We start from the raw sequence: 115,343 nt of genomic DNA on the forward strand, positions 1-115,343 counted from the left end.
GCAGTATGGGTAAGATGGAGAATTTCAATCTCCCGACAGACAGGAATGCCGCAGGGACCTTTGCATGGGGGTTCAAACATACCAGGCTCAACCTGGGCTCGACCACGGGCTGCGCTCTATCTCCGAATACTCAACCAGAAGCTTGCGCTTTTGTGCGCTTTAGATCCCTTCACCATATCGTTTAAGTTGATATTGGTCTTTGCCGTTTATCGAAACCATTGGATTTGCCAATAGGAGTTACAATGCCGTTTGCTAAGTTATTTATCTCTTCCGCTCTGGCCATTTGCATTGCAGCCGCTTCGGCCCCAGCTGCTGAAGAGAAAAAGCCGAGCAGGACTTTTGGCTCGACAGGAATTATCGCCGAAGCCGTAAGCGCTTCAGCGTCGAAAAAGGCCAGCAACCTCGTTGTAACCGTCGTGCTCACCAATACCTCCACAGTCGCTAAACAGCTCTACATTGCTGATGACCCGACCGTCGTAGATAACCGTGGCCACAGCTTTTCGGCGAATCGAAATATGAACGGTGTGATTGGCGGACTGTACATCTGCGAGGACAACGCTCGCTGCCTCGACAGTCAGAAAACGCAGACGGAAAATAATGCTACAATCGTTGATCCCAATACCTCGGTCACATTGACGATTGCCTTCAACTATCCTGCGGGTGCAGATACCGAAGTTGGAGACGAGGTCTCCGTCGGTCTCCTGATCCACGTGCGAAGCGATTCGGCGGAAGGCGATCCAGGCGCGAAGTGGAAAACAGTTTCCCTTGGCGTGCCGAACATCAGCCTGCGCGGTGCCTGACGACATTGGTATCCATATAGGGTCGCACCTGCATTATCTGAGAAGCAATTTCGTCATAAAGCCGGGCAAGAGCGTGCTCGCGGTCGCCCGGCTCCTCGAATGTCAGATCTAGATCCGGTAGTGACAGCGGTATCGAGGGGCGTCCAAGCCAACTCCAAGTCAGTTGTATGCCGGCCTTGGCTTCGACCATCATCCCATCATCACCACTAGGAATGACGCTGACTTTCAAAAGTCTCGCCCTGACAATTAGCGTAGGGCTGGCTTCACCAACAGAGTACCCAGTTTCCCGGAATACCCGCGAAAGCCTTTGAGCCATTGCCTTGTCGTATTGATCGTCGCCGGCAACAAATGCGAGAGGAACAGATTTGGCTGACGATGACGACAAACCAAAGTGGGATATAAGGCTAATATCCAGAGCGGTTCTCAAGTTGTCTACGACCGCAAGCGTAGATTTTGATCGTGAGATCGGTCCGTCGTCAACCTTGCGAAGAAGTCCACGGATAACGTCTGGATCGATGGGCTGGACCGGATCGAAGTCTTTTTGAGCTTTGAGCAGTAGCCCATCAATAGGCAACGAAACCGGACTTAAGGGATCTGTGGTGGTGGCTTCTGGATGTGCTTCTCCGCTGTGAAAATAAGCGAGCAAATCGGCCGGAAGGGCGGCAATAGGCACGATCAGGGTTTTAAGCGTAGCCAGTGCGAGCGGCGTCGTCACTATCAGGATTACAACTGCTTTGACGAATATCACATGAGTGTGCGAACCAGGAAACCTAGCAGCGACTTCCTTAGCTTTCACCCATCCACCACCCGCCATTTCGAGAAGCCCGTCTGCCGATCTCAGAACCGCTTTGAACGCTGCGAAAATGGATGAGATCATCATTTGGAAATAAAGGCCGTCGGTGCTCGATGCCCGTGACCATATTCGGCGATCATCAACAAATGGTTCAACGAAGCCAGACAGGAAAGATGACAAGGTCACTGCGCCAGGCACTGCCGGTGCATTTTCGGAATCTGAGCGGCTCGCGAAGTTACAAAATCGCTCTATCGACGACAGGTTGGAAGATGCCAGCCGACAGCGATATTCCGGCGAGCGGTGGCAAAACAAGCTGGCGAGCAGCTTCATCAATCATCTGCGAGTAGGCCACTCTTCGAAAGGAGACGAACACCCTCTTTGTTTGCGCCGATCTCGAGACAAATTTGATCTCAAAGACCCATCGACGTCCGACCGGACTTTGCGCCCGCAAGACGTCGTCGACGCTGCGCGCGGCGCGTCAACCGGTTGCTCGCTAGCCAGCATTTAGAGCTGAGTAACGGCTCAACCCATAGACAGGATCGAACGCGTCATCGCTTTGAGCGCACTCGGCAGGTCCCTGGTGATCGAGGGACTTCCGTCACGGAGCAGTGATCAAGACAGATCGGCTAGCATCGAGTGATCGGTCCGGGGCTCCATATCTAACCCTCGAACCGACAAGCCGGAAGAACCCGTAGCAAACCGCAAGGGGTTCCGACGTGGCTACTTGATGTAGAACGTCATGCTTCCGTCGGCGGCTTGTTCCGCGTTCACAACAGTCCGGACGTCGACGCCGCGTTTGTTCAACCGCCTGACGAGCTGCCTGTTGGAGTTGATCGACGCCTGAATGTGCCTGATCGCGGAAGGCGTCCGCTGCTCCACCGAAACCGGACCATCTGCCCGATCCGACTGGTGTCGCCAATTGTGAACGTAGGAAATGTCAAAATTGCCGCCGAAGCTGCGCAATGTCCTTTCGAGCGCCGGACTCGTATTCATGTAGAGGCTATCCGCACTGGCTAGGTCTGCACCGGCTAGGAGCAAAATGGCAGCAACGGCGGCGGAACCAAGGATCTTTCTCATAGGGCAAGCCTTTCTGTTGATGGAAACTGTTGTCTTCGGCTATCGCGCAGATCTGCTCGAAGGATCATGATCTGCGATCAACGGCCGGTAGTACCTCTGTCGTCGTGTCGGCCGAGCGATCGGCACGGCTTCTCCTGGGACTTGCGCTCACCTGTTCGATCCCGGCATTTTCAAGCGCGAGCTTGCCGATATGGCGCTGCAGTTCTTCGATGCGCTGCCATTGCCGTTCGATAAGGCGATCCATTTTTTCGTGCAGATTGCGGATTTCGAGTTCCGCTTTCAGATTGACCTTGTAGTCATTCGTCGCGCGCAGGCGGTCTTTCGCCTCCTGCCTCCTTTGGCTCATCATGATAACCGGAGCCTGGAAGGCGGCCAGGCTCGACAGGATCAAGTTGAGAAGGACATAAGGGTACGCGTCGAACGCTTCCGTCTTGCCAAGCGTCGCATTCAGAACCATCCAGCCGACGAGAAAGCTCGCGAAGCCGATAATGAAAGTCCAGCTGCCACCGGAGCGTGCCACCACGTCCGCGACGCGCCCGCCAACTCCCTCATTGTCTTCATATTCGGAATCGGTATTCTCGGCCAAAGTGTCCTGGGAGACGATGCTGTCGGCGACTTCCGTCTCGTCCGACGTCAGCTCGCCTTTGTCGTCTTTCAGAAGATCGATGACATATTGGCGTCGAAGGTCCTCGATCGCATTTCGATCGATGCAGTCATCAGGCTTCAGTGTCGGGTATTGAGCGCGGAGATAGTCTGCCAGTGCCGGACGTAGATCTGCTATGCGGCAAGCATCCGCTGCTTCCAGAGGTACACCGGTAATCGCATCAATCGGGATGGTCATTGCGTCTGACTTGCTCGAGCTGAGCTTCCGTTGCCGCTTATGGGTTTCCGCGGCATTCCCGCTTGGAGCGCCTAGCTTTGTGGGATACCCGCTCACGTTCGAACGCCTCCTGATTGGATACTACGGGGAATGAATGCCGCCGTGCCAGGCTCGAGACAATTCCGACGGGAATTGTTCAGCGCGCACTTTTCGGCAAACTCATCAAGCGACTGGTCCGGCTCTCTTGCAGCCGGACCAGTCGATTTTTTTAGCGGATCCAGAAGGTCATGCTGCCGTCGGCGGCCTGCTCGACGTTGACCACGTTGTCGACGGCGATGCCCTTGGAGGCAAGCTTTTCGGAAAGCGGCTTGTTGGACTTGATGGCAGCCTGGATGTGCTGGACACCTTCGTCAGTGCGCGGTGCCGCGGTATCCTGCGCGTCCGGCTGATCCTTCTGGTTCTGATAGTCGTTGATATACTTGACGTTGAAGCCCTGGTCGAAGGTCGCCAGTGTCTTTTCGATCTGCGGACCATCATTCATCGTGAGGCTGTCGGCGTAGCTGGCGCTCGCGAAAGCAAGCGTGGAGAAAGCGGCAGCGATTGCGAAGCTTGAAATGCGGTTCATGGTTTTATCCTTTCGATCAAGGGCGCTGCGGGTTTCCGCCAGCGCTGCAAACAACGATATTTGTTCAGTCGACCGCTTTGTGTGCGGCTCGTAAAACCTATGATCCGGACGAGAGCGCCGAAATCATACTCAGGTGTTCTCGCGCCTATCCTTTGGTTTGGGGAGTTCATTTTCAGCGGTCTATTCAGCCGGCGACGACGCGGCATTGGATCGGCCTCGTCGCTGTTGGGGAAGGAGCCAGATCGGCCGGACCAGGGAATGCCCACTGACGAGTAAACCAATGGGTAGTCTTCCGACCCAACAGTATAGCATTGGGTCTTAGGGGAAGATGTCATGCTCTCATTGTTCAAAACAAATCGAGAGAGTGGACATGAGACCGAGGAAAGATTTTCGCAACATTGTAGTCGCAGCAGTTCTCACACTAGGTGCTGTTCCCTTGATCTCTTCGTGCACGACAGTGGCAGACAAGGGCGAGAGCCGGGAGGATCGATTGGCGGCGGCGGGCTTCGTCGCACGCCCGGCCAATACACCCGAACGCGAAGCCATGTTGAAGCGGCTTCTGCCGAACAAACTCCTTATCCTAGCCCGTGGAAAGACCGTGAACTACGTGTATGCGGACCCGAAGAACTGCGACTGCCTCTATGTCGGATCATCGCAGGCCTATGGCCGCTATCAAAAGACGCGGATCCAGGAAAAGATCGCGAACCGCCAGCTGCAGGCGGCTCAGACTTACGCCGATACGAACTGGGATTGGTCGAGATGGGGGTCCGACATAGCAAACTTCGACGGCCCTTTCGGACCGGACATTGATTGGTACTGATAACCTAGCGCTGGAAAGGGGCAAATCCTTTCCAGCGCTCCATTGCGAGCATTCCAGGCTGGCGGTGAACTCAGTTCACGGACCGAACCGTGCCCCCGTCGACGCGGAGTGTCGCACCACTGATATAGCCGGCGTGAACGCTCGCCAGATAGGTAACCGCACTGGCGATTTCCTCGGGGCGTCCCAATCGGCCAATGTCGTTCGGGACCATATCGTTCACACAACCACGTTCAATCTCATCCCAGCTTTCACCCCAACCGTGGCTGGGGGCGATCTTCTCAAGCAGGTCCTTCACAGCGGGAACAAGGATGGCGCCCGGCGAAACGATGTTCGACGTTACACCGGTATCCTTCAACCGGCGCGCCAGCGAAACCGCAAGATTATGACGAGCGGCAAGCGATGCCTCGTAGTCCGGCTGCATGGGAATGGGTTGGCTCGCCAGGCCGCCGCCGATCTGTATGACCCTGCCCCATCCGCGTTTGACCATCGCCGGAACAAGCCGTTGGATCATGCGAACACCGGACAGCACGTTGATCTGATAGGTCTCGGCCCAGACATCAGGTGTCGATGTGTGCCAATCCAGATGGTGGTAGTGACCGGCATTGTTGACGAGAATGTCGATGTCGCCGCCGGCCAAGGCCTGATTGGCCACCGCATCGGCGCCTGCGTCGTTTGCGAGATCACCGATCGCGACGTCTGCCCGGCCTCCGGCATCTCTGATCTTCTTCGCCACCGCGTTCGCGCGGGCCGCATCCCGGCCATGAACGACGACCGCCGCTCCTTCAGCGGCAAGCATCTTTGCCGTTGCCTCGCCCAGTCCGGCGGACGAGCCGGTGACAAGCGCTCTTTTCCCTGTGAGGTGCATATCCATTCAATTTCTCCACGGTAACAGTCTTGGATACCGAAGAAGTAAGCGATATGGATTATCCTGTTTAGACAGCTAAATCGGGATGAGTTATGCCGAAATTCCGCACAATTCAGTCGAGTGGTTTTACGGAGCTGAGAGCTGCGATCACGGTAGCAGAGTGCCTTAGCTTTCGCGCCGCAGCAGACGCGCTTGGGATGTCGGCGACCGCACTCAGCAGCAACGTTCGCATGCTTGAAAATCGCCTCGGCATCCGGCTGTTCAACCGGACAACGCGCAGCGTCTCGCTGACATCCGCCGGCGAGGAATTCATCCGCCGGGTGGCCCCGTCTCTCAGCGAGATCGAGCGCGCCATGGATGCTGCCGGAAGCCACGGAACCACTCCGAGCGGTACTCTTCGTATCAATAGCTCGGTTACGGCGGCCCACGAGATCTTGTCGCCGCTGTTGCGCGACTACCTCAGCAAATACCCTGATGTGCAGGTGGAAGTGACGACCGAAACGCGTCTCGTGGACGTGGTCCTCGAAGGTTGCGATGTGGGTATAAGGCTCGCCGAGTCCATTCCGGCCGACATGGTTGCCGTGCCGCTCCCATTTAATCTCGATTTCTGCGTTGTGGGATCTCCCGAATATCTGGACAGCAATCCCGCCCCGCAAAAGCCCGCGGATCTGATCAACCACTCCTGCATAAAGGCGGCCATACCGAACGGGAGCACATATCGCTGGGAGTTCGAGGAGCAGGGACGAGCCCACGCGGTGGAAGTCCACGGCTCCCTGACCCTTGACGACCAGAATCTTATGCTGAAGGCAGCCCTTGACGGGATGGGCCTCGCCTACATTTCGAGAGCCGTTGCCCGGGAAGCCGTCGACATGGGACGGCTCCGCAGCGTCCTCGACGACTGGACGCCCAGACACTCACGTCTCTGTCTCTACTATCCCAGGAACCGAAATCCATCGGCCGCTCTTAGGGCGTTGATCAGCCAAATCCGGGCCGAACCCGATCGTTCCTGAGTGCGAGATCGAGAAGGTCGTGTCCACGCGGCCCCTTACAAATGAAACGCGTTATCAGCGTTTTGATGTCGCCGCGACATAAGCTGAAAGCATCCTGCCTCGGCCGGGCTCTTGATGATGGCCGCGGACCAGGAGAACGCTTTTGAGAATACTTATTGTTGGAGCAGGCATTGCGGGTCTCGCGGCGGCCCGCGCTTTGGAAATTCACGGCCATCGGGTCAACATCGTCGAGCGCCAAACGGAGTCTCCCGTCGCCGGCCAAAGCATTTTCCTCCTTGGAAACGCGATGCGTGCGCTCGGCGATTTGGGGCTGCAGGAGCAGGTCCGCGCACAGGCTTTTCCAATCGGCGCGCAAACGATCATGTCATCCAGAGGCAAGGTCCTGAACCATGTCGTTACGAACGATCTTTGGCACTCCTGCGGGCCGTGTGTTGCAGTCCATCGTCGCATGCTTGTCGAGGTGCTCCAACAGTCGCTCACCAACACTCAGATCGATTTTGGAACCTCGGTAATACACACGATTTCGAGGCCGGAGTGCCGTGAGGTCTACTTCTCCGACGGTCACGTGCAGGAATATGATCTCGTGATCGGAGCGGACGGGCTTCGCTCATCGATACGTGCTTCTGCTTTTCCGGAGAGTGTGCCCAAGCCAACCGGCCTGTTCGCATGGCGCCTTTTGACGCAAAACAGTTACGGGATAGAGGGGTGGACCGCGATGCTCGGCGCCGGCAGAACGCTTCTCGCCATACCGCTGAACGATTCAGAGCTTTATCTTTATGCGGATTGTTTCGCCAAGGACTTTGGCGACGGTTCGATTTCCGCTCTCAAGGCAGCATTCCGGGATTTCGCCTCGCCCCTCGGGCCGATCGTCGCAAATCTCTCGGATGGTATCGAAGCACATCGATCAGCGATCGAGGAAGTTCCCTTCAGCACGTTTATCGCCGGCCGGCTCGTCCTGATCGGAGACGCCGCCCATGCTTCATCCCCAGTATGGCGCAGGGCGCCGGGATGGCGATCGAGGACGCAGTTGTCCTGGCTGAATGCATCTCTCGACCTCAGCCACTGACAAGCGCCTTGGCGCAATTTCACGAGTTGCGCAAGCATCGCGTCGCGTGGGTTCAGAAGCAGAGCCGCAAGCGCGACAGACTGAGAACAGCCCCTGATCTTGTCCGAAACATGCTTCTCGGTGCGCTCGGCAACCGCTTGTATCACGTTGCCTACGACTCCCTGATCGAACCGTTCCCTCGCTAGCAGCCTCGCCGAGGCTGTCAACACGAATGCATCTTTGCGACGTGGCGCTGACGCCCAGCGCTTCCCGCACTCACGTATGGATCGCGTCGGGTTCGAACGAAAAACCGAACCGGACGGGAAGTATCCTCCGCAACTTGGATCGGTCCCTCGAGGACAATTGCATCTGAAACCTGCATCTCTGGATTCGAAATTCAGCTCTGTTGCGCGCACGCCATCTTTCGACGGCCAACATGAACTGGAGGGCGCGCAATGCATCTGAGAGCGAATGAGCTTTATTCCGAGCTCCATGAGTCAATCGGGCAGTTCGCAGACACCTGGGAGAAAATTGTCTTCGACTATGGCGCTGGCGCGGTTTGGAATCAGAACGGTCTGGCGCGGCGGTGGGCGGATAGCGACTTTCGCCTGTTCAACTCGATCACGCTCGTTGAACCGGTCTTCAAGCAAGACGCACTTTCACAACGGCTTCTCGCCGGCCGCGAGTACATGGAACGGCGAACGCGACCAGGCTACTTCTGGCTCTTTGAGGAGCTTCTGACGGCGGAGCTACGCCATCAGCTCCCTGCCCTTGCCCGTGAGGCTGGCTTGGAGATCGCGGAGACAGCCTACGGCATGGCCTGCAACTGGATACCGCAAGAGCCGCCATCGCACCCATCCCTTACGTTTGTGCGCGTGGCAAGCGAGCAGCACCTCCTGGCTTATGCCGACATCAATTCAGCCGCCTATGGCCTGCCGAGCGAAAGCGGACGAGACGGCATCTCTCGTTCCACGCTGTTGCGCGATGAAGCGTTCGCGTATCTGGCGCTGAGAGATGGGGTGCCAGTCTCTACGGCGGCAGCAATCGAGACAAACGATCGGCTGGTTATCGCACTGGTCGCGACCAAGCCAGGCTTGCAGCGACGTGGATTCGCCGAGGCAACGGTCAGGAAGGCTCTATACGAAGGGCATCGCGCGACCGGTCTCACGCGGTCGGTCCTTCACGCTTCCGAGGGAGCACGGCCGCTGTACGAGCGGCTTGGCTACCATTGCACCTCGACGATACGGCTTCTCTCCCGCAAGGTATAACCGCGCCTGGCCACGGACGTTCCCGTGCGCGAACCGGCAGCCGTTCTCTAAAGAGATGCGAGGAGATGTCGCTTGCGGCCTCGTACTCGCAACCGGTACGCCTGCCGCCGATCCGTTACATTGACCGAGAGCCGCCGTGAAATCGGCCGCAGTGCGGATATGGTATCTGACGCAATCGCCGCCAGATCAAATACAGACGCGCAAGATTTCAACACAACGCGACAGCAGTGGCGCGCGCCCGTCGTCATTCGCCTGAATCCGCCCAGCTTTTTCCGATGGCGGCGAGGGTCGCGACGCCTGCGGATGCTCCGGTTATCGCCGGAAACATCGGCACATTGTACCGAAGAATGTATGGGCGTTGTTTTGCAACACGCATATTCAATATCGTCTTCGGAGGGACATAACGGGGATACAACGCGGAGGTCTTCTAGCTCTGTTAGTTGAACAAACCGGAGACTGCTCATGCCAGATACAATCAACCATCAGCGTCGAGGCTTGCTCGGTGCTGCCGCACTGACTGTTGCCGCGGTCGAATTCGGACTTATCGGGTCGGCCAAAGCTCAGACACAGGGCACAGCCGACACCGCAGCGGCTGTCAAACCAGGCTCCCACACATCGTTTGAAGCATTGAAGCAAGTGAAAACAAAAGTGCTGGACATCGGCTACGCCGAAGCCGGCCCGGCGGACGGCCCTGTTGCGCTTCTGCTGCATGGCTGGCCGTATGACATTTACAGCTATGTCGATGTCGCTCCCATTCTCGCGGCGGCCGGCTACCGGGTTATCATCCCCTATCTGCGCGGCTACGGAACAACTCGCTTTCTCTCGAAGAACGCCTTCCGCAATGCGCAGCAGGCCGCCCTTGCTGTCGATATGATCGAGTTCATGGACGCGCTGAAGATCAAGGAAGCCGTCGTCGGCGGGTTCGATTGGGGCGCCCGGACTGTCAACATCATGGCGGCCCTCTGGCCTGAGCGATGCAAGGGCATGGTGTCGGTCAGCGGCTATTTGATTGGCAGCCAGGAAGCGAACAAGAAGCCGCTCCCGCCTCAAGCCGAACTCGCCTGGTGGTATCAGTACTATTTTGCAACGGAGCGCGGCCGCGAGGGATACGACAAATACCGGCACGACTTCGCGAAGCTCATCTGGAAGCTGGCTTCGCCGGACTGGCACTTCGACGACGCGACGTTCGATCGCTCCGCAAAAGCACTCGAGAACGAGGACAATGTTGCGATCACCATCGACAACTACCGTTGGCGGTTGGGTCTTGCGGAAAGCCAGCGGGAGTACGACGCCCTCGAAAGAAAGCTCGCCACATCCCCAACCATCGGCATTCCGACAATTACGATGGAAGGTGATGCCAACGGTGCGCCGCATCCCGCGCCGGCAAGCTACGCCGACAAATTCACGGGCAAGTACGAGCATCGCGATGTGACCGGCGGGATTGGTCACAACCTGCCGCAGGAAGCCCCGCAAGCCTTTGCACAGGCCATGCTGGACGTCGCGCGCCTCTAATCGCAGAAATCGGCTGCCGAACTCTCGTTTCGGCAGCCGGATAGCTGTGCGCCACCACGACTCAATAGGCGGCCAGTTGTGCCGCACGGGTCACATGTCTTCCTCAAGAGATTCGAAGTCCCCTCCGCCTGCGTTGCGTTAGGCCGCCCTAGCCTGCCGCCAGAAGCGGCGGGCGCCGATTGTGCTGCAATAAGGCAATTCCTCTACGTTTCGATACACTTAGCGCCACTGTCGGAAATATACGAGATACGTCCCTGCGTCAGAATCGGAACTGTAAAGACGTGTCGCATCCCGCGACCCCGATAAAGGACGTGCCCCATGACGACGATCGACAAAGTGCTCTATACCGCCAAAACACACGTGACCGGAGGTCGCGACGGTTTTGCCAGGAGCAGTGACGAGCAGCTTATTATCAGGCTTTCGCCTCCCGGCAGCAATCATGCCGGCACCAATCCCGAGCAGCTTTTTGCAGCTGGCTGGTCGGCCTGCTTCATTGGCGCAATGAGCCACGCTGCGGTGAAACGCGGTATCAAGATGCCCGCCGATACCGCCGTGGACGCGGAAGTTGATCTGGGAATGACAAACGGCGGCTATCTGCTGCAGGCAAGATTGCGCGTCACCCTGCCTGGCCTGGATGGTGAAACCGCTCGCAGCCTTGTCTCCGAGGCGCATCAGAATTGCCCATACTCCAAAGCAACCCGCGGCAATATCAACGTCGAGATTTCCGTCGCTTGATGCAGCGCGGACCCGCCCCGTTGACACAGGGAGGGGGAGGCCCCTCCCGAGGAGTTGAGATGAAAGCAGCAGTTATCGCCATTCTTGTCGCCAGCGTGCTCGCAGCGCCCTGCATATACGAGATCAGTTCGAAAGAACCATCCCCACTCGTGGGCCTCATTGACGCCTCGCGCCTCGGCCAGGAGCCACTACCGACGACCGGTCCATGAGCTCCAATGCGGAGTGCCATGGTCGGTTCCTGTTTCAGGCGAAAGCCATCAGGTAGTTAAGCCATACGCCGACACGGATTGGCCTTCGCGCAGACGGTGGCCGATCCGCAAAGTCATGGCAAAGGCGAGTGTCGGCAGTCGGATGGACGTCGCACAATAGCTCGACGACTGGCTACGCCAGCAGAGACGATGCAGAGCTCAAGAAGCAATGAGCAACAGCGACCGCCGCTGGAAATAGGGCGGTACGATCGCAGCTATTCCATTACATGCGCCATTCGCGGACCGCTCAAACACCCCTTTGTGTGGCGGGTACGCGCGACTGATTGACGTGGGCCGAGAAGACATAGCCTTCGCTCCGCACGGTCTTGATGTAGACGGGATCACGGGCGTCGTCATTCAGTCTCTGGCGGAGCCGGCTGACGAGCAGGTCGATAGAGCGGTCGAATACATCCGCATCCTTGCCCTGGCTGAGATATAGAAGTTGATCGCGACTGAGCACGCGATGCGCGTGATCCAGAAACACCTTGAGAAGCCGATACTCTCCTCCGCTGAGCGCAACCGACATTCCTCCCTTGTCGAAGAGACGGCGGGCAGCGGTATCAAGCATCCACTTTCCGAAGGCCACCACATCCGGCAGCCAGGCCTCGTTCAAGTTCGGCGGCATCATTCTCGCGCGCCGCAGGATTGCATTGATGCGTGCCAATAGCTCACGAGCGGAAAACGGCTTCGTCAGGTAGTCATCCGCACCCATCTCAAGACCCAGGATTCTATCCGCATCATCCGATCTCGAGGTCAGCATGATGATCGGCATCGCTCGTTCCTTCATCGAGCGCAACTCCCGGCAGAGCTCGAGACCATCATCTCCCGGCATCATGATATCAAGAACGATCAAATCGAATGCATTTGCTTCCAGGTGGCCGCGCATCTGACGGCCGTCTGCCGCTGCCGTTACACGGAATCCGTTCTTTCTAAGGTAATCAGATATGAGTTCGCGGATGTCACGGTCATCATCCACGACAAGTATGTGATCGATGTGTTCCATATTCGCCTCTAATTTATTCTTCTGAAATCGCGGAATTGCTACCGCTGTCTAAAATCCCTGGGCACAGTGCTCATCCATGTTTTGGATCATTGTTGCTCTGTTCGATCGCGTCCTCGAAGGGCATCTCCCGGCGAAACTTTTTGATTCCGGAAGCAACGTCTTCCATCAATGCAGGAAACTTCCCGCGGCCGAATAGCAGCACGAGAATTGCGAGGACGATTAGCCAGTGCCACGCGCTGAACGATCCCATATATGCCTCCATAGGCTCAACGATCGACGATATTCAGATTACAATCTCTTGGTTTTGGATGGACTGTTCTGTCGGGACCGTTGGTGCCCCACACATCAGCTTCCATCGGTGAGAAAACAGCACCGATGTATCGCAGCTATGTCCGCAAGCTTATCTAATTGAAGGCTATTGTAGCTGCCGTCGGGTTCGACACATTGAGATACAATGTCGCGTATGACGACCATCTCGGACGCGGCACTGAGGTACAAGTTTCCCGCACCACCCCGTCGTCTGAGAACTGCCAGGACAATTCATCGCCAGCGCGACTGCCGACAGCAGGTTCTTGCGCCCGGCCACATGCTCTGCGGCCACCCCTGCGCTCTTTCAGGCTTCTGCCTGTTATCGGAACGCCGCCGGGATGGGCGGCGTTTCAGGTTGTTCGCGATGTCGAGCAGTTTTACTGCGCGTATCGAGTGAAGACGTAGTCATGGTCTTTCACTCTCGACTCGTGACACGCCAAACAGGTTTCGTGTTGAGCCAGATCGACAGGTTTGCCATCGATGAAACGTCCAAATCCCCACCCGTGGCTATCAGGGTACTTCTTGGAATCCTTCACCATCACCTGGACAGTCGTCGGGGCGCCCGGCACCGTCGCCGGCGGGAATTCCGTCGATTGCTTCCGCTTGTAGGCAAGCTTGACGAGGATGGAGCCATCCGGGAACGGCAGCGTCCCGCTCTTGTAGGCGTCGATGGCGATATCGTTTGCCAAAACCGCCCGCAATTCGTCCAACGGCGGCGCTTCCTGGGCCGGAGCGACAAACTTCCAGTCGCGATAGCCTTCAGGGATCGTGACGCCGTAAATCGGCGAAGCATTCGCGGGAGGTGCTTCGGTGGCCTCGGAGTAGGATACCGCGACAGCAAAACCGGCAGCCGCAACGGCAACCGCACTAACAATAGCAAGCTTCATTCCACACTCCTACGGTGATCACGCTTCCTGAAGAACATCACCGGTGAATGTATCTGTCGGATTTCAGCCGCATACCGTTTTGTATCGGTGTGTACTTCGCGTGCGATTGGCTTAAGCGAAGCTACTGGTCGTCAGGACTTGTCCCTGTTGCGGGGATCCAACTGGAAGACCAGCCACATCCCGCCCGCGATCAGGAAGACACTGAACACGTTCCAAACGAAAAAAACCGGCAGACCGAAAACCGTTCGATCGCTGTTGCAGGCAATACTCCCTGCGAAAACGATCGCCACCATGATGAAAACGATCACTCCTCTCACAGTCGCCTCCGATGCACGTGTTTCGCGGGAGCCATTTTGAAAGCTACCTGTAGTTTGTGGACGAGACGGGACGCTGCGCCGTCGCGACACTGACAAGCAATGCCACCAGGACATTCAGCGTCAACGCTATGAATCCGGTATTGACCTGCTTGATCATGAGAGGAGCATCGGGAAAGAAACTCGAAATGGTCAGGCCGGTTGTTACGACCACGCCGACAGTGCCGACTCCCACGATAATGCCGGCCGCAGCCCCCTCTTTTGTGAAAGGGTTTCTGGGCAGCAGACTGGCAAAGAGGGCGGGAAACAGCTGGGTCACGATGCTGTAGCCCATGATCAGGATGGCGACGATACTTTCTCCTCCGACAAGGGTGAAGTAGACAGCAACGCTGCTAATCAAGACGACAGACAGACGCGCGGACGTCGTTGCACCCTTGTCGGACATGGCGGGTGCCAGGCGTTTGACGATATTGGTCGATATCAACGCCGAGCCGACGATCAGGATCGTCGAACCTGGAACAAGTGCGGTGAGAACTCCCGCAGCTCCGATGACGCCGACGAACCATGGATCGAAGGTCTTGATGGACAGTTTCAGGAGAGCGAGATCTATCTCGCCGCCTTGCAGTCCAGGCACCTGTAAGACAGCAGCAAATCCTACCAGCATCGCGAAGAGCATAACCAGGGCGTAAAGCGGCATAAAGACCGCGTTTCGCCGAAATGCGGCCTCTGTTTTGGAGGTGTAGACCGACGAGAACGTGTGCGGCCACATGTATAGACCGAGGGCAGACAGCGCTATCGTGCTGCAGTACCAGGCAATCGTTTCTCCAGTGTCCGGCAGCGAGAGAAATCCCGGCTTCGCGATCTCGATCTGCGCGAACATTTCGCCGATGCCACCGTAATAATGATAGGGAAGATAGATCCCGAGAAATGCGCAGATGACCCAGGTCGTGCCGTCTTTAACCGTCGCCGCCCAGGCCGATCCCCGCATGCCGGACGCGATCACGTATAACGCCATAACGGCCGCCCCGACGATGATTGCGACCGCATGGGGTATTTTACCGTCCGACACGGTCTCCGCTATGATGCCCAATCCTTTCAGCTGCAGGATCAGGTAGGGAATCAAGGCCACCAGACCGACGATCGTTACCAGTAGTCCAAGACCGGAACTCTGGTACTTCTGCTCAAAAAAATCCGGTTGAGTGACCAGCTTTCGCTCACTGGCAAAGCGCCATATGGGAGGGAGCAACCAGTACGAAGAAATGAACGCCAAGCAGGTGTAGGTTAAGATGTAGAACGCGGCTCCGCCCTTTCCGTAGGCGAACCCGCTCGCTCCCAGGAATGTAAACGTCGTGTAGATTTCGCCAGCCATGAGAACGAAAACAAGCAGGGCTCCAAAGCGTCTTCCACCGAGCGCCCATTGCTCAAGACTGACAGGTCGCTGGGCTCGCCCCAGATAGCCCACAAGCACGATGCCAGCAGTAATTCCGAAAACGAAAAGGAGCGCGATGTTCATGTCCGCCGCCACTCCAAGGTTAGGCCCCGCCCGTTCTCACGGCAGCTAGAAAGCCAGCAATTAGTTGCCTTCAACCTGATCGCTTCCGCATCCTCGATTGCTCGGACTATCGACAGCATCCCGCCGGGCCGACCATCGCAAGGCAGCAACAAGCTGCCGTCGGTCACTCTCTTTTTTCTCATGGTCTGCTTTGATGTTTAGGCGCTCCAACCAACGGCGACAATATCGTCTCGTCCACTGGCTGACCAGCGCCGTTGAGATCGCTCACGCGCCTATCGTCTTACGATCGTAATAATCACCGCCAGGCTGTTACGATTAAAATCAGAATGATCACTTCTGCAACAAAGCCCTCACGTTCCGACCGCAGATCTTGGCAGGGAAAACGGGTGCACCCGCAAATATCTTCGGCGGCATAAAGCCCCCGTTCATTTTGATCGGAAAAGAGATGGCTCGAATTATCATCGTCGGGAACGGCAGAATTGACGGAAGGTTTGCCTCCACAATTGACGCGGCAGATCTGGTCGTGCGTTTGGACGACTGCCGGTCGCAAGGCATTGCGGGAACAAGAACCGACATCGTGGCGGTTCGCAATTTTGGGCAGCCGGCGGGATCGATGCTTGCATCGCGGAAATGGCAATCCCAAGCCGCAGTTCAGCAGGCAACCGAGATCTGGGGCCTCAGCGATCCGAAGAAGTTCAACGCAATACGGCCGCTGGTGGCGGTGTTGCATCCGGAATTGCGCGACTTCTGCGACGACCACTCAGGCGAGTTCGATCGACTGTGTGCCGCGACTTCAAAGGTCTTTCGTGTGGTGGATGAACGGCTGCATGATTGGGTCGACGATGCTCTTCGCTTCTATGGCCCTGGGCCTTACCTGGTACCGAGCAGCGAGATTATTTTGGTGGCCGCCGTCCTTGACCGGTTTCCGCGGGCGAATGTAACCATTATAGGCCTTGAGCACTCCGGTCCTGCGTACCATCCATTCGCTGCCGAAAGACGACTTGTCGACGAATATGTTGCGGTCGGAAAGCTTAGGCGATTGGAGTTCGCCCCACATCGCTGGCCAAAGTCCGTGCAGGTCGCCGAGAGCCATTGGTAACGGCCTTACTCTATCGGCTGCGAGCCGCTTTACCCTCTCGGAAAATTGCATTTGTAACAAAGCATTGCCGATTGAAACGCATTTGAAATTTGGCGGCGTGATACGAAAAATTCGAACTACAACTCACGCGATCAAGCGACAGTATCGCTGAATATGTGGTACGCAATGCCGGATCAACGACTGCCGCCCCAGGGGGAAACGTGAAACACATTCTCGTCGTCGACGATGACAGCAAGCTTCGCGGTCTTCTCATCGATTACCTGTCCCAGCACGCTTTCAGGGTCACGGGGGTCAAGGACAGTCATCAGCTCGGGCAGGTGTTGCAAGCCGAGCCCGTTGACCTCATCATCGTCGATCTGAACCTCGGCCACGAAGATGGCCTAGAGATTGTCCGCACACTATCAGGCAGGTCTGATGCTCCCATCATCATCATCAGCGGCGATCGGCTCGAAGAGACCGACAAAGTCGTCGGGCTTGAACTCGGCGCCTCCGACTATGTGACAAAGCCATTTGGACTGCGCGAATTCCTTGCGCGTGTCCGCGCCGCGCTCAGAGTTCGTCCCGTCGTTGCCGATCGCAAAGAGCGGAAGATCTACGCCTTTGACAAGTGGACATTGAACGTCAAGAAGCGGCAGCTAATGTCCGCGGAGGAGAGCGAAGTTAAGTTGACGGCGGGCGAATTCAATCTCCTGATCGCCTTCCTCGATGCCCCGCGTCAGGTTTTGTCGCGAGAGCAGCTGCTTTCCGCAAGCCGTGTCCATGACGAGGAAATCTTCGATCGGAGCATCGACGTCCTGATCCTCCGGCTGCGGCGGAAATTGGAGAGCGATCCATCGACACCAAAACTCATACGCACGGAACGCGGAGCTGGGTACATTTTCGACAGCGACGTGGCAATCGAGGCTAGAAGGCGCCCGCGGTAGGCGCAGGGCACCTCGTCGGCTTCCATTTTTCGGCGCCAGCGTGCGAATTCCCGATCAACTATACCAACGTATCGGTTGTGCGGCATCAGGCCGGGGTTCCAATGTAAGTGCGTATATGTTTTAGGCGTTTCGAAGAATCCGCGTGAAAGCCCGTACAGAGAGCCGTATAGCTCCCTTGCCCACGACCGGACCCACTTGGTTAGACGATGGAAATAACCCCACGACCGCCAAGGCGGCGAGCAACGGTTGAATTATGGCGGATAGCCGTTCTCGTCGTGGGAGCTCTTTGCTTTGCCTTGCTCGCCCTCGGGCGCGTTCCGTCCCGAGATACCCATGAGGCTATCCTCACGTCGCTGCGCGCGATCGACGTGAACCATGCCTCCCTCCAGCGTGACGTTTTGCAAGCCAGGGCCGGCCTGCTCAGGAGCTACGACCCCTTGGTAAGATCCATCTCGGGTCTGCGTGCCACTGTGAACCGACTGAGATCGGTATTCCCCGAGAGCGGCGTGGAAAACATTGCTGCCCTCAACATGGAATTGAATGCCCTGTCGGGCTCGATCGATCGCGACGAGCAGTTGGTCGAGCGTTTCAGGAAAGACAACACGCTCCTGCAGACCTCGCTCACTGCAGCCAACCAACTGCTCACCGAACTTCACGAAAGCAACGATCCCGCCATCAAGGATGCGGTCGGCAGGTCCGTCGATCTCGGCAATCTGATGATGCGGTTCGCCACAGAGCCGAACGAGAGATTGGCGCGTGCAATCCAAGACAAATTGAGCGCAATGCTTCGGTCAGATAAAGCCGTTGATCCGAGCATCGTTTCGTATGTCGCCCAGGCACGTACAATCCTGACCGCACTTCCGGCCGTGGACGATACGATCCAGGCCATACAGGCGTCGAAGACATCCTATGAGGCGCAGATACTCCAGAAGCAATATCTGGATGCCTATGGCTTGATCAGCGTCCGATCCTCGTGGAGCCGGACATTGCTCGGCTCCATCTCGGTCTTCCTGTGCATCTACATCGGTATCCTCGTTTACCGGCTGCGGGCTCAAACCCAACGGCTGACGCAGCAATTGGATCTCGAAACGCTGACGGCGGACATCAAGCGGCGTTTCGCCGAGGATTCCGACGACGTCTCGGCATGCCTTATTGATTCCCTGGCGATCGTCGCGGAGTTCTTCGATGCACGCAGATACAGCTTCTTTGTCGTCGACAGCAGAACGAAGATGATCCTGTCAAGCTTTGGAGAAACGAACCAATCCGCTTTGGCTCCTCTCCTTCAGCAGCATTCCGAACAGATTTCGACGGCAACGATGAAGGAGCAACTCCATTGGGACCGCTTCTACTATCACAACCTGCAGCAATCGGAGATTCTGGCATTTCCCGAGGGCGCGATGAGTGCCGGCTCGGTTGTTGCCGCAAGTATAGATGCCGACTCTGTTGCGCTGATGTTCCTTGAGCACAAGGACCTCCGCAGCAAGCCAGGTAGAGACGAAGTCCGTCTTCTCGGCCATGCAATCATCACGCTGGCACAATGCGTGAAGGGCCAGCGTGAACGAAGTGAGCGGCGGCAGCTGGAGGCCAGGCTCGAGCATTCTCAGCGCCTTGAAGCATTGGGCACCTTGGCTGGCGGCATTGCTCACGAATTCAACAACACCTTGGGTGCCATCATGGGCTATGGCGAGATGGCACTGCACCTCAACAATCGCGCCTCCCGTACACGGCAATACCTGCAGGAAATTGTTTCGAGTGGACATCGCGCGAAACATATCATCGATCAGATTCTGACCTTCAGCCGCAAACGAGAGCGAGTTAGTCGGCCCTTCGACCTGAAGGAAGCGATCGATGACATTGTGCCGTTGGTGCAGATGTCTAGTCCGGCGGGAATATCCGTAACCGCGACGATCGCCGACGAGATGCCAGCCATTGTCGGCAATCCGCTGGAGCTGCAGCAGGCCATCATGAACCTGTGCATGAATGCGGCACAGGCGTCCGGAGAAGAAGGGCACATTCGGCTCACGGCCGAGCGGATAGAGATAGCCGGCGATACACCTCTTTCCCACGATGTGCTTCCTCGCGGACGATACATAATGATCAATGTCACCGACAACGGGAGCGGCATTGCGCCCGGCCTTCTACGCCATGTTTTCGAACCTTTCTTCACGACCAAATCGAAATCCGGGGGGACCGGCTTGGGTCTCGCGGCGGTTCACGGGTATGTCACCGGCATGAATGGGAGAATCCATGTCGAGAGCACGCCGGCGATGGGAACGACCTTCAAACTCTATTTTCCCTTTACAGCGGAAGCCCCCGTTCCACTCGCCCAGTTCTTCGACGAGCGAACAGTCCCGCTTGGCGACGGGCAAGTGGTTGCCCTGGCGCAAAAAGACCAAAACCTGCGGCTGATGTTCGAGGAGAAAATTGCCGCACTTGGATACGAGCCCGTCGGATTTTCAAACCTCGCCGCGCTGCGGAAATGGATCGCGGACGGCGATCGACATCCTGACCTGATCGTCTTCGATCTGGATATCTGGCAGTCTCCTCCGGACCTGGAAGCAGTGGCCCAGGAGTACCCATTTGGCTCAACACTTTTCCTTACCGACCCAGCTCGGGACGGGCTGGACCCGAGGCGCTTTCCAAGCGTTCCAACCCTGCGAAAACCTGTTAGCGCGAACAGTCTCGCAACCACGCTTTCCAGGCTGATCGAGCCCAAGATGGTGGCGATAGATTCAAGATCGGAAGGCTAAGGCACTCTCGAACGACCTTCGCGCTCGCAGCACGACAATACCCCAGCCCCGACAAAGACGCCCACGCTCAACCCCGCGCAAACAAGTGCGCAGGCAACCGCCCTGCGGTTATGGCGAACGTACTTAGCGACAAAGATCCACGCGCCGCAGACTTCGCCCCCAGTGGCAATGCCCTGTGTAATCCTCAGCAAGACCAAGAGAACCGGGGGCCACCGGGCCGATCACCTTATCAGACGGCGACAGATCAACACCGAGCGTCGAAGCGGCCATGAGAAGAACTGAAAAGGCGAATACCCTTTTCCCGCCGAACAAGTCGCCAAGATGCGCGAGCAACAATCCCGCCTAGCTGACGAAAAACGTATCCCGTGGCAAAGATCCCGAAGGTCTGCGTGGTTCCTGTTCGTGTTGAGGCGAGACCTCTGGGCTGGCAGAGGTGTGAGCATCATGCTCGGTCAATTTGGCGAAGTCATAAGAATCCTATCGAAGTTTCAGAGGCCCTATTATTGAACCGCCACCAAAGTCGGATTCTAATTACGTCTGAAAGAGAGCAACCGGGGACGGTGAAGCGTCTCTCCGCACGTGCATTGAGGTGGTCCGCCCGCTTCCCTCAAGCTGACGCCAGAGCCGCTTCCAACCGCGGAGTGTCCGACGCTTGCAGGACGGTAGTCGATAGTATCAGCTCGGCAATCAAACCGCCGCCGGCCCGCTGCCGAAGGTTGAAACTCGCGTCCAGGCTGGCAGCAAGCTGCTGAGCAATCGCCAGACCGAGGCCTGTCCCCTGGACCTGACCCGTCGCCGACTGTGCCCCCCTCACAAAGGGCTTTTTGACTCTCTCGAGCAGTTCCTCCGCTATACCGGGACCACGGTCCAACACCGAGATCACGATTCTGCCGTTGTCTTTGTGCGCAACGCGCACTTCGGCAGCGCCGGAAAATTTGAGCGCATTGTCGACGAAATTCGTGAGCGCGCGCCGCAACGCCTGAGGCCGGGTCATGATCACGCCGCCCACATTGCCGATAACGCTCACGGCCCGCTCGGTTTCCTGATAGTCCATGACAAGGCAATCGATGAATGCATGCAGATCAACGGACCTGATTTCCTCCTGCCTCACATGCGCATTTCGCGCATAGGCCATTCCCTCTCTGATCAGGCGTTCAGTCTCGTCGAGATCTCGCAAGAACTTCTCCCTATCCGGAAACGTGTTTGCCAGCTCTGCTCGAAGTCGCATCCGGGTGATCGGTGTTTGCATGTCATGAGAGAAGGCGGAGAGCATTTGGATCCGCTCGTCCATGTGGCCCCTCATGCGGCGGCGCATCGTATTGAATGCCCTTGCCATGGCAGCCACTTCGGGTGGTCCATTCTCTTCAAGTTCGTGGCCGAGACGTTCGGGCCCCAATGCACTGACGGCCGAGGTGATTTGCGACAGTGGCCTGATTGTCGTGCGGATCACATAAGCGAACATCAGACCAATCAGCAGCAGAAGAACGATATGGCTTCCGACCATCGCCGCCAGCGGATCGACAGTCGCTGCGGAAAGCTCCAACCGCGCAAAGGATGGCACAGGGGCCGCGATTGCATCGAACTCAGGACGATCCGCCTCGACCCGTTGAAACGATCCGGCCGGCAAGCTTTCTGGCATCCGCCGAGTCTGAAACCCGGAATCGAGGGCCATCTGATTTGTGAGTGCCGCGTACTCTACCGGCGTCGCCCTATCCAATTGTGGATCGCGACGTTCATGCAAGTTCTCCTGCATTTGATACACGCCGAGTGCAAGGGCTCCGTGCGCCAGCAGCACCCCTGCAATCGTGACGGATATCAGCCGGTTGCGCATAGTGCTGAGTCTGTACCTGAGACCCGCTTCGGGATCACAGCGCGTTCGAGAATCTGAAAATCGGCTGGCCATCGGAATCTCTGCGGTTGCTTTACTGACGTGTCGGGCTGTTACCCCGAGGGCATACTCTGCAGCCCTTGATCGATGTCAGTAGTGCGTTCCCAAAGCCAAGTTTTCGTTTCAGATTCGGTCGGATGTATTTCGTCTGTAATGAAGGGTTTATTCGGACGCCGCACCTGGAGGACCGCCGGCGTTTGTATCCTGATATGTCGTCACCGCCGAAACTTACACGACATTGCAAAAACTGCGGTCTTCCGAAATTCACCAGATACATGCGGAGCCAACGATCCGGGGCAAACAAAGTCTCGGAGATTGGCGATGAAGCAACGTTGGTTAGTGACTGGAAGCTCCAAGGGTCTTGGCCGCGCGATCGTCCACGCCGCCCTGGACAACGGACATCATGTCGTTGCGACTGCTCGCGACACCGACGGGCTCGCCGATCTGTCGCTGCGATATGGCGACCGGGTGATGATCCTGCGTTTGGACGTGACGAACGCCGACGAAGTTTCCGCAACTGTCGAGAGAGCTGTCGATCAATTCGGCGGGCTCGATGTCGTCGTCAACAATGCAGGATACGGCACGATCAATTCCATCGAAGATGCGACACTGGCCGACATACGAAACGAAATCGAGACGAACCTGTTCGGGACCATCATGGTCACCAAGGCGGTGATCCCGGTCTTCCGAGAGCAGCGCAGCGGACACTTCATAAATTTTTCCTCGGTGGGTGGCCGCCTCGGAGCACCGGGACGTGGCGCCTATTCCGCGGCAAAATGGGGCGTGGAAGGTTTCTCGGAGGTCCTTGCCGGCGAGATGGCTCTGTTTGGCGTCAAGGTGACGATCATCGAGCCGGGCGGCTTCAGAACGGACTTCGCCGGCGCCTCGACCACGCTGAATTTCGGCCGTCCCGAATACGATCAGGTTGTCGGCGCTGCGGCCAGAACACAGCGCGCCTATGACGGACGCCAACCCGGCGATCCAAAGAAGGCCGCTCAAGCGATCTTGCAAGTCGCTCAGTCCAACGCACCCCCGCTCAGGCTTGCGCTGGGAAGTGACGCTGTAAAAGCAATCCGCGCGGCAAGCCAACGGTGGCAAGTTGAGCTTGATGGTTGGGAAGAGCTCAGCCTTTCGACCGACTTCGAGCAGGCCCACGCGCCTCAAAAGACGAATTGACTTCGGCGACCACCCCTCATCGCGCCGAAGTCGCGGATCGCCCTCCGATCCGCCAAGGGCCGCCTCTCCTCCTCCCCCTCAAGAGGCGGCCCTTGTTTATTTCCGCTGTCGGCTACGAAGGCCTTGCCGATGCATCCTCGCAGTCGCAGCGGCTACCATCAGACATGGTGGGATACATAACGTCCCGATCCTTGAAATCTTCGAGACACATGGCGCGGTTTAGCTGACGCCATCAGACAAGCAGCCCGACTACATGTTCGGCGCCGAGATTCCTGTCGAGCCGCCGCCTCTCACTTGATGCAGGTACCCGGATTGGCTGTCGCCGGCGAGCACCAGTTCGCCGACTCAGATCTGACAAAACGAAATGACTGATGCTTTGATCGAAATGGGTTGAAGAAATGGCAATCGGCTTTCACGGACTATTTGCAACACATGAGGCAGAACACCATGACCTGGTTTTCGGCGGCCTGTCTCTCCTGATCGGTTCAGCGGTATTTGCCGTCGATATGTTCACAGGGATCGAAGGCGCGGTTGCGGTCCTCTACTCGATAGCCCTTCTGTTCGCCGCCCAGGCCGCCAATCGCAAAGGTCTGATGGCGCTATCTGCGGCGTTCATCGCGCTGACCCTTTTCGCGTTTTTCTTTGGCCACGGTCCGGATCCCGACATGCAGGCATTCCTGCGGCTTGTCGTCGCCTTGGCCTCGCTTGCGGTAACGACAGCGTTGCTGGTCCGAAATGACGAGGCAAAGGCTGAGCTGCTGCGGATGAATTCCGCCCTTCGTGAAAGCGAAACGCGCTATCGTTCAATTTTCCACGGGACAAGGGTCGCTCTTTGGGAGCGCGACTATTCGCGTCTGCGCCACCATCTCGTCTCGCTGAAAGCGCGGGGCATCAGCGACATCAAGCTTCACGCGCGCGACAATCCGGAATTCATCCGGGACTGCATCCAGATGATCGAGATCGTCGCGGCCAATGCCGCGGCAAACGATTTACTGGGAGCGACTCCCGATCACCCCTCCAACTGCGCGATGGCCGGCTACATTCCGCCAGACAGCGCGGCAATCACCGAAGTGCTGCAAGCGATCATGGATGGCGCGTCTCATCTTGAACACGACGCGGAAGTCATCAGCGAGAACGGCGAGACAAAGTCCGTTCTGCTCAGCATCGGCTTTCCCGACGATACGTCGGCGTTCAACCGTGTGGTCGTCAGCATGGTGGATGTCACGCAGAGGGAAGAGGCGCGAAAGACGCTGGCAGAGGCTCAGGCGGAGCTCAGCCGAGCATCGAAGGCAGCAACCGTTGGGGTCCTTTCCGCATCCCTCGCGCACGAGCTTAACCAGCCGCTCGGCGCAATCGTTGTAAACTCCCAGACGCTGCTCAGGTGGCTGGCAAAAGATCCGCCTGATCTTGAGGCGACACGCCGCTCCGCAGAGCGAATCCTCCGCGACGGCAACCGCGCAAGCGAGATCATCAAGAACACCCGCTCAATGCTGTCAGCGACTCCGCCTGAAGCCGAGCATATCGATCTCAACGCTCTTCTCAGTGAGACGCTGACATTGATGGAGCACGATCTTCAGCGGGAACGCACCGCCGTCGAAATTATCCAGGAAGAAGAAATTCCTTCGGTGCCCGGCATCAAGATCGAGATGCAGCAGGTCCTGATAAACCTCATCTCCAACGCGGCTCACGCGATCGCTGCCGCCGCTGCAAAGCGAAGGCTCGTGACGATCACGTTGAAGAACGAGCATGATGGAGAGCACGTTCTGATCTCCGTCCGCGACACCGGCAACGGGCTGGACCTGGAAGCGGCACGGAAAATATTCACACCATTCTTCACGACGAAAAAGAACGGGATGGGTATGGGCCTGTCGATCTGCAGGAGCGCTATCGAGGCCAGAGGAGGAACGCTTGAGGCGCGCAACCATCCCGAGGGAGGCGCCCTGTTTGAGATCCGGCTGCCCAAGGAGAAAGCTGATGCCTGAATCGACCGCACCGCTGCGCAACATCAGCGGCCCAATCATCAATATCGTCGAGGACGACGTCTCGATGCGTGAGTCCTTGATCGACCTGTTCCAATCGATGAACCTTCAGGCGACCGCATTTGCGAGTCCGGAGGAATTTCTTGACCGCGCGGAGCTTGCCCGACCTGGCTGCATCGTCCTCGATGTGAGGCTTCCCGGCTGAATGGGTTGGATCTCCAGGAGTATCTTGAGAGAAACGGCAGCACACTCCCGATCGTATTCATGACAGGATTCGGCGACATCTCGATGAGCGTCAGGGCAATGAAAGCCGGGGCGATCGATTTCCTGACAAAGCCATTCCGAGATCAGGATATGCTGGACTCGGTGCTGACGGCGATCGAGCAGGACGCCGTCCGCCGCAGGAAGATGCGCGAGTTTGATGGCTTCGGTTCGCGGATGGACGCCTTGTCCCCGCGGGAACGAGACGTCCTGCAGGCGGTCGTGGAGGGGCTCATGAACAAGCAAATTGCCTACAGGCTCGGGCTCAGCGAAATCACTGTGAAGCTGCACCGCGCAAGCATGATGAAGAAGATGGAGGTGACCTCCGTTGCTGAACTGGTTCGTGCCAACGAACGCGTGAGCCGCCATCGCGCGCTGAAGAAGCAAGCAGACGACAAGCGTCCGGCAAACAGCGCGTTGCGCAGCGGCCTCTAGGCAAGGCGAACTTGCTCAGCTTCCCTGCGGTAGCAACGATCGGCGCTATCTGCGCCCTCGATGGGACCCGCTGGTTTGCCGTGTTCCGGGATGAGCGAATAGCGCCTGCGACGCCCACCGTATTTAGCATCGACAGCTAGTCGTTGACCGTCTTCTGAGTGAGAGAAATTATCTCTCCGCCCGCAGGTCGGGCAGCCGCTTCATAATGCGCTGCAATGTTCTTCGATGCATCGATAGGCGATTTGCGGCACGCGCCACGTTCGATCCGCTAGAGAGAAATACTTCACGGATATGTTCGTCGCGGATTGAGTTCGGCGTCGGCAGCGGCGCTGCGCCTGGAGCATGCAACATATCTCGGCGGAGCAGGATCCCGATCAGAAAATCCACGTCCGTCGGTTTCGGGATCACGTCCCCTGCGCCGGCTTGGACGGCACGCAACGCAATTCCAGGCGTGCAGTGGGACGTGAATACGACTGTCCTGCAATTCGGCTGGTGCGCAATCAGGGCATTCAGCACGTCAAACCCGCTTCCCATATCGAACTTGAGTTCGGTGATCGCATACGAGAATGCCGTCTGAGAGACGGCCTCGATAGCGGACTCCACGCTGTTCGCAATGCTTGCCTTCAAACCACTGCTGCTCAAGTGCTGAGAAACTTCTCTTGAAAGAGCGTTGTCAGGCTCAACGACAAGAACGGCGCCGGCCAACGACGGGGTGGATGCGGGCGTTCCGAGACCGCGTCGAGCAAACATAGGCGAGCTCCTTGACCGCCAATCGAAAGACAGGCGGCACGGTTGAAGACATTGGTCGTTGAGTTTCACTCGCGCCGTCGAGGCCGCGTGATGAACCGGATGCTGTTGCGTTCTAGAGTGGCAGTTGACGACTGCTCATCGATGTCATCGGTTTCTAATTGTCTGACATTTGTAGCAATTCGCCGTCGCAATCGCGGAACGCATGCTCCGCGAGCCCGGTAGGCTTTCACCATTGTCTTGGTGATTGCATAAAACCCTGTGGGCTGCATGGAGACCACGTCGAAGCCAAAGGATCTCCATGCGTCGTCTGTTCGCTTACCAGCCGTATCCACCGTAGCCATAAAAGCCGGTGACCGAAGGTCCCCAGACGTTCCAATCCCATGTGGCATCCTGGTAGGTTTGCGCTGCAAGCAGCTGGCGGTTCGCGATCTTCTCCTGAAGCCGCGTGGCACGGTAGCGGTCATAGGCCTGCTGGCTGCCGACATAGAGGCATTGGCAGCCGAGCGGATCGGCATAGACGTAGCTGACCGTATCGCCATGGGTGCGGGTCAGAAACTTGTTCGCAGGAAGTCGTTTCAGCATGGCCTGGCGAGCCGGCGTGTTGGCCGGACGCACGATGAAGCCTGCGGCCGCCAGTCCGTCCTCTTTATGCTGTACTGACTCAGCCTCGGTCTGGCATGACGTCAATCCCAGCATCGCAACGATCAGCATGGCTGCTGAAGCAGAGGTTTTGTGGGCGGTTGGCAGTTTGATGGAAAGCATCGGAGGATCCCTATCTGATGTACGGCATCGCCAGATTGCTTTGGCAGGCATGCGCTTTGAAGCCATACGCTCGGACGGAACAGGTATCCTTCCGTATATGTGAGCGGAAAAATGACGCACTCGCCCCTGTCCGTGGACGCTTGGCACCACGCGGGATCGGGGCACGGAGGACTGGATTTATGCCCGTTGACTTATCTTCGGGTTGAGCTCAGTCCCACCGGATTTCCTTGATGAGATCGACGAAGGCCCGGAGTTTTGCCGGGATATGACGCCGACCTGGATAATACAGGCATAGCCCCGGATAGGGCGACGTCCACTCCGACAGGATCCGCACGAGCCGCCCGGAAGCGAGGTCCTCAGCCACCTGCCATTCGTTGAGATAGGCAATCCCCGCACCCGCTCTCGTCGCGTGCAGCATTATATCGCTCTCGTCGAGAACGAGCCGGCCCGGGACGTTCATCGTGAACGTCTCCCCGCGCCGCTCGAACTCCCAATGATATATTTCCCCGCTCGCCATGCGGCCTCGGATGCACTCGTGATTTTGCAAATCGGCAGGAACGCGCGGCTGGCCATGCGCGGCAAAGTAATCGGGCGACGCGACGATCGCCGGCCGGACGAAGCGACTGATCGGAGCGACGATCATGTCCGGCGGGACGGCTTCCAGGATGCGGATACCCGCATCGAAACCCTGAGCATTGATGTCCACCAATGCACCCTCAGTGACGATCTCCACCGACATCTTCGGGTGACGGCGCAGATATTCCAGCACGAGCGGAGACAGGACCATACGAGCAGCGCCGAGCGATGTGTTGATCCTGAGTATTCCGGTCGGCTCGGCACGATGCTCATCCGCAAGATCAAGCGCATTGCGGATGGCCGCCAATGCCGGCGTGATCTCGGCAACGAACTGCTCCCCTGCCGATGACAACGCGACACTACGCGTCGTGCGATTGAAAAGACGCACTCCGATCCGCGACTCCAGCGCCCCTATCTGCTGGCTAAGAGCCGACGACGATATTCCGAGTTCGCGCGCCGCGGCACGGAATCCGCCATGTGCCGCGACAGTCATGACCGCCTCCAGCTCCGCCAGGGTCCCTCGCATCATTGTCCGTTATTCCTTATCAGCCTGTCCATTTTTGAGCAGCTTATCAGAGCAATCGACGATTGCTAGATGAAGGGCATCACTTCCACGGAGACAAAAATGCACACCATCGAAAAGATCTACATCGACGGCCAGTTCATCATCCCGCACGGGACCGAAACCGCTGATCTCTTCAACCCCTCGACCGAGGAAAAGATCGGCACGGTACGGCTCGGCGACGTGGAGGATGCCCGGGCGGCCATCGCGGCGGCCAAGCGAGCGTTTCCGACCTTTTCCAGAAGCAGCAAAGCCGAACGCATCGCCATTCTGAAGCGGCTGAGCGCGGCGGTCGCTGCGCGTAGCCAGGAGCTCACTGCCGCCATGGCCGAGGAATACGGCGCTCCGCAGTATTTCACTGGCTTCTCGGTTGCGAATGCCTCGGCGACCTTTCTGACCCTCGCGAAGGTGCTCGAGGAGTACGAATTCACGCAGCGCATCGGCCGCGCCGAGGTGACGATGCAGCCCGTTGGGGTCGCCGCGGCAATCACCCCCTGGAACAACAATTACGGCTTCATCTGCACCAAGCTTGCGACGGCGATCGCTGCAGGAACGACGCTCGTCATGAAGCCGAGCGAGATGAGCGCGATCCAGACGCAACTCCTGACCGAATGCCTGCACGAAGCCGATGTGCCGAAGGGCGTCTTCAATATCGTCAACGGCCGCGGCGACGTGGTCGGCGCGGAATTCAGCCGTCATCCCGATATCGCGAAGGTAACCTTCACCGGATCGACGGCAGTCGGCAAGGAGATCCTTCGCGTCGGCGCCGAAACGCTGAAGCGCGTGACGCTTGAACTCGGCGGCAAGGGGCCGAACATCATTCTCGAAGATGCCGATCTCAATACGGTCATCCCCAATGTGCTGATGATGGGGCTGATGAACAGCGGACAGGCTTGCGTGGCCGGCACCCGCGTTCTGGTCCCGGAAAGCAGGATGGCCGAGGTGCTCGAACGGCTTAAGGACGGGATCAAGACTTTCAAGCCTGGCGAATCCACCGAGGCCGAGGTGATGATCGGACCGATGGTCAGCAGCAAGCAATACGAGCGCGTGCAGTCCTACATTCGGCTAGGTCTCGAGGAGGGTGCTGAGCTGCTTGCGGGAGGACCGGGGCGCCCCGAAGGGATCGATCGCGGCTGGTTCTCGCAGCCGACGATCTTCACGAAGGTCAACAACACCATGCGGATCGCTCGCGAGGAGATCTTCGGACCGGTGCTGTGTGTCATTCCTTACCGGGATGAGGAGGAAGCCATCCAGATCGCCAACGATACGAGCTACGGCCTCCAGTCCTACCTCAATGGCAGCGACATGGCTCACATGCGGAAATTGGCGGAGCGCATCGATACGGGTCGCGTTGTCATAAATGCCGCGCCGCACGAGCCGCTCGCTCCCTTCGGCGGCTTCAAGCAATCGGGTATCGGACGCGAGTATGGCGTGTTCGGTCTTGAAGCGTTCCTGGAGCGCAAGGCTGTGCTCGCGTAGGCAACTTGGCAACTGTGGGCCGGCCTCAACTCGAGACCGGCCCATGTCGCGAAGCTATACCAAGGTTTATCGGAAGTCCTTTTTTGCAACGCGCCGGCAACGGCAATGTCGCGAGTGCTACTCTCCTCCGTTGAGCCTTGCGCGGAGCGCCAAGCCGAATGCCACGTAGCTCCACCCCTGGAAGATCAGGTCGACGGTGAGCATCGCTCCAAGCAGCCCCAGACCGACGGCAGGCCAGGTTGCGAGGATGACGACGCCAACCCCAAGCGTCAGGATGCCGCTCGCAACGAGCCAGCCCCAGCCGGTTCGCGAACGATCACGCAGGCCGGCCAAGGACCGCAACACACCGGTCGCCACCAGCAACACGCCAATGACGAACGAGATGCCGACGGCTGAGAGTACCGGATCGGAAATGATGAACGCGCTCGCGACTGCGTAGAGTATGCCGCCGAGTACATAGATGGCCCGGCGCTTCCATCCATGGGAAAGGAAGCCATGGAGCACCTGCATCACCCCACCGGCCAGCATCATTGCGGCAATGTAGATGATCGACGCCAGGGTCGAGAGGAACAGGTTTGCGCTCGCGATCCCGCCCGCGATGAGCAGACCGACGCCAAGGGCGACAAACCACCCCCAGTTCTCTTCGACATGTTTGATGCCTTTGCCAATACCGGCGTTTGCTGTGATGGTAGACATTCCTTGACCTTTCAAGTGTTTTGCTGGTTGCGACTGGCGAGATGCGGCGAGGTCATTCGGCCGCAGCGGCGGCCGCGACCTTCTGTGCGATCCATTGCTCGATCGCGAGCCCATCTTTCTCGGCTTTTGCGATCGATATCGCGGCGACGGCGGGATCTATCGGGACATTGAAGATGATGTCGTCGACACCGTTTGTCGCGAGGACAAGCTTCGTGGCCTGAGATGCGAACTGGCGCACCCGCGCGACCTTGGCCTGATGCGATAAGGCCGCGTCGGAGGAGACCGAAGGACAATAGAGCGCGATCAGGTGATTGATGGTATTGCTTGGAGACAGGCCATGCTCGCGCAGAACAGTGATCGCGGATGCCGTGACGCTCGGCTCGGCGAGCTGCGCGCCGCTGGGGACAACACTGGCTATCGCGGCGGCAAGAGGCGGCGTTTTGAGATCGGCCATCTCCGCACACTCCAGGCTGTCGGCTCTGGCTTCCTGCGGGCTTATCGCAAGGCACACGATACCGGCCATGATGATTGCCCGTCCCGCCGGCAAACGCGTGACATTGCCGGCCGCCCTTCTCTCTTCGTCAAATAGTCTCATTGCTTCGGCACCTTCCTGAAACAGCTTGGGTCGCCAGTCATCCGTCACCGATCGGCCTGCAACCGTGACTGATCAGGCGGCATCCGTTGAGCATCAGTCCTGCCGCGGCCGCCTATCTCCGCTTCCAGTGGATCGCCCGGTGGGATCTGCTCATACTCACCGGGAACAAACAGAGGCGCGAACACGCCGGCCAGCATCACGGCAAGAATGAGCAGCATCACGACACGCATGATCGCATCATCTCGGTTGAGCCTGGCAGATCCTCGTCGGCGTAGCCTGCCGTCGGTATGCATAAACAGGCGATGGCAAGCAGGCAGGTCATGATCATTTTGCGATACATGGTCGGCTCCAAAATGACTGTGGTGCCGAAGCTACCGCAGCAGGCGAAGTCGATGGAATCGAACCATCGTTTGTGTAGGCTATACGTTTGTATGGTAGGTACTAGCCACGTTCTTTCTTCCCCCAAATCATTGAATTATTTAGCTTCGCCTCGCATCGAGAGGTGTTTTCATGAAACAAGCAGCATTCGAATTCGAGCCGCAGAAAAACCGGAGACAACAAGCGCAGGATCGCGAAGCGATCGATGCGCTTCTGACGCGGGATCCGGAGGAATCTCTTTGGGACCGTCTCTATTGGCAATTCCGTGTGTCGCCGCTTGTGGCCGCCGAGATAAGCGACGTCGGCGGACTACCGACATCGAACTCCCTCTAAGACGTACTTGCCGCCCCTGCTCCAGAATGAGCAAAGACCAAGATGAAGTCGCCCCACAAACCGTTGTGCAGACCAAACCTATCGGGGTGCAACAATAGACTCTCGTATGATGTCCGATACCAGGGTTTTCAGCGAAGCTATTGCCACATCAAGGAAGCGCAGGTGGTGAAATCATGCCCCGAAAGTCAGCAGTAGCGATTGTCGACGACGATATCTCGATCAGGGAAGCTTTGACTGATCTGCTTGAGTCATACGGCTACGAAAGCAGATCGTTTGAATCAGCCGATCACTTCCTTTTCGATCGACACCGACAGGATGTCTTGTGTGTGCTCCTCGATGTCAACATGCCCGGCCGCAGCGGCCTGGAACTTCAGAACGTGCTGGTCAGGGAAACCAGTCCGCCTGCAATTATATTCGTGACTTCGCGGCAGGACGCTCGGACACGAATGATCGCAATGAGAGGTGGCGCGGTGGCATTTCTCACTAAGCCGCTTGATATTGCCCAGCTGATGACCGCGCTGGGAACAATAGCCTCTGAAATGGGTGCCTAGCGAAGCTACGACGCCGTGAACCAAGCTAAGCCCTGTCAATACTAGGAGCCGATGATGTTATCGTTCAGCAACGCAGCAATCGACGAGCGCGAAAACAAGATATCGATTGTTATGAGCGTCGACGACAGCGACGAGAGATGTCGGTACACGCTGTCATTGACGCTCACCAAGCAAGAGCACCTCGATCTTTCTGAAATTGACCGAGACAAAGTGATCGACATCACTCCGAATAGATAAGTTACCTGCCCGTCAGGCATCGATAACGCACCCCGGATAGTGCGTGCCGCGCCCCTGGCCCCGGCACATCTTCATACCCGGCAGGACAAACAGCCAAAGTTACCTGGATCGAAAAAGCATCGCTTGCCACCGTGTGTCGCGCAAGTAGATGCCAACCCATGTTGCGGCGCCAAGGACAAGGGACACGAGCTGCGGAGGCGAAAAGATCTCGCCGACGCGAAGATGAATGGCGATCGCTCCGCCGAAGAAGCCGGTGATGAGGACCGCTCCGACAAATGACGTTTTGGGCAACGCGTACACGGCCGCGCAGACCAGCATTATGACCGCCAGTACAGGCGACAGACTTGTGGGGAATTGAACTGCTGCTATCTCGTTCTCGAGCACACGAGGTGCAAGCAAGTTCACGGCGGCGTCGGCAACGAGAACGGCGATAACGAGACCTGAAAGGGCTCTCCCTAGGATCACTCGCATTGATGAACATCCTTTGATTGCTACTAAACAGCTTGAGTTGTCAGGCATCGACATCCGCCCGAATTCGAACTCACCCGGAGCTTTCCCGCTGCTCCGTTGCCAGACGATTTCAGCAAGTCCAGACTCGCGTTTCTTTTGCAACAAACCTCTGGCAGGACATCAGTCGCGCGATCTCTCGGAAGTGCCCGTGTTAAATCTGTAGCCCTTGATACGGAAGCTGTAATAGCTCCAAAGCCTGCCGGCCCAATTCTCCTGACACGGTAATTCTAGGAGAATGCACAATGGGTAATAGAGACGAATTCGCAGGCTCGATCTGTGTCGTGGGGCCGGGCGCAATCGGCATCACGATCGCCGCCCGCCTTAGCCTGGCGGGTCTTGCACCGAACCTCGTCGCTCGTGGCGAGAGCATTGGCTTCATCAAACGGAATGGCATCAGACTGTTTGATCTGGAAGGAGAGCATCACAGTCAGGTCAGCGTGGGCCGCGCTGGCGATTTCGGACCGCAGGACATCGTGTTTCTTTGCCCGAAGTCGCAGGACATGCCGGAGATGGCCAAGGATATTCAGCCACTCATCGCGGACCACACTATGATCGTTCCGCTCATAAACGGGATCCCTTGGTGGTATTTCGACGGCGAGGGGGACCGCTGGGGCGGCTTCGACATCACCTCCGTCGACCCCGATCACGTGATAAAGAAGCTCATTCCATCGCGTCAGGTTATTGGCACCACGACGATGATCGCCGCGGAACGCTTGCGAGTGGGGACGGCCCGCACAATCCATCCGATGCATCTGACGATAGGCGAGCTGGACGACCATCCATCCAAGCGCTTGGAAGATCTCGCTGGGATATTGAGGCGCTCAGGTATCGAGGTCCGCGTGGCCTCACGCATCAGGGATGCCGTCTGGACGAAGGTCGTACGAAATCTGATCTCCAACCCCGTGACCGCTATCACCGGTGCAACGCTGGGCGAAAACTTTGGAGACAAACATCTAGCTTCGATCAGTAGGCAGATGCTCCACGAAGTTCTTCCGGTTATCGCCGCATATGGATCGAAGCTTGAACTGGATCCGGATGAAATCCTCGAATCCGGGCGTCGGCTCGGAGAGATAAAAACCTCCATGCTGCAGGATCTGGAGCGCGGCAACCCTCTGGAGCTGGCCGCAATCTGCGACGCGGTACTCGAACTGGCCGACCGGCGCGGTATCGATCTTCCCATTGTCCGCGCGATCACCGGAATCGCGCATTTTAAAAGCCGAGATCGGCGCCGCGACGTTGCCTAACCGACCCGATCTTGCCGATCGGCTACGCAGCGCCAGATGCGAGCCGGTCGCACCCCCGCGAATTAAGCACCAATGACATTTGAGTTTGTAGCAATGAATGCATTTTTTACGACTGTCTTCAGTACTGTCGAGCTCGGAATCGTCGATGAAGTGCTCACCGAGTGGCGAAACGAGCGCCTATTGGACTTGCACGATCCCGACGTCGAATTGGCGGCTGCGATCCTGATCCACCTGTTCCGTGAAGGACACCGAACCACACCAAGCCTTCGAGACGCAGCATCCCGCCACAAGTGGCTTTCCGAGCATACGTTTCGAGACATCCCCGCATACGTTTCCATGGCGGATATACGGACAAGTTGACCGTCTTCGGTGACCGTCGAACGGCCGAAACCATTCGGGCACATCGACGCCTTGCAACTGGCCTGTAGCGGGCGGAGTTGCACGTCGCATGGTTGCTTCAGGAGGATGCGTCGCTAGAAGGTACTGTCGCGATGGACGGCTTCGAACAGCTTGAAGTTATCGGCGTAGTCGACATTCACGCTGATCAACACCGGGCCAGGCGTTTCGAAGGCCTTCTGCAGCGTCGGCCCGATGTCTTCGGCATGCGATATGTGATGGCCGATGGCGCCAAACGCCTGAGCGTATCTGACAATATCGACGGGCCCGAATTCGGTGCCGGAAACACGGCCGTACTTCAATTTCTCCTGGACGCCGACCATGTTGTAGCTGCCATCGATCCAGACCATGTGCACAAGGTTAGCCTTGAGGCGTACCGCTGTTTCCAGCTCCATTGCCGAGTACAAGAAGCCACCGTCGCCGGAGATCGACAGCACCTTTTCATTCGGCCGAACGATGCTCGCGGCGATCGCCCAGGGCAACGCAACACCGAGGGTTTGCTGTCCGTTGGAGATAAGGACCTGCCTTGCGCGAAAACTGGTGAGGTATCGCGACAGGTAAAGGCTGAACGAGCCCATGTCGGAGCAGACCGTTACATCCGGCGACAGGATTTTCTGAAGCTCCGCGATGATCCTTAGCGGGTGGACGGGGCTGCCGTTATAGGTACCCGCTTCCGCAATCATCCGTGCTCGATCAGCGGCAATCCGCTTGAGAAAGGTGCCTGCACGCTCGGAGATGGCATTCCTGCGAAGCATCGGTGTGAGCCGTGAGAGGCTTTCCTCGATACTCCCGATAATTTCAACGGAGGGATTGTAGTCGTTGTCTATTTTGGCGGCGAGAACATCGATGTGGATGATCGGGCGGTCGGAGCCGCGGTTCCATATCGACGGCCAATACTCGATCGCATCATATCCGACGGTGATCACGACGTCGGCATCATCCAGAAGTTCGTCGGCCGGTTGGTTGGCAATCTGGCCTATACGTCCGCCGAAAGATGCGAATTCCTTTTCGGATAGTGCGCCTGCTGCCTGGAACGTGCCGACAACGGGAAGCGAAACCTCGTCCAGCAGCAAGCGTATCGCGTTGGCCGCGGCGGGCTTGCTTGCCATAAGGCCAAGAAGGACGACTGGATTGCGGGCATGATTGATGATGCGTGCGGCTTCCAGAATCGTTTTCTTGGAACCCGCGCCCAATTCGGGTGTCGCTCGCGGCGATATAGACTTGCACTCCGCGGGAGCGGTCATCACGTCGATCGGCAAGGACACGAAAGCAGCACCAGGCCGGCCGCTCTCGGCGGCGCGGAACGCTGTCGACAACACTTCCGCCGTGGTTGAGGGCGACGCCACTTCGGCGGCAAACTTCGTCACTGGTTTCAGGAGTTCGACCGCATCGAGATTCTGGTGAAGCGACCTCAGGCGATCAGCCACGGCAACAGAACCGCCAAGCGCGACCAGCGGATCTCCCTCTGAATGAGCCGTGGCGAGGCCTGTCGCGAGGTTCGATACACCCGGACCGGACGTGGCGATCGCGATGCCCGCCTTGCCCGTCATTCGCCCTATTCCGCCGGCGATGAAGGCTGCATTCTGCTCATGACGACACACGACGGTCTGAATGCTGGAATCGACGAGCCGATCGAATACCTTGTCGATCTTTGCGCCAGGAACGCCGAAGACATGCGTCACACCCTGTCGCTCAAGTGTCTCAACAACAATATCGGCCCCTGTCGCAGGCTTTTCTAAGGAGGTCATTGGTGTTTCACCTGATTGCTAGCTGTTTTCGGCCGCGGAGATATCTCGGGCAAGGTCGGGAGAATCGAGGTTGGCTTTGAGAAAAGCCCCGCTTCGTGGAAAATCGACGTGCAAGCTGTGTAACGGGCAGAGCTTCGCGATCGCTTCGTCGATCTCAAAATCGAGGACATGCCCTCCGACCGCGCGATCGGCCGAGAGGAAATGCAGGTGGAAGCCGGGCACATTGAGATTGCCCGCATAGATTGGCGTGCGATATCCCGCCAATGTGCCTTCGACATCCGCCAGCATGGATTTCTTTTCCTTTGAAGCGGCGTCCGGAAACTTCGGAAAGGGAGGACGCTGCTCATGGACAGTGCGCGTAACCACCCTCTTGAAACGCCCATCGATCCGGATTGCCGTAAACAGGTTCACCTCGATCGACTGCATGAGCCGATCGAACACCTCCGCCTTGGAAGTCGATTGCAACTGCACCGAGGTGCTGGCCTCGAAAAAGGTGACGGCAGCAAAGGGCGTGTTCCAATCGTCTTGCACAATACGTACCGAACCGTCCGATCTCAGCTGATAGAAAACGCCATCGAGGCCGACCATCTCACCGTCGAGATTGTTGAAGGTGCCGAGGCCGAAATCACCGTGCCGATGTAAATCGCCATAGGTTGCCTCGCCGACATACACACCGTCTGCGAGTGCGGAAATCGTCGACGTCTGATAGAGACTGCCGACTTTTCTCGGACTGACTGCCCTGCTGCTGCCGGCAGGCATTCCAAGGACGCCTCGTCCATTCCTGGCAGACTGTTGATCACTCATCGAATGCTCCACTATCGTAAGTCGCTCAGTCTTCGGCCACACCATTCCGACCGCGCCGAAGGCACGGAGCATCGGCTCGTGAACCACGCTGGCGTCACTTCGAAGGTTGGACCCGCTGTTAGATCCTCAGGATGCTGCGCTACTCGGCCTACGGCACGCCGATTGTTCCGACGAATTCTCTGACGACGGAACAAAACTCCTCGGATTCTTCCATGAACAGGAAGTGTCCCGATGCGGAGAACTCGACCAACGTCGACCTCGGAATATTCTTGGCGAGAAAGCGACTTGCCCGAGGCGGACACACCCAATCATACCGGCCAAAAAGCACCAGCGCGGGCACCACAATTTCCTGCAGTCGAGACCGAACGTCGTAACTTGGGGCAATGTCATGCATGAAGTGCCGCATCATCCCGATGTCAGCGGAACAAAGGTCCAGGAGCTGCGGGACTCGGTCCATATTGGCGGGTGCAGCGTAGTAGGGCGCCACCTCGGTGAAGAACAACCCGATCGTCTCCGACGTGATTTCTCCGGAAAAGATTCGCCCAGCCGCCGCCAGGGCATCCGGCGACGCTCGCGATGCCAGCGGCGGAGCGACAGTCCCGCCGTCGTCATCCAACGAGGCGGCCGTCGGGCTGCTGGCGCATAGAATGAGGCCGCCGGCGAACGAAGGATACTTCAGCGCGAGATGCAGCGCGACGAAGCCGCCGGCCGAATGTCCAAACACGATGGGCGAGGAAATGCCGAGGTGTGCGCACAAGGAAACGACGTCATCAGCCATCTGCTCCAGGGTGCAGGTGCCAAGATCCGGTCTGCCCGATCGGCCCTGCCCCCTCAGATCGACAAAGATGATCTGCGCGACATCCTTGAGCTTGCCGAGATCCGGCCGCAGGTAGGCGTGATCGAAGCCCAGGCCACCGTGCAAGACAACGATGGCGGGCTTGGGGCTGAGCCGATTTCCCTCAATTGAGAAACCGCTGCCTTCGATATCGAAGAATATTTCTGTGCCGTTTAGTTCAGCGTACATCGCACTGCCTTGTTTTCTGAAGACCTAGTCGGATTCTGAGGCGAGCAGATCGATCGAAGGTTTCAACGGGCCGGTATCGCATTACACTTGCAACACCGGACTGAACTGATTTTCGACGACGGGCAGAGGTCACTTCTCGGCGATGTCGGCGAGGAAATCCGTGAGAACGACATTGAAGTCCTCGGGCGCCTGCCAGAATGGCGCATGAGCGCAATTCGGAATTCGCACGCAATGCCCGCGCCAGAGGTTTCCGTAGTCCACGCCGTCTATGTAATCGAGATTGACGATCGTATCCTCGGCGCCATTCACCATCGCTGTCGGTCGGCTTGTCGCTGACAATGTCTGTCGTTGATTGACCCCCTCTCCCTTCGCCGCGGCGGCAAATAGGGTGGCGCGGAACTGAGGGTCCGTTCTTGCGACTGCGCTTCGCATAAAGGGTTCGGCGGATGTGCCGAATATCCCCTCGACAAAGCGGGTGATTTCGTCTTGCGAAAGCACGCTTTGGCTGGCGAGGCCACCCAGGGGCTTTCCTCGAAACCCTTGCCGGATATCGTCGCCAACGGGAGGCGTTCCCACCAGGAGCAACGCAGTCACCAGTTTGGAGCGTGCCAACATCTCGATCGTGATATGTCCGCCAAGCGACCACCCGACAATCACGGCACTTTCAACCTGCTTCCGTTCCACCGTTTCCAGCACGGCATCCGCCAACCCCGGGCGTGTATACGTCCGGGATGGATCAGCCGCATCGCTTGAATCACCGTGTCCGGGAAGATCGATCGAAATGAACCGGTACTTTTCCGCGAGTGGGCTTCGGAACTGCTTTCGGAAAACCCGTCGGCACGTCGAGTTGCCGTGAATGAACAACACCGCCTGGCCGTCGCCTTGAGTTTCCTCGACGGCAATAGATGCATGGGACGTCACGACTACGCTCTGCAGAGGTTCGCGCATTTCATTTCCACTTTCGATGGGATTGGCTGGTTGGCTTGGGAGACCGCGGGGCGATGCCTGTCCGCGGGCCCCGAATGGGCAGTTAAGGGAGCCAGCCTATTGCCAGGCTCCGTTCGGCAATTGCCCATGATACGGAGTGTCGCGGCAGTCACCCCACGGTCCCAACCAGAAGCCCGGAGGGCACGCGCTCGGAGTATAATAGGGATCATAATAGGACGGCGCTGCGTAGACCGGATGCGGCGAACGAGCCAGGTGCGCGGCAGCGACAGCACCCGTTGCAAGGCCAAGCCCGTACCAACCCGCATTGTTCCAGCCGTGCCAATGATCGACAAAAAGCGCGGCGGGTCCGCTCGCACCGTTCAGGCTTCCCTCAAGCACAGTGACATCGAAGGTCAGCGTATCGCCTGCGAGCGCGGCGGACTTCAGAGTTACGACTGCATCACTGATATCGGATCCACCATTCAGCACCGAGATCGTCGCGTTCGGCGGGTCCACAGCGAAACTGTCGGGTCCTTGGTCCCATTGCTTGATGAGGTCTTCCGTCGAAAGGTGGCCGGCTGCCTGGGTGGGCCTGTCTGCGAAGACGATCGAGTTTGGGGACACGCCGGTCAAGATGAGCTTGGTCCCTTCCAGCTTCGCCGCTTTTGAATTGATCACGAGCAGCGATGCCGCGGGCTCCTGTCGAGACGTCTGACCGACGATCTTCTGCGCGGGGATCTTGGTGGAGCGCTCATTCTCCATCGCCAGCGCATCCGAGGCGATAAGCCCAAACGAAATGAGCGCCAAACAAACTGCTGATTTCATTCTCATCGAAATTCTTTCTGCGGGTCTGCTGCGAGCGCGTCAGCTGGGGTGCGTGGACAGGTCTGCCCACGCACTCTGACTTTATAAAAGTCCGCCAACGGTCGCCTTATGGATCACGTGCGATCAACGTACGACGGCTTCGCGGGTTTGGCGCAAGGCTTTCATCACGGTCTCGTTGAGGTTCAGATGGCCCTGAACGAGATCGGGTGGCGTCAATGCCATCCATCGGTTCAGCGACACATCCGTGCAGAGACGGCTATTGAAAACGTTGACTACCTTCACCGGTGTGGTGCCGGTGTTCTCGATGTAGTGGCCTAGGGTGCGCGGCACGAAGCCGACGTCGCCGGCGCGATAGTTGAAGGTTCGCGCCTTCGATGTGGCATCGAAAACCGTCATTCGCGCTTCGCCTTCGATGTAGTACTGCCACTCGTCTGCATCCGGATGCCAATGCATCTCCCGCATGCCGCCCGGCTCGATCTCGATGATGAGCGCAGACAGCGTCGTTACCGGGAAATTGTGGGCATCGATCGTCTTGACGGACCCGCCTGTGTACCGGGCGGCCGGAATTTCGGACGAATGGAAGACATAGGACAATGGCGGCGGACTATTGGGCAAAAGGCCACGCACGGCATCGAGCGGTGCCGGCACTGGGAGCCGGAAGATGTATTTCTCCGATTTCGGAATGTCGGCGAAATTCTCGCTGGCGACGCCGAAATTCTTTGCAAGGACGCTCGGCGGAGTGTGAGCCATGTATTCGGTGATCAGCAGTGTCTCGTTCTCGGAGAAGTTGCCGTCGTCGAACACAAGAAGGAATTCGGTTCCTTCTTCGAGGCCCTGGATCGAGTGCGGCACACCGGCGGGCACGAGCCAGACGTCGCCCGGCTTGAGATCGTCGATCGAGAGGTTTCCTTCCGGATCAACGATGGTAAGGCGAGCGGTACCCTGCAGGATGTAGGCCCACTCGGCTTCTTTGTGCCAATGCAGTTCCCGAACCACGCCAGGGCCGAGGCGCATGTTCACGCCGGCCATGCTCTTGGCAACCGGAAACTCGCGCACGGTCACCTCGCGCGCCCAGCCACCATCCTCAAGACGGTTGTGCGCCATCGCGAACGGGAATCTCAGGTTCGGCAACGAACCGTTGTCTGTTTCCGGCGGGATCAGAATGTCGGGGTTCTGCAGATCGAGCTCGATGTTGCGAGGACCGGGATCATCCGCGCCCCTGGTGCCACGGATCGGTTGAATGGTTTCGTGCTTGTTCATTTGGAATCCTCTGATTTTACGGTCTTTGGCGATGACCTAGGCCGCGAGGGCACGGGTTCTTGGCTCCAGGAGAGCCTCTGTAGCTCCACTGCAGGACAAGTCGCGGTCGGATCTCGATTTCAATAAGTCGTGCATCGCCCAACCCGTCTATGATCCGGGTTGGCATCGTTATGTATCGACGATGAGAAGGTAATTCGGCGGGCTACGAACCGCATCTATACAAAGGTTTAGACGCATTAGATCGATGGATCATGACTACGTTTTCGCAGAATTGACGTTTATCAAGGCACGCTCTTGCAGCGCCTTCGGTCATCCAGGCGGACATGCGCTTTTGTCTCTGCGGTCGGCGTATGTTCTAGTCATCGACACCGATCTCTATCCCGCATGCCGCGGCCCACGTCGAGGCAATTGCACATCCGATAACTCTCGATCTATTGCAAATAGTCTTGGCTGATTGCTCGGATACGCCTTCGTCCGGTGTCGCCTAAACCTAGGTATAGATGCCAGTTCTTTCCGTCGCGAATAACATCTTCGGAGCTGTTATCGACGGAGAATTTTGATGCTGACTGCTCCGAGAATAGTTTTCCGGCACTCCCTGATAAAGGCTGCCACGACCCTCTTGATATGCGGCGCACCAGCGTGCGGTTTTATCGCTGAGCCCTCCATTGCGGCCGACAGCGCTGCGGCGGGCCCAGCCACCGTTCCGGTTCAAGTCGCCAGTCCTGTGATCGACGACGTTCCAATCTATCTGGATGGCTTGGGCGCCGTTCAGGCGTTCAACACTGTCACGGTCAAGTCTCGCGTCGACGGAGAGTTACAAAGCGTCAATTTCATCGAGGGACAGTACGTGAAGAAGGGCGATCTGCTTGCGGTCATCGACCCTCGTCCATACCAGGCCGCAATCGATCAGGCGGTGGCCAAGATTCAACAGGACGAAGCCGATCTGGCGAACGCCAGGTTTCTGCTCGGCAAGGACCAGAAGCTCTCGGAACAGGGCATCACGACGCAAGAGACACTTGAGGCGCAGGAGAGCCAGGTGAACCAGCTGGTCGCGCAGCTCGCCCAGGACAAGGCTGCCAAAGCTGCGGCCGATATTTCGCTTTCCTACACGCAGATAACATCGCCGATCGACGGGCGTACAGGCATTCGTCTGATCGATGCTGGCAATCAGATCCAGACCACGGATGCCGGCGGCATCGTCGTGGTGACCGAGATGCAACCGATCTCGGTCATTTCGACGCTCAGAGAGGACGATCTGCCGTCCGTTCAGCAAGCGCAGAAACAAGGGTCTGTCGAGGTCGAGGCGCTCAGCAGCGACAAGTCGACCAAGCTGGCCACCGGCCACCTTTCCCTGATCGACAATGAGATCGATCAATCCAGCGGCACAATCCGCATCAAGTCGGAATTCCAGAATCCTGATAACGCATTGTGGCCCGGCCAGTTCGTCACGCTCAGGCTCCGGGACCGAACACTGTCAGGCGCGCTGACGGTGCCGTCATCTGCTCTCCAGAGGGGAGAGGACGGCTTCTACGTCTACGTCGTCAACCCAGACTCCACGGTTTCGGTCCGACAGGTCTCTCCCGGGCCGATTGAAGACGGCAAGGCTGCCATCACCACCGGGCTGGCAGCGTCCGACAAGGTCGTAACGCAGGGACAGTACCGGCTGCAGGAAGGAACGAAGGTTTCCTTCACTCCCATCCAATCTTCTACAATCTCCGCAAGCAAGGTGAACTAGCCGATGTCGATCAGCTCTTGGTTCATTCAAAGGCCTATCGCGACCTCGCTGTTGATGGCCGGACTTTTCGCTGTGGGGGTTGCAGCATATCCGTTGCTGCCGGTTGCCCCCCTGCCCCAGGTCGATTTTCCGACGATCCAGGTTTCGACGCAGCTTCCGGGCGCGGATCCCAAGACCATGGCGTCTTCGGTGACACAGCCACTGGAACGACAGTTCGGGCAAATTCCCGGCGTCACCCAGATGACGTCAAGCAGCACGCTTGGAAGCAGCTCGATTACCCTTCAGTTTGACCTGTCTCGCAATATTGACGGCGCCGCTCAGGATGTCCAAACGGCCATCAACGCTGCCGGCGGCCAACTCCCTACAAATCTTCCGTCACCGCCGACCTATCGCAAGGTAAATCCAGCCGACCCACCGGTCATGGTCCTCGCTCTCACCTCGGATACGGCACCCCTGACGCAGGTGGATGACTTCTCCGAAAGCATCCTTTCACAACACATCAGCCAGCTCAGCGGCGTTTCGCAGGTTCTGGTGTTTGGTCAGCAAAAGCCAGCCGTGCGGCTGCAGATCGAGCCACACAAGATTGCCGAGCTTGGGCTGGGGCTGGAAGACGTTCGGACAGCAGCGATCGGTCTTACGGTCGACGCTCCCAAGGGCAGCATACAGGGCAAAGAGCGAACCTACACCGTCTACGACAACGATCAGATCCTTCAGGCCGCTCCCTGGAACGACGCGATCATTGCCTACAGGAACGGCGCACCAGTTCGCATCCGGGACATCGGGCAGGCCGTCGATGCCGCAGAAAACACGCAGCTCGCGGCCTGGTCGAATGGAAAGCCCGCCATCCTGCTCGCGGTATTCAAGCTACCGGGTGCCAACGTTATCGACACGGTCGAGCAAATCAAAGCCGAACTGCCGGGCCTTCAGGCGCTTGCTCCAGCTGATATTCATCTCGACATTCTGAGCGACAGGACGGTTACCATCCGGGCGTCGGTGCTCGATGTCGAGAAGACGCTGATGATCACCGTCGCTCTGGTGGTGGCCGTGATTTTCATCTTCCTTCGAAGCTTCTGGGCAACGGTCATCCCCAGCGTAACGGTACCGCTGGCGCTCATGGCGACCCTTGCGCTGATGTATGTCGCCGGCTTCAGCCTCGACAATCTCTCGCTGATGGGTCTGAGCATTGCGGTCGGCTTTGTGGTCGATGATGCAATCGTCATGATCGAAAACATTCAGCGGCACATGGAAATGGGAAAGACGCCGTTTCAAGCCGCGCTTGATGGAGCCGGTGAGATCGGTTTCACGATCATTTCCATCAGCATTTCGCTCGTCGCGGTCTTCATCCCCTTGTTGCTTATGGGAGGAATCGTGGGTGAACTGTTGAGGGAGCTTGCGATCACCGTCACGATGACCATCGTCGTTTCGGCTCTCATTTCTCTGACGATCACCCCGACGATGAGCTCGCGTTTTTTGAAACCCGAGAACAAGGCAGCGCATGGCCGAGCTTATTTGCTCTTCGAACGCGGTTTCGATCATTTGCTGTCTGGCTATCGGCGATCGCTGGACATAGCACTGCGCCATCATCGCATTACCTTTGCGGTCTTCCTCGCGTCGCTCGGTGCAACGGCATTTGTATTCGTCCAGATTCCCAAGGGCTTCTTCCCGACGCAGGATACCGGCCTGATTACGGGCGTCCTTGAAGCCTCGCAGGACATATCCTTCAAGAAGATGTCGCAGCTTCAGCTTGAAGCCGACCGGATCGTCCGAAGTGATCCGGCGATCGCCACCGTCGGCATGCAGGTTGGCGGCGGCGGTGGGTCGACGCTCAACGTCAGCCGTATGTTCATCACGCTGAAGCCGCTCGATGAGCGAGACGCGTCGGCGACCGGCATCATCGAACGACTGCGTCCGAAGCTGGCGCGGCTGGAGGGCGCGCAGCTCTTTCTGCAGGCGGCCCAGGATATCAACGTTGGAGGACGAAGCGCCCCGACGCAATTCCAGTATACCCTCCAGGACGGCAATCCGGCGGAGTTGAACGAGTGGGCCGACAAGCTCCTGTCCAAGTTCAAGACCCTTCCTGAACTCGCCGACGTTGCGACCGACCAGCAGAACGGCGGGGCCACTGTGACTTTGCAAATCGATCGAGACCAAGCCTCTCGTTTCGGCATTCCGCCTCAGCTGATCGACAGCACGCTTGATGACGCTTTCGGTCAGCGGCAGATCACCCAGTATTTCACGGATCTCAACAGCTACCATGTCGTGCTCGAGGTGGCTCCGGAGTTTCAGCATTCGCCAAGCGCGCTGGATGACCTCTATCTTAAATCACCGCTGACCGGGCAGCAGGTTCCGCTGAACCAGTTGGTAAAGCAAACGACCGAGCCCAATGCCGCGCTTGCCGTAAATCACCAGAGCCAGTTTCCATCGGTGACGCTGTCTTTCAATCTCTCGAAGGGCACCGCTCTCAGCCAGGCTGTTGCGGCGATTTCTCGGGCGGAACACGAGTTGAACAAGCCCCCGACGCTTATCGGCACGTTCCAGGGCAACGCTCAGGCCTATCAATCCTCGCTGGCTACCGAACCTCTCCTCGTGTTCGCCGCCATTGTGGTGATCTACCTGATCCTTGGCGTCCTCTATGAAAGCTACCTGCATCCGCTGACGATTCTGTCCACCCTGCCATCGGCGGGATTGGGTGCGCTTACAATGCTCTGGCTGTTCGGGTTCGACTTCACGGTGATTGCACTCATCGGCGTCATCCTCCTCATCGGCATCGTGAAGAAGAACGGCATCATGATCGTGGATTTCGCGATCGAAGCCGAGCGGCAATCTGGGCTGTCACCCCACGACGCTATTCGTGAAGCATGCCTCTTGCGGTTTCGACCGATTATCATGACAACCGCGGCCGCCATACTTGCGGGGATACCGCTTATGTTGGGACACGGAACCGGATCGGAGCTCCGCCAGCCTCTGGGCTACTCCATCGTCGGCGGTCTGCTGATCAGCCAGTTGATGACGCTCTACACGACGCCAGTCGTCTATCTCTATCTCGAGCAGCTGAGTTCGATGTTTAGACGGCACAGATCAGTGGAGACTCCCACAGAAGCCGCCCAATAGCGAAGGCGCGCAGCCGCCCCTAGGCCAACAACGCGTCAATCCGTTTCCTCGTTTTCCCGGAGACCTACGAAATGCAACTCAAACAATTGCGCAAGAACTTACGGCTCGCCCTGGTCCCGGTTTCACTTTCCGCGATATTCCTTCTGGATATCCTAGGCCCGTTCGATCCTGTCATCACCGTTCTCTATATTCCCGTCATCGTCCTATCGACGCGAATTTTCCCGAAGGGGATTGTGACCTATCTCGGTCTTGTGTGCGTGGTTCTGACCTGCGCGAGTTTCGTGCTCGGACACGTCGAAGGCTTCGACAAGGTAAGGCTCGGGCAGTTTGCCGCGATCCTGCTTGCGATCGCGGCAACCACGTCGTTTGCCGCATGGCTTCCGAATTCGAACCGGCTAGGCGAATAGGCACGTGGCGCCTGAAGATATCGAGAACGTCTGTTGTCAAGAAAGCAAACAAAAGGAGCCGACCTAGCATTTGCTCTAGGCCGGCCCCAAGGTTGCCAGTTTAAGCTGCCGCGAACGGCACAGCCACGAAGGTCTTGTTTTCGCCGCGCTGGATCAGCAGCAGCACCGACTTCTTTTCGTCCTTCGCCGCGGTCGCAACCGCGGTCTTGGCTTCACTGGCATCGTGTACAGCCTTGCCGTTGACCGATACGATCACGTCACCGGCCTTGAGCCCTGCCTCGGCCGCCGGCTTATCGGGCGCAACTTCCGCTACAACGGCACCTTCGACATCTTCGGAGACACCGATGCGCTCCCGAGCCTCGGGCGTCAGATCGCCAAGGGATACGCCGATCCGAGGACCTGTCGGCGCGGCCTTCTCACCGCCCTTGAACGATGCCTTCTCCGGCTTGCCGTCGTCATTTCCGCCGATCGCTACCTTGAGGTCGACACTCTTTCCGTCGCGCCAGACCGTAATGGTTTCCTTGTCACCAGGCGAAAGATCTGCGACGAGACGCGAGAGATCCTTCGGCGTGGAGACAGTCTTGTCGCCGACAGCAGTAATCGCATCACCCTGCTCGATACCGGCGCGGGCGGCAGGAGAGCCCTTCGTCACATCCGCAACGAGTGCCCCGGCCGGCTTTGCCAGACCGATCGCATCGGCAACGTCCTGCGAGACGGGCTGGATCTGGACGCCCAGATAACCGTGATCGATGGAGCCGTTCTTCTGGAGCTTGGCGACGATCATCTTGGCCTGATCGGCGGGAATAGCGAAGCCTACGCCCACGCTGCCGCCATTCGGCGAATAGATCGCGGTGTTGATGCCGACAACCTTGCCATCGCTGTCCACGAGCGGACCACCCGAGTTGCCATGATTGATCGGTGCGTCGATCTGGATAAAGTCGTCATAGGGGCCGCTGTGCAGATCCCTGCCGCGGGCGGAGACGATACCGGCCGTGACCGTCGTCCCGATGCCGAACGGGTTTCCGATGGCAAGCACCTGATCGCCAAGCCTCAGCTTGTCGGAGTCGCCCCAAGCGACTGTCGGAAGTTCCTTCTTGGCGTCGACCTTGACGACGGCGAGATCGGCCTTTGGGTCAGCGCCGATCAGCTTGGCAGGAAGTTCCGTTCCATCGTCCAACGTCACCTTGATATCCGTGGCGTTCGCGATCACGTGGTTGTTGGTCACGATGTAGCCGTCCGGGCTGACGATAAAGCCCGATCCGAGAGCCTGTGCACGCTCTCCGGATTGCGGACCGGGAGCCTGGTGAGGCACCGGAATGCCCTGCTGTTCAAAGAACTGCTTGAACTGTTCCTGCATCTGGGAATTGTCGTCGCCGTCCTGCTGGGCCGGCGCTTTCATCGTCGTAACGATGGTTACGACAGCCGGCTTGTCGGCATCAACGACCGAGGAAAACGAATTGCCAGCGGACGATCCCGCGATCGAAGCGCTTGCCGGCGTGGCGAATGCCGACGACGTTTCAAAGGCGAGCGGAAGGGAAGCGGCGCCAACAACAATTGCTGCGCCGAGAAGTGCCATCGAGCGGCGGTTTTTGATAATGTTCGTCACGATATCAGTCCTGAGAAGAGTTGCTCAAACCGCGTGAATTCGAAACTCATCGCGTGGACTAGATATGAAATCGGAAGTACGGATTTACAAATTAAAGGTTAGTTATGTTTTTATTGCAGATTTTTAATACATTACTTCCAGTTAATACTTCAAAGAACGCTCCGTGACTAGCAAGCATGATCGCCGGCAATGGCCGCGTCGACCACCATCAAGGTCATCGCCAGCAGACCGACGCATGCAAATCCGAGCGAGGCAGCAACGCCCACTGTCGAGACGAAAATCGTTCCTCCGATGACCCCCGCTATGAACGAGATCCATGAACATCCATGCACGCGCGCATGCGACCAACTGACCGAGTTCTTTAACGCAAGTGCGATGGCCTGACCGAAGCCGAACAGGGCTCCTGTAACGAACCCTTTGCCGACATCCGTGCCTGAGACATTCTGGTGCATGACATTTTGCATGCCCATCGTTAGCGCGATGAGCAGCAAGGCAGGGGTGCCAAACCCGATGGCTGCCAAAAATGCCGAAACGCTACAGAGCATGATCTCGCTTAAAACCAGAGCCAGAAGAGGTCTCTCAAGGGCATCGGACATCAGCGTTCCTATCGCGGAGCCCGCGACGAACGACGAAATCACATAGGATGCCTGGAGGACATCGCTCCATTTTCCCTGCGCGAGTGACATGCCCAAGTGCGTGCTGTTTCCACTCATGAAGGACACGTAGAGATGGTTGAGCTGCTGATACCCGATGGCATCCAGGAAGCCGGAACTGGCCGTTGCAATTGATGCAAACAGCATCGGCTTCGACGGGTTTTCCCGGCTCAGTCTCTTCAGCAGCTGGAGGGGTGTGCTTCGCATGGTCGGATGCAGCTCGTCAGGTGGCGACGCTTGGCAGAGCTGCTCAAGCCGCTCTTTGATCCAAGTGGTGGTCAATCAGGGCAGACGCCCGAGCGGAATGGCAGATCGCCGCGATTGTAAAACCATTCGGGATAGCACTCATCCTCGTCATCAAAGTTGTCGAGAAATCCGTCGCCGTTATGAAACCGGCGCGTAATGCGGTGGGTACGGTGAAAATCGTCGCCTTCATACCCGGTGTGATCTCCATCGAATCCTTCACCGCGACCTGGGCTGTAATCATGGGAGTGATCGTCACCACCGAAACCGCCTTCGTGTCCGCCATGATGCCCGCCACCGTGGTCACCATGGGCAATCGCAGTGCTCGATATCAGGCCGGGAGCAGTGAGCGCCATCGAGGCAACCAGGATGGCATATATCAGGCGCTTGGGCATGGAGCGTCCTTGTGAACGGCGGTGACAAGAAGACTGCTGTAATCGGCCGCAATCTAGCTCTTGCCGGCATGCCCGTGATCTATACCGACGTTTAACCGCCTCATACTTACAGCCATGCGGCGCAAGAACGTGACGTCGCGGGACGAAAGCAAAGCCGGTTTCTCTTTCCCTATTGACGTCGAGAAGCAGAACCGACCAAACAGTCTTCAAAGCTGCGTCACAGACGGGGGACGGGACCAGATGCGTGAAACTGATTTCGTCAGCGGGTTCGCCAGGGGGTTGAAGGTGATCGAAGCCTTCGAGGAGACCCGTCAGCGTCTGTCGATTGCCGAAGCCGCGAAGCTGACCGGGCTCGACCGCGCCACCGTGCGACGTTCGCTGCTTACCCTCGCAGAACTCGGCTATGCGGATTACGACGGGAAATTCTTCACTCTGACGCCCAAGATCCTGCGGCTTGGACATGCCTACCTCTCGGCGACGCCCCTGCCCGTCCTGATCCAGCCGCATCTCGATCAGCTGTCGGAAAAAGCAGGCCAGAGCGCTTCTGCCTCCGTCCTCGACAACACGGAGGTCGTCTACATCGCGCGCGCCTCGCAGCGTCGTGTCATGTCGATCAACCTGACACCCGGAAGCCGACTGCCGGCCTTCTGCGCCTCGATGGGCCGCGTGCTCTTGGCAGCGCTTCCGGAAGCCGACGCGAGAGCGGTCCTTTCACGTACGGACCTCAAGCCCAACACGCCGAACACCAAGACCGATGTCGAGGAGTTGCTGGCGGAGTTTCGACGCGTCCGCGAACAGGGCTACGCCCTTATAGACCAGGAGCTGGAAATAGGCCTTTGCTCGATCGCGGTTCCTGTCGAGAACGATCGCGGGCAGACGGTCGCCGCGATCAACATCGGCGCGCCGGCAGCGCACGTATCAGCCGCCGAAATGCCTGAGCGCTACCTGCCGCTGCTCAGAGAAACACAGAAGGCGCTTCGCCTCGTCTTGCGCTAGCCGCCAAGCTTGGCGCGCTCCGCCAGCCGCCATGCCCGAGGGGTTTGACCGGTCTGCTTGAGAAAGAACCGCGAGAAATAGGCGGGATCAGAGAAGCCGAGGCGATAGGCGATCTCCTGAACGCTGCCAAACGTGAATACCAGTTCGCGCTTGGCCTCATCGAGCAGCTTGCGAGCGATCAGGTCATGCGCACCGTAGCCGGTCGTTGCGCGAACGATCCGGTTGAGATGGGTCGGGGAGATGCCGAGTGCCTTCGCATAGAACGCCGCAGGCTGATGCGATTTGAAATGCTGCTGTATCAGACCATGCAGCAGCTCCATGCGGCGTTCGTTTTCGTCGGCAGCCGCCTTCTCCTCCGGCCCTGCGGAAGACAGCCGTGCGGTCAGAAGCAGCGCGGCGGTCAGATAAGATTCCAGCAGATCATTGCGCCCGGCCCGCTGCTCTGAGAACTCCTGCCCAAGCCGCCGCAGGCAGGTCGCGACATGGCGAGCGTCCTCGTCGTTGAGATCGAGTTTCGTCAGGTGCGGCGATGCCATCCAGGCGCCGAGCCGGCTGCGGTCGCCGGGGATCGCCTTCAGATGCGAACTCAGTACCGTGATGACGAAGCCATCGATATCCTTGGAGAAACGGAAACCGTGATCGAGCCCGGGAGGAACTGTGACCACCGACTGGGCTTCGATAGGGCGCCAGATCCCTGAAAACATCGCCTCCCCGGACCCGCTATCCATGTACAATATCTGAAAGAAACTATCGTGGCGATGCGGCCGGATTTCCCAGTGGTGCAGGCTGCTTCTTGATGGGATCGTTTCACAGTGCAGCCAAAAATCGGGTTTTGGCCGCTGCTTTCGCCATAGAGTTCGTATGTCGGAACGCTCCTCGCCACAGTCTCCTCCCTGCACCAGATGTTCGATTAGTGCAATTTCATGCCGGAATTGTCCATTGTTGATTGCTCTTGGCATCGTCAGAATTTGACCAAAGACAAGTGCGGGAGGACACCATGCGCACCAAGGTAGCCATTATCGGCTCCGGCCCATCGGGGCTTTTGCTCGGCCAGTTGCTGACGGAAGCCGGCATCGACAACATCATCCTGGATCGCGTTGGGAAGGACTACATTCTTGGTCGCGTCCGCGCCGGCGTGCTGGAGGAAGGTACCGTCGGCCTGATCGACAAGGCCAAGGCAGGAACACGCATGCATGCCGAGGGCCTCCCGCATGACGGCTTCTCTCTCGCCTTCGACGGTCGCGACCACCGTATCGACCTTTTCGGCCTGACCGGCGGCAAGCGCGTCATGGTCTACGGCCAGACGGAAGTCACTCGCGACCTGATGGAGCGGCGCGAAAGCTCGGGCGCCGAGACGATCTACGAGGCGGCAAACGTTCAACCGCACGATTTCGACGGAGCCGCACCCTACATCACCTACGAGAATAACGGCACCGTCAGGCGCATCGATTGCGATTTCATCGCAGGTTGCGACGGCTTTCACGGCGCCAGCCGCAAGGCCGTGCCGGAAAAATCGCTGCGCACTTTCGAGAAGGTCTATCCGTTCGGCTGGCTCGGAATTCTGGCAGACGTCGCGCCTGTGAACCACGAACTTGTTTATGCCAACCACCCGCGAGGATTTGCGCTCTGTTCCATGCGGTCGGCGCACCGCAGCCGCTACTATATCCAGTGTTCGCTTGACGAAAAAATAGAGGATTGGAGCGACGATCGCTTCTGGGACGAATTGCGGCGGCGCCTGCCCGCGCACCACGCGGAAGCGCTTGTAACCGCTCCCTCCTTCGAGAAGTCGATCGCGCCGCTCCGCTCCTTCGTTGCCGAACCGATGCGCTTCGGCCGCCTGTTCCTTGTCGGTGACGCGGCCCACATCGTCCCGCCGACGGGCGCCAAGGGCCTCAATCTTGCGGCGAGCGACGTGCATTACCTGTTCTCGGGCTTGATGGAACACTATCAGGATCGCTCGAATGCAGGTATCGACGCCTATTCCCAGAAAGCGCTGGCGCGGGTTTGGAAAGCGGTTCGCTTTTCGTGGTGGATGACGACGATGATGCACCGGTTTCCCGACACCGGTGATTTCGACCAGAAGATTCAGGAAGCCGAACTCGACTATCTCACGCATTCGCGCGCTGCCTCGACCGCGCTTGCGGAAAACTACGTCGGCCTTCCCTACTAGCTCTCCTTCCGCCATCCACGGAAGGAACTGTCAAACGGCGGCGATTTGCGTCACGCCGCCGTTTGACAGACTTTATACGGTGCGCGCTGTTTGTTCGTCGATAACGGCCATGGCTTCCGCCAGCGCTGCGCGAACACGCGCACGCTCTTCCGGATCGAGCTGCGTCATATCGAGGTGCAGATCGAGGCCGGCAAAATGCTCGCTTAGAACACGAAGGTTGCGATCGGCTCCAACCAATCCGTTGACCGCATAGGGGACGATCTCCCGCTGGATACCCTTCATGGTGATCGGCGGCAGAGGTGTCGCGTCGACGATATCCTTCACCAGCGCGTAGGTTTCGTAACTGATGACGATCTTCCCACCCTCGGCTATCGACTGCAGCCTTGCAGCCAGATTGGCCTCGGCGCCGATGATCGTGTAATCCATCCGGTCGTTGCTGCCGAAATTGCCGACGTTGCAGTAACCGGAATTGATGCCCATTCTGACGACGAACGGTTCTTCCGTGCCGTCGAGCCTCCATTTTTCCTTGAGCTCTCCCAGGCGCCGCTGCATGTCCACGGCCATGCGCAGGCACGCTTTCGCGTCCTCGACGGCGCCGTTGGTTTCCGGATCCCCGAAAAAAACGAGCACGGCGTCGCCGATAAACTTGTCGAGCGTGCCGCCGTGCTTGAGCGCGATCGCCGCCATCTCGGTCAGATATTCGTTGAGCATTTCCGTCAGGGCCTCCGGCTGCAGCCGTTCCGCGGTGGCCGTGAAATCCTTGATGTCAGAAAAGAAGATGCTCAACCGCTTGCGCTCTGTCTGAACGACGACATCCTTTTGGCCGCTGAAAATGCTCTTGTAGACCTGGGGTGAGAGATAACGCGAAATCTTCATCGAGATGCTGGCAAGGAATTCGTTGGCCGACTCCAGCTCGCGGTTGAAGCCCTGGATCAGCGCGGTCTGCCGCTGCTGGAAGATGATAAAGCCGATGCCGAGCGCGGCCATGCAGAGGAAATAGAGCAGCAGATACTTGAACGCGAAGACGTTGCGCGCAAACGGCTGCTTGATGATGACCTCCTGGATGCCGCGCACATCACCGACCTTCCAGTCTGTCTTCGGGCTTTCCGGATGGGTGTTGTGACACGCCACGCATGCCTTCCCCATGATGACGGGTGTCACCAGCCGAAAGGTGTTGGTGAAGCCGCTGCGGGTGATTTCGGTCGGCGTTTGCTTCGGATCGCCGCGCAATGCGGTCAGTGCATTTGTCTCGAACGCGTCGAGAGGATGCGGCGCGCGCCGCTTGAACGGCAGGTCAGAAAGAAAACGATACGTGATGTTGGCCTGCTGCTGGCGGATCACATCGCCGAGTTCCAGCGAAAGCGTGGCGGGGATCGGGATTGCGCCGGGGATCTCGGCATATTCGTGCGTAACCACCGTTCCGGCGTCGTCGCCGGCGGCATGCGCCGCGAGAATCCGTCCGACGACATTGCTGGCGTAGTAGGAGCGGATGCTAGTGATCAGCGAACTCATGTCCTCGGCCTGGCGTTTGACCGCGCCCTGCGAGAGGGTGCTGACGTCAAGCCAGACGGCAACGGGCAATCCCGCCAGCATCGCCAGGATCATGAAGGTGATGAAGTATCCTGACTTTCGCGCGGTGTGACCGCGATCCGCTCCGTATGCCACGACAAACCTCGTCAAGATTGATCCAGGCCAGCACTGAACAGCCACGACACGCGGATCGCAGTTTGCGCCGCCTGCCCACTCTGTCATGCACCGGTAGTTCTGCCACGCATGTCGGCGAAGAGCCGTTTCCGCAATGCAATATCGAGAGGAGCATGCGTTACTCCACGCCGTCAACCGCACCATCGGTCCAATTTTGGAGGTATCTCGAGTGGCTAGACCTTACGAAACTCCAGTTCGTAGACGACCTCCTCGCCGTTCTTCGGATCGATGCCCGGCGCGCCGCTGATCGAGAGGCGGCTTCCGTCGATGGAAAACGGCCTGATCAGGTCGCTGATGCCCCAGGCTGGATTCCAGCTCGCATCGACATGGTGAACCACGCGCCCGTTTTCGTAGGTATAGGTCCCGGCATAGGCAAGCATCGAGTCGAATAGCGCAGCCTTCTCGGCATCACTCGGCACCGCCCCCTTCAAGGCCGGTCTGTCTCGTCTCACGACGACGGCCATCATTCGCCCATCAGCTTGATAGGACAGATAGCCGACGGGATCGGGACCCATTGCATCCGAGACGGCACCCGAGGCGACGGCCCGGCGCTTCCACGACACCATTCGCCATGTTCCATGCAATGCTGTGGCACTTGCCATGGTCCCCTCCCCTGCACAGTTCATCCAACGTAGATTAGCACAGGCGCAAATAAGCGAACAGGCTGCCTAAACGCTCTCGACAGCAGCAACCTCGGCGGCAGCCTCCCGGATCGTCTGCATCAGGATCGATTGCGGAAGCGAAGGGATGGCATCGGTTCGCATGGTCAGTCCGACAGGCCCACGGGTCTCGGTCGTATCGATCGGCAGCACGCGGAGGACGCCGTCGCTGACATCCGAGGCAACCACGCCGCTTGAGATGATCCAGATCGCATCGCTCTTGCGCACGAAGGCTCGCCCGAACGCGTCGGACACGGTCTCGATCTGGTTCGGCAGGCTCGCGACGCCATTGGCGATCAGGAAGCTTTCCACGAATGGCCTGATGATCGAGGCTCTCGTCGGCATCAGGACGGTGTAATCGCCGAGGTTGGCAAACAGGGATTGGCGTGCCTCCAACAGCGGATGACCCGCCCGGACAGCAAACACCACCTGCTCGGAATAGAGATGCTCGAACGAGAAGCCAGCCATCTTTTCCGCACTGGCAAGCCGACCGACGACCACATCGAGATCGCCGACCCTCAGCTGTTCGAGAAGAACGGCATTCTCGCCGGTGACGATCTTGATCCGGCTCCAGGTGTTCTCTTTCAGGAAAAGCTCCATGGCGCGCGGCATGATCCGGGTCGATACCGTCGGAAGCGCACCGATGCGGATGGGTGGCGCTTCGCCGAAACGCTCCTGCGATACGGAATCCAGTCCCTGTCGCAGGGCAGTCAGCGCAGCGCCGGCATGCCGCAGGAACACCTCGCCATAGCGCGTGATCTTGATGCCGCGCCCGTCACGCTCGAAAACATCGACGCCCAGGACCTCTTCGAGTTCACGGATCGTCTTCGTAACCGCCGGCTGGCTGACGTGCAGCAGTTCTGCGGCCTTCATCACGCTTTTCTGGCGCGCGACCTCGACAAATGTCTGCAGATGGCGAAACTTCACGCGACTGTCGATCATGGATTTCATAACCTTATAGTTATCGAAAGGCCATGAAATATCATTTTACCTAACCAGATTAAACATCCAATTTGTCAATGGGTCTGCGCGTAGCGGTGGGCGGTCGAATGACCGGCTGAGACAGCGCAGAGAGGAGATTTGCAGTGCAGTTTGCTCGTATCAACGATATCGCCATTCACTATCAGCTGATCGGCGCAGCCGCCGACAAGCCCGTGATTGTCTTCGCCAATTCGCTTGGCACCGATTTCCGTATCTGGCGCGACGTTATCGTACGCCTGGCCGGTGATTACGCGATCGTTCTCTATGATATGCGTGGGCACGGGCTTTCCGATGTCGGCCAAGTGCCTTACTCGATGCAGGACCATGCATCCGATCTGATCGGCCTGCTGGATCTGCTGGCTGTCAAGCAGGCCTTCATCTGTGGCCTTTCCGTCGGCGGCTTGATTGCGCAGGCGCTCTATGAGCAGCGGCCCGATCTGGTGCGCGGCCTCATCCTCTGTGACACCGCTCATAAGATCGGCACGACCGAAAGCTGGAACTCCCGCATCGCGACCGTAGCCAGCAAGGGCATCGGCAGCATCGTCGATGGCGTGATGAAACTGTGGTTCACGCCGGCATTCCGTCGTCCCGAAAACACCGCCTATCACGGCTACTGCAACATGCTCGTCCGCCAGCCGCTGGAGGGGTATATAGCCACCTGCGAAGCGATCGGCGATGCCGACTACACCGTTGCAGCCACCCGGATTGGCGTTCCGACGATCTGCATCGTCGGCGACCAGGATGGCTCGACGCCGCCTGAACTGGTCCAGTCCACCGCCAAACTTATTCCAAACGCCCGTTTCGAGATCATTCGCGATGCCGGGCATATCCCCTGCGTGGAGCAGCCAGAAGCGCTGACGGCGGTCATCCGCGCATTCATCGATTTCGCATTGCATGGAGAAAAGAGCTCATGAGTGAACTCCACGAGCCATCCGAACGCTTCGAGCAGGGAATGGCCACCCGCCGCGCCGTGCTGGGCGACGCCCATGTCGACCGCGCCGAGGCCAGTTCGACGCCGTTCGACAAGCCTTTTCAGGATCTGATCACCGAAGCCGCCTGGGGGCATGTCTGGTCGCGCCCGACGCTGACCAAGCGCGAGCGATCGATCGTGACCATCGCGCTCCTCGCCGCTCTTGGACAGGATGACGAGGTGGCCATGCATGTCCGCGCCACCGCCAACACCGGCGCCTCACGAGACGACGTCTGCGAGGCGTTGCTGCACGTAGCGATCTATGCCGGCGTTCCCGCCGCCAATCACGCCATCAAGATCGCCAAGCACGTTTTCGAACAGATGGACGCCGGAAGAGCGGCCTGAAAGGCATAGGATGTCAGAGCTACCGAACCGCAAGCCCGAAACCGGCGCCTTTTTCGCACGAGACCGCGAATGGCACGCGCCCGCCCTCACGCCCGGCTATAAAACCTCGGTCCTGCGCTCGCCACAACGCGCATTGTTGTCGCTCGATGGCACGATCTCCGAGATCACCGGCCCGGTTTTCGGTCACTCGATAATCGGTGAACTGGACAACGACCTGATCCATAATTTCGCAAAGCCGGGCGAGAGCGCCATCGGCGAGCGGATTGTCGTCCACGGTCGCGTGCTGGACGAACGCGGGCGGCCAGTTTCGGGAGCGCTTGTCGAGTTCTGGCAGGCGAATGCCGGCGGCCGCTACCGGCATAAGAAGGAAACCTATCTCGCCGCCATCGATCCGAATTTCGGCGGTTGCGGACGGTGCGTCGCCGACGAGTACGGCCAGTATTCTTTCCGCACCGTTCGACCGGGCGCGTATCCCTGGCCGAACGGCGTCAATGACTGGCGACCGGCCCATATCCATTTCTCCATCTTCGGTCACGGCTTTGCCCAGCGTCTGATCACGCAGATGTACTTTGAAGGGGATCCGATGATCTGGAAGTGTCCGATCGTCGGAACCATCCCGGACAAGCAGGCCATCGAGCAGTTGATCGCGCCCCTCGACTGGGGCAACACGATCCCGATGGACGCGCGCGCCTATAAGTTCGACATCGTGCTGCGCGGCCGCCGCTCGACGATGTTCGAGAACCGCATGGAGGGCAACTGATGGTACAGGAACTCGGCTACCTCAAGGAAACGCCCTCGCAGACGGCGGGCCCCTACGTCCACATCGGACTGACCCCGAATATCTGCGACATCGGCGGCGTCTACGAAACCGACCTCGGCTCGGTGATGGTCAACGACAAGACGCTTGGAGAGCGCATCACAATAACCGGCCGGGTTCTCGATGGAGCCGGTGCACTGGTCCGCGATGCCGTCATCGAGATCTGGCAGGCTGATAGCGCCGGCCTCTACAACAGCCCCTCTGAAATGCGTGGCACGGCCGATCCGAATTTTACCGGCTGGGGTCGCTCCGCGACCCGCGCGGACGACGGTGTCTTCTCCTTCGAGACGATCAAGCCCGGCCGCGTTCCTTTCAAGGATGGGCGCAAGATGGCGCCGCACATCACCGTCTGGATCGTCGCGCGAGGCATCAACATCGGCCTGCATACGCGCATGTATTTCCCGGAGGAAGCGGAGGCGAACAAGGCCGATCCCCTCCTCCTGCGCATCGAGCATCGCGAGCGTGTCGATACCCTGATCGCCAGCCGCGAGGGATCGACATATACTTTCGATATCAGGCTCCAGGGCGACAGAGAGACCGTGTTCCTGGATATCTGAGCCGCCGGCAGCGCGGGCATCTTGCAACGAACCCGTTCCGGGCGCAGTAAGAGGTGCCCGCGAGAAAGACGCCGATGACCACCTCACCTTTCGACCACCCCTTCCTGTCCGGCCTGCTCGGCGACGAGGAAACGAAATCCTATTTCTCTGCAAAGGCGGACATCCGCGCGATGCTGGATTTCGAGGCCGCGCTTGCCAGGGCCGAGGCCATTCACGGCGTGATTTCGCATGATGCCGCCCGCCATATCGGAAACGTCTGCGCCACCTTCGAACCTGATATATTGCAGCTCAGAACAGCGACAGCCCGTGACGGTGTCGTTGTCGCCGATCTCGTCAAGCAGCTTCGCAGCGCGGTTGGAACTCCGTTCTCGGAATGTGTCCACCTCGGGGCCACGAGCCAGGATGTGATCGACACCAGTCTGATGATCCGCCTGAAGGCGGTTGCGTTCCTCTTCGCAAACAGGCTGTCGCACGTCGCCGGTCGCTTGGACAAGCTCGACGCAGAGCACGGCAAGAATGGCCTGATGGGGCGAACCCGCATGCAGGCAGCGATACCGATCACGGTGTCGGATCGCCTGCGAGCGTGGCGCGCACCCCTCGACGGGTATCGTGACAGGCTGACGGAACTTCGCTTTGCTCTGCAGTTCGGCGGCGCCGCCGGCACCCTCGACAAGCTGCGTGACGGCGCGGTCGCGGTGCGGGCATCGCTGGCGCAAGAGCTTGGCCTTTCAGACATGCCTCAATGGCAAAACCAGCGCGGAGCCATCGCGGATTTTGCCAACCTGCTCTCGCTCATCAGCGGAAGCCTCGGCAAATTCGGCCAGGATATCGCGCTTCTCGCGCAAGCCGTTGACGAGATCGAGCTTTCAGGCGGCGGCGGATCCTCCGCCATGGCACACAAGCAGAATCCCGTCGCCGCGGAAGCACTCGTTGCGCTTGCCCGCTTCAACGCAACCCAGCTTTCCGGGATGCATCAGTCGCTTGTGCACGAACAAGAGCGATCAGGCGCCGCCTGGACGCTGGAGTGGCTGATCCTGCCGCAAATGGTTATGGCTACGGCCGCGTCGTTGCGACTGGCGATTGAACTGGCCGGCAACATGAAGAGGATCGGCCCCGCGAACCATAACCACTGAACTATGTATTTCGCCTTTTATTTCATTTTACATTACCGTTTTGGATGAGACACTATCGCCACAAGGTTAGCTTCGGGCTGATCCGGCGTGGGAGTGCGCCACAGCAATGGGAGGATTTATGAAAAAGCTTGTTCTGGCCGCCGTCGCGGCAGTCGTCATGAGCACAGCGGCTTACGCCGACACGATCAAGGTCGGTGTCGTTGGGCCGTTCTCGGGTCCGTTTGCCTTGCAGGGCAAGAACTTCAAGGCCGGTATCGACGCCTACATGGCGTTGCACGGCGACAAGGTCGGCGAGAATACCGTCGAGGTTATCTATCGCGACCTTCCCGCGGCCGACCCGGCACAGTCCAAGGCGCTGGCGCAGGAACTGGTCGTCAAGGAAAAGGTCCAGTATCTCGCGGGCTTCTATTTCACGCCGGATGCCATGGCCGTGACTCCGATCCTGAAGCAGGCAAACACGCCGCTCGTCATCATGAACGCCGCGACCTCCGCGATCGTCACGAAGAGCCCGCTTGTGGTGCGCACCTCGTTCACGACCTGGCAGACCTCGACGCCGATCGCCAAGGTTGCCCATGATGCGGGCGTCAGCAAGGTCATTTCTGTCGTCAGTGATTACGGCCCCGGTGTCGACGCTGAAAACGCATTCAAGGCTGCTTTCGAGAAGGAAGGCGGGCAGGTCGTCGAGGCGATCCGCATGCCGCTTTCGACCAACGATTTCAGCCCGATCATGCAGCGCATCAAGGACTCCGGCGCCCAGGGCGTTTTTGCCTTCCTGCCATCAGGGCCGACCACGCTTGGCTTCGTAAAGGCCTATAACGAGAACGGCCTCAAGGCCGCCGGCATCAAGTTCTTTGCTCCGGGCGACCTGACGCAGGAATCCGACCTGCCGGCGCTTGGCGAGGCAGCACTCGGCATCCAGACGACCTTCCATTATGCCGTCTCGCATGACTCGCCCGAGAATAAGGCGTTTGTCGAGGCCGCTTCCAAGGCAATCGGCAACAAGGCCGAACTGTCCTTCCCGGCCGTCGGTGCTTACGACGGCATGAATGTCATCTACAAGATGATCGAGGCAACCGGCGGCAAGCAGGACGCGGCGAAGGCCGTCGAAGCGGTCAAGGGTCTTTCCTGGGTCAGCCCGCGAGGCCCGGTTTCCATCGATCCGGAAAGCCGTCACATCACCCAGAACATCTACCTGCGTGAAGTCACCAAGGCTGATGGCGGCACATACTACAACAAGGAAGTTCAAACCTTCGAAAAGCAGGGCGACCCTGGTCTCGCCGCGGCGAAGTAAAGGCTGAATTGCCTTCAATATCTGCAGCGGATCTGAAATGCCTGGAACGCGCAAGCGCTCCAGGCTCCAGAGCGGACCCGCTCGAACAGCATCGGGATAGCCTCATGCAAACAGTCTTCAGCATAGCCGTCGATGCGCTCGCCTATGGCATGGTGCTATTCGTCATCTCCATCGGGCTTTCGGTTACGATGGGATTGATGCGCGTCGTCAATCTTGCGCATGGCGCCTTTGCCATGATCGGAGGCTATATCGCCTCCTACGCGGCACGCGATCTCGGGCTTGGATATGGCGTTGCCGTGATTGCCGCCGTCGTCGGCACGGTCGTCATAGCGATTCCGATCGAACGCTTCCTTTACAGACGCATCTATGGCCAGCCCGAACTGACGCAGGTGTTGATGACGATCGGCATTACCTTCTGCATCATCGGCATCGCGAACTATGTCTTCGGTCCTACATTGAAGACGATTCCGTTGCCATCGGAGCTCCAGGGCTCAGCTGACCTTGGCTTCCGAACCATTCCCGTGCATCGCCTCTTCGCGATCCTCTGCGGCCTCGCCGTCGCAGGCGGCCTCTGGTACGCGATCGAAAGGACGAGCTTCGGCGTGAAACTGCGCGCTTCCGTCGACAATGCGGCGATGGCCGCCGCGCTTGGTGTACGCACGCAGATCATTTATGCGCTGAGCTTTGCCGTGGCCGTCGGGCTCGCAGCCTTCGGCGGCGTGGTCGGCGCTGAACTCCTGCCGGTCGAGCCCTATTACGCACTGCGCTATATGGTGACCTTCCTCGTCGTGGTGTCGGTCGGGGGCGCGGGATCAATCCCCGGCGCATTGATCGCCTGCCTGGTGCTCGGCGGTATCGACACCACGGGCCGCTACCTCATGCCGGAATTCGGCGAATTCTTCTTCTACCTCGCGGTTATCGCCATCATCTGCATATTCCCGCGCGGTCTTGCGGGGAGGACGAAATAGGATGGCTGCCATCATGAACACCGAAACAGCAACCTCCGCCGCCGCCCGCACCCATCGTTCGTTCGGACGCGATGCCGCCGGCCTTGCGGCGATCATCGTGGTTGCCGTCATTGGCTACTTCATCTTTCCGGACAATCTGGCGCTGCTCACACGCATCGTCGCCATCGCTCTGCTTGTCCTCTCGCTTGACCTCGTCACCGGCTATTGCGGCGTGGCGACGCTTGGCCATGCCGCGCTTTTCGGTTCCGGAGCCTATGCAGCCGGCATCCTCTCGGCGCACTACGGCATCAACGACCCTCTGCTGATGACCCTTGCCGGCATCGTTGGCGGGGCAGCGGCCGGACTGATCAGCGGTGCGGTGATCCTTCGCGGTCACGGCCTGCCGCAGCTCGTGCTCTCTATCGCACTGATCAATCTGTTCCACGAATTCGCCAACAAGGCGTCCGGCTGGACCGGAGGCAGCGACGGTCTCTCCGGCATTTCGGCCGACCCCATCTTCGGCTACTTCGAATTCGATCTTTACGGCCATACGGCCTATGCCTTTGCGATCGCGCTTCTGCTGATCGTTTTCGTGGTACTGCGCCTGCTCGTCCGTTCTCCTTTCGGAATGCTGTGTCGCGGGATCAAGGAAGACCCGGTGCGCATTCGCGCCATGGGTGCTTCGCCGAAGGCGGCCCTGATGAAGATGTATGTCATATCAGGCGCGGTCGCCGGTGTTGGGGGGGCGCTCAATGCCATCACCACACAGGTCGTCGGGCTGGACAGCTTGTCCTTCACCATGTCGGCGGAGTCGCTCGTCATGCTCGTTCTTGGCGGCACGGGTTCGCTATTCGGCGCCCTTTCCGGCACCGTGATCTTCATGCTGTTTGAGGACTATGTCTCGGCTGCTAACCCCTTCCATTGGCTGACGATGGTCGGCGCGCTGCTGATTGCCGTCGTCCTCTTCGCGCCGAAGGGCCTCTATGGCACTGCCGCGGCCTTCCTGAACCGCAGAAAGGAGGCCGGACAATGAGCGCCGTCTTCGAAGTCCTCAACCTGAAGAAATCCTTCGGCGGCCTTGCGGTGACGAACGACGTCTCCCTGTCGATGGCGCCGGGCGACCGAGTGGCGCTGATCGGCCCGAATGGCGCCGGCAAGACCACCTTCGTCAATCTTGTGACCGGAAATCTTCAGCCGGATTCAGGCGATGTGCGCCTTGCCGGCGAGACCGTCACAAAAGTCGGCGCCAATGGTCGCGTGAAACGCGGACTTGTGCGCTCGTTCCAGGTTACCCGGCTCTTCCAGGAGATGACGCCGGCCGAGCATGTTGCCCTTGCCATCCTCCAGCGTCAGGGACGCACGGGTCGCATGTTCGGGAATTTTCTTGCCATGCCCGACGTGATGGACGAGGTCGGCGATCTGCTCGGCACACTCGGCATCGCCCCTCTCATGCACCGCAAGGTCAGCGAGATAGCCTACGGCCAGCAGCGCCTCCTTGAGATCGCCGTCGCCATGGCGCTACGTCCAAAAGTGCTGCTGCTCGACGAACCTGCTGCCGGCGTGCCCCAAAGCGACACCGGGCGCATCGAGCAGGCGCTTGCCGATCTGCCGGCCGATCTCGCTGTCCTGATGATCGAGCACGACATGGATCTCGTCTTCCGCTTTGCCAAGCGCGTGGTGGTTCTCGCCGCAGGCGCGATCATCTTCGACGGCTCGCCCGCCGACGTCACCAAGGATGCCCGCGTTCGCGAGGCCTATCTCGGGAGCTATGCCAATGCCAGCCACGCCGCTTGAGGTTGAAAACCTGTCCGCCGGCTATGGACCGACACGCGTGCTGGAAGGCGTCTCGTTCTCCGTACCCGCAGGCGCTCGCCTTGCTGTCCTTGGCCGCAACGGCATGGGCAAGACAACGCTGCTTGCGACGCTCGCCGGGCAGACCAAGCGCTATGACGGCACGATCCGGATCGGAGACGCCGACGTGACCTCGATGCCGAGCGCCAGCCGCGCTCACAGGGGATTGGGTTATGTGCCGCAGGCCCGCTGTGTCTTTCCAACATTGACGGTCGAGGAAAACTTGTTCGTCGGCCTCAAGGGCCGGCCGAAAAGCGCGCTCGAGGAAGCCTACGGCATGTTCCCGCGGCTGAAAGAGCGGCGGCGCAATCTCGGCAACCAGCTATCCGGCGGCGAGCAGCAGATGTTGTCGACGGCCCGCAGTATCCTTGGGCAGCCGACGGTGCTTCTGCTTGACGAGCCGCTCGAAGGGCTGGCGCCCGTCATTTGCGAAGAGCTGATGGCTGCTTTCGCCGAGCTTGCCAAGCGCGGCGACATGACAATCCTGCTGGTCGAGCAGAGAATCCAGAGCGCTCTCGATTTTGCAGACCATGTGATCGTTCTGGAGCGCGGCAAGCTTGCCTGGTCAGGCACGCCGCAGGCATTGGCCGACGACCACGACACGATTGAACGCCTGCTTGGAGTGGGCGGCCTTCATTAAAGGCCGCTCGTTTCGGGCGACAGCGTGGCTTCGACTTTAGCCGCATAGGCTCGACAATTGTATTCACATGCGCAAGTTCCTATCTGTTTGGAACGATTTGCATGATCTGCGGCTTCATTTTGGTCGGGAGTTATCTCCTGTTTACCGAATTCGAACCATAAACAGTTGCTTTCCGATGCAAAACCCGCTTGCTTAGGAGACAACTGCGTCTGGCAACAGACAGATACGGTGCGAAGGATACAGGCGGGCCATGACATCCAAGGTTGGGTTCAAAGCCTCGAAAATGATTGCGACGACATGGCGAGGCCGGTCCCTTTTGAAGACGCGATGAGTAAAGATCTCTTTCAGGTAAAGTTTTGGGGCGTCCGCGGCAGCATTCCGGTTTCCGGCCCGGAATTCGATCGCTATGGCGGAAACACGTCCTGCATCGAAGTGCGCTGCGGCGAGCACCGCATGATCTTCGACGCCGGGTCAGGCGTTCGCGAGGCCGGGCTTTCGCTGCTCAACGACAACGTCCACGACGTCGACCTGTTCTTCAGCCATTGCCACTATGATCACATCATCGGCCTGCCGTTCTTCAAGGCGATCTACTATCCGACGATCGACCTCAGGATCTGGTCGGGACACCTCGATGGCAAGATGACCACGCGCGAGATGATCGAACAGTTCATCAGCCCGCCATGGTTCCCCGTGAAGACCGATATCTGCCAGGCGACGATGAGCTTTCGCGACTTCCATGCCGGCCAGACGCTTGAGCCGCATCCGGGAGTCAAGGTGAAGACCTTCATGCTCAACCACCCAGGCGGGGCCATCGGCTACCGCGTCGAGTGGCAGGGCCGCTCCGTCGCCCTCATCTACGACATCGAGCATATTCCCGGTGTCTATGATCCGGTTGCCCTGGAGATGATGAAGGACGTCGATCTCGCCGTTTACGACTGTACGTACAACGAAGACGAGATGCAGCGCTTCAAGGGCTTCGGTCATTCGACCTGGCAGCACGGCGTCGAACTCGCCAAGACCGCCGGGACGAAGCAGTTCGCCCTTTTCCATCACGCACCTTCGCGCACCGACACTCAGCTCGAAGCCATGGAAAAGGACGCGCAAGCCGCCTTCCCGCGCTCCTTCGCAGCCCGCGACAATCAGGTCGTTGAACTCTAGCTCGCTATAAGCTCGTCGGAGCCCTTCCAGGCCACCGCAGGGTGGTCGTGGGTTTCGTCGATCAGGGCCGAGAGAAAGCTCCAGGCGGTCTCGTCATGGACAAGGTGGTGACCGAGAATGCCGACGGGCTCATCATCGCCGTCGGCGCGCGCCTCGAGTTCCCGCACAAGCATGGCAACGAGCTGTTCGTGGGGAAGACCGCCCCTGGTGCCGTGCCAGTCCATCAGATCGACATGCGTGTTCAGAAGGCCGATCCCGTCAGCCGTGGACGCCCGACCATAGACCGAGAGCGCTTCGAGACCGATACCGGGCAGGTCAGGCAGCAGCGCAGAACTGATCCGGTTCCACGGCGGCACAAGAATGGGGACAAATCGCTCGTGGTGAAGGTTCTTGAGTTTGCCGAAGCCGTCAGCCAACTGTCCGAGCACGGCAGCGGCCGGGCGATGGCTTCCAAGCTCCTGCTTTTTTTCGTTGGCGGAGGCATAATTGGTATGCGACCAGCCATGCAATGCAACGAGGCACGCAGATTGAGCGGCAAGCCGCTCGGCTAGTGCTTCGCCCGTGGCCGCCGGGATGACAGCAAGGGTCAGTGGTGTGGATTTCGCTGCTGTCAGTTGCAACAGCCGCTCCAGCGCGGCAGTCGGTTCGACGGCATCATCGTCGCGCAGCCAGAAGCGGGCTTTGCGTCCGGCATCCTGCCAACGCGCCAGCTCGATGCGCAGCGGTTCCCAGACGTTGTTGCTTGTCATGCCATTCATCCCGCGCTTTCCTGCAAAATCCTGTCGAGGGCTTGTGCCGCGTGCGGTAGCGACCGCTCGCCCAACACGAACTGGCGGGCGCGCGAGCCCATCGCGCTCCGCTGCGCGGGATCGGACAAGAGGCCAGCGACGGCAGCTGCGTAGGCGGCGACATCACCCTCAGGCGTCAGATATCCGGTTACGCCTGACTTGACCACCTCCGGAACGCCCGCCGTGTTCTGTGCGACGACTGGCAGGCCCGCCGCCTGCGCTTCCAGGTAGGCCAAACCGTATGCCTCCCCGCAGCCTGGCCAGACATAGATACCGGAATTCGCGAGTTCCACCGCAATTGACTCGGCGCTCAGTTCACCAAGAAACCGGACCCGGTTTGCACCTAAGCCAGAAAACAGCTGCTCGACCTCGTGACGGCTTGGTCCGTCTCCGACGACGGTCAGGTTCCACGGCTGATCCGCTATCAGGCGCAGGGCATCGGCAAGCATCGCGTAGCTCTGGAATTTGTCACCACTTCGCATCATCGCAACCGCGATCAGGGCCTTCGGTTGTGGATTGCCTGTGGCGATATCGAACAGCGCCGTATCGACGAACGGAGCAATGGAGGCGAAGCGTCCGCCGGGCACCGCGCGTTCGAGCCCAATCCTGTCACGGTCGGTGAACGCTATATTGATGCGCGCGCTCGTCACCTGGGCAACGACCTGTTTCTGAAATGGTGCCCATTCGCCCCGGTCGCGTTTGGGCGAATGAGACGCCTCTGCCGTGACATGGGGTATGCCGAACTCGGCACATAGAATGGGTCCGAGGAGATCCGGCGACTTGTAATATGGGTGATAGCAGAACCAGAGATCCGGCTTTTTGCCGGACGCCCATTTCAGCCGCAGCCGTTCAATCTCCTCGCCGGCCTTTGCGCTGACGTCCATCGCTTGCTGCGGTGTGGGCGCAAAGCTGCGAAAATCGGACACCACTTCGACGTCATGGCCGGCGATTTCCATCGCCCGCATGAGAAGACGCGCCATCAGCCTGTCGCCCGAAGGGACAGGATGACGGGGAGACTTCAGCGGGGCGTAGAATGCGATCTTCATGAAGCCACTCGCACCGAGACAGACTGTTCACCGCGGATGACTGGGATCGCTGTCCGAAAATTTGCTATGGTTCTTCCCCGGGTGCTTGCTGGATCAAAATTTAACAGGCTATCGCGGTCCCTGGCGGCAATTTCACCTTAATTGCCCCATCTCTAGTGCATTTCTGATTTGGTATTCAAGAACGGGTTTGAATGGCGAGCCTCGCAGCCAGCATCGATTTTTCGGAGCGCTCGGTGAGACGGGCGAGGCTCGGATCCGGCCTCATCATGTTCGTCTTCATTTCCCTGCATTTTTCCAATCATGCGCTGGGGCTGATTTCGGTTTCCGCCGCTGACGAGGGGCGCCGGCTGTTCACGGCGCTCTGGCGTAACCCGCTCGGCACATTGGCCCTTTATGGGGCGATCTTCACCCATCTCGCCCTCGTGCTTCGGTCGATCTACATTCGTCGCAGCCTGGTCATGCCCAAAGGCGAGACGGCGCAGATCTTGCTCGGCCTCGCCATCCCGCTCCTTCTCATCGACCATGTGATCGGGACCCGCATCGCACGTGCGCTCTTCCATTACCGGGATGATTACGAGACGATCGTGCGGCAGCTATGGATCAATGTCCCCGGCAACGGTTTGCGCCAGGTCATCGCGCTTGTTGTCGTCTGGGTACATGGCTGCATCGGGCTCCACTATTGGCTTCGCTACAGGCCCTGGTACCAGAATATCGTCGCGCCACTCCTGGCGGTGGCAATCCTCGTGCCTGTTCTGGCAATCCTGGGCTTTATCGAAATGGGCCGGACAATCGCCGAGCCTGCCTATGAAGGCATGGTCGATACCGGACGCTATGAGGCCAATCTCAATACACGCTATTTGACCGATCCCGCAGCCCAAGCCGAGATCGCGATGATCCGGGTCGGGCTCTATGGTTCCTTCGCAACGGCGTTGCTCGGCGTTGTCGCTGCCCGTGGCGTGCGGCGATGGCGCGAGCGTGTCGATCAGATCACCGTTCGATATCAAAGCGGCGAGTCTATTCAGGTTCCGAGGGGATTCAGCGTTCTCGAAGCCAGCCGGCTCGCCGGCATTCCGCATTACTCGGTCTGCGGCGGCAAGGGCCAATGTTCGACGTGCCGCGTGCAAATTCTCGATCAATACGAGGACCTGCCGGCGCCCGACAAACTCGAACTTTCGACGCTGAAACGCATCAACGCCGCCGCCGACGTGCGGCTGGCGTGCCAACTACATCCAAACCATGACATCACTGTCGTGCCGTTGCTGGTAGCCGCCGCAGAGACGGCGTTGCCCGCCAATACGCAGGAAACGTCGCCGGGTCGCGAAAGAGAGATTGTCGTTCTCTTCTGCGACATCAGAAACTTCACGACGCTGACCGAAACACGCCTGCCGTTCGACATCGTGTTTCTGCTGAACCGCTACTTCGCGCTCGTCGGCAATGCGGTCGAGAAGGCGGGCGGGCGCATCGACAAGTTTATCGGCGACGGCGCCATGGCGCTGTTCGGAATCGGTTCTTCTCCGGAGCAGGCATGTCGACAGGCTCTAGTGGCCGCGGCCTCGATTGCACGCGACATCGAAAAGCTCAGCGATGAACTGTCGGAGGAGCTGTCCCTGCCCTTGCGTATCGCAATCGGGATCCACACGGGCCCCGCAGTCGTCGGCACCCTGGGATATGGTCGGGTGCGCAGCACCACGGCGATTGGCGATACGGTCAATGTCGCGAGCCGACTTGAAACGGCGGCAAAGGAGTTCGACGTTGCGCTCGTCATCTCCGAACCCGTGGCCGCTCTCGCCGGGATCGAGCTCACAGGCATCGAAAGTCGGGAAATCAGCGTACGCGGTCGCGCCCTGCCCTTGAAAGTCTATATGATTCCGAGAGATAAAGCGGCCGGACTGCCTGAAGGGAGCGCATGATTTCCGGCGTGAAGATCAAGAAATATTGGCGCAAGCGCCTGCGGAAAATGCGCAACGCACTCGTTAGTCGCTTTTTCGATACCCGCACCGGCCGCCGGCTGCTGATCGAGAATATCGGCAAGCGCGTGGTTTCGATGACGGTCGATGCCGGCGATCACCGGATGACCTTTGCGCCATCCGACTACATTGGCCGCAAGGTCTTTCGCAAGGGCCACTTCGAGCGTGACCATGTGGACCGACTACTGGCGGTGTTGCGCGCCCGAGGCATCCTCGAGAGCAGTGGACAACTCTTGGAAATCGGCGCCAACATCGGTACGCAAACCGTCTACTTCGCCTTGAGCCGCGCTTATAGCCACATCATCAGCATCGAACCCGATCCACGCAATTTTCCGTTGCTGCAGACCAACGTTCGACAGAACGGCCTCGAGAATGCCGTGACCCTCGTCAACTGCGCGGCGGGCGACGCGGCGGGTGAGATCGATTTCTTCATGCATGCCGACAACCACGGCAAGAGCAGCGCCATCCGGCAGAGCTCCAACGATGTCAGAACGACGGTACCGGTGAAGCCGGTCACCGAAATCCTGCTTGACCTATCGATCGATCCTGCCGCAATCGGCCTCGTGTGGATGGATATCGAAGGATACGAACCGGTTGCCTGCCGTTCGATGGTGCCGCTTCTGGTGCGCCGCGTGCCGCTCTATATGGAGTTCACGCCACTCTTCTACGGCCCGGGGCAGACACGCGAATTCGTCGCCTGGCTTGCGGGCTTCTACAGCCGTTGCCTGGTTTTCTTCGAAGACCACGAACAGGAAATGGACGTCATCGATCTGCCTGGCGGCCTCGATCAGTACGACGTGCTGTTCCTCCCGTAATCAGCGCCTCCGGTAGATAAAGTAGCGGCCCTCTTTGATGCCGGGCGGAAGCGGCAGGGGCTCCAATGCATCACGTTCGAGCGGCAATCCGCTGACTGCGATGCCGCCGGGAGCAAGGACGCCCTCCATCAATTGCGGCAGCCAGGTCAGCGTGATCGCGTCGATATCATCATGCCCGGTTCCGATATCGGCATGGGCGAGCGCTGCACCGATGCCGAGGAAATCCTGGCCCGACTGGCGGATATCGCCCGTCACCATGTTTTCGGCCGGCGGCGTCGAGGAGGAGTATGAGCGCACCTCGCGGTCGAAGGCGATGATCCGCCGGTCCGGGAATTGTTCGCGCAGGTGATCGTATGTCCGGCCATTGCCAAGACCGAATTCGAGCACCGGTCCTTCGCGGCCATCAACGAGTTCCACGATTGCATTCAGGATATCGCGCTGAGCCGTCAATCGGCGAATGAAGCTGTCGAGACGGCTCATTTATGCTTAGTCCGTTCATTGATTTGCGAGATCGCGGTGGCGACCTTGCGGAAGGGGATGATGTGTCCTGGATTGCAGCAACACGCAGAGTTGCGACGCTGTCGGCAACCCGGCACAGAGCTAACGGCAAAAGACAGCGCGCGCAAGTTGACGTTTTGCCGCCTCCGGTCACGGCTTCGAGATCATCGCGCACGCACCAGCAAAATCTCATTGCGAGAGGGCCAAGGCTCTGTTCTAAGCAATTTGATGAGCGATACCGACGATCTATCCTTCTTTGCCGGCGTACCTGTCTTCGACCAGTTCGAGGGCGTGGCAGACACGGCCAACTATCGCCCCCTGCCAGAGGGATGGATATTGGCGCTGGCTGACATTGTCGGCTCGACGAAAGCGATCGTGGACGGGCGCTACAAGGACGTCAACATGGCCGGCGCCAGCGTCATCTCCGCGGTCCTCAATGCCGTCGAGAAAGGCGATTTCCCCTTTGTCTTTGGGGGCGATGGTGCGCTCGTGGCGCTGCCTGCCTCGCTGGAAACGCAGGCACGCGACGCTCTCGCGGCCGTCCAACGCTGGGTCGCAGAAGATCTGGACCTGGAGTTGCGGATCGCAATCGTACCAGTGGCGGACATTCGTCATGAGGGTCTCGACGTCCGTGTAGCGCGCTATTCGGCAAGCCCCTTCGTCAGCTACGCAATGTTTGCGGGCGGCGGCACCAGTTGGGCGGAAAGACAGATGAAGGCCGGACGTTACGGCGTGGCACCAGCCCCTGCCGGTACTCGCCCCGATCTGGCCGGGCTCTCCTGTCGCTGGAATCCGATCGAGGCCCAGAATGGAGAGATCGTCTCCATCATTGCGGTTCCCGGAGAGGTCGGCGTGACGCCGCAGTTTCGGGAGCTGGTCGCTGCGATCGTTGCAATCTCGGCTGAACAGAACCGTGCGGGGCACCCCGTGCCCGCCGACGGGCCTGCACTCGCATTCTCGATCAAGGGCATCAACCGTGAGGCTCGCGCCACGGCTCCCGCAAAACGCCGGCTTTTTCAGCGGCTGTGGATCCTGATGCAGATCGTGCTGACGGTGGCATTGCATCGGTTCGGTATTCGCCTCGGCACCTTCGACGCTCGGCGATACAAACGCGACGTCGCCGACAATTCGGATTTCCGGAAATTCGATGACGGCCTAAAGATGACGATCGATGTCGACGACGCTCACCTGCAGCGCATCCAGACGCTTCTCGCCGACGCACAGGCAAGCGGGATCGCCCGTTACGGCCTGCACCGCCAGAAATCCGCATTGATGACCTGCTTTGTACCGACACCAGTTTCGCGCGATCACATGCATTTCATCGACGGCGCGAACGGCGGCTATGCCGTTGCCGCGAGCCAGCTCACCGGCAAGACGTTGGGCAACGTCACGCCTTAATGATGTGATCCTTGGCCAGACCGCGGCGCGCGAATACATTGCGCGTATCGACGATCATCGGTGCGTTCGAAGCGAGCAATGGGTAGTCGACAGCATCGTGATCGGTCGCGATCAGGACCGCATCGTACCCACTGATGACGTCGGCGCTCAGCGGAACGGACTTGCGGCCCTTGAGGGCTTGATACTCGCGCGTAGGCGGGATCTCGGCCACATGGGGATCGTGAAAATCGGCGTGACCGCCGCGCTCCTCGATCACCTCGATGAGCCGCAACGACGGGCTCTCGCGTATGTCGGCCACGTTCTTCTTGTAGGCCAGGCCAACAATCAGCACGCGCGATCGGCTGAGCGCCTTGCCGGCGCGAATGTCGAGCGCCTCGGCGAGCTTTCCGACGACATAGCGCGGCATGGCCGAATTGATCTCACCGGCAAGCTCGATGAAGCGCGTCGGCAGTTCGTACTCGCGGGATTTCCAGGTCAGGTAGAAGGGGTCGATCGGGATGCAATGGCCACCGAGGCCCGGACCCGGATAGAAGGGCATATAGCCAAACGGCTTGGTCTTCGCCGCGTCGATTACTTCCCATACGTCGATCCCCATCGCGGCGTAGACGGTCTTCAATTCGTTGACCAGCGCGATATTGACCGAGCGGAAGATATTTTCCGTAAGCTTGACCGCCTCTGCCGTGGCATTCGAGGAGACTGGCACCACCGTTTTGACCGCCGCGCCATAGAATTCCGTCATCAGCGCCAGAGCATCTTGGCCGTCACCGGCGACGACTTTTGGAATCGTGGCTGTGTTGAAGTGATGATTGCCTGGATCTTCCCGCTCCGGTGAAAAGCCAATGAAGAAATCGGTTCCGGACTTCAAGCCCGTCTTCTCAAGGATAACCTTGACGACATCATCAGTGGTGCCCGGATAGGTCGTCGATTCAAGAACAACAAGCTGGCCACCGCGTAGATGCGCCGCTATTTCGCGGGACGTGGCCTCGACAAAGGAAAGATCGGGGTCCCGATGCTTCGTCAACGGTGTTGGAACACAGATGATGATGACATCGCACGACGCGAGGCCGGCGAAATCGGTCGTCGCGGAGAACCGTGCGGCATCGATTTGTTTTGCAAGATCGTCGCTGGAGACCGCGTCTATGTAGGAGCGGCGCGCGTCGATCGCCACGATCTTGCCCGGGTCGACGTCAAACCCGGTTACCGGAAAGCCGCTACGCGCAATCGCCATGGCCAGCGGCAGCCCGACATAGCCGAGGCCGATGACGCCGGCACGCGCCTCGCGAGTTTCGATCTTGCGGAAAAGAGCGTCGAACATGGGGGAACTGGCCAAGGCAGGTCTCGTATCAAAATAGTCAGATGCCTCTGACTTAATGTAAGACGATTGGGATTGAAACCCGGCCGGCCCGGTTATTGTTGCGCACGCGAATTCGATCGACGCCCCGCCGTAGGTTAATCGGAAACACAACCCAAAGGTGGTGTAACTGAAAAGTCGCAAATGCCTAACGAGATGGCAGCGCTGGCTCAGAAAATATGCACGCCCCATTGTTTTGCCTGGTGCGCACGCCTATCTACCTGAGACAACGAACCACCAGAAAGGACTGCCCGCCGAGCCCGCATATCAAGGGTTTGAGGGTGCCGCAGCCGGGTTCTCCGGCGCATTGTTGACACAATAATATCACGCGTCCATCTTCTCCGCTCACCTGCGCACATTGTTGCTGCAGGATGCATCGGCGACTTTCGAGGAGTGGCGTGCCTTATGAGGATACTACCAGGAATGGGCGCAGTCGACTTCCGGGTCTCATCTATTTTGCTGGACCGCGTCGCAGAGTGGCTAACGAACTCCTCGTTGGCCGGCGACGATCTCGAAAACATCGTTCGCGGTTTTTGCGAGCGCATTGCAGCCGCCGGGCTTCCGATCGCGCGGGTGCATCTTACCTTTTCGATGCTCCATCCGCTCTATGATGCGCTGAGCTTCACCTGGCGGCGCGCTAGCGGCGTGACCATCGAGGGCTATCGCCACACGGCCGGCCAGAAGCCTGACCGCTTTCTGCAGAGCCCGTACTACTACCTGCTCGACAACAACCTTCAGCATATCAGGCGCCGCATTCCCGCCGAGGGTCCCGCCGAATTTCCGGTTTTCGCCGACCTTCGCCAAGAGAACATCACCGACTATCTCGCATTCGTTCAGCCCTTCGGCGACGGGTCCGTGCAGGGCATGATGGGCTCCTGGTCGACAGATAGCCATTCCGGCTTCTCAGACGACATGATCGAAGCGCTTCTGCGGATGCAGAACCACCTGGCGGTGGCTGCAAAGATGGCGGTTCTCGGCAAACTCGCCAACAACATGTTGACCACCTATCTCGGTGGCGACGCCGGCAAGCGCGTGCTGAACGGACAGATCCGGCGCGGCGACGGCGAAACGATCCGCGCAGCACTTGTCATGGGCGACATGCGGCAATCGACCATGTATGCCGAGAAGGAAGGGCGCCAGACCTACATCGATACGCTCAACCAGTTCTTCGACGCGATTGCCGCGCCCTTCAATCGAAACGGCGGTGAGATCCTGAGCTTCATCGGGGATGGTTTCCTGGCGGTCTATCCGTGCGGGCGCCACAAGGATCCTTCAAAGATTGCCTGTCAGGCAGCGCTTTCGGCCGTTCACCAGGCACAATCGCGCGTTGCCGAGCTCAATGCCGAGCGGCAGGAGAAGGGCCTCAGCAAGATTTCGTACGGGATCGGGCTGCACGTTGGCAACGTGATGTTCGGCAATGTCGGACTTAAGGACAGGCTGACCTTCTCGGCCTTCGGTTCGGCCGTGAACGAAGTACAGCGCCTGCAGGCACTCACCAAGAAGTACAACAACGAGGTCGTCGCCAGCCAGGCGTTTGCCGGTTATTGCGGCGGCGAGTGGACGACGCTCGGTGAGGAAAAGCTTCGGGAGTCCGCCAGAAGATCACGGTCTTGCGTCCGCGCGCGCCCGCGCCGTTGCTTGAAACCGAGGAAAGCTACGTAGAAGCGCCGCAGACGGCTCTTTCCGAAGCAGAACAGGTCATTCTCCTGCATAGGGACGCCCGCAAGCAGGCGCAATCGCCTGTGCCCGAGAAGTTCATCCAATAGCCAGCCTCGCTGCCGGGTAGTTGTTTCACCGTTCGCGCAGCAGGCCCATATCACCCGATTTTTCGCTGTCCGTCATCAACTGGACACCCTGATTGCGGTACGCTAGTGTGCCTCAACGGGAACGAAGAAAACTGGGGAATTTCATTGGTATGGCGTCCGCCTCCGATCTGCTGCGCATCGAGAACCTCGACGTCTCCTTCTCGGTTTTTGGCGACAGCCTGCGCGTCGTAAAAAACGCCAATCTTCGCATCCTGCCTGGCAAGGTCACGGCGCTGGTCGGCGAGTCCGGTTCCGGCAAGTCCGTCATCAGCCAAAGCATCATGGGCATTTTGCCCAATCCGGCCAAAGCACAGGGAAAAATCCTGTTCACCGATCCGCTGGACGGGAAGACGACCGACATTCTTCAGTACTCCCGCGATAGCGTAGAAATGCGCGATCTGCGAGGGCGCCGCATGGCGACCATCTTCCAGGAACCGATGACGTCGCTTTCGCCAATTCACACGGTTGGCAATCAGATCAGCGAAGCGCTGCTCATTCACACGTCGGCGGACAAGGTCGAGGCGCGGCAGAAGACCGAAGAGATGCTTGGGCTTGTTGGTTTTGCCAATCCGAAGCGCACCTTTGACATGTATCCGTTCGAACTGTCCGGCGGGATGCGCCAGCGCGCGATGATCGCGATGGCGCTGATCTGCAATCCAGCCCTGCTGATCGCCGATGAGCCCACGACCGCGCTCGACGTGACGATCCAGGCGCAGATCCTGGAACTCCTGCGCGATCTGCAGCACAAGCTCGGCATGGCGATGCTGCTGATCACCCACGATCTCGGCGTCGTCGCCAACATGGCCGACGAAGTGGTGGTGATCTACCACGGCGAAATCATGGAAGCCGGGCCTGTCGACGCCATCTTCCGCAATCCGCAACATCCGTATCTGAAGGGGCTAATGGCCGCCGTCCCCCATTTCGACATGCGGGCGGGAGAACGGTTGAAGGCGCTGCGCGACGTGCCTGTTAATCTCGAATCCCTGATCGGAAAGAAGAAGAGTGCCGAGAGCACCGACGGATCAAAGGTCCTGCTGTCGGTGAACAACCTCTCCAAGACCTTCAAGGCGCGCAGCCGTGGTCTCTTCGGCACGCGCGAAGCAACCGCTTTCCGCGCTGTCGACGACGTCAGCTTCGATATTCGCCGCGGCGAATGCCTCGGACTTGTCGGGGAGTCCGGCTGCGGCAAGACCACGGTCAGCAAGATCCTGATGCGGGCGATCACCCCGGACAGCGGCTCCGTTGTGTTCGACGACGGCAAGGAAGTGATCGACGTCCTTTCGGTCAAAGGCGACGACCTGCAGGAATTGCGGACGAAGATCCAGATGGTTTTCCAGGATCCGGTTTCATCGCTCTCCCCGCGCATGACGGTGCGCAACATTCTGAGCGAGCCATTGGAAATCCACGATCGCGGCAACGGCGCCGAGCGAAACAGCAAGGTCGAAGCCCTGATGGGCGCCATCGGCCTCGACAAGCGTTATCTCAATCGCTACCCGCACAGCTTCTCCGGCGGCCAACGCCAACGCATCGGGATAGCACGCGCGCTCGCGCTCGGTCCGAAACTGATCATTCTGGACGAGCCGGTCTCTGCGCTCGACGTCTCCGTTCAGGCCCAGATCCTCAATCTGCTGAAGGACCTGCAGAAGGAACTCGGGCTGACCTATCTCTTCATTTCTCACAATCTCGCAGTGGTCGATTACATGGCGGATCGGATAGCGGTCATGTGCAAGGGGCGCATCGTCGAGATCGCTCCCCGCGAGATCATCCTGCGTGACCCCGTTCATCCCTATACCAAGTCGCTGCTGGCCGCCGTTCCCTTCCCCGATCTGGATCGGCCCCTCGATTTCGAGGCGCTGCGGAAGAACGGAGCGGCTGACAAGCAGAATTGGGGCATAACCTTCACCGCCGAGCATGACGACGCCTCCGAACTCGCCTACGCCGATCTCGGCAACGGACACCTGGTACGCGCCCGCAAGGGCGCCGATGCGAAGGAGCTTCGGTCATGGTAACCCGGCGCAGCTTCCTTGGCGGCCTTGTTGGAGCAGCAATCGCCCCGTCGATTGCGAACGCCGCGGCCGACCGCGACATAGAACCGGAATTTCTCCGTGACTGGCTGCGAGCGGATCGTATCCCGCCGATGGTCGATCGGCTGCCGACACATCCACGCATCGTCAACATGAAGGAATCGGGCCGCCGCGCGGGAACCTATGGAGGTACCGTTCGCACCATCATCGGCAGCGCCAAAGACATCCGCTACATGACCATCTACGGCTATGCGCGGCTTGTCGGCTACGACACGAAGCTGCAGTTCCAGCCGGACATTCTCATGGGGTTCACCTCGGAGAACGATTCCGTCTTCACGTTCTATCTGCGCGAAGGGCATCGCTGGTCTGACGGATCCCCGTTCACGGCCGACGACTTCCGCTATTGGTGGGAAGACGTCATCCTCAACAGCGAGTTGACGCCAGGCGGCGGCGCGCTGGAATTACGCCCGCACGGGGAACTGCCGAAGTTCGAGATGTTGGATCAGACGACCGTCCGCTACACCTGGTCAAAGCCCAATCCAAACTTCATGCCGGCGCTTGCCGGTCCATTGCCGCTCGTCATCTTCGGGCCTGGCAAGTATCTGAAGCAGTTCCACAAGAAGTATCAGGACGACTTCCGCCTATCGGCACTGATGAAGGAAAACCGGGTCAAGAAATGGGCCGATCTCCACATCAAGATGTCGCGTGCCTCGCGACCCGAAAATCCAGATCTGCCGATGCTCGATCCATGGGTGAACACGACGCGCCCGCCTGCCGAACAGTTTGTTTTCGTGCGCAACCCGTTCTTCCACCGGGTCGACGAAAACGGCGTGCAGCTTCCCTATATCGACAAGTTCATTCTCAATGTCAGCTCGTCATCGATCATCGCCGCCAAGGCGGGCGCCGGTGAATCAGATCTTCAGGCGACGGGGATCGACTTCAACGACTACACCTTCCTGAAGGATGCGGAAAAGCGCTTCCCCGTGAAGGTCAACCTTTGGAAACAGGCGCGCGGCTCCCGCGTGGCCCTGCTGCCGAACCTCAACTGCGCCGACGAAGTCTGGCGGAAGCTTTTCAGCGATGTTCGTTTTAGGCGCGCGCTCTCGCTTGCTGTCGATCGGCACGAAATCAACATGGTTGCCTTCTACGGGCTTGGACGGGCGAGCGCCGACACGGTGCTACCGGAAAGCCCGCTCTACAAGCCAGAGTATGCCGACGCCTTCATCGCCCATGATCCGGACACGGCGAACAAGCTCCTCGACGAGATCGGTCTGGATAAGCGGGACGACGAGGGCTTTCGCCTATTGCCGGACGGCCGGCGCGCGGAGATCACGGTCGAAACGGCCGGCGAAAGCAATCTGGATACCGACGTGCTGGAATTGGTGCGCGATCACTGGAAGGTCATAGGCCTCGCGCTCTATACCCGCACGTCCCAACGCGACATCTTCCGAAATCGCGCCATGAGCGGCTCCATCATGATGTCGATCTGGTTCGGTATCGACAACGGTATTGCGACGGCCGACATGTCGCCCGGACAACTCGCGCCGACGCTCGACGATCAACTGCAATGGCCGCTCTGGGGCATGAACTACCTTTCCGCCGGGCAGGCAGGCAAGGCACCCGATTTGCCCGAGGTCAAACAGCTGGTGGCCCTGCTCAATCAATGGGGCGAAACCACCATGTTCGAAGAGCGCGAGGCGATCTGGCATCAGATGTTGTCGCTCTATACCCAGCAGGTTTTCTCCATCGGCCTGATCAACAGCACGCTGCAGCCGATCCTGAGATCGGCCAAGCTGCAGAACGTGCCTGAGCAAGCGCTGTACGGCTTCGACCCGACGTCATTCCTCGGCATCTACATGCCGGATTGCTTCTGGCTCGAGGAGGCATAGGCGATGCTGAGATATATTCTCTGGCGCATCGCCGCCATGATCCCCACACTCTTCGTCATCTCCGCGCTGGTCTTCACGATCATCGAATTGCCGCCCGGCGACTTTTTCGAAAGCCAGATTGCGGAACTGCGGGCGCAGGGCGAAAACGCCAACCTCCAGGAAATGGAGGAACTGCGGAAGCAGTACAACTTCGACAAACCCGCCGTATTCCGCTACTTCTACTGGGTCGGCGGAATGCTGCATGGCGACTTCGGCTACTCGTTCGAATACCAGCTTCCGGTATCGGAGGTCGTCGGCGACCGCCTCTGGCTGACGATCCTCGTCTCTTTCTCCACCATCCTGCTGACCTGGCTGATCGCCTTCCCGATCGGCATCTATTCGGCAACGCACCAGTATAGCTGGGGCGATTACGGCCTGACGCTTTTCGGCCTGCTCGGGATCGCAATCCCGAACTTCATGCTGGCGCTGATCCTGATGTATTTCGCCAACATCTGGTTTGGTGTTTCCATCGGACACCTGATGGACCAGAAATACCTCTCCGAACCAATGAGCTGGGAAAAGGCGCGCTCGATCCTCTCCCACCTGTGGATTCCGGTGATTATCGTGGGCACGGCGGGGACTGCCGGCATGATCCGGCGCCTGCGCGCCAACCTGCTGGACGAGATGCAGAAGCAGTATGTCGTCACCGCCCGCGCGAAGGGTCTCCATCCGCTGCGCGCGCTGGTGAAGTATCCGCTGCGCATGGCGCTGAACTTCTTCGTCGCCGATATCGGATCGATTCTTCCCTCGATCATTTCCGGAGCGGAAATCGTCGCGATCGTTCTGTCGCTGGAAACAACGGGACCGATGCTCATCAAGGCGTTGCAAAGCCAGGACATGTATCTTGCCGGGTCTTTCCTGATGTTCCTCGCCTTCCTGAACGTCATCGGTGTTCTGGTCTCCGACATCGCGCTCGGCTTTCTTGATCCCCGCATACGCCTGCAAGGCAGGAGCACCAAATAATGTCGCCCTTGCCACCTCCAGGCGCGCCGCTGCAGCACTATGTCTCGACCGCGCCCTTCGATCCGTTAGCGACCGAAGGGATGACGGCAGCGCAATCGCGCATCCACCTCGCTTCCCAGAAGCAGCTGATGTGGTGGAAGTTCAAGCAGCACCGCCTCGCCCTTATATCAGGCGTGTTCCTGCTCGCCGTCTACCTGATGATCTTTGTCGTCGAATTCCTGGCGCCCTACGGGCTGCATACCAGGAATGTCGACTTTATCCATTCGCCGCCGCAGCGGGTGCACCTGTTCCACGAAGGCTCCTTCGTCGGTCCATTCGTCTACGGGCGGAGCATGTCGCTCGATATCGATACGCTGCGCCGCAATTACACAGACCGCCCGAGCGACGTTCAGCCTATCCGCTTTTTCTGCCGCGGAGATCCCTATCAGTTCTGGGGCGTGATCAAATCGGACCTGCATCTCGTCTGCCCCGCGATCGGTGGCCAGATGTATCTGCTGGGCACGGACCGGCTCGGACGGGACGTCTTGTCACGCATCCTTTATGGGGCGCGCATATCATTGACCATCGGGTTGATCGGCATAGCCATCAGCTTCTGCCTTGGCATCGTGATCGGTGGTCTGGCGGGCTACTGGGGTGGTCCCTTCGATCTGATCGTACAGCGACTTATCGAGATCTTGCAGTCGCTGCCGAGTCTGCCGCTCTGGATGGCGCTGGCCGCGATCATGCCGGTGACGTGGAGTCCGATCGTGATCTATTTTGGCATCACCGTCATTCTCGGCATCATCGACTGGACCGGCCTTGCGCGTGCCGTGCGATCGAAGCTCCTTGCCCTGCGTGAGGAGGATTATGTTCAGGCGGCACAGCTGATGGGCGCGAGCACCCCTCGCGTCATCGGCAGACATCTGGTGCCGGGTTTCATGTCGCACCTGATCGCATCGGCGACGATCTCGATCCCGGGCATGATCCTCGGCGAGACTGCGCTGAGCTTTCTTGGTCTCGGGCTTCGCCCGCCGATTACAAGCTGGGGCATCCTGCTGACAGAGGCGAAAAGCGTAAGCGTTATCGCCTTCTATCCATGGTTGCTTTTTCCGATTATACCGGTCGTGTTGGTGATTTTGGCGTTCAACTTTCTGGGAGACGGCTTGCGTGACGCGGCGGATCCCTACAAATAGCGGCGACCGGATGGAGTCATATGCTCCCTCCTACCGCCCGCAGAAAGCGGCGGTGCTCGCTGATGTATAGCCCGGAAGGAATGCCTATGGCGCGGCGGCTGGAAGATGCCCGTATCCTGATGTACAGCCACGACACGTTCGGGCTCGGCCATTTGCGGCGCTGTCGCACGATCGCCCATGCTCTCGTCGAGGACTATCGCGGGCTGAACATCCTGATCATCTCGGGCGCGACGATCGCCGGCGCGTTCGACTATCGCGCCCGTGTCGACTTCGTGAAGGTCCCGAGCGTGATCAAGCTGCGCAACGGCGAATATACGTCGATGGCGAGCCACATCGATCTTCAGGAAACGCTGAAGATGCGCGAGTCCATCATTCGCCATACGGCAGAGACGTTCCAGCCCGACATCTTTATTGTCGACAAGGAGCCGATGGGCCTGAAGGGCGAAGTCGAGGAAACCCTTGCCTACCTAAAGGCTCGCGGAACCACGCTGGTGCTGGGCCTTCGCGAGATCATGGATGCGCCGCATCTGCTCGATGCCGAGTGGAAGAAGAACGGCACCATGCAGAAGATCGATCAGTATTACGATTCCATCTGGGTGTATGGTCCGCCGGACTTCTATGATCCACTCATCGGGCTGGACGTGCCTCAGGGCGTGCGCAGAAAGATGGACTTCGTCGGCTTCCTGCAGCGCAGCGTTTCCTCGAGCAAGACCTCCGTCAACGCGCGCAAGGACAATTACATCCTCGTCACCACAGGCGGCGGCGGCGATGGGTCAGATCTCATTCATGATGTGATGAACGCCTACGAGCAGGATTCCAGCCTGCAGCAAAAGGCATTGGTCGTTCTTGGCCCCTATATGCCGGCGGCCGAGCGCAACAAGCTTCTGCGCAAGGGCTCGAAGATCTCGCAGATCGAGGTCATCGAATTCGACAACCACATGGAAGAGCTTATCGCCGGCGCGACCGGGGTCGTCGCGATGGGTGGCTACAACACCTATTGCGAAATCCTGTCCTTCGACAAGCCGGCGCTGATCGTCCCCCGGGTCAAGCCGCGCGAAGAGCAGCTTCTGCGCGCGCAGCGGGCCAGCGAGTTGGGACTGGTGGAGATGCTGTTGCCGGAGCAATCCGCGAATGCCGCGATCATGGCGGACGCGCTGAAGCGCCTTCCCCATCGGGAGTCGCCTTCCAAGAGCGCAGGCGCCCTGCGTCTCGACGGCCTCAATCACCTATCCGAAACCGTGGGCCACTGGCTGGATAGCCGCGGTCGCCACTTGTCCGTCGTTGGCGCCGAGTGAAAGCCGAAGCATTGTCGCCACGCAGGAAAATACTGGTCGTCCTGAAGGGCTATCCACGCCTTTCGGAAACCTTCATTGCCCAGGAACTGCTCGGTCTCGAGCGCGCCGGTTTCGATCTGACGTTGATTTCCATGCGTCGACCGACCGACAAGAAGCGCCACCCTGTCCACGACGAAATCAAGGCGCGCGTCGTATACCTGCCTGAGTACCTCCACGAAGAGCCCATTCGGGTCTTGAAGGGACTTTTGTCAGGCGTTCGCAGGCAGGGCTTCGGTTCCTTGATGCGCCGGTTTTTCCGGGATCTGCCGCGTGACATCTCGCGCAATCGCTTTCGTCGCTTGGGACAGGCGCTTGTTCTCGCCCGCGAATGGCCTGACAACGGCCAGTGGCTGCACGCCCATTTCATTCACACCCCAGCGTCCGTCACCGAATATGCGAGCATCCTGACCGGCGTCCCCTGGACATGCTCCGCCCATGCGAAGGACATCTGGACATCGCCGGACTGGGAGCTCAGTGAAAAGCTTGGCAGCGCACGCTGGACGGTCACCTGCACCAAGGGTGGCCACGACCACATGCGCACGCTGACATCGAGGGACGATGCGGTTCACCTGAGTTATCATGGTCTTGACCTGGCGCGCTTCGGGCATTTTGCCGGCGAACGCTCGCTTCGGGACGGCACGAATCCTTCCGATCCGGTGTCTATTGTGAGCGTCGGTCGAGCTGTCGAGAAAAAGGGATACGACACCCTGCTCCGGGCCCTGGCTCTGTTGCCCCGAAACCTTCACTGGCGGTTCGAGCATATCGGAGGGGGCGACGAACTTCAGAAGCTGAAAGCACTGGCGAACGAACTCGGCCTGTCCGACAGGATTGTCTGGAAGGGGGCACTGGCGCAGGAAGAGGTGCTTGAGCACTATCGGCGAGCCGACCTGTTTGCGCTCGCTTGCCGTATCGCCGCAAACGGCGATCGCGACGGTCTGCCCAACGTCCTGGTCGAGGCATCAAGCCAGGGGCTCGCCTGCATCTCGACCGAAGTATCGGGCGTGCCGGAACTTATCACGGACAAGGAGACCGGCCTTCTGGTCCAGCCGGAAGATCCTGCAGCACTTTCCGGCGCACTGCTGGCGGCCATCACCGATCCGGCACTGCGCCATCGCCTCGGCAGTGCCGCCGAAGAGCAGGTCCGGTCACACTTCGACTATCATTCAAGCATTCGCCAGCTCAAACACCTGTTCGAAGCGGAATGGCTGAAGGCCTCATGACTGCTCCCCGTATCTTCTTCTATGTCCAGCACCTGCTCGGCATCGGCCACATTGCGAGAGCGAGTCGCATTGCCAGCGCCATGGTCGACGACGGCTTCGACGTGACTGTCGTAACCGGCGGGTTGCCGGTCCCTGGATTTCCGGCTCCCGGGATCAAGACGGTCACACTGCCGCCGGTCGTGGCAAGCAACGCCGGCTTTTCCGGGTTGGCAGACGCCAACGGCACGGCCGCCGACGAAGCGTTTCTTGGTCACCGTCGCGATCTGTTGCTTTCGGCATTCGACGATGCGAAGCCGGATGTCGTGCTGATCGAGGCCTTTCCGTTCGGCCGCCGCCAGATGCGCTTCGAATTGCTGCCACTTCTGGATGCTGTCGAAAGGGCAAACCCGCGGCCAAAGCTCATAAGCTCGGTTCGCGATATCCTGCAGGAGAACCGCAAGCCCGGGCGGGACGCGGAAACGGCTTCCCTCGTTAGAGCGCATTTCGACGCTGTGCTCGTTCATGGCGACCCCAGCTTCATTCGTCTGGAAGACACGTTCCCGCTGACGGCGGAAATCGTCGACAAAGTCCGCTACACCGGGCTTGTCGCACCGCCTGCAGCACCATTGCCGGTCGAGACGTTCGACGTCATAGCGTCAGCCGGTGGCGGCGCTGTCGGGATCGACCTGTTGAGAGCCGCCGCAGCGGCGGCTGCTCGCCTGCCCGGCTCTTTGAACTGGTTGCTGATCAGCGGCCCCAATTTACCCGAAGACGACTACGCCGCGCTCGCAAGCCGGTTGCCGTCGAATGTCTCGCTGGTACGCTTCCGCAAGGACTTCCCTTCGCTCTTGGCAAAGGCAAGGGTCTCGATCTCGCAGTCTGGTTACAACACCGTCGGCGATCTGTTGCGCAGCCAGTGCAATCCGATTCTCATACCGTTTGTCGCAGGCGGAGAGACGGAGCAGACCGTCCGCGCCGAGCGATTGCAGAAACTCGGACTGGCCGATGTGTTGCCGGAGGTCGGGTTGACGGAGGACAGGGTAGCCGAGGCCGTCGAGGCGGCGCTACAGCCAAGGCAAAAGCCGAAGCTCTCGCTCAATCTGGAAGGGGCACGGGAGAGCGCCCGGATCATTCGAGCAATGATCGGCTAACCCCTCGCACTTTATGAAAGTCCTATGATATAAGCAGACAAGCGACGAGATTCGGCGCAGTCTACTGCGGTGCCTTCTTGTTGATTTCTCTTTGATTTCCGGCGGCCGGGTTTCGATGCTTCCAGTCTTGGCATTTCGTCCATTTTCTGCAGCAGCGCTGCTGTTTCCCATTTTCCAGTCAATCAACGGTTAGCAATGGAAAAAAGCCTCGCGCGCTATATCTGGTCGAATACGAAACTCCAGCAGCTGTGGATCCTCGCGGTCGTTGCCGTCTCGATGATCCCCTACTTCCTGTCCTTCGACCTGCCGAAGCAGATCGTCAACGGTCCGATTCAGGGATCGGGGTTTGAAGGTGAAGGCGCGACACAGACCTTTTTCCATCTTTCCTACACATTCCCCTTGATCGGTAAGGTGGAGTTCTTCCAAGGCATTCAGCTCGATCGCCTGCAGATGCTGATGGCCCTCAGCCTGGTATTTCTCGCGCTCGTCGTCCTGAACGGCCTGTTCAAGTTCTATATCAATACCTATAAGGGACGGCTTGGCGAGCGCATGCTGCGGCGTATTCGCTTCCAGTTGATCGATCGCGTCCTTCGCTTCCCACCCAACCACTTCAAGCGTGTGAAGTCGGCCGAGATCGCGACGATGATCAAGGACGAAGTCGAGCCTATGGGCGGCTTCACCGGCGACGCCTTCGTTGCGCCGGCGCTCCTTGGTGGCCAGGCGATTACGGCGCTCGCGTTCATCATCGTGCAAAATTTCTGGCTGGGAATGATCGCGGCGGGGATCGTCGGCGTACAGGCGATTGTTATTCCGCGCATGCGCAAAAGGCTGCTGGACCTCGGTCGGCAGCGCCAGCTGACCGCGCGCGAATTGTCCGGACGCGTCGGTGAAATCGTCGACGGCATCGGCACCATTCATGCCAACGACACCTCCAACCTGGAGCGAGCAGACATCGCCTCGCGGCTCGGACTCATTTTCTCGATCCGCTACGATCTCTATCAGTGGAAGTTCCTGGTCAAGTTCCTGAACAACTTCCTCGCCCAGGTCACGCCGTTCCTGTTCTACGCGATTGGCGGCTATCTCGCGCTCCAGGGCCGCCTCGACATTGGTCAGCTGGTTGCGGTCATCAGCGCCTACAAGGATCTGCCCGGCCCCCTCAAGGAGCTGATCGACTGGGATCAGATGCGCCAGGACGTGCAGGTCAAATACCAGCAAGTCTACGAGCAGTTCAACGTCGAGCCGCTCATTAATGAGAAGATTCAGGAAGTAGATGGCGACATCGTCGCGCCCCTGGTTTCCTCCATCGTCATCACCAACCTTGCCGTCAGCGATGACAGCGGCGCGCGCCTGATCGATCACGTGTCGGCGGAGATCAAGCCGAACGAGACGGTCGCAATTGTCGGCCCGAACGCGAGCGGTGCGGAAGCATTCGCAGAAGCGCTCGGCCGGCTCGTCTGGCCCGACACCGGTCGCATCACCATTGACGGAAAGGATCTGCTGGAACTTCCTGAGTCGGTCACGGGGCGACGGATTTCTTACGCCTCGTCGGATATGTACTTCTTCCAGGGCGCGCTGCGTGAGAACCTTTTCTATGGGTTGAAACACGCACCGCTTAAGGAACCTGCCTACAACGAGACCGAAGCGACCGAAGCCAAGTGGCACGCTATCGAAGCGACGAAGGCCGGTAACCCAACGCTTGATCCTCTGAGCGACTGGGTGGACTACAGTTCCGCAGGTGCAACCGGCCCCGACGATCTTCTGAAGACCATTCGTCCAGTGCTGGACGCTGTGCTGATTTCGCAGGACATCATGGATCTCGCATTGCGCTCCAACGTCGATACCCGCGTTCACGTCGCTTTGGCCGATCACATCGTTGACCTCAGGCAAGCCCTGCGCGAACGCATGCAGCAATCCGACCTTGGAAACATCGTCGTGCCCTTCGACTTCGATAGCTACAACGCACAGGCTACGGTTGGCGAGAACCTGCTGTTCGGCTCCATGAAGAGGCCCGCGATGAATAATCGCCGGTTAGCCGCGCATCCCTATTTCCAGACGCTGTTCCGGGACACGGGTTTGAGCAACGATCTCTATGCCATGGGCCTCGAGATCGCCGAGAACGCCGTCGAACTCTTCCATGATCTGCCGCCTGATCACCCGTTCTTCCAGCAGCTGACGTTCATGACGGCGGACGATATCCCGACCTATCAGGCACTGCTCCAGAAATTGTCGAGCCGCACGTTCGACGATGCGGCACCCGAGGAACGCTCGGCCATTATCCGCCTGAGCTTTGCCTATATCGAGCCACGTCACCGCTTCGGCCTGCTGACCGACGAACTGATGGCAAAGATCGTCAGTGCAAGAAAGCAGTTCCACGAGAACATTCCAGACGACCTCTCAGCCGTCATCGAACGCTATGATCCTGAGCACTTCATTTCGTCCACCAGCCTCATGGACAACGTGCTGTTCGGCCGCATCGCGTACCAGCAGGCGGATGCATCGGACCGGATCCGCGCGATCATGGGCGAACTCTTCGATTCCCTCGATCTCTACGACGATGTCCTGTCGATCGGCCTGGAATTCGATGTCGGTTCGGGCGGAAAGCGGCTGACGATGGTGCAGCGGCAGAAGCTCAACCTTGCTCGCGCCCTGATCCGTCGCTCCGACTATTTCATCTTCAACCGCCCGCTTTCCGCACTCGATCAGCGCGTGCAGGACCAGATCACCCATAATATCGTCAATGGTTTGCATCACGAGGGCGAGAAACCATCGATCATCTGGGTGCTTTCCAACGCGAAACTGGCTGAGATGTTCGATCGGATACTGTTGTTCGACCGCGGCAACCTGGTCGAGGCCGGCAACTTTCCCGAACTTTCCGAACAAAACGGTATGTTCAAGGAACTGTTATCGTAATATTCTATTGAAGCGGCAACAGTGACGTCCTTCGAGGGGGACGGAATGGAATTCTAGCGGACGCACCGCGAAGTGCGACGGGGGTAAATAGGCTCATGTTGTTGAGAGATGAAGTCGAAATGCTGCGGCGCGTGCCGATCTTCTCGAGGATCGCGCCGGCCAAGCTAAAGCTTTTGGCGTTCACCTCAGACCGAATGACCTACAACGCCGGGCAGGATTTGTTCCGCCAGGGCGATCCCGGTGATGCCGCCTATGTGATACTCTCGGGCACCGCCGACATTCTCGTCCACTCTCCAGCCGGCGATATCAAGGTGGCCGACGTTGAACTCAATTCGATCGTGGGCGAGATCGCGATCCTTTGCGACGTCTCGCGAACGGCAACGGTAAAGGCGACCTCTCATCTCGAGGTCCTGCGCATCAGCAAGGAGCACTTTCTGAAGCTGCTCAGCGACTTTCCGGAGATGGCCGTCGAAATCATGCGTGTCCTTGCCGACAGACTCAATCATACGACCGCTGAACTGACCGCCGCGCGCGCCGCAAAGCGTCCGCAAGCCGCGGCGATGTAAGTTTTTAGTTCTCCAGATGCAGAAAAGCACCGCCTGGTGCTGCCAGGCGGGCTTTTCGTTTGTGCAATATCGATCAGTCGCGCTGCTCGAGCGCCTTGCTGAAGGCCAGCGCCGCAAGCGTACAGAGCGCGCCCGACAGCAGATAGTAGCCGACGTAGTGCAAGCCGAAGCGGCTGGACAGCGTCAACGCCACCAGCGGCGCAAAGCCGGCCCCGACGAGCCAAGCCAGGTCCGACGTGAAGGCCGCGCCAGTGTAGCGGTAGCCTCTGCCGAAGCGCGACGAGATCGAGCCGGTTGCCTGGCCGAAGGAAAGTCCGAGAACGCCGAAGCCGATGATGACGAAGGCGTCCTGTCCTTCCGAACCCATTGCGATCAGCACAGGGCCAACGAAGCTGAAGATCGCAATCAGCACCGCACAGACCGCCAACTGGGCACGGCGGCCGATTCGATCGGCAATCATGCCGGAGACGATGATCGCGACGATGCCGACCATTGCGCCAATGATCTGGACAACCATGAAGGCTCCGATCGGCTGCGTGCCGTAGAGGAACATCCAGGTCAGCGGGAAGATCGTGACCAGGTGGAACATCGCGAAGCTTGCCAGCGGCACGAAGGCGCCGAGCAGGATGTCACGGCCGTGAACGCGAAGGACCTGATTGATCGGCGCGGCTTCCAGCTCATGCTGCTCAAGCAACGTGCCGAACTCCTGCGTCATCACGAGGCGCAGTCGTGCAAAGAGCGCAACGACGTTGATCGCGAAGGCGACGAAGAACGGATAGCGCCAACCCCAGCTGAGGAAGTCCTCGTTCGAGAGATTCGCGATGAAATAGCCGAAAATGACGCTTGCGAGAGCAAAGCCGATCGGCGCGCCCAACTGCGGGATCATCGCGTACCAGCCGCGGTGGTTCTTGGGTGCGTTCAACGCTAAAAGCGAAGCAAGACCGTCCCAGGCGCCACCAAGCGCGAATCCCTGTCCAAGACGGAAGAGAGCGAGAAGCGCAACCGCCCAGGCACCGATCTCGTTGTAGCCGGGCAGGAAAGCGATCGACGCCGTCGAGCCGCCGAGCAGGAAAAGTGCGATCGTAAGTTTAGTGCCGCGACCATAGAGGCGGTCGATCGTCATAAAGACCACCGAGCCCACCGGGCGAGCCAGGAACGCAAGCGAGAAGATTGCGAACGAGTAAAGCGTCGCCGTCAGTCGATCAGGCGCGAACGGGAAGATCAGTTGCGGAAAGACCAGGACCGAAGCCAGGCCATAGACGAAGAAATCAAAGAATTCGGACATGCGCCCGATAATGACGCCGATTGCGATGCTGCCGGCCGAAACCGGTTTGTCAGCATGGATCAATCGTGCGTCGCGTTCCATCGATGTCGATGATGGACCGTAGTGTGATGCATTAGCCATTAAACGCCTCCCTCGTTGAGGCACCCTGTGGCAAAGCGCCTCACAGCGATCTTGAACGAACCACTACGCTTATCAAGTCCGATCAACGTAAATAGTTCATCATCGGGCGCGAAAATTAGATGGGGATCAAAATTTACCGTCCGTCCGCGTAAAACCGGCTCATAGACACTGGCGCAGGCCGGTCAGGCGGTTATATTAGCGCTTCAAATATGCCCGCGCAGAAAAATCCTTCGAGCACAAATCAGGATTTTGACTTTAGGCGCGACGTGTCTTATCCCGCAGTGCGGCATTTCTGCTGCGCTGCGACCAAACACCTCATGTTGCTATCAAGTGTAGTGCTTTAGTCGCGGATTGGACGAAACAAAAAGAGCATAGAGACGTGCAAAAACTGCCAAAGTTTTCCCGCCATCTCCTCATTCTGCCACTGCTTTTCGCACTGACAGGATGCAATTTGGTGGTCATGTCGCCCTCGGGCGATATCGCCGTTCAGCAGCGTGACCTGATCATCGTATCGACGGTTTTGATGCTGCTGATCATCATCCCGGTGATCTTCCTGACGTTCCTGTTTGCCTGGCGCTATCGCCGCTCCAATACGGCGGCTACCTATGATCCCGAGTGGCATCATTCCACGCGTCTCGAAGTCGTCATCTGGTCGGCGCCGCTGGCGATCATTATCGCGCTTGGCGCGATCACCTGGATCAGTACGCACAAGCTCGACCCCTATCGTCCCCTGGATCGAATCGACGCCGAACGCGCCATGCCTGCCGATGCCAAGCCGCTGACCGTCGAAGTCGTGGCGCTCGATTGGAAATGGTTGTTCTTCTACCCCGAACTCGGCATTGCCACCGTCAACGAACTGGCAGCGCCGGTCGACGTTCCGATCAATTTCAAGATCACGTCGTCGTCGGTCATGAACTCGTTCTACATCCCCGCGCTCGCAGGCCAGATCTACGCGATGCCCGGTATGGAAACGAAGCTGCACGCCGTTATCAACAAGGAAGGCGTCTACGACGGTTTCTCGGCGAACTATAGCGGTGCTGGTTTCTCGCACATGCGCTTCAAGTTCCACGGCGTGAACCAGCAGGGCTTCGACGACTGGGTCGCCCAGGTCAAGCAAAGGGGCACGACGCTGAACCGCGACACCTACCTGAAGCTTGAACGTCCGAGCGAAAAAGAGCCGGTTCGCTACTATGCGTCCGCCGACAAGGATCTCTACGACGCGATCCTCAACATGTGCGCGACACCAGGCAAGATGTGCATGAGCGAAATGATGCACATCGACATGATGGGCGGCGGCGGCAAGGAAAGCGCCGAAAACCGCGAAAAGCTCGAATATGACACCCGTCATGTCGACGACCTCAGCGGCGACCACGGCATTGCAGGCGATAACTCTGAAGCACCCCAAGCCACCCCTGCTGGAGCGACGAATGGCGAAAGCGGCGACATGCAGAACATGCCGGGAATGCAGCATGACGGTCACACGATGCCCGGCATGACCAACGGAACCGGCGGCGAGACGACGCCTGCGCAACCAAACAGCAACTAAGACCTGGCGCTTTGCGTCGATACGACATCAATGAACGGGTTAATCCATGTTTTCCAATCCTGACCTCCTGAAGTTCATCTTCGGTCGGTTGACCCTAGAATCGATCCCCTATCACGAGCCCATCCTGGTCGTGACCTTTACGGTCGTGGCACTCGGCGGCATCGCTCTTCTGGGTGTAGTTACCTATTTCAAGCTTTGGGGCTATCTCTGGCGCGAGTGGCTGACCAGCGTCGATCACAAGAAGATCGGCATCATGTACGTCATCCTTGCGCTCGTCATGCTGCTGCGCGGTTTCTCCGACGCCATCATGATGCGTTTTCAGCAGGCCATCGCCTTCAATGGATCGGCAGGCTACCTGCCTCCGCATCACTACGACCAGGTCTTCACCGCCCACGGCGTCATCATGATCTTCTTCATGGCGATGCCTTTCGTCACGGGCCTGATGAACCTCGTCGTGCCGCTGCAGATCGGCGCACGTGACGTTTCCTTCCCCTTCCTGAACAACTTCTCGTTCTGGATGACGACGGCAGGCGCGATCATCATCATGATTTCGCTCTTCGTCGGCGAATTCGCCCAGACCGGTTGGCTCGCTTATCCGCCGCTGTCGGGATCCGACTACAGCCCGGGCGTTGGCGTCGACTATTATATCTGGGGCTTGCAGGTTGCCGGTATCGGCACGACGCTTTCGGGCATCAACCTGATCGCAACCATCGTGAAGATGCGCGCCCCCGGCATGAGCTTCATGAAGATGCCGGTATTCACCTGGACGTCGCTCTGCACCAACATCCTGATCGTCGCGACCTTCCCGGTCCTGACGGCAACCTTGGCGCTTCTCTCGCTCGATCGTTACGCCGGTACGAACTTCTTCACGAACGACCTCGGCGGCAACCCGATGATGTACATCAACCTCATCTGGATCTGGGGCCACCCGGAAGTCTACATCCTCGTGCTGCCCGCATTCGGCATCTTCTCGGAAGTCGTCGCCACCTTCTGTGGCAAGCGCCTCTTCGGTTACGCCTCGATGGTTTACGCAACCTGCGTTATCATGATCCTGTCGTATCTCGTGTGGCTGCACCACTTCTTCACGATGGGTTCGGGCGCGAGCGTCAACTCGTTCTTCGGCATCACCACGATGATCATCTCAATCCCGACAGGGGCAAAGATGTTCAACTGGCTGTTCACGATGTACCGCGGCCGCATTCGCTATGAAGTCCCCATGTTGTGGACGATGGGCTTCATGGTGACCTTCGTTATCGGTGGCATGACGGGCGTTCTTCTCGCCGTTCCGCCGGCCGACTTCGTGTTGCACAACTCGCTGTTCCTCATCGCCCACTTCCACAACGTCATCATCGGCGGCGTGGTGTTCGGTCTGATGGCCGGCGTGACCTACTGGTTCCCGAAGGCATTCGGCTACAAGCTCGATCCGTTCTGGGGCAAGATGTCCTTCTGGTTCTGGCTGGTCGGCTTCTACTTCGCCTTCATGCCGCTCTACGTGCTCGGTCTGATGGGCGTCACGCGCCGCGTGTCGCAGTTCGAGGATCCGTCGCTGCAGATCTGGTTCATCATCGCCGCGTTCGGCGCGGTCCTGATCGCGATCGGTATCGCCAGCTTCATCATCCAGCTCATCGTCAGCTTCTTCAAGCGCGAAGAGCTGCGGGATACGACGGGCGACCCATGGAATGGCCGTACGCTGGAATGGTCGACGTCGTCGCCGCCGCCGGACTACAACTTCGCCTTCACGCCCGTCGTGCACGACCATGACTCATGGTACGACATGAAGTCGCGTGGCTATGCCCGTCCGCTGGAAGGCTTCAAGCCGATCCACATGCCGAAGAACACCGGAACCGGTGTCATCCTCGGCGCGATCAGCGTCGTCCTCGGCTTTGCGCTCATCTGGTATATGTGGTGGCTCGTCGTTCTGTCATTCGTCGCCATCCTGGCGGTCGCGATTGGCCATACCTTCAACTACAAGCGTGATTTCTACATCCCCGCGGAAGAAGTCACCGAAACGGAAGGCAAGCGCACGGCGCTGCTTGCCGAGCAGGTGTAAGACCATGAGCGATATTGCGATCGACAAGGCCGACAAGCCTGAATTCTACCTGACCGAGGACCACCATCCGGAAGGCAGCACCATGCTGGGCTTCTGGCTGTACCTGATGAGCGACTGCCTCATCTTCGCGGTTCTCTTCGCAACCTACGCCGTTCTCGGCCGCAATTATGCGGCCGGGCCTTCCCCGGCCGATCTCTTCGATCTGCCGCTGGTGGCCATCAACACCTCGATGCTGCTTCTGTCGTCCATTACCTATGGTTTTGCGATGCTGCAGATGGAGCGCAAGGAAAAGGGCGCGACGCTCTTCTGGCTTGCCATTACCGGTATCTTCGGCCTCGTCTTCCTCGGGCTCGAACTCTACGAGTTTGCGCACCTGATCCACGAGGGCGCCGGCCCGACCCGCAGCGCCTTCCTGTCGTGCTTCTTCACGCTGGTCGGCACCCACGGTCTGCACGTCACCTTCGGTATCATCTGGCTGATTACGCTGATGGTGCAGGTATCCATGCACGGCCTCATTCCGGAAAATCGTCGTCGCCTGATGTGCCTGTCGATGTTCTGGCACTTCCTCGACGTCGTCTGGATCGGCGTCTTCTCCTTCGTCTATCTCATGGGAGTCCTCGGATGACCTCCAACGCACCCTCCACCGAAGACGCGCACGAGGCCCACCACGGCCACAGCCACGGGCACGAAGCTGCCCACGGCACGTTCGGTAGCTACATGATCGGCTTCGTTCTGTCGGTCATCCTGACGGCAATCCCGTTCTGGCTGGTCATGGCCGGCGTCTTCGAGAACTCGGCAGTGACGGCAGCCTGGATCATGGGCCTTGGCGCCATCCAGATCGTCGTTCACATGGTCTTCTTCCTCCATATGAATCCACGCTCCGAAGGCGGCTGGACGATGATGGCGCTGATTTTCACGCTGTTGCTCGTGGCGATCGCGCTCGCCGGTTCGCTCTGGGTCATGCATCATCTGAACACCAACATGATGCCGATGAGCCCCGAAATGATGAAGAACATGCCCTAAGGGCAAAAGCGGGCGGCGGTCACGCCGCCCGCAAAGGTTTTTTGGCCATGGCCGACGTTTCCTCCGAAAAATCACAGAGACAGCATACAGCCGCAGGGACCGCGATATTCTGCGGCATGATGGTGTTGTTGATCGCCGCCCTGATTTCGCTGGGTGTCTGGCAGATCGAACGGCTTTCCTGGAAAGAGGCACTGATTGCCCGCGTCGATCAACGCGTGCATGCGGAACCCGTCACCGCGCCCGCACGCGCGGAGTGGGAAAAGGTCAGCCGCGCTACGGACGAGTATCGTCATGTGACGGCCGAAGGCACCTTCGACAATGGCAAGGAAACGCTGATCTATGCATCGACGACGCTTGGGCCGGGGTATTGGGTTATCACCCCGCTCAATCTCGACGACGGGACTTCAATCCTGATCAATCGCGGCTTTGTCCCGACGGAAAAACGCGACCCGGCGACACGCGGCGAGGGCCAGATTTCAACGCCGGTCAAGATTGCCGGACTGCTCAGAATCACGGAGCCAAAAGGCACGCTGATCAAATCCAACGATCCGGCCAACGAACGTTGGTATTCGCGTGATGTCGCCGCGATCGCCGAACAGCGCAACGTCGCCAATGTCGCGCCGTTTTTCATCGACGCCGATGTTACCCAAAACCCCGGTGGCCTTCCCGTCGGTGGGCTGACGCAGATCGCCTTCCCGAACAATCATCTGGTCTACGCGATCACCTGGTTTGTACTGGCAATCATGGCCGTGGGCCTTCTCGCCTTTGTCCTTCGCAGCGAACTGCGTTCGCGCCGCAGCTGATCAGACGGCCTTGCTCCGCGGATAGAACCGCTCTGCGACATGCTCGCCAACGGCATAGGCCTGGCTGACGATCTCCGGAACGAGATCGATATCCGGCAGGCTTCCAAGCCCAAGCGGGCCGACAGCAAACAACCCATCCACGACTGATCCGTCCTCAAGGCACGGCTGGCCACGCTGGTCGACAGCCAGACCGAGCGATAGCTCGTCCGGCATAGCAAGACCCTGATCAAGCAGGCTTGCCAGCAGCCGCGTATTCATTTGGGGACCGCGGCAGCGGCAGTCCAATACGCGCTCGGCATGTACGATCTCTTCTGACGGTGAGCCGGCAGGACGGAAGAAGACGCCACCGAAACCCCGCCTTACGACGACACCACGACGCAGAAGCGTGTTGCCACCCGCCAGTTCACTCTGAAGCCGGGCATAGATGGCCTCCGGCAGCCGGTTGCGATGGCTGTCGTAGATGGCGCGAAGATGCCGATTGAACTGGCGCTTCTGATGGGCCGGCAATCCGCGCCAGAGCGAGCGTGCATGCTTGCGCAGCCCATTCATCACCGATTGCCAGCTTCGGCCTCCTTCCTCGGCTTCGCGGCAGGCACTGCGGATAAAGCGCAGGATCTCGGGAAGGGTCGATGGCAGTGTGTCTGCGGGGAAAACCGGATCGGCGGCGTTTGGCGTATGGCTCTGCGGCAGGAAGCCGTGCCGCGAGAGAATTGTGATCTGGCCCCGATAGCCGGAATCGCGGAGCTGCAGCAGATGGTCGACGACCCGGATGCCGCTACCGAGAAGGATCGTATGAGGCCGGGCAACAAGGCGTTGCGCTCTTACAGGAGACGCCGCTTCTTCAGTCTCGGCCGCGTCCGGAAGCCCGTAGCCGGTTGCGAGAATGACCGTATCGAAGAGAGGGTTGGCAGGATTGGCGCTCTCGAGCAGGAAGCGGTTGCCATGGCTTCTGCGGATCGCCACGACCGGTTCGTGACAGACCTGAACCGTGATGTCCTGGCGGGCGGACAATGCCTCTGAAAAGCGCTGATAGACGTAATCGCTGAAAATTTCCTTCGGCACGAAGATCTGGCGAAACCCCGGGATCGCCGCAGGTACGGCGGCGCGGAATTCCGTGTTGCTACAGAGCCAGTCGTTGAAATCGTCGTTGTCGCCAAGTGACACCGAAAGGTCCCGGACACGCGTGTTGAGGATCGTCAATGCACGCGCGGAGGAAAGCGCCTGCCCGCCGCTTACAGAGGAGTTCGGGTCGAAGAGTTGAAGATGAAACGGCGTGCGAACCGTCTTCATCAGAGCGATCGCCATCGTCATTCCGGAAAACCCACGGCCAACAACGGCAAACCGCGGTATCGCGGAGATCTGTGCCGCCGCCGCTGACTTCGAAGAAAACAGGCCTTGAACCGTCATCTCAACTCCCCTGCGACCGTCTGCGCATCGTGTCTCGACTGGTTTCAACGCGGGAAGAACCTTTCGCGCGTTGAGCTTGGTTCACGCGGTTTTGAACCGCTCAAAGTCTATCAAACTAGTCGTGTATGAAAGCTCCAAAAGACGCTTTAGGCAAGCCCTTTGTTCCCGGGCACCGTGTAGCTGCATGGCAAACGGCTGTAATCATTGCCACATTTTACTGAACAGCAGTGGCATTTTGGTACGTCACTACACCGTTTCTCGCACTCACGATAAAATAACCAACTGGTGAATTATTGACTTGAAGGGCCGTGAGGAATCGGCAAAAGTAAGGGCGCTAATCAATCCCTTCATGGATTCGCCGTCTTTCCGGACCAGCGTCCGACCACACTTCTGTTTTGGAACATTACCGTGAGCAGCGATGCTTTAACACGCACGACGAAGCCATCGGCCTCGATGGCGAAGGCGACTGCGGCAGGCTGGGGCAAAGGCCTCTTCACGCTCGTCCGCATCACCGTCATGGCATTTCGCCATCCTTGGCAATCCGGTTTCGCCATCGGCGCGACCCTGGTGGCTTCCACCTTCCAACTGATGATCCTCGCCTCCTCGGCCACGCCGTCGATCACACGCAGATGGCGATGGAAGGCGGTCAGGCGGGGCAGATCGCGCAGGATGCGCTGCTGACTACGGCGCTGATGCTGCTCGGCGCCAGCGTTCTTCGCGGCATCTTCACGATGATCCAGAACTATTTCAGCGAGAGCGTCGGCCATCATATGGGCTATGAGCTGCGCCTTGCCTGTTACGAGAAAATCCAGCGCCTTTCCTTCAGCTTCCATGACAGCGTCCATTCCGGCGACCTGATTACGGTCGGCCTGCTCGACCTCGAAGGCGTGCGCATGTATTTCTCGACGGCGCTCGTGCGCATGGTGCTCCTCACCATGCTGATCGGAATCGGCGCGTACATGCTGCTTTCCACCGATGTCGTGCTCGGCCTGCTGGCCCTGAGCTTCGTGCCTTTCGTTGCCTGGCGCTCCTCGGTCACGCAGCTGAAGTTGCGCGCGACCTGGCTCGACCTGCAGGAACGGCTGTCGGTGCTGACACGCATCATGGAAGAAAATCTCGGCGGCATCCGTGTCGTGCGGGCCTTTGCCGCGCAGGCACACGAGATGATGAAGTTCGAAGGGGCTTCAAAGAATGCCTTGACGCTCGCTCACCAGCGCGTCGGCATCCGTGTCGTCAATACCAGTGCCATGACCTTCTCCTTCTTCGCAGCCATGGGCCTCGTCCTCTGGATTGGCGGCGGCAAGGTCATGTCGGGCGAGATTACCGTCGGTACGCTGGCATCGTTCCTGACGTTCATGACGATCCTACAGATGCCGGTCCGCCAACTCGGCCTCATGGTCAACGCTTTCGCGCGCGCCTCGACCTGCGGTACCCGGCTGTTCAATCTGCTCGATCTTGAGATTGCCGTGCGCGATGCGCCTGACGCCAAGGATCTGGCGCTGAACGAGGGGACGCTTCGCTTCGAGAATGTAAGCTTCGCCTATCCAAGCTCGCCGATGCACGAGGTTCTCAGCAACGTCTCCTTCGAAGCAAGACGCGGTGAGACGATCGGCATTGTCGGACCACCCGGCAGCGGCAAGTCGACGCTTGCCCATCTGATCCCGCGTTTCTACGACGTCACCAAGGGCAAGATCACGCTCGATGGGCATGACATCCGCAAGGCAACGCTGCAGTCGCTGCGTCGCGCGGTCGCCGTTGTCCAGCAGGACTCCTTCCTGTTCACCACCTCGATCGAAAACAATATCGCCTACGGTGATCCGTGGGCGAAGGAAGGCCGGATCGAGCGCGCCAGCGAAAGCGCCCAATTGCACAACTACGTGCTTGGCCTGCCGACCGGCTACGGCACCGTGGTTGGTGAACGTGGCGTATCGCTGTCGGGAGGGCAGCGTCAGCGCCTGTCGATCGCCCGCGCGCTGATGTTGAAGCCCGCCGTCATGGTCTTTGACGACTCGACGGCGGCGATCGATGCGGCGACCGAACAGCGCATCCGCTCCGCGATGCGCAAATACGCGGCCGATCGCGTGACGATCATTGTTGCACACCGCTTGAGCTCGCTGATGCACGCCGACCAGATCCTGTTCGTCGAGAACGGGGAAATCGTCGAACGGGGCACGCACGAGGAGCTGCTGGCAGCCGGCGGGCGCTACAAGGCGCTCTACGATCTGCAGGTGCGGCCGGGCGACGAGGCGCTCAGCGCCTAGGGAGGAATGAAATGGCCGAGGAACTGGAAACCGAACGCTCCGACGTTCGCGAAGACGGACGCCGCCCGCCGCGGGCAGTCGTCGGCTCGCATCGCGTCGAAGAGGAGATGTTCGGCAAGGCCTTCGATGGCAACATCATCAAGCGCATCTGGGCATTCGTGCATCCCTACCGCAGGCAGGTTCTGCTATCGGTAGCTGCCGTCCTGACCTTCACGACCATGCAGTTGCTGATCCCGCTGATCATCCGCTATGCGATCGATCACGGCATGCAGCCGGGCGCAAGCCATTCCGCGCTAACCTGGGCGATGATCGCCTTTCTTGCGGCCATTTTGATCAACTACTGTGCCAGCTACTGGCAGGAGACGCTGGTCGGCAATGTCGCGGAGGAAGTTCTCTTCGATATCCGCAAGGCGATGTTTTCGCATCTACAGCGGGTCTCGCTCTCCTTCATGGACAAGACCGAGGTCGGCCGCCTGATGTCCCGCCTGCAGGGCGACGTCAACTCGATGCAGGAATTTCTGGAAACCTCGGTCCTCTCGGTCGGCGATATCGTGCTGCTATTCGGCATCGTTTTCGTCATGCTCTACCTCGACTTCAAGCTTGGTCTTCTGACGCTATCGGTGCTGCCGATCCTGTTTGTCGTTCGCCTCTTCTGGCTGCCGCTCGCGCGCAAATCCTTCATGGCCGCGCATGAGACCAACTCCGTGGCGAATGGGGCATTGGCTGAAGCGATCCACGGTGTGCGCGCTGTCCAGAGCATGGATCGCCAGGGCGTTAACTTCATGCTCTATGACGACAAGGCGAAGGCGAACCTGAAGACGCACCTGACAGCGGCGCGATATGCCCAGGTGATGGTGCCGATCGTGGACTCCTTGACCGGTGTTGCCATGGCACTCGTCATCGTCGTCGGCGGCGCGCGCGTCCTCAACCAGGCGCTCGATGTCGGCGTGCTCGTCGCCTTCCTGTTTTACATCCAGCGCTTCTTCGATCCGATCCGCTCGCTGACGCTGCAATATTCGGTGATGCAGCGCGCCATGGCTTCCGGTCAGCGATTGACGGAAGTTCTCGATGTTCCCGTCGAGATCAGAGATGCGCCAAATGCCAAGGAACTTTCTGCCGATATGGACGGCTCTGTGGAGTTTCGCGATGTGGTCTTCGGCTATCATCCCAAGCACCCCGTCCTGAAGCACGTGAGCTTCAAGGTGAACCCCGGCGAAACGGTTGCCCTTGTCGGCCCAACCGGCTCCGGTAAGTCGAGCTGCATGTCGCTGATCCATCGTTTCTACGATGTGCAGCAGGGACAGGTGCTGGTCGGCGGACACGATGTGCGCGACCTGACGCAGGATTCGCTCGGCAACCAGATCGCCATGGTTCTTCAGGAGCCTTTCCTGTTTACCGGCACGGTTTTCGAGAACATTCGCTATCACAAGGCGGAAGCGACCCGCGAACAGGTCATCGAAGCGGCAAAGGCTGTCGGCGCTCACGACTTCATCATGCGCTTGCCTGAGGGCTATCACAGCATGCTCGGCGAGCGCGGCGGCAATCTCTCGCTCGGCCAGCGCCAGCTTCTAAGCTTTGCCCGTGCGCTGGTCGCCGATGCGAAGATCCTGGTGCTCGACGAGGCAACGGCCAATATCGACAGCTACACCGAGATGCTGATCCAGAGGGCGCTCGTCAAGCTGCTCGAAAACCGGACCGGCCTGGTCATTGCCCACCGCCTCGCGACGATCAGAGAGGCCGATCGCATCATCGTCCTGCAGAATGGGGAACTGATCGAGAGTGGTAATCACCAACAGCTCATGAAGAACCGCAAGCTCTATTCGCGCCTCTATAATCTGAATTACGCGTCCTTCGACGACATTCCGGACGCCGTGCTCGAAGAGACGACTGCCAACGGTTCAGCGACTTAAATCCAGCCTTCCCAAGCAACGCCACTATTCGAAGAGGAGTACTTTCCATGGATTATCGCAAGCTTGGCAATAGCGGCGCAATCGTGACCGCATACTGCCTCGGCACCATGACATTTGGCGCGGAGGCCGACGAAGCTGCGTCGCACAGACTTCTTGATGACTACTTCGCCTGGGGCGGCAATTTCATTGATACGGCTGACGTCTATAGCGCCGGCAAGTCGGAAGAGATCATCGGGCGGTGGTTGAAAACGCACCCGACCGAGGCAAAGCAAGCTGTCATCGCGACCAAGGGCCGGTTTCCCATGGGGCCCGGGCCGAACGACATCGGGCTCTCTCGCCGCCACCTGAACCAGGCGCTGGATGCGTCGCTTGCGAGGTTGGGCGTCGAACATATCGACCTCTATCAGATGCACGCCTGGGACGCGCTGACCCCGATCGAGGAGACGCTGCGCTTCCTCGATGACGCCGTTTCCGCTGGCAAGATCGGCTACTACGGCTTCTCCAACTACGTCGGATGGCAGATCGCCAAGGCCAACGAAATCGCCAAGGCACGAGGCTATACCCGGCCGGTGACGCTGCAGCCGCAATATAACCTGCTGGTGCGCGACATTGAGCTTGAGATCGTTGCCGCATGCCAGGATGCGGGCATGGGCCTGTTGCCGTGGTCGCCGCTCGGCGGCGGTTGGCTGACAGGCAAGTATCAGCGCGACCAGGCGCCGACGGGTGCTACCCGCCTCGGAGAGAACCCGAACCGCGGGATGGAATCCTATGCCCAGCGCAACGCGCAGGAACGGACATGGGCAATCATCGAGACGGTGGAAGCGATTGCGAAGGCCCATGGTGTAGGCATGGCACAGGTGGCACTTGCCTGGACGGCGGCGCGACCGGCCGTGACATCAGTCATTCTCGGAGCGCGGACGAGCGAGCAACTCGCCGACAACCTCGCTGCAGCAAAGCTGTCGCTTTCGGAAGAGGAGATGACGAAGCTCAGCGACGTCAGCCAGCCGCACGTCGCCGACTACCCGTACGGGGCGGGCGGTACCAACCAGCGGCATCGCAAGATCGAAGGCGGGAGATAGCAACGGATCGGCTTGCACGCTGACCATGCGTGGCGTGCAAGCCCTCTTACGCCTTGATCAGATTTCCATATGCAGCGCCTTCTGCGCGGCATCCCATTTGGGGGTGGAGGCACCTTCGTACTCCAGCAACCCCCAGCTTCCCCACTTGCCCGGCTCGCTCATCGACGTGAAAAGAGTGTAGAGATCGCCGCCAGCCGCCCACCAGTTCTTCAGGTGACGCAGGTAGAGATCCCCCATCCGCGGATCACGATTGGCCGCGATGAACAGCTTGGTGAGCGCCTCGTTGTTTTCAGTGCCGCCGTGCCCGACGAGATGCTGGCCGCCTTCATAGGCATAAAGCTTCACACCGTATTTGGCAGCGATAGCCACCTGCTTCCCGATTGTTTCGCGGTTCAGACCGTCGACCTCCTGGCCAAGAGCGTCGAAAACGCGGTCGAGCGACCACGTCGCGACATCATTTGCGCGTTCCGGATCCCCCAGCGAGTTGCCAAAGTAAGGAGCGATCGCCAGCACGTCCGCATGCTCTTTCACCCCTTCGTAGGACAGGATGACCTCGCTCGTCCACTCATTGGCAGATTGTGCTCCATAGACGCCAATCACACGCTCCTTGTCCGCCCCGAAGACATCCTCCCATATGGCGATGATCTCGGTTGCCCGCTTTGCGTAGAACATCATCGCCCCTTGGAATTCATCGTTCGATAAGCCAAGTGCTTTGCCTTGAGAGGCGGCATAGTCGTACTGTCCAAAGAACGTGTTCCATACCTCGTTGGAGTATTCGACGTTGACGTTGAGATCGGCCGAAAGATCCTTGCGGACCTGAGTTGCAAACTGCCTGACGTAATCATCATCAGCCTGATGGGGCATGTTGAACCATGGTTCAGCTTTGACCGTGTTGCAAAGGTCGATCATGTACTCCAGGGGAACACCGAAATCCGAATTGCCGAAACGGCCATATTTCGGCCTGTCGCTCCACTGCTTTACAGTGGAGCCGTTGGTCGACATCCAATCCATGAACCGTATAGCCGACATGTCTCGCGCGCGATCAAGGAACGGTTGGCGAAACGCGCTTGTCGGCATCTCTCCGCGCTCGTAAAGCCGGATGTTGCGAATGGGATCGTCGGGGTCGGTTTCCACGATCCTTGCGACAAACGCTTCGTTCTTGCGCATGTTCCGGACATCGTCGCGGCCGGGAAAGCGCCGTTCCAGTTCGGCGCCATTGGTATAGCCGATCTTGCCCTTGCCATCATAATAGAGAGAAAGCTGGACCGGCAGGTTCTTCCGATAGGGCGTGAAGATGAGAAAGCTCTCCAGAAACGCCTGCGGCGGAATCTTTTTCGGATAACCGTCGTCAGTCATCGGCGGCAACGGCGTGTCCCAGGTGAACGGCATCTGACCGAGCTGCACTCTCCATCTCGACGCGTTCACTGCGAGGTTCGAGAAGACTTGCTCGCTCGACCAGTAGGAAGCGCCAGCCAGGTTCAGACCAAGCCTGCCATTCTTTCCGGACGGGGCCGCAGCAAGCATTCTCGAAGGAAACTGGCTCACGAGCGGTGCCAAGGCGGCAGCCGAGAGAATTTGCAGAACATCGCGACGCTTCACAGCACTATCCTTCCATACTCACGATCCGCGCGTTCGGATTTCAACTCGAAAGGCGCGCCAGTATCGGAATTCAACGGAAGACTGTCTCGGATGGCAAGACCGACAAAATGCGGGATGCCGTTGTGTGCCGTCATCCTTTAGGGGAAGTCATTTCGCACCCATACCTGCGCGGAAAGTCAAAGCGCGGATGGCCTTATAGCCAATCCGCGCGTCTGAAAATCATTGCTAGATACGCGCGCCGCTCGTGTCGTCAAACAGGTGCAGTTGCGACGGATCGACGACCGCACCGATAGTCTCCCCTGCCCGCGCGGTGCCGCGGCCCGTCTCTACGATGGTCAGTTCGGGTGTGGTCGCCGCCGTGACGAAGGTGGATGAACCGGTGGATTCCACTACCGCGACAGGCACGTCGAACGTACCCTGCCCCGGTGCAGTCACGCCGATATGCTCAGGGCGAATGCCGGCAGTCACCTTGCGGCCGGGCTGCACCTGATGATCGAGCGCGATCTTTTGCTTCACGCTGCCGAGGTCGATCGTCAGGCTTTTTCCGTCTTCGCCGGCGACTGCAGGAATGAAGTTCATGGCAGGGGAGCCGATGAAGCCCGCGACGAACTTGTTGGCAGGCTTGTCGTAGAGATCGAGCGGCTTGCCCTGCTGTTCGATGATCCCCTCGCGCATGACGACGACATGGTCTGCCATGGTCATTGCTTCGATCTGGTCGTGGGTCACGTAAACCGAGGTGGCATGAAGACGGTCGTGCAGCGCGCGGATTTCCTTGCGCATGTGAACGCGCAGTGCCGCGTCGAGGTTGGAGAGCGGCTCGTCGAACAGGAAGGCCTTCGGGTGCCGGATGATGGCGCGGCTCATCGCGACACGCTGGCGCTGACCACCGGAAAGCTCGCGCGGATAACGCTTCAGGAGATGCGACAGGCCGGTGGTCGCCGCGACCTCTTCCGCAGCCTTTTTGGCTTCCGCCTTCGCGACGCCGCGAATGCGCAGGCTGTATGTCAGGTTCTCCTCGACGGTCATGTGCGGATAGAGCGCGTAGGATTGGAAGACCATGGCGACGTCGCGCTTGCGCGGCGGCACGTTGTTCATCAACTCGCCGGCGATCTTCAGTTCGCCTTCCGAGATGCTTTCAAGACCCGCGAGCGAACGAAGCAGCGTGGACTTACCGCAGCCGGACGGGCCTACGAGCGCGACGAACGTGCCCTTTGCGATCGAGAGGTTGATGTTCTTCAGGGCATGGAATGCGCCGTAGTGCTTATTGACGCCGCTGAGCTCGATCTGATTGGTCATTTGAGGGCTCCAGAGGTGAGGCCGGATACGATGCGGCGCTGCAAGAGAACGAAGATGGCAAGGATCGGTGTCACATACATCGTGGCGTAGGCCATGATGTTGTTCCACTCGTTGGTGTTCGGTCCCATGAAGGAATTGAGACCAACGCTGGCCGGCTGAAGGTCGACGGCCTGGATCATAGACTTCGAGTAGACGAACTCACCGAAGGCCTGCATGAAAATCAGGATGGCGCTGACAAGAATGCCGTTGCGGGCAAGTGGCAGCACGATGCTGAAGAAGGCGCCGACGCGACTGTTGCCGTCGACAAGCGCGGCCTCTTCGAGTTCCATCGGCACCGCCATGAAGGTGGCGCGGACGAGGACGACGAAGAAGGGCATGCTCTTGGCGGCGATCGCAATGATGACGGCAAGGCGCGGATAGTCGAGCATGCCGAATTGCGAGAAGCCGACAAAGATCGGGGTCACCATCAGCGATGCCGGCAGAACCTGCAGCATCAGGATCATGAAGAGACCGATATCGACCCAGACGTTGCGGTAGCGGGCCAGCACATAGGCACAGCCGACACCGAGAACGGTGATCAGCGTGACGGCACCAACGGCTATGACCAGCGAATTCCAGAGATAGCGGCCCATGCCGCGGCTTTCCCAGACATAGCCGAAGGTGCCCCATTGCGGGTCGGCCGGCCAGAAGCTCGGCGGTGTCGCGAACATCTCGGATCCGCCCTTTAGGGCCGTGATGTACATCCAGTAAAGCGGGAAGAGATAGATCGCCGCCATGACGATGGCGATCACAAGCATGAGACGGTTGCGTGTCGTTTCGGTCATCCGCGCACCTCATGGCGTGTGGAGCGGACGTAGACGACAGAGGCGAACATGACAAAGATGATCATGATGACGGAGATGGTCGCGCCCTTCGCGAAATCATACTGACGGAAGGACAGGTCCCACGCCCAGTACTGCGTGACGTTGGATGAATTGTTCGGGCCGCCGGAGGTGATGGCGGCGAAGAGATCGAACTGCTGCAGCGTGAAGATCAGGCCGAGCGCGACGATCGCGCCGATGGTGGAGCGCATCATCGGCAGCGTGATCGTCCAGAAGCGCTGCCAGGCATTGGCGCCGTCGAGTTCAGCCGCTTCGTAGAGATCGCCCGGAATGCCCGACAGGCCAACCGATAGCAGGATCATGTTGAAAGCCGTGCCCAGCCAGACGTTGGCAATGATGACAGCATAGAGCGAGAAGTGCGGATCGGAGCGCCAGAAGATGTTGCCGCTGATGATGCCGCTTTCCTTCAGGATGAAGTTGAGAACGCCGAAATCGCCCGAGAGAATCCAGTTCCAGATTGCGCCCACGACGAGGCCGGGCATCACCCAGGAAACAAGAAACAGCCCGCGCAGCCAAGAGGCGCCGGGGAAATTGACCCAGAAGAACAGCGCCAGACCGAAGCCGATGAGAAACTGGCCGGCGATGGAGCCGACGACAAAGATCACCGTGTTGCCGAGAATCGGCCAGGTTTCCGGTTGCGCGAAGAGATCCTTGTAGTTTTTGAGACCGACGAAGGGACGCGCGAAGGTACCGAGGCTGAACATGTCAACCTCCTGGAAACTCATCACCACATTGTAGATGAGCGGCAGCCCGGCCATCAGGAACAGGAACGTCAATGGGAAGGCAACGAGCGTGATGTCGAAGCCGCGGCCGTCCCTGACGCTTGAAAGGAACCGTTTCATCGATCCTCCAATACTCCGAACGGGGCTGCCGAGAGCTTGCGCTGCAAGACAGCCCCTGCCGGGAGGAAATGGTAAGGATGGCCTGAAGGCCATCCGGTTATGCGGAAGTGGTTAGCCGAGAACTGCCTTGATCTTGTCGGCAGCCTGATCGAGCGCATCCTTCGGGCTCATCTGACCGGTCAGGGCAGCCTGGATGGCATCCTGAATTGCCTTGGAGATCTTCGGCCACTGCGGGTTCGGGCCGCGCGGCTTGGCGTACTTCAGCTGTTCGATGAAGACCTTCAGGGCCTCATCCTTGAGCTTCTCGCCGGTTGCCGGGATGGTGATGTCGGAACGGGCCGGAAGCTGGCCGTAGTTCTTGAACATCTTGTCGTCCTGTGAAGCGAAGAACTCGAGCGCCTTGAAGGCTTCGGCGGGGTGCTTCGTGCTGGAGAAGATCGCCCAGTTGAAGTCGCCCATTGCCGAGGAACGCTCAGCGCCTTCCTTCGGAACCGGGAGCAGAGCAACACCCCAGTCGAACTTGGCTTCCTTGCTCATGCGGTCGAGTTCCCAGGGACCGGAGATCGCCATGGCGGCATTGCCTGAGTTGAACGTACCGGTGGAATCCCACTGGCCGCGCGTCAGGGTATCCGGAGAAGCAAGCTTCTCGTCCATGATCGTCTTCCAGGTCTCAAGCGCCTTGACCGCACCTTCGGCGTTGATGTTTTGGTAGCCGCCGCCGCCCATCTGGGCCCAGGGCAGGAACTGGAAGGTACCTTCCTCGTTCGCCTTGGCGGAGAAGGCCAGACCGTAGACGTTCTTGGCCGGATCGGTCAGCTTGCGCGCATCCTCGACAAGCTCATCCCATGTCTGCGGCGGCTTGTTCGGATCAAGGCCCTTCGCCTTGAACATGTCCTTGTTGTAGTAGAGCGCGATCGTGTTGGTTGCCTTCGGAATACCGAAGTACTTGCCGTCCCATTCCACGGACTTTAGCGGGCCCGGGAAATAGTTGTCCGGCTTGATGACCGAGGAGCCCTTGATCATGTCGGAGATGTCGAGGAAAGCGCCGCGCGAGGCAAACATCGCGTGCTCGGGGTTGTCGACCGCGATGATGTCAGGAGCCTGGCCGGTCGCATAGGCGCGCATGGCCTCGGTGACGACGTCGTCGAACTGGATCAGACGATACTCGATCTTGATGCCGTTGTTCTGGGCGTTGAATTCCTTGACAAGGTTCGGTGCCGGCTGGATGTCCTTGTCCAGCGACCAGAGGGTCAAGGTGACATCTTCGGCCTTGGCAGCAAGGCCGAAGAGCGAAACGCCTGCCAGCGCCAAAGCGCCGATCATTGCAAACTTGCGGATACCCATAGTTCTCCTCCTTTGTGGTTATCCTGTCGGAAGCCGGCGATTCCTCCTCGCCGGCCACGATGTCATCAAACCGGATCGACGACGAAATCGCCGCCCCGGCATGCTTGAGGTGGTTGAGCGCGTAGACCTGACCGGTCATCTCCAGCTCGTCGCGGTAAACGGGGTCGTGCCAGCCTTCGATGTCGATCGAACCGGACCAGCCGGCAAGGCGCAATTCCGAAATGATGTCCGTCCAGTTGCTGTCGCCGAAGCCCGGCGTGCGCATGAAGACGAACTTCTCCTTGCCGAAAATGCCGTGTTCCTTGATGACGTCCCAACGGATCGTCGCGTCCTTGCCGTGCACGTGGAAGATCTTCTTCGCCCACTTGCGGATCTGCGGCAGCGGTTCGATCAGATAGACCATCTGGTGGCAGGGTTCCCACTCCAGACCAATGTGGTCGTCGGGCGTTTCGTTGAAGATCAGTTCCCAGGCATCGGGGTTGTGCGCGATGTTCCAGTCACCGGTTGCCCAGTTCCCGTCCATGGCGCAGTTTTCGAAGGCGATCTTGACGCCCTTGTCGGCGGCGCGCTTGGCAAGCTCGCTCCAGATTTCCTTGTAGCGCGGCAGGCTGTCCGTCAACGGCTTGTTACGGACGCGGCCGGTAAAGCCGGCGATGCAGGTGGCACCAAAATGATGTGCGTTGTCGATGCAGTCTTTCCAGCCCTGCAGCGTCTGCAGGTCGATGTCGGTCGTCTCAAGCGGATTGCCGAACATGCCGAGCGTCGAGATGGTGATGTCGCGATCACCGATAGCATCGAGAGAGCGCTTGCCGAGTTCGGCCAGGTCCTGGCCGTTCGTCGTCTGCCAGAAGAAGGGCTCGAAGCTCTCGAAACCCATGTCGGCAATCTGACCGATGCGCTTGTCGGCGCCGCCCTTGGAGGCGCTGACCATGGTACCTACACGAATGGACTTGGCGGGGTTGATCACAATGTCTGTCCTTATGCTGAAATTTCAATGCGCTTGCCGGTCTTGGCGCTTTCAATCGCGCCGAAGACCATGGCGAGGCTTCTGATATTGTCCGAGCTGGCGGTCTCGGGCCGCTTGCCTGTCTTGATCGCCTCGACGAAGCTGGCGATGACGCTGGCGTGGCCGTGCGTCTCTTCTTCATGCGCGGGCTCGGGAACGTTTACGGGCGCAAAGCCATGCAAGAGACCCCGCTCCGTGCCGGCGACAGCTGCATTGAACGTGTCACCGCCATCCCAGGTCAGCATGCCCTTCGAGCCGACGAGGCGCCATTCGCTCTCCCAGCTCGTGCGCTCGCCTTCGGCGCACCACGAGCCACGATAGGTGAAGACGACGTCGTCGGAAAATTCGAAGGTCGCATTGGCAGAGGCGCCATGCTTGTACCAGGAACCGGTCGGATTACGCTCGACGCAATAGACGGCGAGCGGCTTCTTGTCTGCTACATAGCGGGCGGCGTCGAAGGTATGGATCGCCATATCGAGCAACAGAACGTTGTCCATCTCCTCGCGGAAACCGCCGAAATGCGGGCCCAGGAAGAAGTCGCAATGGATGGCAGTCAGATCGCCGATTGCTCCGCTCTCGACGAAGCGACGCATGCGGCGCACGCCCGAGATGAAGCGGCGGTTCTGGATGATGGCGTGGATCTTGCCGGTTTCGGCGGCGAGATCGATCAGAGCGGCACCTTCGGCAAGCGACGTTGCCATCGGCTTTTCGCTGAGAACGTGGCAGCCCGCTTTCATGGCCGTGGAGACGACGTTGAAACGTGCGGTCGGAATAACGACGTCGAACACGATATCAGCGTTCGACTTGGCGATAACATCGGCAAGATCGGTGCCGATGACAGCGCCTTCAAGACCGAACTCGGCAGCGAGTGCTTCCGCCGCCGCCGGATTGACGTCGACGAGGCCCTTGACCTCGATCACGGCCGCAAGAGCCGGGGTTTCCTCGATGGCGCGCAACCAGCCTTTGGACATGGCTCCGCACCCGCATAGAACGGCATTCAATATCACGATTTCCTCCGGTGGATCGTTTCCGGTTTTCCTCCCGAAACGCATCCCGTAAACGTTTACGATACTAAGCGGAAACGTTTCGTGGTGTCAATAGGCCGCACACGCAGCCAAAATGCTGCGGAAAACACCTGAAAATGCCGGGTCTTAGCGCAGGCTATGTCGCACTGCAGCATCGAAAATTATTCGAGCGCTCCAGCTGTTTTTTGTGACGCTTTACGGAAGCGTCACGCAATCAGGATCGCACGAAAATCATTCACGTTGGTACCCGTCGGACCGGTGACGAAGAGGTCTCCCAGAGCTTCGAAGCCGGTATAGCTATCGTTGGCGTCGAGCAGCTTTCGTGGATCCATGCCCGCCTCACGCAGACGCCTCAGGGTGTCGCCGTCAGCGAACGCGCCGGCATTGTTTTCAGAACCGTCGATTCCATCCGTATCGGCAGCCAGGACGTGAATGTTCTGCTCGCCGATCGCAAGCGCCATTGCCAAGGCAAACTCCCCATTGCGCCCCCCTCGGCCGCCGCGTCCCCTCAGCGTAACCGTGGTCTCCCCGCCGGAAAGGATAACGACCGGCTTGGAAAACGGCCGGTTCCTTGTGGCCACCTCTCGCGCAATCGCGGCGTGGACAAGTGCGACGTCGCGCGATTCTCCTTCGATCGAATCCGAGAGGATCACGGCTTCGATCCCGTGGGCGCGGGCAGCAGCGGCGGCAGCCTCCAGGGAGACACCGGCGGAAGCGATGATGTGGTGTTCGTGGCGGGCGAATATCGGGTTATCCGGCCGCGGTGCATCGGCGGAAGGCGATGCGAGATGATCAATTGCCGCCTGCGGCAATTCCAGTCGGTACTGCTCGATCACCGCCTGCGCCTGCTGGCGACTTGAGCTGTCCGCAACCGTCGGGCCGGAGGCAACGTGAGCGGGATTGTCGCCCGGTATGTCTGATACGATGAGGCTGACCACACGTGCTTTCGTCGCGGCCGCCAGCCGCCCTCCCTTGATCGTCGACAGATGCTTGCGCACGACGTTCATGGAGGCAATCGGTGCACCGGAAGCGAGCAGAAGCTCATTGAGCGCTATTTCGTCCTGAAGCGTCAAGCCAGCTGGCGGCGCCGGCAGCAATGCCGAACCGCCGCCGCAGATCAGAGCGATGACGAGGTCGTCATCGGTCAATCCCGCGACCGCCTCCATCAGCAGTCCGGATGCAGTCAATCCAGCCGCATCGGGGACCGGATGAGATGCCTCTATGACCCTGATGCTCCTGGTCTCGCAACCATATCCGTAGCGCGTGACGACAATGCCCTCGAGCGGTGTCGGCCAGAGGCTTTCCAGCGCTCGCGCCATCTGCGCGGCTCCCTTTCCTGCTCCGACAACCACGGTGCGACCGCGCGGTGGCGCAGGAAGATGGGACGCAATGCCCGTCAGTGGATCAGCGGCGCGCACAGCGGCCGTAAACAGTTCGGTGAGAAGCTCGCGCGGTTTCATGCTATCTGCCAGTCAGGGGGTGATTGTGAATGCGTCGCTCTCGCCCGGGGCGAGTTCCAGCGGCCAGATCGTATTCTGTGCGCCCTTTGGGTAAAGAGCTGAATAGGCGGGCATCGTCGCAAGAAGTGTCTCGGCGAGCTTGGTACCGAGGTCGCGAAGCGACAGGCGAAAGCAAGTGAGCGTCGGCTGCAGGAACCTGGCACGAGGCTCCTCGCGAAAACCGATCACGGCGAGATCCCGGCCGGGAACCACCCCTGCCTCGACCATTCGACGATAGAGCCCGATGGCCATCAATTCGTATATCAGGATGATCGCTGTTGGCCGGTTCTCGAGTTGCAGCAATTCCGTACCGGCCTGATAACCGCCCTGCTCGCTGGACTTCACGCGAATGATCAGACTCGGATCAAACTCGAGGCCGTGCCGCTCCAGCGCCTGCCGGTAGGCATCCACGAAGACATAGCCGAGGTTGATATCGGTGGAAGGTGCGGCAATGGCGATACGGCGGTGACCTTTGGCGACGAGGCGCGCGACGGCACAGGCCGCCACCCCCTCGAAATCCAGGTCGATCCAGGGATAATTGCCGCCGGACGAACTGCGTCCGAGAGCCACGAACGGAATCTTTGCCTTCGAGAGGAAATCGATACGCTTGTCGATGCGCTGCGTTGCCGAGATGATCATGGCATCGACGACGCGGCGGGCGACCATGCGCTTCAGATACTCGTGCGGGTCCTCATCGCTTGGGCAAGGCAACATGACAAGGTCAAGCTTGTGGCGCGTAAAGACGGACTGAAGCCCGCCCGTGACGCTAAGGAAGAAGTTGTCCCCGTTCTCGACAGTCTCTTGGCTCGCTTCGATCATGAGCCCGATAACGTTGGTCGTGCCCTGCCGAAGGCTGCGGCCGGACTGATTGGCGACGTAACCGAGTTCCTCCGCTGCCGCCAACACGCGCTTGCGCGTCTCCTCGTTGACGTCAGGCTTGTCATTCAGCGCCCGCGATACTGTCCCGATCGAGATATCGAGATGTTTTGCCAGCTGGCGAATTCCCTTCATTTGCGGCAAATTCCTCCTCACCCCGAAACGCCTCGGCCCATACTTGCCATACAGAAACGTTTCCGAGAAGCACTTTAGGCGATGATCGACGCGATATGCTCACACGGGGAGTGATCCGGCGCGTCGAACATTTCACGACGTCACGAGTGGAATGGTTTGATCTTCCAAGCCGGAGTACTCTTACGCGAATGGGACCGCTCTGAAACGCCATCACGGAAACAGTTCGGCGTCCTGGAAGGAAGAGGCAATTGCATCCTTCGACGACAGGATCGGCTCGCCCTCGATCGGCCAGCGAATATCGAGCTGCCGGTCATTCCAGATAATCGTTCTTTCATTTTCCGGAGAATAGAAGTCTGTCGTCTTGTATAGGAACTGCGCGCTTTCGGACAGGACCAGAAAACCATGTGCAAAGCCGGGCGGTACCCAGAGCTGATGCTTGTTCGTCGCAGACAAGACCTCGCCGACCCAGCGTCCGAACGTGGGAGACGAGCGCCTGATATCGACGCAGACATCGAACACCTCCCCCTCGACGACACGCACGAGTTTGCCCTGCGGTTGCTTGATCTGGTAGTGCAGCCCTCGCAGGACATTCTTGCCCGACCTCGAATGGTTATCCTGGACGAAGGTTACCGTCCGGCCGAGTGCCGTATCGAACTGTGCCTGATTGAAGCTCTCGAAGAAAAAACCCCGGTCGTCGCCAAAGACCTTGGGCTGAACGAGAAGCACGTCCGGAATATCCAGCGGAGTGAAACTCATTGCAGCGCGCCTTCGTCCAGAAGCCGCAACAGGTACTTGCCGTATCCGTTCTTCGAAAGCGGCATCGCAAGCCGCTCGAGATCAGCGCGGCTGACCCAACCGTTACGGAACGCGATCTCCTCGGGGCACGATACCTTCAGTCCCTGGCGGCGTTCGAGCGTCGAAATGAACTGGCCGGCATCGAGTAGGGAGTCATGTGTCCCGGTGTCCAGCCACGCGTAGCCCCGGCCCATGATCTCGACCGTCAGGCTTTCATCGTCGAGGTAGCAGCGGTTGAGATCCGTGATCTCGAGCTCGCCGCGCGGCGAAGGCTTCAGCTGCTTTGCAAATTCGACGGCGCGTTCGTCGTAGAAATAGAGGCCGGTCACGGCATAGTTGGATTTCGCGACTGTCGGCTTTTCCTCGATGGAAAGGACACGGCGGCGACGGTCGAATTCCACGACACCGTAACGCTCCGGATCCAGCACATGATAGGCAAACACGGTCGCCCCTTCCCTGCGCGACATCCCGCTCTCAAGCAATGTGGGGAGGTCGTGGCCGTAGAAGATGTTGTCGCCCAACACCAGTGCGGAAGGTGCTCCCGCCAGGAAATCCTCGGCGATGATGAAGGCTTGCGCAAGCCCATCGGGAGACGGTTGCTCGGCGTAGGAGAACGTCACGCCCCACTCCTGCCCGCTCCCCAGCAGCTGCCGAAATCGCGGAATATCCTGCGGCGTGGAGATGATCAGAATGTCGCGGATGCCGGCGAGCATTAAGGTCGACAGCGGATAGTAGATCATCGGCTTGTCGAACACCGGCAACAGCTGCTTGCTGATCGCAAGCGTCGCGGGATGCAGGCGTGTGCCGGACCCTCCGGCCAGAATGATGCCTTTGCGGGTCATGGCTTCCATCCCCTTGTTCGAAGTTGATCCAGCATGCGGTCGACATGCACTCTCCAGTCCGGCAGGCTGAGCCCCAGACGGGACGAGAGAGCGGTGCAATCAAGTGACGAGTTCAGTGGCCGGGCAGCCGGACGCGGAAACTCAGCCGTGGTGATGGGTTCGATATCATCTGGACCGGCCTTCGGCTCGAAGCCGATCTCGATGGCACGGCGCACCACATGACATGCGAGTCCGTGCCAGCTCGTGCGCCCACTCGCCGTCAAATGATAGATCCCGTCAGGCAGGTGACCGCGGCGATAGGCGGCCACCGCAAGCGCCGTGACATCGGCGATCAATTCGGCTGATGTCGGTGCGCCGAACTGGTCGGCCACCACGCGAAGTTGCGGGCGCTCATGCGCCAAGCGCAGGATCGTCTTGATGAAGTTGTCGCCGTCCGCCGAGAACACCCAGCTCGTGCGGAACACGAGATGCTTGCAGCGCGAGCCGGTGATCGCCAGTTCGCCGCCCCGCTTGGAATGCCCGTACACATTCAATGGATCTGTCTCGTCCGCCTCGACATAGGGCGCAGCCTTCCGGCCGTTGAAGACATAGTCCGTCGAATAGTGAAGCAGCAGGGCGTCGCG

The 115,343-nt window shown here is 59.1% G+C and carries 99 protein-coding genes and 5 pseudogenes (1 of these 104 running past the window's edge); 55 read left to right on the forward strand and 49 right to left on the reverse strand.

Annotated features, from left to right (window positions below; genetic code table 11):
- The first annotated feature begins 242 nt into the window (after nucleotides 1-242).
- On the forward strand, nucleotides 243-800 hold the full coding sequence (locus FZ934_RS25310) for a hypothetical protein (RefSeq protein WP_153273552.1): 558 nt from the start codon (nucleotides 243-245) through the stop codon (nucleotides 798-800).
- On the opposite strand, the gene FZ934_RS25315 is transcribed toward FZ934_RS25310, so the two are convergent.
- The 4 genes from FZ934_RS25315 to FZ934_RS25330 all read right to left on the reverse strand — a co-directional run bounded on the left by FZ934_RS25315 (nucleotide 781) and on the right by FZ934_RS25330 (nucleotide 4,115).
- Nucleotides 781-1,923, reverse strand: coding sequence for a hypothetical protein (locus tag FZ934_RS25315; RefSeq protein ID WP_153273553.1), 1,143 nt, complete (start codon nucleotides 1,921-1,923; stop codon nucleotides 781-783). The genes FZ934_RS25310 and FZ934_RS25315 overlap by 20 nt on opposite strands.
- A gap of 390 nt (nucleotides 1,924-2,313) precedes the next feature.
- Nucleotides 2,314-2,586 carry a hypothetical protein gene (locus FZ934_RS25320; protein WP_246737941.1) on the reverse strand — a complete coding sequence of 91 codons (273 nt, stop codon included), beginning with the start codon at nucleotides 2,584-2,586 and terminating at the stop codon, nucleotides 2,314-2,316.
- Between the two features lie 148 nt (nucleotides 2,587-2,734).
- The gene (locus FZ934_RS25325) at nucleotides 2,735-3,511 is read right to left on the reverse strand and encodes a DUF1003 domain-containing protein (protein WP_153273555.1); all 777 of its coding nucleotides are present in this window, start codon (nucleotides 3,509-3,511) and stop codon (nucleotides 2,735-2,737) included.
- A 247-nt stretch (nucleotides 3,512-3,758) separates the two neighbouring features.
- On the reverse strand, nucleotides 3,759-4,115 hold the full coding sequence (locus tag FZ934_RS25330) for a hypothetical protein (protein WP_153273556.1): 357 nt from the start codon (nucleotides 4,113-4,115) through the stop codon (nucleotides 3,759-3,761).
- Nucleotides 4,116-4,485: 370 nt separating this feature from the next.
- On the opposite strand from FZ934_RS25330, the gene FZ934_RS25335 reads away from it, so the two are divergent.
- A complete protein-coding gene (locus FZ934_RS25335) occupies nucleotides 4,486-4,935 on the forward strand; it encodes a hypothetical protein (RefSeq protein WP_153273557.1) in 450 nt (149 codons plus the stop codon).
- Nucleotides 4,936-5,005: 70 nt separating this feature from the next.
- On the opposite strand, the gene FZ934_RS25340 is transcribed toward FZ934_RS25335, so the two are convergent.
- Nucleotides 5,006-5,806 (reverse strand): SDR family NAD(P)-dependent oxidoreductase, encoded by an 801-nt coding sequence (locus FZ934_RS25340; protein WP_153273558.1) that lies wholly within the window; start codon nucleotides 5,804-5,806, stop codon nucleotides 5,006-5,008.
- Between the two features lie 86 nt (nucleotides 5,807-5,892).
- On the opposite strand from FZ934_RS25340, the gene FZ934_RS25345 reads away from it, so the two are divergent.
- The 6 genes from FZ934_RS25345 (at nucleotide 5,893) to FZ934_RS27920 (ending at nucleotide 11,579) form a co-directional block, all read left to right on the forward strand.
- Nucleotides 5,893-6,810 carry a LysR family transcriptional regulator gene (locus FZ934_RS25345; RefSeq protein ID WP_153273559.1) on the forward strand — a complete coding sequence of 306 codons (918 nt, stop codon included), beginning with the start codon at nucleotides 5,893-5,895 and terminating at the stop codon, nucleotides 6,808-6,810.
- A gap of 142 nt (nucleotides 6,811-6,952) precedes the next feature.
- A complete protein-coding gene (locus FZ934_RS25350; protein WP_246737942.1) occupies nucleotides 6,953-7,876 on the forward strand; it encodes an FAD-dependent monooxygenase in 924 nt (307 codons plus the stop codon).
- Between the two features lie 434 nt (nucleotides 7,877-8,310).
- Complete coding sequence (locus tag FZ934_RS25355; protein WP_153273560.1) at nucleotides 8,311-9,123, forward strand: GNAT family N-acetyltransferase; 813 nt, start codon at nucleotides 8,311-8,313, stop codon at nucleotides 9,121-9,123.
- Nucleotides 9,124-9,585: 462 nt separating this feature from the next.
- Entirely contained in the window at nucleotides 9,586-10,635 is a 1,050-nt protein-coding gene (locus FZ934_RS25360; RefSeq protein WP_153273561.1) for an alpha/beta hydrolase, read from the forward strand.
- 318 nt (nucleotides 10,636-10,953) lie between these two features.
- Entirely contained in the window at nucleotides 10,954-11,370 is a 417-nt protein-coding gene (locus FZ934_RS25365) for an organic hydroperoxide resistance protein (RefSeq protein WP_153273562.1), read from the forward strand.
- Nucleotides 11,371-11,429: 59 nt separating this feature from the next.
- Nucleotides 11,430-11,579, forward strand: a complete 150-nt coding sequence (locus FZ934_RS27920; protein ID WP_194273828.1) for a hypothetical protein — start codon at nucleotides 11,430-11,432, stop codon at nucleotides 11,577-11,579.
- A 286-nt stretch (nucleotides 11,580-11,865) separates the two neighbouring features.
- Here FZ934_RS27920 and FZ934_RS25370 read toward each other — a convergent pair whose 3' ends face one another.
- The 5 genes from FZ934_RS25370 to FZ934_RS25390 all read right to left on the reverse strand — a co-directional run bounded on the left by FZ934_RS25370 (nucleotide 11,866) and on the right by FZ934_RS25390 (nucleotide 15,644).
- Nucleotides 11,866-12,621, reverse strand: coding sequence for a response regulator (locus FZ934_RS25370; protein WP_153273563.1), 756 nt, complete (start codon nucleotides 12,619-12,621; stop codon nucleotides 11,866-11,868).
- A gap of 70 nt (nucleotides 12,622-12,691) precedes the next feature.
- Entirely contained in the window at nucleotides 12,692-12,871 is a 180-nt protein-coding gene (gene tatA, locus FZ934_RS25375; RefSeq protein WP_153273564.1) for a twin-arginine translocase TatA/TatE family subunit, read from the reverse strand.
- 436 nt (nucleotides 12,872-13,307) lie between these two features.
- Nucleotides 13,308-13,817: a cytochrome P460 family protein gene (locus FZ934_RS25380; protein ID WP_153273565.1), complete on the reverse strand. Its 510-nt coding sequence runs from the start codon at nucleotides 13,815-13,817 to the stop codon at nucleotides 13,308-13,310.
- Between the two features lie 131 nt (nucleotides 13,818-13,948).
- Complete coding sequence (locus FZ934_RS25385) at nucleotides 13,949-14,134, reverse strand: hypothetical protein (RefSeq protein ID WP_153273566.1); 186 nt, start codon at nucleotides 14,132-14,134, stop codon at nucleotides 13,949-13,951.
- Between the two features lie 43 nt (nucleotides 14,135-14,177).
- Complete coding sequence (locus FZ934_RS25390) at nucleotides 14,178-15,644, reverse strand: sodium:solute symporter family protein (RefSeq protein WP_153273567.1); 1,467 nt, start codon at nucleotides 15,642-15,644, stop codon at nucleotides 14,178-14,180.
- A gap of 370 nt (nucleotides 15,645-16,014) precedes the next feature.
- On the opposite strand from FZ934_RS25390, the gene FZ934_RS25395 reads away from it, so the two are divergent.
- The 3 genes from FZ934_RS25395 (at nucleotide 16,015) to FZ934_RS25405 (ending at nucleotide 20,416) form a co-directional block, all read left to right on the forward strand.
- Nucleotides 16,015-16,743, forward strand: coding sequence for a Urease operon accessory protein (locus FZ934_RS25395; RefSeq protein ID WP_432443635.1), 729 nt, complete (start codon nucleotides 16,015-16,017; stop codon nucleotides 16,741-16,743).
- A 200-nt stretch (nucleotides 16,744-16,943) separates the two neighbouring features.
- The gene (locus FZ934_RS25400) at nucleotides 16,944-17,666 is read left to right on the forward strand and encodes a response regulator (protein WP_153273568.1); all 723 of its coding nucleotides are present in this window, start codon (nucleotides 16,944-16,946) and stop codon (nucleotides 17,664-17,666) included.
- A gap of 206 nt (nucleotides 17,667-17,872) precedes the next feature.
- Nucleotides 17,873-20,416, forward strand: coding sequence for a two-component system VirA-like sensor kinase (locus FZ934_RS25405; protein WP_153273569.1), 2,544 nt, complete (start codon nucleotides 17,873-17,875; stop codon nucleotides 20,414-20,416).
- Nucleotides 20,417-21,023: 607 nt separating this feature from the next.
- On the opposite strand, the gene FZ934_RS25410 is transcribed toward FZ934_RS25405, so the two are convergent.
- Nucleotides 21,024-22,247, reverse strand: coding sequence for an ATP-binding protein (locus FZ934_RS25410; RefSeq protein ID WP_194273829.1), 1,224 nt, complete (start codon nucleotides 22,245-22,247; stop codon nucleotides 21,024-21,026).
- A 378-nt stretch (nucleotides 22,248-22,625) separates the two neighbouring features.
- On the opposite strand from FZ934_RS25410, the gene FZ934_RS25415 reads away from it, so the two are divergent.
- From FZ934_RS25415 to FZ934_RS25425, 3 genes and pseudogenes are all read left to right on the forward strand, one after another.
- Nucleotides 22,626-23,480, forward strand: a complete 855-nt coding sequence (locus FZ934_RS25415; RefSeq protein ID WP_153273571.1) for an oxidoreductase — start codon at nucleotides 22,626-22,628, stop codon at nucleotides 23,478-23,480.
- Between the two features lie 398 nt (nucleotides 23,481-23,878).
- Nucleotides 23,879-25,462, forward strand: a complete 1,584-nt coding sequence (locus FZ934_RS25420) for a sensor histidine kinase (protein WP_153273572.1) — start codon at nucleotides 23,879-23,881, stop codon at nucleotides 25,460-25,462.
- Nucleotides 25,455-26,155, forward strand: a pseudogene (locus tag FZ934_RS25425) (response regulator transcription factor). The gene FZ934_RS25420 and the pseudogene FZ934_RS25425 overlap by 8 nt, the downstream one beginning before the upstream one ends.
- 168 nt (nucleotides 26,156-26,323) lie before the next feature.
- On the opposite strand, the gene FZ934_RS25430 reads toward FZ934_RS25425, so the two are convergent.
- The 3 genes from FZ934_RS25430 to FZ934_RS25440 all read right to left on the reverse strand — a co-directional run bounded on the left by FZ934_RS25430 (nucleotide 26,324) and on the right by FZ934_RS25440 (nucleotide 28,772).
- Complete coding sequence (locus FZ934_RS25430) at nucleotides 26,324-26,905, reverse strand: response regulator transcription factor (RefSeq protein WP_153273573.1); 582 nt, start codon at nucleotides 26,903-26,905, stop codon at nucleotides 26,324-26,326.
- Between the two features lie 315 nt (nucleotides 26,906-27,220).
- Entirely contained in the window at nucleotides 27,221-27,667 is a 447-nt protein-coding gene (locus FZ934_RS25435; RefSeq protein WP_246737943.1) for a hypothetical protein, read from the reverse strand.
- Between the two features lie 208 nt (nucleotides 27,668-27,875).
- Complete coding sequence (locus tag FZ934_RS25440) at nucleotides 27,876-28,772, reverse strand: LysR family transcriptional regulator (protein ID WP_153273574.1); 897 nt, start codon at nucleotides 28,770-28,772, stop codon at nucleotides 27,876-27,878.
- A 96-nt stretch (nucleotides 28,773-28,868) separates the two neighbouring features.
- Here FZ934_RS25440 and FZ934_RS25445 point away from each other — a divergent pair, with 96 nt between their 5' ends.
- On the forward strand, nucleotides 28,869-30,284 hold the full coding sequence (locus tag FZ934_RS25445; RefSeq protein ID WP_153273575.1) for an aldehyde dehydrogenase family protein: 1,416 nt from the start codon (nucleotides 28,869-28,871) through the stop codon (nucleotides 30,282-30,284).
- Between the two features lie 117 nt (nucleotides 30,285-30,401).
- Here FZ934_RS25445 and FZ934_RS25450 read toward each other — a convergent pair whose 3' ends face one another.
- Genes FZ934_RS25450 through FZ934_RS25460 form a run of 3 tightly spaced genes read right to left on the reverse strand, consistent with a single transcriptional unit; the run spans nucleotide 30,402 to nucleotide 31,805 of the window.
- Complete coding sequence (locus FZ934_RS25450) at nucleotides 30,402-30,980, reverse strand: HdeD family acid-resistance protein (protein WP_194273830.1); 579 nt, start codon at nucleotides 30,978-30,980, stop codon at nucleotides 30,402-30,404.
- 52 nt (nucleotides 30,981-31,032) lie between these two features.
- Complete coding sequence (locus tag FZ934_RS25455; RefSeq protein ID WP_153273577.1) at nucleotides 31,033-31,575, reverse strand: hypothetical protein; 543 nt, start codon at nucleotides 31,573-31,575, stop codon at nucleotides 31,033-31,035.
- A gap of 44 nt (nucleotides 31,576-31,619) precedes the next feature.
- A complete protein-coding gene (locus tag FZ934_RS25460; RefSeq protein ID WP_153273578.1) occupies nucleotides 31,620-31,805 on the reverse strand; it encodes a hypothetical protein in 186 nt (61 codons plus the stop codon).
- Between the two features lie 280 nt (nucleotides 31,806-32,085).
- On the opposite strand from FZ934_RS25460, the gene FZ934_RS25465 reads away from it, so the two are divergent.
- The gene (locus tag FZ934_RS25465; protein ID WP_153273579.1) at nucleotides 32,086-32,286 is read left to right on the forward strand and encodes a hypothetical protein; all 201 of its coding nucleotides are present in this window, start codon (nucleotides 32,086-32,088) and stop codon (nucleotides 32,284-32,286) included.
- 173 nt (nucleotides 32,287-32,459) lie between these two features.
- Nucleotides 32,460-32,837 (forward strand): response regulator transcription factor, encoded by a 378-nt coding sequence (locus FZ934_RS25470; RefSeq protein WP_153273580.1) that lies wholly within the window; start codon nucleotides 32,460-32,462, stop codon nucleotides 32,835-32,837.
- Between the two features lie 336 nt (nucleotides 32,838-33,173).
- Here the strand turns inward: FZ934_RS25470 and FZ934_RS25475 are convergent, their stop codons facing one another.
- Complete coding sequence (locus FZ934_RS25475; RefSeq protein ID WP_246737944.1) at nucleotides 33,174-33,686, reverse strand: DoxX family protein; 513 nt, start codon at nucleotides 33,684-33,686, stop codon at nucleotides 33,174-33,176.
- 179 nt (nucleotides 33,687-33,865) lie between these two features.
- Between FZ934_RS25475 and FZ934_RS25480 the strand changes: the two genes are divergently transcribed.
- On the forward strand, nucleotides 33,866-34,828 hold the full coding sequence (locus tag FZ934_RS25480; protein WP_246737945.1) for a ketopantoate reductase family protein: 963 nt from the start codon (nucleotides 33,866-33,868) through the stop codon (nucleotides 34,826-34,828).
- Nucleotides 34,829-35,301: 473 nt separating this feature from the next.
- Here the strand turns inward: FZ934_RS25480 and alsS are convergent, their stop codons facing one another.
- From alsS to FZ934_RS25510, 6 genes are all read right to left on the reverse strand, one after another.
- The gene (alsS, locus tag FZ934_RS25485; protein ID WP_153273582.1) at nucleotides 35,302-36,972 is read right to left on the reverse strand and encodes an acetolactate synthase AlsS; all 1,671 of its coding nucleotides are present in this window, start codon (nucleotides 36,970-36,972) and stop codon (nucleotides 35,302-35,304) included.
- 18 nt (nucleotides 36,973-36,990) lie between these two features.
- Nucleotides 36,991-37,776: an acetolactate decarboxylase gene (gene budA, locus FZ934_RS25490; RefSeq protein WP_194273831.1), complete on the reverse strand. Its 786-nt coding sequence runs from the start codon at nucleotides 37,774-37,776 to the stop codon at nucleotides 36,991-36,993.
- 148 nt (nucleotides 37,777-37,924) lie between these two features.
- Nucleotides 37,925-38,800, reverse strand: a complete 876-nt coding sequence (locus tag FZ934_RS25495; RefSeq protein WP_153273584.1) for an alpha/beta fold hydrolase — start codon at nucleotides 38,798-38,800, stop codon at nucleotides 37,925-37,927.
- Between the two features lie 129 nt (nucleotides 38,801-38,929).
- A complete protein-coding gene (locus FZ934_RS25500) occupies nucleotides 38,930-39,748 on the reverse strand; it encodes an alpha/beta fold hydrolase (protein WP_246737946.1) in 819 nt (272 codons plus the stop codon).
- 96 nt (nucleotides 39,749-39,844) lie between these two features.
- Nucleotides 39,845-40,144 carry a hypothetical protein gene (locus FZ934_RS28750; RefSeq protein ID WP_432443672.1) on the reverse strand — a complete coding sequence of 100 codons (300 nt, stop codon included), beginning with the start codon at nucleotides 40,142-40,144 and terminating at the stop codon, nucleotides 39,845-39,847.
- 531 nt (nucleotides 40,145-40,675) lie between these two features.
- Nucleotides 40,676-41,812 carry an oxalate decarboxylase family bicupin gene (locus FZ934_RS25510; RefSeq protein ID WP_153273586.1) on the reverse strand — a complete coding sequence of 379 codons (1,137 nt, stop codon included), beginning with the start codon at nucleotides 41,810-41,812 and terminating at the stop codon, nucleotides 40,676-40,678.
- Nucleotides 41,813-42,371: 559 nt separating this feature from the next.
- On the opposite strand from FZ934_RS25510, the gene FZ934_RS25515 reads away from it, so the two are divergent.
- The 3 genes from FZ934_RS25515 to FZ934_RS25525 all read left to right on the forward strand — a co-directional run bounded on the left by FZ934_RS25515 (nucleotide 42,372) and on the right by FZ934_RS25525 (nucleotide 47,065).
- The gene (locus FZ934_RS25515; RefSeq protein WP_153273587.1) at nucleotides 42,372-43,547 is read left to right on the forward strand and encodes an efflux RND transporter periplasmic adaptor subunit; all 1,176 of its coding nucleotides are present in this window, start codon (nucleotides 42,372-42,374) and stop codon (nucleotides 43,545-43,547) included.
- 3 nt (nucleotides 43,548-43,550) lie between these two features.
- On the forward strand, nucleotides 43,551-46,658 hold the full coding sequence (locus FZ934_RS25520; RefSeq protein ID WP_153273588.1) for an efflux RND transporter permease subunit: 3,108 nt from the start codon (nucleotides 43,551-43,553) through the stop codon (nucleotides 46,656-46,658).
- Between the two features lie 71 nt (nucleotides 46,659-46,729).
- The gene (locus FZ934_RS25525; RefSeq protein WP_153273589.1) at nucleotides 46,730-47,065 is read left to right on the forward strand and encodes a hypothetical protein; all 336 of its coding nucleotides are present in this window, start codon (nucleotides 46,730-46,732) and stop codon (nucleotides 47,063-47,065) included.
- 100 nt (nucleotides 47,066-47,165) lie between these two features.
- Here the strand turns inward: FZ934_RS25525 and FZ934_RS25530 are convergent, their stop codons facing one another.
- The 3 genes from FZ934_RS25530 to FZ934_RS25540 all read right to left on the reverse strand — a co-directional run bounded on the left by FZ934_RS25530 (nucleotide 47,166) and on the right by FZ934_RS25540 (nucleotide 49,962).
- Nucleotides 47,166-48,671, reverse strand: a complete 1,506-nt coding sequence (locus tag FZ934_RS25530; RefSeq protein WP_153273590.1) for a DegQ family serine endoprotease — start codon at nucleotides 48,669-48,671, stop codon at nucleotides 47,166-47,168.
- A gap of 167 nt (nucleotides 48,672-48,838) precedes the next feature.
- Entirely contained in the window at nucleotides 48,839-49,606 is a 768-nt protein-coding gene (locus FZ934_RS25535; RefSeq protein ID WP_153273591.1) for a YoaK family protein, read from the reverse strand.
- Nucleotides 49,603-49,962: a hypothetical protein gene (locus tag FZ934_RS25540; RefSeq protein WP_153273592.1), complete on the reverse strand. Its 360-nt coding sequence runs from the start codon at nucleotides 49,960-49,962 to the stop codon at nucleotides 49,603-49,605. The genes FZ934_RS25535 and FZ934_RS25540 overlap by 4 nt, the downstream gene beginning before the upstream one ends.
- 240 nt (nucleotides 49,963-50,202) lie before the next feature.
- On the opposite strand from FZ934_RS25540, the gene FZ934_RS25545 reads away from it, so the two are divergent.
- Nucleotides 50,203-50,958 (forward strand): IclR family transcriptional regulator, encoded by a 756-nt coding sequence (locus FZ934_RS25545; protein ID WP_153273593.1) that lies wholly within the window; start codon nucleotides 50,203-50,205, stop codon nucleotides 50,956-50,958.
- Here the strand turns inward: FZ934_RS25545 and FZ934_RS25550 are convergent.
- Nucleotides 50,955-51,841: pseudogene (locus FZ934_RS25550) on the reverse strand (helix-turn-helix domain-containing protein). The gene FZ934_RS25545 and the pseudogene FZ934_RS25550 overlap by 4 nt on opposite strands.
- A 114-nt stretch (nucleotides 51,842-51,955) precedes the next feature.
- Here FZ934_RS25550 and pobA point away from each other — a divergent pair.
- Nucleotides 51,956-53,128 carry a 4-hydroxybenzoate 3-monooxygenase gene (gene pobA / locus FZ934_RS25555; protein WP_153273595.1) on the forward strand — a complete coding sequence of 391 codons (1,173 nt, stop codon included), beginning with the start codon at nucleotides 51,956-51,958 and terminating at the stop codon, nucleotides 53,126-53,128.
- A 72-nt stretch (nucleotides 53,129-53,200) separates the two neighbouring features.
- On the opposite strand, the gene FZ934_RS25560 is transcribed toward pobA, so the two are convergent.
- From FZ934_RS25560 to pcaQ, 3 genes are all read right to left on the reverse strand, one after another.
- Nucleotides 53,201-54,733, reverse strand: a complete 1,533-nt coding sequence (locus FZ934_RS25560) for an adenylate/guanylate cyclase domain-containing protein (protein WP_153274041.1) — start codon at nucleotides 54,731-54,733, stop codon at nucleotides 53,201-53,203.
- A gap of 272 nt (nucleotides 54,734-55,005) precedes the next feature.
- Nucleotides 55,006-55,434, reverse strand: coding sequence for a lipocalin-like domain-containing protein (locus FZ934_RS25565; protein WP_153273596.1), 429 nt, complete (start codon nucleotides 55,432-55,434; stop codon nucleotides 55,006-55,008).
- A gap of 66 nt (nucleotides 55,435-55,500) precedes the next feature.
- Nucleotides 55,501-56,433 (reverse strand): pca operon transcription factor PcaQ, encoded by a 933-nt coding sequence (gene pcaQ, locus FZ934_RS25570; RefSeq protein ID WP_153273597.1) that lies wholly within the window; start codon nucleotides 56,431-56,433, stop codon nucleotides 55,501-55,503.
- A gap of 143 nt (nucleotides 56,434-56,576) precedes the next feature.
- On the opposite strand from pcaQ, the gene pcaD reads away from it, so the two are divergent.
- The 11 genes from pcaD to FZ934_RS25625 all read left to right on the forward strand — a co-directional run bounded on the left by pcaD (nucleotide 56,577) and on the right by FZ934_RS25625 (nucleotide 66,181).
- On the forward strand, nucleotides 56,577-57,386 hold the full coding sequence (pcaD, locus tag FZ934_RS25575; RefSeq protein WP_153273598.1) for a 3-oxoadipate enol-lactonase: 810 nt from the start codon (nucleotides 56,577-56,579) through the stop codon (nucleotides 57,384-57,386).
- On the forward strand, nucleotides 57,383-57,787 hold the full coding sequence (gene pcaC, locus FZ934_RS25580; protein ID WP_153273599.1) for a 4-carboxymuconolactone decarboxylase: 405 nt from the start codon (nucleotides 57,383-57,385) through the stop codon (nucleotides 57,785-57,787). Before pcaD ends, pcaC begins: the two co-directional genes overlap by 4 nt.
- A 10-nt stretch (nucleotides 57,788-57,797) precedes the next feature.
- On the forward strand, nucleotides 57,798-58,547 hold the full coding sequence (pcaH, locus tag FZ934_RS25585) for a protocatechuate 3,4-dioxygenase subunit beta (RefSeq protein ID WP_153273600.1): 750 nt from the start codon (nucleotides 57,798-57,800) through the stop codon (nucleotides 58,545-58,547).
- Nucleotides 58,547-59,161 carry a protocatechuate 3,4-dioxygenase subunit alpha gene (pcaG, locus tag FZ934_RS25590; RefSeq protein WP_153273601.1) on the forward strand — a complete coding sequence of 205 codons (615 nt, stop codon included), beginning with the start codon at nucleotides 58,547-58,549 and terminating at the stop codon, nucleotides 59,159-59,161. Before pcaH ends, pcaG begins: the two co-directional genes overlap by 1 nt.
- A gap of 74 nt (nucleotides 59,162-59,235) precedes the next feature.
- Nucleotides 59,236-60,294, forward strand: coding sequence for a 3-carboxy-cis,cis-muconate cycloisomerase (locus FZ934_RS25595; RefSeq protein WP_153273602.1), 1,059 nt, complete (start codon nucleotides 59,236-59,238; stop codon nucleotides 60,292-60,294).
- Between the two features lie 118 nt (nucleotides 60,295-60,412).
- Nucleotides 60,413-61,585 carry an ABC transporter substrate-binding protein gene (locus tag FZ934_RS25600; RefSeq protein ID WP_153273603.1) on the forward strand — a complete coding sequence of 391 codons (1,173 nt, stop codon included), beginning with the start codon at nucleotides 60,413-60,415 and terminating at the stop codon, nucleotides 61,583-61,585.
- Between the two features lie 104 nt (nucleotides 61,586-61,689).
- Nucleotides 61,690-62,553, forward strand: coding sequence for a branched-chain amino acid ABC transporter permease (locus FZ934_RS25605; protein WP_153273604.1), 864 nt, complete (start codon nucleotides 61,690-61,692; stop codon nucleotides 62,551-62,553).
- 1 nt (nucleotide 62,554) lies between these two features.
- Nucleotides 62,555-63,565 (forward strand): branched-chain amino acid ABC transporter permease, encoded by a 1,011-nt coding sequence (locus FZ934_RS25610; protein WP_153273605.1) that lies wholly within the window; start codon nucleotides 62,555-62,557, stop codon nucleotides 63,563-63,565.
- Complete coding sequence (locus tag FZ934_RS25615) at nucleotides 63,562-64,326, forward strand: ABC transporter ATP-binding protein (RefSeq protein ID WP_153273606.1); 765 nt, start codon at nucleotides 63,562-63,564, stop codon at nucleotides 64,324-64,326. Before FZ934_RS25610 ends, FZ934_RS25615 begins: the two co-directional genes overlap by 4 nt.
- Entirely contained in the window at nucleotides 64,307-65,023 is a 717-nt protein-coding gene (locus FZ934_RS25620) for an ABC transporter ATP-binding protein (protein WP_153273607.1), read from the forward strand. Before FZ934_RS25615 ends, FZ934_RS25620 begins: the two co-directional genes overlap by 20 nt.
- A gap of 327 nt (nucleotides 65,024-65,350) precedes the next feature.
- On the forward strand, nucleotides 65,351-66,181 hold the full coding sequence (locus FZ934_RS25625) for an MBL fold metallo-hydrolase (RefSeq protein ID WP_153273608.1): 831 nt from the start codon (nucleotides 65,351-65,353) through the stop codon (nucleotides 66,179-66,181).
- On the opposite strand, the gene FZ934_RS25630 is transcribed toward FZ934_RS25625, so the two are convergent.
- Together FZ934_RS25630 and FZ934_RS25635 are read right to left on the reverse strand one after the other, a co-directional pair.
- The gene (locus FZ934_RS25630) at nucleotides 66,178-66,930 is read right to left on the reverse strand and encodes a polysaccharide deacetylase family protein (RefSeq protein WP_153273609.1); all 753 of its coding nucleotides are present in this window, start codon (nucleotides 66,928-66,930) and stop codon (nucleotides 66,178-66,180) included. The genes FZ934_RS25625 and FZ934_RS25630 overlap by 4 nt on opposite strands.
- 5 nt (nucleotides 66,931-66,935) lie before the next feature.
- On the reverse strand, nucleotides 66,936-68,015 hold the full coding sequence (locus tag FZ934_RS25635) for a glycosyltransferase family 4 protein (RefSeq protein ID WP_153273610.1): 1,080 nt from the start codon (nucleotides 68,013-68,015) through the stop codon (nucleotides 66,936-66,938).
- Nucleotides 68,016-68,206: 191 nt separating this feature from the next.
- Here FZ934_RS25635 and FZ934_RS25640 point away from each other — a divergent pair, with 191 nt between their 5' ends.
- Nucleotides 68,207-69,925, forward strand: a complete 1,719-nt coding sequence (locus FZ934_RS25640) for an adenylate/guanylate cyclase domain-containing protein (protein WP_153273611.1) — start codon at nucleotides 68,207-68,209, stop codon at nucleotides 69,923-69,925.
- The gene (locus FZ934_RS25645; RefSeq protein WP_153273612.1) at nucleotides 69,922-70,797 is read left to right on the forward strand and encodes an FkbM family methyltransferase; all 876 of its coding nucleotides are present in this window, start codon (nucleotides 69,922-69,924) and stop codon (nucleotides 70,795-70,797) included. Before FZ934_RS25640 ends, FZ934_RS25645 begins: the two co-directional genes overlap by 4 nt.
- Here FZ934_RS25645 and FZ934_RS25650 read toward each other — a convergent pair whose 3' ends face one another.
- Nucleotides 70,798-71,277, reverse strand: a complete 480-nt coding sequence (locus FZ934_RS25650) for a class I SAM-dependent methyltransferase (RefSeq protein ID WP_113364000.1) — start codon at nucleotides 71,275-71,277, stop codon at nucleotides 70,798-70,800. It lies immediately after the preceding gene.
- 246 nt (nucleotides 71,278-71,523) lie between these two features.
- On the opposite strand from FZ934_RS25650, the gene FZ934_RS25655 reads away from it, so the two are divergent.
- The gene (locus FZ934_RS25655; protein WP_153273613.1) at nucleotides 71,524-72,693 is read left to right on the forward strand and encodes a DUF3095 domain-containing protein; all 1,170 of its coding nucleotides are present in this window, start codon (nucleotides 71,524-71,526) and stop codon (nucleotides 72,691-72,693) included.
- On the opposite strand, the gene FZ934_RS25660 is transcribed toward FZ934_RS25655, so the two are convergent.
- Nucleotides 72,683-74,008 carry a nucleotide sugar dehydrogenase gene (locus FZ934_RS25660; RefSeq protein WP_153274042.1) on the reverse strand — a complete coding sequence of 442 codons (1,326 nt, stop codon included), beginning with the start codon at nucleotides 74,006-74,008 and terminating at the stop codon, nucleotides 72,683-72,685. The two genes, FZ934_RS25655 and FZ934_RS25660, sit on opposite strands and share 11 nt — an antisense overlap.
- A gap of 459 nt (nucleotides 74,009-74,467) precedes the next feature.
- Here FZ934_RS25660 and FZ934_RS25665 point away from each other — a divergent pair.
- The 10 genes and pseudogenes from FZ934_RS25665 to FZ934_RS25710 all read left to right on the forward strand — a co-directional run bounded on the left by FZ934_RS25665 (nucleotide 74,468) and on the right by FZ934_RS25710 (nucleotide 89,096).
- Nucleotides 74,468-75,810 (forward strand): annotated as a pseudogene (locus tag FZ934_RS25665) (adenylate/guanylate cyclase domain-containing protein).
- A gap of 149 nt (nucleotides 75,811-75,959) precedes the next feature.
- A complete protein-coding gene (locus tag FZ934_RS25670) occupies nucleotides 75,960-77,858 on the forward strand; it encodes an ABC transporter ATP-binding protein (RefSeq protein WP_153273614.1) in 1,899 nt (632 codons plus the stop codon).
- Nucleotides 77,852-79,762 (forward strand): ABC transporter substrate-binding protein, encoded by a 1,911-nt coding sequence (locus FZ934_RS25675; RefSeq protein WP_153273615.1) that lies wholly within the window; start codon nucleotides 77,852-77,854, stop codon nucleotides 79,760-79,762. The genes FZ934_RS25670 and FZ934_RS25675 overlap by 7 nt, the downstream gene beginning before the upstream one ends.
- Nucleotides 79,763-79,765: 3 nt before the next feature.
- The gene (locus FZ934_RS25680) at nucleotides 79,766-80,764 is read left to right on the forward strand and encodes an ABC transporter permease (protein WP_113364006.1); all 999 of its coding nucleotides are present in this window, start codon (nucleotides 79,766-79,768) and stop codon (nucleotides 80,762-80,764) included.
- A complete protein-coding gene (locus FZ934_RS25685) occupies nucleotides 80,764-81,936 on the forward strand; it encodes an ABC transporter permease (RefSeq protein WP_194273833.1) in 1,173 nt (390 codons plus the stop codon). Before FZ934_RS25680 ends, FZ934_RS25685 begins: the two co-directional genes overlap by 1 nt.
- 86 nt (nucleotides 81,937-82,022) lie before the next feature.
- Nucleotides 82,023-83,231, forward strand: a complete 1,209-nt coding sequence (locus FZ934_RS25690) for a glycosyltransferase family protein (RefSeq protein WP_153273617.1) — start codon at nucleotides 82,023-82,025, stop codon at nucleotides 83,229-83,231.
- An 11-nt stretch (nucleotides 83,232-83,242) separates the two neighbouring features.
- A complete protein-coding gene (locus FZ934_RS25695; RefSeq protein WP_153274043.1) occupies nucleotides 83,243-84,490 on the forward strand; it encodes a glycosyltransferase in 1,248 nt (415 codons plus the stop codon).
- Nucleotides 84,487-85,620 carry a glycosyltransferase family protein gene (locus tag FZ934_RS25700; protein WP_153274044.1) on the forward strand — a complete coding sequence of 378 codons (1,134 nt, stop codon included), beginning with the start codon at nucleotides 84,487-84,489 and terminating at the stop codon, nucleotides 85,618-85,620. The genes FZ934_RS25695 and FZ934_RS25700 overlap by 4 nt, the downstream gene beginning before the upstream one ends.
- Before the next feature lie 195 nt (nucleotides 85,621-85,815).
- Nucleotides 85,816-88,530, forward strand: coding sequence for an ABC transporter ATP-binding protein (locus FZ934_RS25705; RefSeq protein WP_153273618.1), 2,715 nt, complete (start codon nucleotides 85,816-85,818; stop codon nucleotides 88,528-88,530).
- A gap of 95 nt (nucleotides 88,531-88,625) precedes the next feature.
- Nucleotides 88,626-89,096, forward strand: a complete 471-nt coding sequence (locus FZ934_RS25710; protein ID WP_056822066.1) for a cyclic nucleotide-binding domain-containing protein — start codon at nucleotides 88,626-88,628, stop codon at nucleotides 89,094-89,096.
- Between the two features lie 73 nt (nucleotides 89,097-89,169).
- On the opposite strand, the gene FZ934_RS25715 is transcribed toward FZ934_RS25710, so the two are convergent.
- A complete protein-coding gene (locus FZ934_RS25715; protein ID WP_153273619.1) occupies nucleotides 89,170-90,501 on the reverse strand; it encodes an MFS transporter in 1,332 nt (443 codons plus the stop codon).
- Between the two features lie 379 nt (nucleotides 90,502-90,880).
- Between FZ934_RS25715 and cyoA the strand changes: the two genes are divergently transcribed.
- From cyoA to FZ934_RS25740, 5 genes are read left to right on the forward strand one after another with little or no spacing between them, the layout of a single operon-like run.
- The gene (gene cyoA, locus FZ934_RS25720; RefSeq protein ID WP_153273620.1) at nucleotides 90,881-92,047 is read left to right on the forward strand and encodes a ubiquinol oxidase subunit II; all 1,167 of its coding nucleotides are present in this window, start codon (nucleotides 90,881-90,883) and stop codon (nucleotides 92,045-92,047) included.
- A gap of 46 nt (nucleotides 92,048-92,093) precedes the next feature.
- Complete coding sequence (gene cyoB, locus FZ934_RS25725; protein WP_113364013.1) at nucleotides 92,094-94,097, forward strand: cytochrome o ubiquinol oxidase subunit I; 2,004 nt, start codon at nucleotides 92,094-92,096, stop codon at nucleotides 94,095-94,097.
- A gap of 4 nt (nucleotides 94,098-94,101) precedes the next feature.
- On the forward strand, nucleotides 94,102-94,722 hold the full coding sequence (gene cyoC, locus FZ934_RS25730) for a cytochrome o ubiquinol oxidase subunit III (protein ID WP_153273621.1): 621 nt from the start codon (nucleotides 94,102-94,104) through the stop codon (nucleotides 94,720-94,722).
- A complete protein-coding gene (cyoD, locus tag FZ934_RS25735; RefSeq protein ID WP_113364015.1) occupies nucleotides 94,719-95,120 on the forward strand; it encodes a cytochrome o ubiquinol oxidase subunit IV in 402 nt (133 codons plus the stop codon). The genes cyoC and cyoD overlap by 4 nt, the downstream gene beginning before the upstream one ends.
- A 47-nt stretch (nucleotides 95,121-95,167) precedes the next feature.
- A complete protein-coding gene (locus FZ934_RS25740) occupies nucleotides 95,168-95,923 on the forward strand; it encodes an SURF1 family protein (RefSeq protein WP_153273622.1) in 756 nt (251 codons plus the stop codon).
- On the opposite strand, the gene FZ934_RS25745 is transcribed toward FZ934_RS25740, so the two are convergent.
- Complete coding sequence (locus FZ934_RS25745) at nucleotides 95,924-97,330, reverse strand: FAD/NAD(P)-binding protein (RefSeq protein ID WP_153273623.1); 1,407 nt, start codon at nucleotides 97,328-97,330, stop codon at nucleotides 95,924-95,926.
- Between the two features lie 453 nt (nucleotides 97,331-97,783).
- Between FZ934_RS25745 and FZ934_RS25750 the strand changes: the two are divergent.
- The 3 genes and pseudogenes from FZ934_RS25750 to FZ934_RS25760 all read left to right on the forward strand — a co-directional run bounded on the left by FZ934_RS25750 (nucleotide 97,784) and on the right by FZ934_RS25760 (nucleotide 102,580).
- A pseudogene (locus tag FZ934_RS25750) lies at nucleotides 97,784-99,591 on the forward strand (ABC transporter ATP-binding protein).
- 11 nt (nucleotides 99,592-99,602) lie between these two features.
- Entirely contained in the window at nucleotides 99,603-101,501 is a 1,899-nt protein-coding gene (locus tag FZ934_RS25755) for an ABC transporter ATP-binding protein (protein WP_153273624.1), read from the forward strand.
- A gap of 47 nt (nucleotides 101,502-101,548) precedes the next feature.
- Nucleotides 101,549-102,580, forward strand: a complete 1,032-nt coding sequence (locus tag FZ934_RS25760) for an aldo/keto reductase (RefSeq protein WP_153273625.1) — start codon at nucleotides 101,549-101,551, stop codon at nucleotides 102,578-102,580.
- A 57-nt stretch (nucleotides 102,581-102,637) separates the two neighbouring features.
- Here FZ934_RS25760 and FZ934_RS25765 read toward each other — a convergent pair whose 3' ends face one another.
- The 12 genes and pseudogenes from FZ934_RS25765 to rfbD all read right to left on the reverse strand — a co-directional run.
- Nucleotides 102,638-104,179, reverse strand: a complete 1,542-nt coding sequence (locus tag FZ934_RS25765) for a hypothetical protein (protein ID WP_246737947.1) — start codon at nucleotides 104,177-104,179, stop codon at nucleotides 102,638-102,640.
- 225 nt (nucleotides 104,180-104,404) lie between these two features.
- Nucleotides 104,405-105,475: an ABC transporter ATP-binding protein gene (locus FZ934_RS25770; RefSeq protein WP_153273626.1), complete on the reverse strand. Its 1,071-nt coding sequence runs from the start codon at nucleotides 105,473-105,475 to the stop codon at nucleotides 104,405-104,407.
- Nucleotides 105,472-106,299, reverse strand: a complete 828-nt coding sequence (locus FZ934_RS25775) for a carbohydrate ABC transporter permease (protein WP_113364021.1) — start codon at nucleotides 106,297-106,299, stop codon at nucleotides 105,472-105,474. The genes FZ934_RS25770 and FZ934_RS25775 overlap by 4 nt, the downstream gene beginning before the upstream one ends.
- Nucleotides 106,296-107,198, reverse strand: coding sequence for a carbohydrate ABC transporter permease (locus FZ934_RS25780; protein ID WP_153273627.1), 903 nt, complete (start codon nucleotides 107,196-107,198; stop codon nucleotides 106,296-106,298). The genes FZ934_RS25775 and FZ934_RS25780 overlap by 4 nt, the downstream gene beginning before the upstream one ends.
- Before the next feature lie 111 nt (nucleotides 107,199-107,309).
- Entirely contained in the window at nucleotides 107,310-108,542 is a 1,233-nt protein-coding gene (locus FZ934_RS25785) for an ABC transporter substrate-binding protein (RefSeq protein WP_153273628.1), read from the reverse strand.
- A 65-nt stretch (nucleotides 108,543-108,607) separates the two neighbouring features.
- Nucleotides 108,608-109,509: pseudogene (locus tag FZ934_RS25790) on the reverse strand (sugar phosphate isomerase/epimerase family protein).
- 11 nt (nucleotides 109,510-109,520) lie between these two features.
- On the reverse strand, nucleotides 109,521-110,519 hold the full coding sequence (locus tag FZ934_RS25795) for a Gfo/Idh/MocA family protein (protein WP_432443639.1): 999 nt from the start codon (nucleotides 110,517-110,519) through the stop codon (nucleotides 109,521-109,523).
- A 260-nt stretch (nucleotides 110,520-110,779) separates the two neighbouring features.
- A complete protein-coding gene (locus tag FZ934_RS25800; protein WP_153273630.1) occupies nucleotides 110,780-112,033 on the reverse strand; it encodes a glycerate kinase type-2 family protein in 1,254 nt (417 codons plus the stop codon).
- A 12-nt stretch (nucleotides 112,034-112,045) separates the two neighbouring features.
- On the reverse strand, nucleotides 112,046-113,083 hold the full coding sequence (locus tag FZ934_RS25805; RefSeq protein ID WP_153273631.1) for a substrate-binding domain-containing protein: 1,038 nt from the start codon (nucleotides 113,081-113,083) through the stop codon (nucleotides 112,046-112,048).
- A gap of 210 nt (nucleotides 113,084-113,293) precedes the next feature.
- The gene (rfbC, locus tag FZ934_RS25810) at nucleotides 113,294-113,839 is read right to left on the reverse strand and encodes a dTDP-4-dehydrorhamnose 3,5-epimerase (protein ID WP_153273632.1); all 546 of its coding nucleotides are present in this window, start codon (nucleotides 113,837-113,839) and stop codon (nucleotides 113,294-113,296) included.
- Nucleotides 113,836-114,720 (reverse strand): glucose-1-phosphate thymidylyltransferase RfbA, encoded by an 885-nt coding sequence (gene rfbA / locus FZ934_RS25815; protein ID WP_153273633.1) that lies wholly within the window; start codon nucleotides 114,718-114,720, stop codon nucleotides 113,836-113,838. Before rfbA ends, rfbC begins: the two co-directional genes overlap by 4 nt.
- Nucleotides 114,717-115,343, reverse strand: partial view of a dTDP-4-dehydrorhamnose reductase gene (gene rfbD, locus FZ934_RS25820; RefSeq protein WP_153273634.1) — the 3' portion only. 273 nt of this gene lie beyond the right edge of the window; the window shows 627 of its 900 coding nt (coding positions 274-900); the start codon falls outside the window, past its right edge; it ends in the stop codon at nucleotides 114,717-114,719. The genes rfbA and rfbD overlap by 4 nt, the downstream gene beginning before the upstream one ends.

The organism is Rhizobium grahamii, assembly GCF_009498215.1.
Taxonomy (GTDB): Bacteria; Pseudomonadota; Alphaproteobacteria; order Rhizobiales; family Rhizobiaceae; genus Rhizobium; species Rhizobium grahamii_A.

Bases quoted from the DNA above. Each gene is read 5' to 3' on its own strand.
- FZ934_RS25805 (WP_153273631.1), bottom strand. From the start codon at position 113,083: ATGAAGGGAATTCGCCAGCTGGCAAAACATCTCGATATCTCGATCGGG.
- alsS (WP_153273582.1), bottom strand. From the start codon at position 36,972: ATGACCTCCTTAGAAAAGCCTGCGACAGGGGCCGATATTGTTGTTGAG.
- pcaG (WP_153273601.1), top strand. From the start codon at position 58,547: ATGGTACAGGAACTCGGCTACCTCAAGGAAACGCCCTCGCAGACGGCG.
- rfbA (WP_153273633.1), bottom strand. From the start codon at position 114,720: ATGACCCGCAAAGGCATCATTCTGGCCGGAGGGTCCGGCACACGCCTG.
- FZ934_RS25780 (WP_153273627.1), bottom strand. From the start codon at position 107,198: ATGAAACGGTTCCTTTCAAGCGTCAGGGACGGCCGCGGCTTCGACATC.
- FZ934_RS25415 (WP_153273571.1), top strand. From the start codon at position 22,626: ATGAAGCAACGTTGGTTAGTGACTGGAAGCTCCAAGGGTCTTGGCCGC.
- FZ934_RS25690 (WP_153273617.1), top strand. From the start codon at position 82,023: ATGGCGCGGCGGCTGGAAGATGCCCGTATCCTGATGTACAGCCACGAC.
- FZ934_RS25770 (WP_153273626.1), bottom strand. From the start codon at position 105,475: ATGACCAATCAGATCGAGCTCAGCGGCGTCAATAAGCACTACGGCGCA.
- FZ934_RS25380 (WP_153273565.1), bottom strand. From the start codon at position 13,817: ATGAAGCTTGCTATTGTTAGTGCGGTTGCCGTTGCGGCTGCCGGTTTT.
- FZ934_RS25785 (WP_153273628.1), bottom strand. From the start codon at position 108,542: ATGGGTATCCGCAAGTTTGCAATGATCGGCGCTTTGGCGCTGGCAGGC.
- FZ934_RS25410 (WP_194273829.1), bottom strand. From the start codon at position 22,247: ATGCGCAACCGGCTGATATCCGTCACGATTGCAGGGGTGCTGCTGGCG.
- FZ934_RS25740 (WP_153273622.1), top strand. From the start codon at position 95,168: ATGGCCGACGTTTCCTCCGAAAAATCACAGAGACAGCATACAGCCGCA.
- FZ934_RS25360 (WP_153273561.1), top strand. From the start codon at position 9,586: ATGCCAGATACAATCAACCATCAGCGTCGAGGCTTGCTCGGTGCTGCC.
- FZ934_RS25355 (WP_153273560.1), top strand. From the start codon at position 8,311: ATGCATCTGAGAGCGAATGAGCTTTATTCCGAGCTCCATGAGTCAATC.
- FZ934_RS25605 (WP_153273604.1), top strand. From the start codon at position 61,690: ATGCAAACAGTCTTCAGCATAGCCGTCGATGCGCTCGCCTATGGCATG.
- FZ934_RS25545 (WP_153273593.1), top strand. From the start codon at position 50,203: ATGCGTGAAACTGATTTCGTCAGCGGGTTCGCCAGGGGGTTGAAGGTG.
- pcaQ (WP_153273597.1), bottom strand. From the start codon at position 56,433: ATGATCGACAGTCGCGTGAAGTTTCGCCATCTGCAGACATTTGTCGAG.
- FZ934_RS25540 (WP_153273592.1), bottom strand. From the start codon at position 49,962: ATGCCCAAGCGCCTGATATATGCCATCCTGGTTGCCTCGATGGCGCTC.
- FZ934_RS25800 (WP_153273630.1), bottom strand. From the start codon at position 112,033: ATGAAACCGCGCGAGCTTCTCACCGAACTGTTTACGGCCGCTGTGCGC.
- FZ934_RS25370 (WP_153273563.1), bottom strand. From the start codon at position 12,621: ATGGAACACATCGATCACATACTTGTCGTGGATGATGACCGTGACATC.
- FZ934_RS25515 (WP_153273587.1), top strand. From the start codon at position 42,372: ATGCTGACTGCTCCGAGAATAGTTTTCCGGCACTCCCTGATAAAGGCT.
- FZ934_RS25615 (WP_153273606.1), top strand. From the start codon at position 63,562: ATGAGCGCCGTCTTCGAAGTCCTCAACCTGAAGAAATCCTTCGGCGGC.
- FZ934_RS25710 (WP_056822066.1), top strand. From the start codon at position 88,626: ATGTTGTTGAGAGATGAAGTCGAAATGCTGCGGCGCGTGCCGATCTTC.
- FZ934_RS25435 (WP_246737943.1), bottom strand. From the start codon at position 27,667: ATGCTTTCCATCAAACTGCCAACCGCCCACAAAACCTCTGCTTCAGCA.
- FZ934_RS25755 (WP_153273624.1), top strand. From the start codon at position 99,603: ATGGCCGAGGAACTGGAAACCGAACGCTCCGACGTTCGCGAAGACGGA.
- tatA (WP_153273564.1), bottom strand. From the start codon at position 12,871: ATGGGATCGTTCAGCGCGTGGCACTGGCTAATCGTCCTCGCAATTCTC.
- FZ934_RS25345 (WP_153273559.1), top strand. From the start codon at position 5,893: ATGCCGAAATTCCGCACAATTCAGTCGAGTGGTTTTACGGAGCTGAGA.
- FZ934_RS25645 (WP_153273612.1), top strand. From the start codon at position 69,922: ATGATTTCCGGCGTGAAGATCAAGAAATATTGGCGCAAGCGCCTGCGG.
- FZ934_RS25595 (WP_153273602.1), top strand. From the start codon at position 59,236: ATGACCACCTCACCTTTCGACCACCCCTTCCTGTCCGGCCTGCTCGGC.
- FZ934_RS25640 (WP_153273611.1), top strand. From the start codon at position 68,207: ATGGCGAGCCTCGCAGCCAGCATCGATTTTTCGGAGCGCTCGGTGAGA.
- FZ934_RS25600 (WP_153273603.1), top strand. From the start codon at position 60,413: ATGAAAAAGCTTGTTCTGGCCGCCGTCGCGGCAGTCGTCATGAGCACA.
- FZ934_RS25625 (WP_153273608.1), top strand. From the start codon at position 65,351: ATGAGTAAAGATCTCTTTCAGGTAAAGTTTTGGGGCGTCCGCGGCAGC.
- FZ934_RS25655 (WP_153273613.1), top strand. From the start codon at position 71,524: ATGAGCGATACCGACGATCTATCCTTCTTTGCCGGCGTACCTGTCTTC.
- FZ934_RS25460 (WP_153273578.1), bottom strand. From the start codon at position 31,805: ATGCGTGTCGTGATGCTGCTCATTCTTGCCGTGATGCTGGCCGGCGTG.
- FZ934_RS25525 (WP_153273589.1), top strand. From the start codon at position 46,730: ATGCAACTCAAACAATTGCGCAAGAACTTACGGCTCGCCCTGGTCCCG.
- FZ934_RS25430 (WP_153273573.1), bottom strand. From the start codon at position 26,905: ATGTTTGCTCGACGCGGTCTCGGAACGCCCGCATCCACCCCGTCGTTG.
- cyoD (WP_113364015.1), top strand. From the start codon at position 94,719: ATGACCTCCAACGCACCCTCCACCGAAGACGCGCACGAGGCCCACCAC.
- cyoB (WP_113364013.1), top strand. From the start codon at position 92,094: ATGTTTTCCAATCCTGACCTCCTGAAGTTCATCTTCGGTCGGTTGACC.
- FZ934_RS25500 (WP_246737946.1), bottom strand. From the start codon at position 39,748: ATGCGCGAACCTCTGCAGAGCGTAGTCGTGACGTCCCATGCATCTATT.
- FZ934_RS25685 (WP_194273833.1), top strand. From the start codon at position 80,764: ATGTCGCCCTTGCCACCTCCAGGCGCGCCGCTGCAGCACTATGTCTCG.
- FZ934_RS25760 (WP_153273625.1), top strand. From the start codon at position 101,549: ATGGATTATCGCAAGCTTGGCAATAGCGGCGCAATCGTGACCGCATAC.
- FZ934_RS25700 (WP_153274044.1), top strand. From the start codon at position 84,487: ATGACTGCTCCCCGTATCTTCTTCTATGTCCAGCACCTGCTCGGCATC.
- FZ934_RS25775 (WP_113364021.1), bottom strand. From the start codon at position 106,299: ATGACCGAAACGACACGCAACCGTCTCATGCTTGTGATCGCCATCGTC.
- FZ934_RS25405 (WP_153273569.1), top strand. From the start codon at position 17,873: ATGGAAATAACCCCACGACCGCCAAGGCGGCGAGCAACGGTTGAATTA.
- FZ934_RS25635 (WP_153273610.1), bottom strand. From the start codon at position 68,015: ATGAAGATCGCATTCTACGCCCCGCTGAAGTCTCCCCGTCATCCTGTC.
- cyoC (WP_153273621.1), top strand. From the start codon at position 94,102: ATGAGCGATATTGCGATCGACAAGGCCGACAAGCCTGAATTCTACCTG.
- FZ934_RS25390 (WP_153273567.1), bottom strand. From the start codon at position 15,644: ATGAACATCGCGCTCCTTTTCGTTTTCGGAATTACTGCTGGCATCGTG.
- FZ934_RS25365 (WP_153273562.1), top strand. From the start codon at position 10,954: ATGACGACGATCGACAAAGTGCTCTATACCGCCAAAACACACGTGACC.
- FZ934_RS25465 (WP_153273579.1), top strand. From the start codon at position 32,086: ATGAAACAAGCAGCATTCGAATTCGAGCCGCAGAAAAACCGGAGACAA.
- FZ934_RS25745 (WP_153273623.1), bottom strand. From the start codon at position 97,330: ATGACGGTTCAAGGCCTGTTTTCTTCGAAGTCAGCGGCGGCGGCACAG.
- budA (WP_194273831.1), bottom strand. From the start codon at position 37,776: ATGAGTGATCAACAGTCTGCCAGGAATGGACGAGGCGTCCTTGGAATG.
- FZ934_RS25670 (WP_153273614.1), top strand. From the start codon at position 75,960: ATGGCGTCCGCCTCCGATCTGCTGCGCATCGAGAACCTCGACGTCTCC.
- FZ934_RS25450 (WP_194273830.1), bottom strand. From the start codon at position 30,980: ATGTCTACCATCACAGCAAACGCCGGTATTGGCAAAGGCATCAAACAT.
- pcaH (WP_153273600.1), top strand. From the start codon at position 57,798: ATGTCAGAGCTACCGAACCGCAAGCCCGAAACCGGCGCCTTTTTCGCA.
- FZ934_RS25310 (WP_153273552.1), top strand. From the start codon at position 243: ATGCCGTTTGCTAAGTTATTTATCTCTTCCGCTCTGGCCATTTGCATT.
- rfbC (WP_153273632.1), bottom strand. From the start codon at position 113,839: ATGAGTTTCACTCCGCTGGATATTCCGGACGTGCTTCTCGTTCAGCCC.
- pcaC (WP_153273599.1), top strand. From the start codon at position 57,383: ATGAGTGAACTCCACGAGCCATCCGAACGCTTCGAGCAGGGAATGGCC.
- FZ934_RS25315 (WP_153273553.1), bottom strand. From the start codon at position 1,923: ATGAAGCTGCTCGCCAGCTTGTTTTGCCACCGCTCGCCGGAATATCGC.
- FZ934_RS25610 (WP_153273605.1), top strand. From the start codon at position 62,555: ATGGCTGCCATCATGAACACCGAAACAGCAACCTCCGCCGCCGCCCGC.
- FZ934_RS25340 (WP_153273558.1), bottom strand. From the start codon at position 5,806: ATGGATATGCACCTCACAGGGAAAAGAGCGCTTGTCACCGGCTCGTCC.
- FZ934_RS25470 (WP_153273580.1), top strand. From the start codon at position 32,460: ATGCCCCGAAAGTCAGCAGTAGCGATTGTCGACGACGATATCTCGATC.
- FZ934_RS25705 (WP_153273618.1), top strand. From the start codon at position 85,816: ATGGAAAAAAGCCTCGCGCGCTATATCTGGTCGAATACGAAACTCCAG.
- FZ934_RS25630 (WP_153273609.1), bottom strand. From the start codon at position 66,930: ATGACAAGCAACAACGTCTGGGAACCGCTGCGCATCGAGCTGGCGCGT.
- FZ934_RS25620 (WP_153273607.1), top strand. From the start codon at position 64,307: ATGCCAGCCACGCCGCTTGAGGTTGAAAACCTGTCCGCCGGCTATGGA.
- FZ934_RS25650 (WP_113364000.1), bottom strand. From the start codon at position 71,277: ATGAGCCGTCTCGACAGCTTCATTCGCCGATTGACGGCTCAGCGCGAT.
- FZ934_RS25325 (WP_153273555.1), bottom strand. From the start codon at position 3,511: ATGACCATCCCGATTGATGCGATTACCGGTGTACCTCTGGAAGCAGCG.
- FZ934_RS25675 (WP_153273615.1), top strand. From the start codon at position 77,852: ATGGTAACCCGGCGCAGCTTCCTTGGCGGCCTTGTTGGAGCAGCAATC.
- FZ934_RS25660 (WP_153274042.1), bottom strand. From the start codon at position 74,008: ATGTTCGACGCTCTTTTCCGCAAGATCGAAACTCGCGAGGCGCGTGCC.
- FZ934_RS25510 (WP_153273586.1), bottom strand. From the start codon at position 41,812: ATGAACAAGCACGAAACCATTCAACCGATCCGTGGCACCAGGGGCGCG.
- FZ934_RS25445 (WP_153273575.1), top strand. From the start codon at position 28,869: ATGCACACCATCGAAAAGATCTACATCGACGGCCAGTTCATCATCCCG.
- FZ934_RS25420 (WP_153273572.1), top strand. From the start codon at position 23,879: ATGGCAATCGGCTTTCACGGACTATTTGCAACACATGAGGCAGAACAC.
- FZ934_RS25330 (WP_153273556.1), bottom strand. From the start codon at position 4,115: ATGAACCGCATTTCAAGCTTCGCAATCGCTGCCGCTTTCTCCACGCTT.
- FZ934_RS27920 (WP_194273828.1), top strand. From the start codon at position 11,430: ATGAAAGCAGCAGTTATCGCCATTCTTGTCGCCAGCGTGCTCGCAGCG.
- FZ934_RS25715 (WP_153273619.1), bottom strand. From the start codon at position 90,501: ATGGCTAATGCATCACACTACGGTCCATCATCGACATCGATGGAACGC.
- pobA (WP_153273595.1), top strand. From the start codon at position 51,956: ATGCGCACCAAGGTAGCCATTATCGGCTCCGGCCCATCGGGGCTTTTG.
- FZ934_RS25320 (WP_246737941.1), bottom strand. From the start codon at position 2,586: ATGAATACGAGTCCGGCGCTCGAAAGGACATTGCGCAGCTTCGGCGGC.
- FZ934_RS25520 (WP_153273588.1), top strand. From the start codon at position 43,551: ATGTCGATCAGCTCTTGGTTCATTCAAAGGCCTATCGCGACCTCGCTG.
- FZ934_RS25560 (WP_153274041.1), bottom strand. From the start codon at position 54,733: ATGATCCTGGCGATGCTGGCGGGATTGCCCGTTGCCGTCTGGCTTGAC.
- FZ934_RS25565 (WP_153273596.1), bottom strand. From the start codon at position 55,434: ATGGCAAGTGCCACAGCATTGCATGGAACATGGCGAATGGTGTCGTGG.
- FZ934_RS25335 (WP_153273557.1), top strand. From the start codon at position 4,486: ATGAGACCGAGGAAAGATTTTCGCAACATTGTAGTCGCAGCAGTTCTC.
- FZ934_RS25680 (WP_113364006.1), top strand. From the start codon at position 79,766: ATGCTGAGATATATTCTCTGGCGCATCGCCGCCATGATCCCCACACTC.
- FZ934_RS25455 (WP_153273577.1), bottom strand. From the start codon at position 31,575: ATGAGACTATTTGACGAAGAGAGAAGGGCGGCCGGCAATGTCACGCGT.
- FZ934_RS25795 (WP_432443639.1), bottom strand. From the start codon at position 110,519: ATGTCCAAAGGCTGGTTGCGCGCCATCGAGGAAACCCCGGCTCTTGCG.
- FZ934_RS25440 (WP_153273574.1), bottom strand. From the start codon at position 28,772: ATGATGCGAGGGACCCTGGCGGAGCTGGAGGCGGTCATGACTGTCGCG.
- FZ934_RS25495 (WP_153273584.1), bottom strand. From the start codon at position 38,800: ATGTACGCTGAACTAAACGGCACAGAAATATTCTTCGATATCGAAGGC.